This is a genomic window from Sphingomonas sp. CCH5-D11, assembly GCF_001557395.1.
Classification (GTDB): Bacteria; Pseudomonadota; Alphaproteobacteria; order Sphingomonadales; family Sphingomonadaceae; genus Sphingomonas.
This window is the reverse complement of record NZ_LSKH01000214.1, coordinates 1-105421: the sequence shown is the minus strand read 5'-3', so window position 1 is coordinate 105421 and position 105421 is coordinate 1. Positions and strand designations below refer to the sequence as shown.

Genomic DNA, 105421 nt, shown 5'->3' with positions numbered 1-105421 from the left:
GGCACCGCCGGCGGAAAACCTCCCCGCCGCGTGCAACGCTGCCACGGTGCAGGATCTCATCGGCAAGCCGCTGGCGGCTCATGAGGCGGAGGCGAAGCAGCGTGCCGGCGCACGCGTTGTTCGCAGCTACCCTAGCGGGTCGGCGCTCACGATGGATTTCCGGCCCGATCGCCTGAACATCGAAATCGACACGGCGGGCGCTATCGTCAAGCTGTCCTGCGGCTGACAGGCGCTGGCGACTGGTCCTGTCGGCGCCCGATGCGCACCGGCAGGCCCAATGCGGCGCCCAGTGCCTTCAGGCGCTTCTCGACTGCCTCGCCGCTGAGCGCGAGATCGCCGTCCTCGAACATCAGTTCGACGCCGCCGATGGTGCGGCAAATACCTGTCCGATGGAGCGGCCCGGCAACCCCGCCGGAAAGCCGCTGCGCCAGCCGAATGGCCAAGCCCCAGGCCGTGGCCGTGGCGATGTCCTGTGGTCCGGCCAGCAGCGGGATTGGCGCGGGATAGGGCGGCTGCGCCCCTAGGCTCGCGGCGAGCGCGGCGGCCATCATCGCTCGCCCGCGCGCATCGATTCCGACCCAATTGCCATGCAGGGCTGTCTCGATCCCCAGTTCCACCCGGAACTCCGGATTGGCGCGCCAGCTCGTATCGGCGAGCAGGCAGGCGGCGTGGCGCAGCCGCGAATTGCGTTCGGGTTCTCCGTCGAACAAGGGGGCAATCCAGCGGTTCAGCAGATCCCCGTGTTCGGCGAAGCGGCCGAGTTGTCCCCCTTCGTCGCGCGCTGCGACGACAAGCGGATCCAGCGCTGCTTCGGCAGGGGACAGCCGCTCGTACAGCAGCCCTTCGCGCAGGCCGAAGGCGGACACGATCGTTCCGGAACAGCCAAGGACCGGCAGGATCGCGCCCAGCAGGTCGGCGGCAGCGCACAAGGTTGGGACACGCCCGGTGGATAGGTTCGGCACCGCTTTGAACCATGCCTTGTCCGCCGTCGGCAGCTTGCGGCGCAGCAGATCGACCCGTGAGATCGGCATGGCATAGCCATGAAGCACCGACAGCGGATAATGGCGGTCGTGGATGTCGACCCGCGCCAGCGATCGCCAGGATCCACCAACGAGATAAAGCGGCTTTCCCCTGCCAACGCCGGACCAGCCGGCCTCTTCCAGGATCCGTTCCACCCGGCGTGCGAAACCGCTTTTGCTGCGCAGTTCCTCAAGGCGAAGAACGCCCAAGGGGAAGGACACGTGCTCGTGAACCCGACCTTCTGCGATCCGGACCAGCTCCAGACTGCCGCCGCCCAGATCGCCGACGATGCCGTCTGCTTCGGGGATGGCGGATAGCACGCCCAGCCCGGCTGCCTGGGCTTCCTGCGCACCGGACAAGAGCTCGACGGAAAGCCCCAGCGTCTCTGCCATTCTGATCAGATCGGCGCCGTTCGCGGCATCGCGCACCGCCGCCGTGGCAACCGTTCGCACGTCATCGCAGTCCATCTCGCGAATTAGCGCGCCGAACCGCCGGAGCGCGGCGCTGGCCATCTCCATCGCCTCGCTGTCGATCGTGCCAGCCCCGGCAAGGCTCCGGCCTAGTCCGGCCAGCACTTTCTCGTTGAACAGGATGGCGGGCAGCCGCGGCGGGCCCTGGTAAACAACCAGCCGGATCGAATTGGATCCGATATCAACGATGGCGGTCCGCTTTCCCTCCACTCGATCAGCCCCGCAGCGACAGTTTCGGCACGGCCCCACCTTCGCCCAACGCCGCGCCGCGGCCCGAAAGCGACGGATTGGTCATGAAGTAACGATGCAGGTTGAACGGCTTGTCGCCCGGCGGCGTGCGCATGTAGCTACCATCGGCATAGAGGTCCCAGCTCTGCTCGGTGTCGATGAGATTGGCGAGCATCACTTGATCCAGCACTTGGTCATGAACGGTCCCGCTTTCCAGCGGCAGCATATATTCGACCCGCCGGTCGAAGTTGCGCGGCATCCAATCCGCCGACGAAATATAGATATGGGCATCATCGTTGGGCAAAGGCGCGCCGTTGCCGAACACGGCGATCCGGCTGTGCTCCAGAAATCGCCCCACGATCGATTTCACCCGGATATTCTCCGACAGGCCGGGAATGCGCGGGCGCAGGCAGCAAATGCCACGGATCACCAGATCGATCTGAACGCCGGCGCCGCTCGCCTCGTACAGTTTCTCTATGATCGCCGGATCGACCAGGCTGTTCATCTTGGCCCAGATCGTGGCCGGCCGCCCCGCGCGCGCATGCTGGATCTCCGCCTCGATCTCTTCGATCAGGCGGGTACGCAGTGATCGCGGAGATAGGACCAGGCGCTCCATGTCCTCCGGCTCGACATAGCCGGTGATGTAATTGAACATCCGCGAAGCATCTCTGCCGGTGGCAGGATTGGCCGTGAAGAAGCTGAGATCGGTATAGATCTTGGCCGTGATCGGGTGATAATTTCCCGTCCCGAAGTGGCAATAGGTACGAAACTGACCCGCTTCGCGCCGCACCACCATGGAAACCTTGGCGTGCGTCTTCCAGTCGATGAAGCCGTAGACCACCTGGACACCAGCGCGCTCGAGCGCCGAGGCCCAGAGCAGGTTCTGCTCCTCATCGAAACGCGCTTTCAGCTCGACCACCGCCGTCACCGACTTGCCCGCCTCCGCGGCCTGGATCAGCGCGTTGATAACGGCCGACTGCTTGCCCGCGCGGTACAGCGTCTGCTTGATCGCGACCACGTCCGGATCGTTGGCCGCCTGCTTCAGGAAGGCGAGCACCACGTCGAACGTTTCGTACGGGTGGTGGACGATGATGTCCTTGGCACTGATCGCGGCGAAGCAATCGCCGCCAAACTCCCGGATCCGCTCGGGGAAGCGCGGCGTGAACGGCACGAATTTAAGGTCAGGCCGGTCCTCCTCGACGATCTGGTCCAGATCACCAATCCCAAGGAACGATCCGCTTTCGCTGACCAGCGCCTGTTCGCCAAGCTCGTCGCGCAGCACCTTGGCGAGCGAGGCTGGCATCCCGTTTTCCAGCTCCAGCCGGATCACCCGCCCGCGCCGCCGCCGCTTGATGGCGTTGGCGAAATATCGAACCAGATCCTCGGCTTCTTCCTCGATCTCGATGTCGCTGTCGCGCAGCACGCGAAACTCGGCAGCGCCCTCCACCCGATAGCCGGGGAAGAGGACGGAGGAGAAACGCTTGATGATCGATTCCACCGCCACGTAGCGGGCGGTCGCGCCCGGCAGTCGGACGAAACGGGACATGCCGTTGGGAACCATGACCAGTTCGCGGATCGGCTCGTCATCCGATATCCGGATGAGGTCGAACATCACGGCGAGGCCCTTGTTCGGCATGAAGGGGAACGGGTGGGCGGGATCGAGCGCCTGCGGCGTGATCACCGGAAAGATCTGCTCCTGGAAGTGCGTGCCGAGCCAGGCCACTTCATCGCGCGAGAGAACCGCGTCGATCTTGCTCGACCCCAGCACCTGAATGCCGGTGTCGCTCAGCGCATGGCGGATCTCCCGCCACACCGTCTCCTGATCGGCAAGCAGCGCGTCGGCCTCCGCCGTGATCGCGCCGAGTTGCTGCGTAGGAGTCAGGCCATCTGCCGAACGCGCTTCCACCTCCAGCAGTTGCTGGCCCTTCAGCCCCGCCACGCGGACCATGAAGAATTCGTCCAGGTTCGATCCGGAGATCGACAGGAACCGCAGCCGTTCAAGCAACGGATGCGCGGGATTGCGCGCCTCCTCCAGCACACGGCGATTGAACGCGAGCCAGGACATTTCGCGATTGAAATACCGATCCCCGCCCCGCTCCTCGAAGGGATCGTCATCAGAGTCGAGACGAGCTTGGCGGACGGATCGGTTCATCATGGCTCCGGCGATGTCGTGATCAACGCAGCTTGTGCGAGCGTCGTTCTGGCCAGAGGAATGGACAGCCGCTTGCGACGTTCCATCACCTCCTGATCGAGCGCATCGACGCATCGTATGACGGCAACATGACTCCGTTCGATCCGTGCCACCAGCCACTCGATCAGATCCGGCCGTGCGTCCAGGCTCCGGCGGCCGAATTCACGCTCCAGCAAAGCGTGCATCAAGGGATCGTCTGGGGGGCCAATCTCCGCCAGCGGCGTCGCAGACAGACGCGACCGCAGATCCGGCAGCGCGACGTCCCAGGCTGGCGGTGCCATGTCGGATACGAGCAGGAGCGGCCGGCGCTCCACCTGTGCCCGGTTCCAGGCATGGAACAGCTCGTCCTCCGGCCGGCTGGATGCATCATCGATGATCGTGCCCCCGCTCTTGGCGGCGAAGATACGCGCAAGCAGGCTCCTCCCCGACTTTCGCGGTCCAACAAGCAGCGATGTCATGACCGGCCAGGTCGCCCAGCGGTCAAGTGCCTGCACGGCGCGTTCGTTGGATGGGGAAACCAGAAATTCGTCGTCGCGCGGATCTGCGGGCCATACCAGGGGCAGCGCGATCTGGCTCATCGTTGGGCCATCATCCGGCCGTTGCATTGTCAGGCGTGAGTTCCGGCGGCAGCAGGCGCGGTGCGCGGCGGATGCGGATCGTCGTGCCGGATCCGAACACTTGCCAGCCCCTCGCCTCCAGCGCGGCCTTCAGTGCCTCCGGCGGGCCCGCAAAGCTGACGGTCATCACGGAAACGCCGCCAAGCGCAAGGCTGCTGGTCGTGGCAGAGGAAACGCCGGGCACCGCGCGCAACGCCGCTTCACCGGCGGTGACGGCGGGCACCCCTGGCGTGTCGAACTGGACGGCGATCGACACCACCGGCAGCACCGGCGCGTCCGTCACCAGCGTTTCACCCGCCTCGTCATCCTCGACTGGCACTTCGCTGGCCGGAACATAGGACAGGCCAGGATCGCTGCGCAGATATCCCGCGCGCAATCCCGCCTGATAAGCCTCGTCCAGTCGCTTCACGCCGGCGTCCAGCAGCGCGGGAACACCCGCGACACTGCCCACCCGCAGCGTAAACTGCGAAAGCAGCCGGTTGTCCGGTCCCTGCCGCGCCTGGAACACGCCGATCACCGGCCCACCGGGCCATTGACGATACAGCTTCACGGTCGGCATCAGCACGTCCGAGCCGCCATATTGGTCGATCACGGCGCGCCACCAGCCGCGCCCGGGCCGCTGCGTCTGTCCGAAGTTCAGCAGCAGCGGATCGGGGCCGCTGCCGGTCGGCCGGATATAGTCGATCGCGCTGCCGCCGGTTCGGTAACGAGCCCAGGCTTCCTGCCACAGCGTCCGTTGCTCGAACCCGGTCGCCACGCCGCCCGACCAGACGATCGGGATCACCACCATCGGCGGCGAGCGCATCACATAATTGGAAATGCCCAGGATCGCCCCGGCGCGATTGCGATCGAACAATATGCCGAGCCGCGCGACATAGCGCTTCGGGCCGATCTGCTCATTTTCCACCACGATGCCGCTGACGAGCGAATCGAGCGTCGAATCGGGCACCAGGCCCTTGCCCGCTCCCAGCCGCTTGGAAAGTTCCAGCCACGCCTTGCGCTGCGCCACGCGCCAGCCGCCCAGCCGCGCACTGTCGGCGTCCTTGGCGGCGACATCGACGCGCACGCCCGAAACTTCATAGTCGCTGGAGCTATCTACCGGCGCCACGCCCCGGCCACTGCCCTCGATCTGGGCGATGCTGACACCCGTACCGAGCACAAGCGCCACGGCGGCAGGAACGAGGAACAAGGGCTTCAGGCGCATAAGCTGGCGTCTTTTGGCGAAGCAGGCGTGGAAATCCAAGCGCGTTGTGGCTAGTCGGCACGACATGAGCGGAAGCGGGTACACTTACGAGCAGGCCGGCGTGTCGATCGCGGCGGGCAATGCATTGGTGCGGGCGATCGCACCGCTGGCGCGGGCAACGCGGCGCAAGGGGGCGGATGCCGACCTTGGCGGCTTTGGCGGCTTCTTCGATCTGAAGGCGGCGGGGTTCACCGATCCCCTCCTGGTCGCCGCCAATGATGGCGTCGGCACCAAGCTGAAGCTGGCGATCGAGCACAATCGACACGATGGCGTCGGCATCGATCTCGTCGCCATGTGCGCCAACGATCTCATTGTCCAAGGCGCCGAGCCGTTGTTTTTCCTCGACTATTACGCTTCAGGGAAGCTGGATGCGGCCGTTGCCGAACGCGTGATTGCGTCCATTGCGGAGGGGTGCCGGATCGCCGGCTGCGCCCTTATCGGCGGTGAAACGGCAGAAATGCCGGGCATGTATGCCGATGGTGACTATGACCTCGCCGGCTTCTGCGTCGGCGCGGTCGAACGTGATCAGGTACTGACCGGAACCGAGATTCGCGAAGGCGACGTGCTTCTCGGCCTCGCCTCTTCGGGCGTGCACTCGAACGGCTTTTCGCTCGTTCGCCGACTCGCCGCAGACAAGGGTTGGAAGCTGGACCGTCCGGCCCTGTTCGATTCCGACGTGCTGCTGATCGAGGCGCTGATGGCGCCGACTCGGATTTTCGTGAAGAGCCTTCTGCCGCTGGTCTCCGCCGGCCGCATCAAAGGGCTTGCACACATCACCGGCGGGGGCCTGCTCGAAAACATTCCGCGCGTATTGCCGGCCGGCGCCCATGCCCGCGTCGACGCAGATGCCTGGTCGCAGCCGCGGCTCATGGCCTTCCTCCAGGCGCAGGGCGCCATCGAGCCGGAGGAAATGGCGCGTACCTTCAATTGCGGCATCGGCATGGTTGTGGTCGTCACAGCCGATCAGGCTGATAGCGTCGCCGCCGATCTCGAATCCGCCGGGGAGCAGGTTTTCCGCATTGGCGCGATCGAGTCGGGCGAACGCGGCTGCACCGTCACCGGCTCGACCGAAACATGGAGCGCGCGGGCACCCTGGACCGCCACGCATCACGCATGACAGCCAGGATCGGCGTGCTGATCTCCGGACGGGGATCGAACATGCAGGCGCTCGTCGCTCACGCGGGCGCGGCTTACGAAGTCGTCGTCGTCGCGTCGGATCGACCCACCGCGCCGGGGCTCGGCTGGGCGCTGGAGCACGGCATCCCCACCTTCGCTCTGTCTCCCAAGGAGGTCGGCAAGGCGACGTACGAAGCCGCGCTGGATGCCGCCCTTCGCGCCGCCGGGGCCGAATATCTGGCGCTTGCCGGCTATATGCGCCTTCTGTCGGACGAATTCGTCGGCCGCTGGCGCAATCGTATCGTCAATATCCATCCCTCCCTGCTGCCGAAGTACAAGGGGCTCGATACCCATGCACGCGCCATTGCGGCCGGAGATAGGGTTGCCGGCTGCTCGGTTCACCTCGTCACGGAGGAGCTGGATGGCGGCGAGGTGCTTGGCCAGGCGGAGGTACCGATCCTCCCGGACGATACGGCCGACACGCTTGCGGCTCGCGTGCTGGCCGAGGAACATCGCCTTTACCCACGCGTCCTGTCCGAATGGCTGAGCCAGTAGAAGCCGTCGAGCAGACGCTAGGGAAGGTGCGCGCGATCGCGCTTGCCCTGCCAGAAGCGGCCGAGCGCTTGTCGCACGGCGCGCCCGGCTTTCACATCGAAAAGGGTAAGTTCTTCGCCTATTTCTCACACGATCATCACGGCAATGGCGAGACAGCGGTTCTGGTGAAGACCACCGGAACGGAAGAACAAGGCATGCTGATCGAGGCGGATCCCGACCTCTACTACAAGCCGCCTTATCTCGGGCCGTCGGGCTGGATCGCGATCCGTGTCGCCGCGCAGGACACCGATTGGGACCATGTGGCAGACCGTATCGCCGCAAGCTGGGAAATGGTGGCGCCGCGCCGTTTGCTGGAGATGGGTGGACGATGAGCGACACGCCCGGGGCGGAAAGGCGTCGCCGGCGCTGGGTGACGCTGCCCGAGATGGTGGCCGTGCTGGGGCTCGTCATCGGGGCCCTCACCCTTGGCCTGAACTGGAGTGAAAAGCGCGACGCGGCGCAGGAGAAGGCCGCCGCCAGCGCCGCGGCCGGCGCTGCCAAGGTCCGGCTCAGCCTGGACGCGGATCTTGCGCGCGGCGGCGAGGAGATCCGGCTTTCGGACGCGCGCCACGAGCTGATCGATACTGCCGTCGACTTCCCGGCCGCCCTCCGCATCGAGCGGCAGACCCCCGCAACCGCGCGCATCGACAAGGCCTGGTTCGACCGCGCCGTTCTGGCCGCCACCGACGGCGGCGCTGACGAGCGCGAAGGCCGCCTGCCGGTCCTTGTCACCACCCGTTACATGGTCGGCGATACGCCGCGCGAGGGCCATGCCGTTGTCGAAATTATCTGGCGGACACACGGGCGTCTCGTTGGCGGTCGCAGCCTTGAGATCGAGGCCGTGCGGGTGCGCGAAACGGGTGGTGACCGCAAGCGCATCGACGCGCTCTGGACGGCCGAGATGAAGCGTCAGAGCGCGCGGGCGTAGATCACGTCGTCGTACCAGCCCGCGCCGACATTGAAGCGCCGCGTTCCGGCAAGAATGAACCCTTCCCGCTCGTAGAAGCTGCGCGCCCGGACATTGGTGCCAAGCACACCCAGCAGGACCCGTTTCGCGCCAAGCGCCGCCGCGTCGTCCAGCGCGAGCGCCATCAGCCGGTGGCCCAGCCCGGTGCCGCGCGTCAGCGATAGCGTGTAGATCCGGCGCAGCTCTACGTCGCCGGGGAGCGGATCAATCGGGAGATCCGGTGTGGTGAGCAGCGAATAACCGACCGGCGCCAGGCCGTCGGGATGTTCCGCCACCGTCACCACGCTTGCCGGATCATCGGCCCAGGCAGCGAATTTCGCCGCCGCACTGTTGCGCGCGCAATGCGCCACGATGTCCTCGCCGGGCAAAATGCCGGCAAACGTTTCAAGAAAGCTGGCGGCGGCAACCATCGCCACCGCCGGCGCATCCGCCGCTGTGGCACGGCGCAGCCGCCAGTCTTGCATCATCGGATCAGCCGACGATCTCTTCGGGCTTGAAGAAATAGGCGATCTCGATCGCTGCATTCTCGTCCGAATCCGACCCGTGCACCGAATTTGCCTCGATCGACTCGGCCAGCTCCTTGCGGATCGTGCCGGGCGCTGCGTTCTCGGGGTTGGTCGCGCCCATGATGTCGCGGTTGCGCTGCACGGCATTCTCACCTTCCAGCACCTGCACGACCACCGGGCCGGAGATCATGAACGACACCAGATCGTTGAAGAACGGGCGCTCCTTGTGGACGGCGTAGAAGCCCTCGGCCTGCTCCTTGGTCATCTGGATGCGCTTGGAGGCGATGACGCGCAGGCCAGCTTCCTCCAGCATCTTGGTGACGGCGCCCGTCAGGTTGCGGCGGGTGGCATCGGGCTTGATGATCGAAAAGGTACGGTTGGCGGCCATGATGGTCGCTTGCTCCTGTGTTGGGGATGCTGGAAACTGCCGGGCCGTTAGCCGGGGGAAGAGGGAAGCGCAACTGCCCGGCGGCCGCGGCTCAGGCGGCCTGTTCCCAGCGCCCGGCCTCATTCTGTTTCCAATAGCGGCGCTCCACCCCCTCGCGCCCGGCCAGCGCCTTCCACGCGGCGCGCGCCGCGGTGATCCGTTCTTCGTCGAAGAAGTGGAAAACGCGATCGAACGTCAGTGCCTCATCGCGCCACTCGCCGTCGATCAGCGCGATGTGCCGCGCGGCATTGGCCGCGTTCACGTCGGCGGCGATCAGGATCGGCTGCGCGGCATCGTCGCCCGCGCCGGTGCAGGCATGCGGCAGGAAACTCTCGGACGCATATTCCCACAAAAGCCGGTCGACCGCCGCGCGCTGCCGCTCGTCAGCCCCCACGATAAGCAGCCGCTCGCCGCCGGCGAGCACGCGTTCCGCAATCCGCGGCAACGCGCGCTCGATCGGCATCTGCGTCAGGTGATAGAAATCGACCTGCATCAGCCTTCGAAGTTGCTGGCGACAAAGGCGTTGAGCAGTCGCACGCCATAGCCGGTCGCGCCCTTGCCCCACGTCGGACCGTCCTTCTCGGACCAGACGGTGCCCGCAATGTCGAGATGCGCCCAGCGAACCTCCTCTTCCACGAAGCGCTTGATGAATTGCGCCGCGGTGATCGATCCGCCGCCGCGCGGGCCGACGTTCTTCATGTCCGCGATGGGGCTGTCGATCAGCTTGTCATAGGCGGCGCCGAGCGGGAACCGCCACAATTGGTCGCCGCTCGCCTTTGCGGCGGCGAGGAGCTGCTCTGCAAGACCATCGTCGTTGGCGAACAGGCCAGCCTGCTCATTGCCCAGGCTGATGATCATGGCGCCGGTCAGCGTGGCGAGGTCGACGATCGTCTTCACCTTGTGCGTCCGCTGCACCCAGGTCACGCAGTCGCACAGCACCAGCCGGCCTTCCGCGTCGGTGTTGATCACCTCCACCGTCTGCCCCGACATGGATGTCACCACGTCACCCGGGCGCTGGGCGTTGCCGTCCGGCATATTCTCGACCAGGCCCATCACGCCGATCACGTTGGCCTTCGCCTTGCGCAGCGCCAGCGTCTTCATCGCCCCGGCGACCGCACCGGCGCCGCCCATGTCCCACTTCATGTCTTCCATGCCGGCGGCGGGCTTGATCGAGATGCCGCCCGTGTCGAACGTCACGCCCTTGCCGACCAGTGCGAGTGCGGGATCACCCTCGCCGGCGCCGTTCCAGCGCAGCGCCAGGATGCGGGGTGCGCGGCGCGATCCCTGCGCCACGCCGAGCAGCGCGCCCATGCCAAGGTCGCGCATCGCCGGCTCGTCCAGCACCGTCACTTCCAGGGCGAGCCCTTCGACTTCCTTGGTGACGATCTCCACGAAGCTTTCCGGATAAAGGACGTTCGGCGGCAGCGTCACCAGCGTCTTGGTCAGCGCCAGGCCCTGCGTCACTGCATCGCGCGTCGCCCATTCGGCATCCGTGCCATCCGGCGCACCGACGATGGTCACTTCGGCGAGCGACGGCTTCGCCTCGTCAGACAGCTTGGTGCGATAAACGTCATAGCGCCACGCCCGCTGCGCAGCGGCAGCACCAAGCCGGGCCGCGGCGGTCGCGCTCGCCCCGGCACCCGACAGGTCAACCACCGCGCCGGTCACGCCGGAGGTCAGCAGCCGCGCGGTCAGTGCGCCGCCGGCCCGCTCGTAGCTCGCGTCGTCGCCTTCGCCGACACCAAGGAGGATGATGCGGCTGGCGCCCGTTCCCGCCTGAACATAGGCCTCCGCCACGCTCCCGGCCTCGCCGGTGAAGCGCTGCCCGGCGGCGGCGGCGGCAACGATCGCCCGCGCCGATTCGTCCAGCCCCGCGGGCGCGATCGATCCGGCGCCCGCCTTGGTGACCGGCAGCGCAAGTACTGGCGCATCGGCCGGACGATCGGCGGCAAAGGTTACATTCATGATTGTTCCTCTTGTTTTGTCCTGCAGATAGGCATTCCGCCGCCAGTGGCAAAGCGTTGCGCCTCGCGCTTTCGATGGATAGGGCCGATGGCTGACGCGCCTTGAGGCGGCGAAAAGGGGTTCAAGCTTTGCGGGTAAGCGAGTGACGCGTCTCGACCTTCTGGCCAGTTGCGCGTTGACGGCGGCGTTCCTGTGCGGGCTATCGGGCACGGCCGCCGCGCAGGATCTTCAGGACCGGCCGGTGCCGCCGCCCGCTCCCGAAGTCGCGGCGGATCCGGCGCCCGGCACGGTCGCCGACGATCAGGTGAATTTCAGCGCCGGTACGCTGGAATATGATTATGAAGGCGATGTCGTCACCGCCACGGACGAAGTCCGCATGTTCCGCGCGGGGCAGCGGTTGCGCGCCGACAAGGTCGTTTGGGATCGCAAGACCGGCAAGGTCGTCGCGACCGGCAACATCGCGGTCACCAGTCCGGAAGGCGATACCGCATACGGCGATTCGATCGAGCTCACTGATTCGCTGAAGGACGGGCTGGTTGACAACATGCTCGTCGTGCTGGAGCGCGGCGGTCGGTTGGCGGCCGACCGCGGCACTCGCTTCGAAGACGGCACCATTTCGCTGGATCGCGCCGCCTACACCGCTTGCTCGGTGGTGGACTCCGAAGGCTGCCCCAAGGAGCCGACGTGGAAGGTAACAGCCGTCAAGGTCACGTACCGCCCCGATCGTGAGCGCGTCTACTACACCGGCGGACAGGTTCATCTGTTTGGCCTGCCCTCGATCCCGCTGCCGAAATTCTCGCACCCGATTGGCGAAGGCACCGCCAGTGGCCTGCTGACGCCGAACGTCAGCTATGATCGCGTGAACGGGTTCGAGGTCGCAACGCCCTACCTCTTCCGGCTCGCACCCAATCGCAAGCTGACCGTTACGCCGCACGTCTATTCCGACGTGCTTCCGATGCTCGAGGCCAATTACGAGCATCTGAACGAACTCGGCGCCTTCAGCATCACCGGCTACGGCACGGTGAGCCGCCGCAGCGATGATCTGTCCAGCGGGTTCACCTCGACAACCGAACAGGCGTTCCGCGGCTACCTGGACGGGGTCGGGCGCTTTCAGCTGGATGAGAACTGGAGCCTCTCCGGCTCGCTGCGGCTCGCCACCGATCGAACCTTCCTGCGCCGCTATGACATCTCCAAGGCCGATCGCCTGCGAACCACCGTCGCGTTGGAGCGGATCGATCGGGACAGCTATTTCTCTCTCGCCGGCTGGGCCACGCAGACCCTACGCGTGGGTGAGCGGCAGGGATTTCAGCCGATCGCGCTGCCCGAGCTCGACTATCGCCGTCGCACCACCGAAGACCTGCTGGGCGGTACCGTCCAATTTCAGTTGAACACGCTCGCGCTCGGCCGAAAGGCCGGACAGGACACGCAGCGCGCCTTTGCCAGCGCCCGATGGGATCTGCGCCGGCTGACCAACTGGGGACAGGAAGTCACCTTCACGGCCTTCGCGCGCGCCGATGCCTATAACACCAACGATACTGCCGCGACCGAGATCACCAGCTATCGTGGGGTCGAGGGCTTTCAGTCGCGCGCCATCGGATCCATGGCGGTCGACGTGCGCTGGCCGTTCGTCGGCGCGCTGATGGGCGGGACGCAACGGATCACGCCGCGATTGCAGATCGTCGCCTCGCCGAAGATCGAGAACCTCGATCTGCCAAACGAAGATGCGCGCGCGATCGACCTTGAGGATTCGAACCTCTTCGCGCTGAACCGCTTCGCCGGTTATGATCGTTGGGAGGATTCCTCGCGGGCAACCTACGGCATCGAATATGATCTCGATCTGCCGGGGTTCAGCCTCTCGGCCAATGTTGGCCAAAGCTACCGTCTGGACAATCGGGCAACGATCCTTCCGTCGGGCACCGGGCTCAGCGATCGGTTCTCCGATATCGTCGGCCGCACCACGCTGCGCTTCCGCGACTTCGTATCGCTGACGCATCGTTACCGGCTCGACAAGGATGGGCTGGCCGTCCGCCGCAACGAAGTCGACGCCACCGTCGGATCGCGCGACACCTATCTTCTGGTCGGCTATCTGCGCCTGAACCGAGACATCGTCGATCTGGAGGATCTGCAGGATCGGGAGGAAATCCGGGTTGGCGGACGCGTGCAGTTTGCCCGCTTCTGGTCGGCTTTCGCGTCGGGCCTCATTGATCTTACCGATCGCACCGATGACGTTTTCTCGCTGGCCGACGGCTTTGATCCGATCCGCCATCGTCTCGGCGTCCAATATGAGGACGATTGCCTCACGCTGGGTGTCACCTGGCGCCAGGATTACCGGACCACCGGCGACGCCCGGCGCGGCAGCAGCTATTTGTTGACGCTGGCCTTCAAGAACCTCGGGCGCTAAGCCTCGGTTCAGCTACAAGAATGCAGTGCCGGGCCGGCAGCAACGGCGCGCAAGATGGGATTCCTGAACGAGTGACGACGATGGGCAACAAGGCGCTGCGGTTCGGCCGCGTCGCGGGCATGGTGCTGGCGCTGGCCGCCGCGGGCGCAGCCACGGGGCAGCAGGCAGATCCGGCGACGGTGGCTGACCAGTCGCTGCCGGACAATACCGGGCTGAACATCCCCCAGAATCTGGAGATCTTCGGCACCGTCGACCCGAACGTGCGCAAGGCGACGGCGATCGTGAACGACAATGTGCTGACCCGCACGGATGTGGATCAGCGCGTGGCCCTGATCCTTGCCGCGAACAATGTTCAGTTGAAGGCGGAGGAGATCGATCGACTGCGCCTTCAGGTGCTGCGTCAGCTGATCGACGAGGTGCTTCAGATCCAGCAGGCGAAGACCGCTGAGATCACCATCACCGATGATGAGCTGAATCAGAGTCTCAACCGCATCGCCGGCAACTTCGGCCGTACCCCGGAACAGTTCCGCGTGTTCCTGCGCGAACAGGGCTCGTCCGAACGCTCCATCAAGCGCCAGATCGAAGGCGAGCTTGCATGGCAACGCTATCTGCGACGCCGGGTCGAGCCGTTCGTCAACGTCGGCGACGAAGAGGTGAAGGCGATCCTCGACCGGCTCGAGGCAGCCAAGGGGACGGACGAGTTTCACCTGAACGAAATCTATCTGTCCGCCACGCCGGATCGCACCGAAGAAGTCTATGGCGCGGCGCGTCAGTTGATTGGTGAGATCCAGAAGGGCCAGGCGCCGTTCGGCTATTTCGCCCGCAACTTTTCCGAAGCGTCGACGCGCGGCGTGAACGGCGATCTTGGCTGGGTACGCGGCGCACAGCTTCCGGCGGAGCTGGCGGAGGCAGCCGGCCAGATGCAGGTCGGTCAGGTCGTCGGCCCGATTCCCGTGCCGGGCGGCTTCTCGATCCTTCACCTGGTGGACAAGCGCCAGGTGCTCACGGCCAACCCTCGCGACGCCCGTCTCAGCCTGAAGCAGATGACGATCAAGTTCCCGCGCGGCACGACCCAGGCGCAGGCGAGCCAGCGGACGGCCAGCTTCGCTTCCACGCTGACCAAGCTTCAGGGCTGCGGCTCGGTGGAAAAGGTCGCTGCCTCGATCAATGCCGAAGTGGTGCAGAACGATGCGATCCGCATTCGCGATCTGCCCGCACCGCTGCAGGACATCATGCTGAACCTCCAGGTCGGCCAGGCAACGCCGCCCTTCGGCAATCCGGACGAAGGCGTGCGCACCCTTGTTCTTTGCGGACGGGACGATACGGCATCGGCCCAGCTTCCCGGCTCGGAGCAGATCCAGAACCAGCTGGAGCAGCAGCGCGTCAACCTGCGTGCGCAGCAGGCCCTTCGTGACCTGCGTCGCGACGCCATCGTGGAGTATCGCTGAAATCTCGGTCGTGTCGCCTCTCGCTGTTTCCATGGGCGATCCGGCCGGCATCGGGCCGGAGGTGATCGCCAAGGCCTGGGCCGCGCGCAACGCCGCGGCGCTTCCCCCCTTCTTCGCCGTCGGCGACGTGCGCGCGATCGAGCGGGTGTGGAAGGGCCCGGTCGCCCCGATCACCGATCTGCGGGAGGTGGAAGGCGCGTTTGACGCGGCGCTCCCGGTCCTGACCGTGGAGGATGCCGGGGAGATCGTGCCCGGCCGCCCGGACGCTGACGGTGCGCGCTGCGCGCTTCATTCGCTGGAACTGGCAGTCGGGCTCGCGCGATCGGGCGCAGCCTCCGCCCTCGTGACCGGGCCGGTTTCCAAGGCGCAGCTCTACGGCATCGGCTTCAGCCATCCGGGGCAGACCGAATTCGTTGCCGAGCGCTTCGGTGTGTCGAAGGAAAATGCCGTCATGATGCTGGCCGGCCCGTCGCTGCGGGTGGTGCCGATGACGACGCACGTTCCGCTGGTGCAGGTCGCCTCGCTGCTGACGATCGAACTGGTGGTCGCCAAGGGCCGTGCCACGGCGCGGGGGCTGCGTCGCAATTTCGGCGTGGAGGAGCCGCGTCTCGCCTTTGCCGGCTTCAACCCGCACGCAGGCGAATCCGGCACGCTGGGCCGCGAAGAGATTGAGGTGCTTGAACCGGCCATCGCGCAGCTGCGGGAGGAAGGCATCAACGCCATGGGACCGTTTGCCGCGGACACCATGTTCCATGATCGCGCGCGCGAACAATATGATGCGGCGCTCTGCTGCTATCACGATCAGGCGCTGATCCCGCTCAAGGCGCTGCACTTCGATGAAGGCGTCAACATCACGCTCGGGCTGCCGGTCGTGCGGACCTCGCCGGATCACGGCACCGCCTTCACCCTTGCCGGACAGAACAGGGCGGAACCGGGCGCGACGATCGCCGCCATCGCCATGGCCGCCAAGGCTGCCGCGATGCGCGCCGCCTGTCCCAACCTGTGACGGATCTGCCGCCGCTGCGCGACGTGATCGCGCGGCATGGTCTCAGCGCCTCCAAGGCGCTGGGCCAGAACTTCCTCTTCGACGCGCAGCTTCTCGCCCGCATCGCCCGCATTCCCGGCGATCTGGACGGCGCGGAGGTGCTGGAGATCGGGCCCGGCCCCGGTGGCCTCACGCGGGCGCTGCTCGCGACGGGGGCGAGCGTCACCGCGATCGAGCGGGACCGACGCTGCATCCCGGCACTCGCTGAACTCGGCGAAGCGTATCCCGGCAAGTTAAAGGTGATCGAAGGCGACGCGCTGACGATCGATCCCCGCCCCCTGTTCGCCGGCAAGCCCCATATCGTTGCCAACCTCCCCTATAATGTCGGTACGGCGCTGCTGGTCGGCTGGTTGTCCGCGGAATGGCTGCCTTGGTGGCGATCGCTCACCTTGATGTTCCAGCGCGAGGTGGCCGACCGGATCGTGGCGTCGCCCGGCACGGACGCCTACGGGCGCCTCGCGGTGCTTGCCCAATGGCGCAGCACGCCGCGCATCGCCATGCCCGTCCACCGCTCGGCCTTCACCCCGCCGCCAAAGGTGATGTCGGCAGTGGTGCATATCGAGCCGTCTGAAGCGCCATCCGGCGTCGCCCTGGCAAAGCTGGAGGCGCTTACCGCAGCCGCCTTTGGTCAGCGGCGCAAAATGCTGCGGCAAAGTCTGCGTGGCGTGCCCGGCGCATTGGCCGCGCTGGAGGCTGAGGGCATCGATCCCACCCGCCGGGCGGAAACGGTAAGCGTGCCGGAGTTCCTGGCCCTCGCGCGCCATCTCAGCACCTGAAGGCGCGCGCTACGCTGCCTAAGATTCTGTATCGTTTTCGCGATTGGGAGGCCGGCACGATCCCCCCGGTCCTCCGGCCTCCCGCTCGCCCGGCCACGCAGCCGCTACCGCTAGGTCGCTCCCTTCTCGACCCCGCGATCACCCGCACGGCGCGCCACATGACAGATGCGGAGCCGGCCCCCTTGCACAGCTCCGCATCATTTCCGTCGCAACGTCCCCCCGTTTTGGTCCGTCTCGACGTGTCGCGCCCTCAGAGGCATCGGCCTAATGCCTAGGGCGTGTACCGGGTGTTATCCGGGAAATACCCGGTAAGTCACCGCGGTACCGGGTATTTCCCTGCTTGGCCGTGATGCTCCCGCACGCCAACGACATGTTTCGCGTTTTCCGTGCTAGATGCAGGGTTTACGCTACCTGTTTGGGGAAGGGGCCGCGTTTCGGTAATCTATGGCCAGCGGCGCGCTCCATGACGATGAGGTACGCTCAGCCTCGCGGCGTCTCGTTTTGGCGCTTCCGCGGGGGCGTGCGCGCGATGTGGCGCTGCTGGCATTGTACGCGCTGGGCTTCGTTCTTACCCACAAGCTTGCCGCCGCCTGGGATGGTGACGGCTATTATTCGCTCTGGTTTCCGGCTGCTGGGGTGCGCTTCGCGCTCCTTTGGCGCGCCGGCGCGCGCCTCACCCTGCCCGTCGCCGCCGTGGAACTCGGCATGGATCTGCTTACCGGGGCGGTGGTGCTAACCCGTTCCGACTGGTTCATGCTCGTGTCCGCCGTGGTCCGGCCGGTATTTGCCTACGGCCTGATCGTCGTTGTCACCCGTCGCCTGCTGCGGGGGATGGAGAGCCGCGGCGTCATGTTTACGGCGCCAATGCCGTTCGCCGTGGCGGCTGTGTTGGCGCCGATCGCCGCATCGCTTGCGGCCATTCCACAGGCGCTGCTCCGCCCGGATCTGACCGGCATCACCGATTTCCGCGCCATGGTACTCTCGCTCAATGCCTTTGCCATTGGCGATCTGCTTGGCGTGCTCCTGGTTGCCCCGCCCCTGCTCTGGGTGGCGGACCACATCAGCGGGAAGAACCGCTTCACCATTCGTCATCGAAGCGCGCCCATCCTGATCGAAAGCGCGTCGGTGTTGGGGTTCGGTATCCTGCTCGGGGTCGGGCTCGCCTGGGTCGGGCTGGGGCTTCAGCCGGCGCCGGTGCTGGTGGCGATCGCCTGGGTTGGCCTTCGCCTTGGCCGGTTCGGTGCTTGGTGCGCGCTGCTTATCGTGGCGACCATCGTGCTGCCTTTCACGGCCACGGAAATGTCTACTGCCGCCCGCCTCAACCTCCATCTTGGTCTCGCTACCCTGGTGGTGACGGGGTATCTGGCCGGCAGTTTTTCCGATGCGCAGGCGCGTGCGCGCGAGGCGCTGGCCCGGCGTGACCGCCTGTTGTTTCAGGCCGAGCGGCTGAAGACGCTGCGCGCCATGTCGGTGGCGGTGATCCATGAGATTTCGCAGCCACTCTCCACTCTCTCGATCGAGGCGCGCCACCTGCACGAATCGGCGGAGAACGCGCCGCCGGAGGTCGTCGCGACCGCTGCCCTGATCCATGCGAAGGCAACGCAATTGTCGGAGCTCGTGCGGCGTCTGCGCCGCTATGGCGGGCGCGCGGTTGATGAGCCGACGCCGCTGCCGGTCAGTGCATTGATGGACAGCGTCCTCGCCCTGGCTCGTCCCGAGATCTCCGCGGCGGGCGTCGGATTGGCGGTCGGCCGGGTCGACAGCAATCTGATCGTGCTCGGACAGGAAGTGGAACTCGCCCAGGCCATGATGAACCTGATCCGCAACGCCGCGCAGGCATGCGGAACGGGTGGCGAGGTAAGCCTGGTGGTGGAACAGGAAGGCGAAACCGTGCGCCTCTGCGTCGAGAATGGCTGCGCGCCAGGCCGTTCCTCCCAGCCGGGGATGGGCGTGGGCACGATGATCGCTCGCGCAATTGTTGAGGCGCATGGCGGCACGCTCGTCCGCGCCACGGAAAAGAACGGGCGGGTGCGCGCTACCATCACCCTCCCCTTGGTGGGGGAGCCGGCGTGAGCAAAGGTGATACCGTTTACGTCGTTGATGACGATCCCGATCTGGCGGCCAGCGTCGCGCGCCTCCTGCGGCGGCACGGTTATGCCGCCGAACCGATCCTTGATCCGATTGATCTGCTTCAGGTCTATTTGGATGCGCCGGCGCACTGCATCGTCACTGATGTGATGATGGGGGATCTGGACGGCTTCGGGTTTGCCGATCGCGTTCGCGTTCTCGATCCGGACGTGGCGATCGTCTTCATGACCGCCTGGCCCACCACCGCCAACGCCGTCGATTCCGTGCGGCGTTATGGCGGGCTGGACTACCTGGAAAAGCCGATCGACGAGGATCGCCTGCTCGCCGCCGTCCGCGAGGGCGTCGTGTGGAGCCGCGACCGGCGCGCCGTCAGCGCCCGGACCGCCAGCCTGACGCCGCGCGAACGCCAGGTTTTCGATCTTCTTGTGCAGGGGCATCCGAACAAGGTCGTCGCCGACCGCCTCGGCCTGTCACCCAAGACCGTCGAGGATCATCGCGCATCCGTCCTCGCCAAGACCGGGACGACCGGTCTTGCCCAGCTCATCGCCTTGTCAAAATGAGTTCTTCATCATGACTGCTTCTGTCGCGACACCGCCGCATCAGCGCGGAGATGAGATGCTGATCGAACTGGCGATCCTTGGCGTCCTTGCCGAGCGAACCGAGGTCTATCCCTCGCATCTCGTCGGAGAATTGCGTCGTCGTCTCCCCTGCGTCGCTGGGGAGGAGGTCCGCCCCGTCCTTGAACGGCTCTGGCGGGAAAAGCGCGTCGCGCGCCTGTGGCACCGCTATTTGCTGCCTGATCGGGTGCCGGCGGTGCGCAAGAGGTGGCTGGAGATGATCGACCGTCGGCGCGAAGATCTGGAGGCGCTCGAGTCTAACGAGAATGGCTATGTCGAAGGGCGCGCCGCCCTGCTCGGCTGGGACGGATGGCGCGTGGGAAATGTTGACGCCTGATCGCGCCGAGGAGCCTCGGCGGTCGGGCGCTTCGGAGCATGTTAGCCATCTGACGAGGCACCAAGCGGCACCACTGCCCATCAGGGCAAAGGCCGCATCGGCGGCGCCTGCCCGCCGCTTAGTTCTTGGCGGGCACCTGCTTGGTCGTGTTGGCCTGGGCCGTGGCGACCGGCGGCCCCTTGGCGATGGTGGCGGCAAGCGTCGTGGCCTGCGGGCAGGAGGCTTTGCACAGCACCTTCACCCGCGCGAGATTTTCCTTGGCCCGCGCAACGGCGCCCTTGGCGACCAGCGCCTCGCCCTGGCCGGTCAGCGCGTCCACGTCATTGGGCTCGAGCAGCAGCGCCTCGCGGTACAGGCGGATCGCCTTGCCCGGCAGACCCCGCCCCTCCGACAACTCGGCCAGGACGATGAACGCCTGGCGGTTGCGCGGGTCAACGGCCACCGCCGTCTCCAGCAGGTCGATGGCGGTGTCGACATTGCCGGCTGACCGGGCGGCCTTGCCCTGCTGCAACAGCGCGAGCGACTTGGCATCGATCTGGTCATCTGGACGTTGGCCGTGAAGCGATGTCGAGATTGAAACCATCGCGAGCGCAGCGGCTACGGCGACTGACGTGTAACGCATCAAGGGCTCCAGCTTCGGCACGGCAACGTCCCGGTTAGCACGGCGCCACCAGACGCGCGACGAAAAAACCGTCACTTTCGTCATGCACCGGCGACAGACGGACACCGGCACCGTGCGGCGCCCCCATCGGCAGCGCCGGTGTGGACGCCTTCCAGCCCGGATGCCCTGAGAGGAACTGCTCCGCCTGGAGCGTGCCCTCCGCATCGAGCAGCGAGCATACCACATAGACGATCGACCCGCCCGGTCGCACCAGTGGCGCAGCCAGCTCCAGCACATGCGCCTGTGTCGCGGTCAGCCGCTTCAGCCGTTCGGGCGTCAGCCGCCACCGCGCCTCGGGATTGCGCCGCCATGTGCCCGTTCCGGAACATGGCGCGTCCACGAAGACCACATCCGCGGCGCCGGCAAGGTCGCCAAGTGCCTCGGCCTCCTTTCCGGGGTTCAGCAGCCGGGTCTCGACAATCGTCAGCTTCGCCTTGTCGGCGCGTGGCGGCAGTCGCGAGAGCCGCGCACGGTCGACGTCGCAGGCGATGATCCGCCCGGTTCCGCTCATGGCGTCAGCCAGCGCAAGCGTCTTGCCGCCAGCACCGGCGCACAGGTCGACCACCGTCATGCCGGGCCTCGCCTCCGCGGCCAGCGACACGGCCTGGCTTCCCGCATCCTGCACTTCCGCCACCCCGGCAAGCGGAGCGACATCTGTCCCGGCAGGAAGCCGCCAGCCGCGATCCAGACCGGCGATCGGCTGTGCGTCCGGAAACGTCGACAAGGCCTCGCCCGCGTCCACGTCGCTACGGATCCGGACGTCCAATGGTGCCCGGGCCACCAGTGCGGGCCAGGAGGCCGCGGGCAGGCCGGATTGCTCCAATTCCCGCCCAATCCATGCCGGAACCACACCGCTTACGGCCACCGGTTCGCCCTGTTGGATCGCCGCGGGGCCATGCGGCGACCCATCGAACCGCGCGGCAATTTCGGGATCGCGCTCGGTCAGCAGCAGCATCGCCGCACGTCCGCTCGGCGGCCGTTCACCACATTGGCGAATGGCCGCATACACCAGTTCCCGGACTGCGCGCCGATCCTTCGATCCCGCATAGCGCCGGGTCGCGAAGTAGCGGGCGATGAGCGTATCAGCCGCAGCGCCTGCCTCCTGCGCGGCGGCGATGATGGCGTCGAGCAGTTCGATCGCCGCCTGGGTGCGTGCCGCAGGTGTCATGCTGGCTCAGCGCGTCGGATAATTGGGTGCCTCCCGCGTGATCGTCACGTCGTGGACGTGGCTTTCCTTCAGCCCCGCACCCGTGATCCGCACGAAATTTGCCCGCTCACGCAGGTCAGCAAGCGTGGCCGACCCGGTATATCCCATGGCCGCCTTGATGCCGCCAACCAGCTGGTGGATCACGTCGCGTGCCGGCCCCTTGAACGGCACCTGGCCCTCGATCCCCTCGGGCACGAGCTTCAGCTGGTCCTTGATCTCACCCTGGAAATACCGGTCCGCCGAGCCACGCCCCATCGCGCCCACGCTTCCCATGCCGCGATAGGATTTGTACGCACGCCCTTGATAAAGGAACGTTTCGCCTGGTGCTTCCTCGGTGCCCGCCAGCAGCGATCCGACCATGCAGGTCGAGGCGCCGGCGGCCAGTGCCTTGGCAAGATCGCCGGAGGTGCGCAGGCCGCCATCCGCGATCACCGGGACACCACTCGCCGCGGCAGCCTCGGCGCAGTCCAGCACCGCGGTCAGCTGCGGCACACCCACACCTGCAACCACGCGGGTCGTGCAGATCGAGCCAGGGCCGATCCCGACCTTGATGCCATCCGCGCCCGCATCGATCAGGGCACGCGTCGCCTCACCGGTCGCGACGTTCCCCGCGACGACCTGAACGGAGTTGGACAGCTTCTTCACGCGCTCCACGGCGCGCGCCACGTCGCGGTTGTGGCCGTGCGCCGTATCGATCACGACCAGGTCGCATTCCGCGTCGACCAGCGCCTCGGTGCGCGCAAACCCCTTGTCGCCCACCGTTGTCGCGGCCGCGACGCGCAAGCGGCCGGCCGCATCCTTCGTCGCATCCGGATAAGTGACGGCCTTTTCAATGTCCTTGACGGTGATCAGGCCGACGCAGCGGTAATTGTCGTCAACGACGATCAGCTTCTCGATGCGGCGCTGGTGCAGCAACCGCCGCGCTTCTTCCTGCCCCACGCCGACGCGGACGGTGGCAAGATTGTCGCGGGTCATCAGCTCCGACACGGGCTGCATCGGGTTTTCCGCGAACCGCACGTCACGGTTCGTCAGGATGCCGACCAATTTGCCGTCCGTCTCCACCACCGGAATGCCGCTGATCCGGTTCTGCGCCATCAGCGCCTGCGCCTCGGCCAGCGTGGCCTGCGGCGTGATGGTGATCGGATTCACCACCATGCCGCTTTCGAACCTCTTCACCTGCCGGACCGCCGCGACCTGCTCTTCGACGGTCAGGTTGCGATGAAGCACGCCCATCCCGCCGAGCTGCGCCATGACAATCGCCATGTCCGCTTCGGTCACCGTGTCCATTGCCGAGGACAGGATCGGGATGTTGAGCGCGATGTCGCGCGTCACTCGCGTTCGGGTATCCGCCTCGCTCGGCAACACCTCGGATGCAGCCGGAACGAGGAGAACGTCGTCGAAGGTGAGGCCGAGCCGAATATCCATGAAGTGCCGTTTCCGTGTCGCGCAGGAGTGGCGGGCCATGTAACCGCGACAGCGACGATCCGCTAGGCCCCCTCGCCCGCCCCTGCTAAGCTGGCTCTAATCTGGGGAGGAAAGTTCGCGCATGGCCATTGCAACCGCCACGCTGATTCTGGCTATCGTGCTGCTCTATCTGCTGACCAGCATCAAGATCGTACGCCAGGGCTACCAATATACGATCGAGCATTTCGGCCGCTACACGACGACGGCCACGCCGGGCTTCAACTTCTATCCCGCCTTTTTCTATCGCGTTGGCCGACGCGTGAACATGATGGAACAGGTGATCGATATCCCCGGTCAGGAGATCATCACCAAGGACAATGCGATGATCTCCACCGACGGGGTCGTCTTCTTCCAGGTGCTGGACGCCGCGAAGGCGGCCTATGAGGTGTCGGATCTTTACGTCGCGCTGCTGCAGCTCACGACCACCAATCTGCGCACGGTCATGGGATCGATGGATCTCGACGAGACCTTGTCGAAGCGGGACGAGATCAACGCTCGGCTGCTCAGCGTGGTGGATCACGCCACCACCCCCTGGGGCGTCAAGATCACGCGGGTGGAGATCAAGGACATCCGTCCCCCGGCCGATATCGTGAACGCGATGGGTCGCCAGATGAAGGCCGAGCGGGAAAAGCGCGCGAATATCCTTGAAGCCGAAGGCATGCGCGCATCGGAAATCCTGCGCGCCGAGGGTCAGAAGCAGGCGCGCATCCTGGAGGCCGAGGGGCGGCGCGAGTCGGCCTTCCGCGATGCGGAGGCTCGCGAGCGTGCCGCGGAAGCGGAAGCCAAGGCCAGCCACGTCGTGTCTGCCGCGATCGAAAGCGGTGGAACGCAGAGCCTGAACTATTTCATCGCCCAGAAATATGTAGAGGCCGTTGGCAAGTTCGCGACCAGCCCGAACGCGAAGACCATCCTCTTCCCGGTCGAGGCGACTCAGCTGATCGGCACCCTTGGCGGTATCGGCGAGCTGGCCAAGGCAACCTTTGGCGACAAGGCATCCGATCCCGCGGTCCCGACCAAAGCGTCGGTGCCGCAGGTCCGCACGGAGCCGAAGCAATGACCCTCGCCGGCCTCGCACTGAACGCTCCCGTTCTGTGGCTCCTCGTCGCGGTGCTGCTTGCCGGTGCGGAACTGGCGCTGCCCGGTGTGTTCCTCGTCTTCCTCGGCGTGGCGGCGGCGATCGTATCGGCGGCCACCTTCATTCTGCCGGACCTGCCGATCGCGGCCCAGCTTGGCGCATTTGCGATGTGGAGCGTGGTGGCGGTGCTGATCGGCCGCCGCTGGTATCTGGACTATCCGGTGGACACGAGCGACCCGCTGCTGAACGACCGTTCGCGGCGACTCGTCGGCGAAACGGTGATCGTCGCGGATCCGATCATCGCCGGACGTGGCCGCGTGCGGGTCGGTGATGGCGAATGGCCCGCGGCCGGGCCGGATGCGCCGACCGGTGCGCGGATGCGGATCATCTCCGTCGCCAGCGGAATCGTGGTGGTCGAACCGGCCTGATCAGGCGAAGCGCTGAGAGGGCAACGCATCACTCTCCGCAAGCGAAAGCAGCCGGTGCTTGGGAAGCGCTTCGGGCATCTCATCGCGGATGAATGCGAGCATCGCCTCACGGATGTCGCAGCGTAGGTCGAAGGCGGTGGGCGCATCCTTCGCCGTGGCGAGAACGCGAACCTCGATCGCGTCCGGCTTGGTATCGGTTACCTGAAGCACGAAGGCGCGTCCGTCCCAGCGCGGGTTGGCGCGGACCACCTCTTCGTACCGCGCGCGAAGTCGGGGAATGTCGGCGGTTGGATCCAGCCAGAAGAAGGCGCTTCCCAGAAGCTTGCTGGTGTTTCTCGTCCAGTTCTGGAACGGCATTTCGAGGAAGCGGGATACCGGCACGATCAGCCGTCGCTCGTCCCAAAGCGCTACCACGACATAGGTCAGCCGGATCTCCTCCACCTTTCCCCATTCCCCCTCGATGATCAGAACGTCGTCGATGCGGATCGGCTCGGTGAAGGCGAGCTGCACCCCCGCGATCAGGTTCTTCAGCGCCGGTTGAGCGGCCGCGCCCACCGCCAGGCCAGCAAGACCGGCCGAGGCCATCAGCGTGATGCCGACACTGCGGATGCTCGGGATGGACAGCAGCATCAGAGCAATCGTGACCATGGACACGCCGATGATGACGATCCGGCCCAGGATCGCCGCACGGGTGCGCCGCCGACGCGCGCGCAAATTGTCTTCAACCGCGATATCGTAGCGAAGCTCGATGGCGCGAATATACACCTGCACAACGGTGACGATCAGCCATCCGAGAAGGCCGGGCACGACGAACCCAGCGATCATCTGCCAAAGATCGTCGGCCCATTCGGGCAGCACAAGAAAACGCCGCGCGACGGCCAGCGCAATCGCAACCACGATCCAGCGCATCGGTCGGGCGGAAAGGGCAAGGACGGCGTCGTCCACTGAATCGGGCGTCCGCGCGGCAAGGCGGCGGCCAACCGCCATGAACGCGGCATGCAGCGCCAGCGCCAACACCACGGTTCCGATCACGATCGCGGCGTTGGCGACCATGTTGGGGATTTCCCAACCGCTCCAATACGCATCCATGCGGACGTAAAGAACATAGGCGGCAGGATGTTCCGCCGCACTGCACCATGACGGATGCAAGTCGGACCGACGGCGAACCACAAGCCGCCATTGAGCCGATCACCCGTTTGCACTAACGCCGTTTCATGACGGCAACGATCGCGCTCGTCGATGACGACCGCAACATCCTCACCTCCGTTTCGATCGCGCTTCAGGCCGAGGGATTCCTCACACGCGTATACGCCGATGGCGAGACCGCGTTGAAGGCGTTGGTCGACAATCCACCCGATCTCGCCATCTTCGATATCAAGATGCCGAGAATGGACGGGCTTGAGCTGCTGCGCCGCGTGCGTGAGCGCAATCAGATCCCGGTCATTTTTCTCACCAGCAAGGATGACGAGCTGGATGAGGCGCTTGGCCTCGCGATGGGTGCGGACGATTATATCGCCAAGCCCTTCAGCCAGCGCCTGCTGATCGCCCGTATCCGGGCGATCCTGCGCCGCACCGAACTGGCGCAGACGACCGAGGCAGGAGAGCCGGAGGCCGCCGCTCCGATCGAGCGCGGGCGCCTGTCAATGGATCCTGCACGGCACCGTGTGACTTGGAACGGCGAGCCGGTGACGCTGACGGTCACCGAATTTCTGATCCTGGAAACGCTCGCGCAGCGACCGGGCATCGTGAAGACGCGCAACCAGCTGATGGACGCGGCGTACCAGGACGACATCTACGTCGACGATCGAACCATCGATTCCCACATCAAGCGTGTGAGGCGCAAGTTCCGCCAGGTGGATCCCGCCTTTGATGCCATCGAGACCTTGTATGGCGCCGGATATCGCTTCTCCGAAGAGTGACGCCAACGATCTGACGCTGCGATGGTCCGGCCGGGTATCGCTCACGCGGCGCATCCTGGCGGTGAACATCTTCGCGTTGCTGTTGCTCGCGGGAGGCTTCTTCTACCTCGATAGCTACCGCACGCGGATCCTCGACAGTCGTACACGCCAGGCCATGCAGGAGGCTCGACTGATCGCCGAGGCGGTGGGCGTCGTGCCGGAAGAGCGGCGGGAACAGCTGATACGGCAGCTCGCGCGCGATACGGGCACCCGAATTCGCCTGTTCTGGCGCAGTGGCGACCTTCAGGCGGACAGCAGGGCGCTGGGCGAGCGGAACTTCCTGCTGCGCGATCCGGACAAGGACGGCCTGGGGCAGAGGATCGCACGCTTCCTCGACGCCGGCATCGATACGGTGGTCGGTGCGACACGCCCTCCCCTCTACCGCGAGAAGACGAGCGGCGTCGCCTGGACAGATGTGCGCACCGCGCTGGGCGGATTTCCTTCGGCAACGGTGTGGCGAGCGCCCGATCGCACGCCCGTCATCACCGCGGCTGCCCGCGTGCCGGGCCGCGACGCCGCCATCATGACCACGGTGAACGCCCGCGACATCACCCAGACCGTCCGGGTCGAGCGCTTTCGCCTCAGTGTCGTGCTTCTGGTCGTGACGCTGGTCTCGGTTTTCCTGTCGCTGTTCCTGGCACGAACGATCGTCCGGCCGCTGCGACGACTGGCGCGAGCGGCTGTCCGCGTCCGGCTGGGCCGCGCGCGCGAAGTGGTCGTGCCCCGCCTGCCGGAACGCAAGGACGAGATCGGGCTGCTGGCGCGCGCGCTATCCGACATGAGCCTCGCCCTGCGCGCCCGGATCGACGCCACGGAAGCTTTCGCCGCGGACGTGACGCACGAGCTCAAGAACCCCCTCGCGTCCCTGCGCTCGGCCGTTGATGGCCTTGGCAGCGTGCGCGATCCCGTTCTTCAGGAGCGTCTGCTCGCGATCGTTCGCGATGACGTCCATCGCCTTGATCGCCTGATCAGCGACATCTCCGAAGCCTCGCGCCTGGATGCGCAGCTCAGCCGCGCGAAGTTCGAGCCGGTCGATGTCGTCGCCGTGCTCCACGGGATCATCGCCGAGCGCGAGGAGCGCCGGCTGGAGCGGGGCATTCGGCTTCGTCTCGATCATGAAGAAGGCGCGCCGCTCCTTATTTCCGGTGAAGGGGCGCGGCTCGAACGGGTGTTCGAGAACCTGATCGACAATGCGGTGTCATTCTCGCCGGACGGTGGCCTGGTTTCCATCGCCGCGCTCGCCAGCGGCGACAAGCTGGAACTATGCTTCGAGGACGAAGGTCCGGGCGTACCGGAAGACGCGCGCGAATCGATCTTCCGCCGCTTCCACTCCGTACGGCCAAGCGGGGAGGATTTCGGCCAGCACTCCGGCCTCGGGCTCGCGATTGCACGCACGATCGTGGAGGCGCATGGGGGCTCCATTCACGTGGAATCGAGGGAAGATCGCTTGAGCGGCGCGCGCTTTGTTGTTCATCTCCCGCTGATCTCGCGGGCGTGAAGTGAGCGCGCACGCCACTATCCACGCGTCCACGGTGGCGATCGATGGCCGGGCCGTCCTGCTGCTCGGCCCGTCAGGCAGCGGCAAGTCTGACCTCGCCCTGCGCCTGATCGATCGCGGGGCCGTCCTCGTCTCCGACGATTACACGCACATCGCGGCGTTCGGCGACACGCTCGTGGCGAGCGCCCCCTCCACGATCGCCGGCCGTATCGAGGTCCGTGGCCTCGGCATCATCCCGATGGAACATGTTGATGGGGTTCGGGTAGCTTTGGCTGTCCGGCTGCAGGATGGGCCGGAGCGGATGCCGGAGCGCCAGTTGGAGCCATTCGCCGGCATCGCCGTTCCTGTTCTGTTACTCGATCCGCGCCCGGCCTCCGCCCCGCTCGTCATCGAACACGCCTTGAGACACGATCTGCCATGAACGCTCCCTCGGAAATCCTGCTGGTCACCGGCATGTCGGGCGCCGGCAAGTCGACGGTGCTGAAAACGCTGGAAGATCTCGGGTGGGAGGTGGTCGACAATCTCCCGCTGAGCCTGCTTGATCGCCTGCTCGGCACTGATGCCGCCATCGGCCAGTCCGAGTTCGCGCGCCCCCTCGCCATCGGCATCGGCGCCATGACAAGGGACTTTGATGCCGCGGCCATCGCTCGCCAGATCGATCGCCTGCGCGAAGCAGGCCGGCAGGAGATCGATACGCTGTTTCTCGATTGCGCCACTGACGAACTGGCCCGCCGGTATGACGAGACGCGACGACGGCATCCGCTCGCCGCGGACCGCCCGGCGCGCGAGGGCATCGCGCAGGAGCGAGAGCTGCTTGAACCGCTCAGGCGCTGGGCACCGCGGCTCATCGATACGAGTCGCTATACCAGTGCCGAGCTGGCGCAGCAGATCCGGCGCACCTTCGCGCAGCCAGGGCTCAGCGAGCCGGCCGTCTCGGTCATGTCCTTCGGCTTTTCCCGGGGTTTACCACCAGATGCGGATCTGGTTTTCGACATGCGGTTCTTACGTAATCCGCACTGGGTTCCACATCTGCGCCCGGGCACCGGGCAGGACGAGGCGGTTGCCGCTTATGTGTCACAGGACCCCGCATATGAGCCGGCGGTCAGCCGCATAGAGGAGCTACTTCTGCTCCTCCTCCCCCGCTATCGCGCTGAAGGAAAGTCTTATATAAACATTGCGGTCGGCTGTACCGGCGGGAGACACCGGTCAGTGCATGTAGCAGAACGGATCGCAGCACGGTTGCGCACTGCGGCATTTTCGCCCAGGGTCACGCATCGTGATCTTGCGGCAGTGCCGCAAGATCGGCTCGAGGGACGGCCTGACGGGCAATGAACGGATTGACGACGCAGATGATCGGGCTTGTGCTCGTGACGCACGGCCGGCTGGCCGATGAGTTCGTGACGGCGATGGAGCACGTGGTGGGCCCGCAGAAGCAGGTTCGCACCGTGGCGATCGGGCCGGATGACGACATGGAAGCACGCCGGGCGGATATTCGCTCCGCCATAGCGGAGGTGGATAGCGGTCGCGGGGTGATCGTCCTGACCGACCTGTTCGGCGGCACGCCCTCGAACCTGGCGATCTCGCTGATGGAACGCGGCAGGATCGAAGTGATCGCCGGCATCAACCTGCCGATGCTGATCCGGCTTGAATCTGCGCGTCGGAAGATGGGCGTTGCGGCCGCGGTGGCGGCAGCGCGTGAAGCGGGCCGCAAGTATATTTCCGTTGCCTCCGAGGTGCTCGGGGTGGGAGAAGCCGCCGCGTGATGGTATCCCGCGACGTTCTCATCAGTAATCGGCGTGGCCTGCACGCCCGCGCCAGCGCGAAGTTCGTGACGCTCGCCACCCAGCAACCACTGACGGTTCAGGTCGCCAAGGGTGCCTCCACGGTCACCGGCACCTCGATCATGGGTCTGATGATGCTGGGGGCCGCGAAAGGTGACACGATCACCATCAGCGCACAGGGCGGGGAAGCCGAAACGGTCGTGGCCGCCATGTGTGCGCTGGTGGAAGCCAAATTCGGCGAAGACTGACCAAGGCAATGCCTCGTATCATTACCGCCTTCTCCAATCCGCTGGTCAAGCGCATCCAGGGGCTGCGTGAAAAGCGGCACCGCCGCGAGGAAGGCATGTTCGTGGCCGAGGGGCTGCGCATCCTGACGGAGGCGCGGGAGACCGGGCGCCTGCCGCAGTTCCTTTTCTACACGCCGGCCAGCGCGAACCATCCGCTGGTCACGGCGCTCGTCACCGAAGTGGAACGTGCCGGTGGTGAGGCGATCGAGACATCCGATGCGATCCTTTCCAAGCTGTCCGGCAAGGATAATCCGCAATCGGTCGTAGGCGCCTTCGCCATGTTCGACACGGAACTTGAGGCGCTGGACAGGGCGGCGAGCCCGATCTGGCTCGTGGCCGAGCGGCTGCGCGATCCTGGCAATCTGGGCACCATCCTCAGGACCGGCGATGCGGTCGGCGCTGGCGGGCTGATCCTGATCGGCGATTGCGTCGATCCTTTCTCGACCGAGGCCGTTCGGGCAAGCATGGGTGCCCTGTTTACGGTGCCGCTCGTCAGGACCACGTGGGACGCGTTCCTGCCGTGGCTTCGCTCCGGCCCGGGACAGCTGGTTGGCCTCAGCCTCCGAACGGACAATCACTATCGCGCCGCCCCTTATGCCGCGCCTACGTTTCTGCTCACCGGCAACGAAGCGCAGGGCCTTCCGGCCGACATGGAGGACGAATGCGATTTGCTGGTCAAAATGCCCATGCTCGGAAAGGCTGACAGCCTCAACGCCGCCGTTGCGACGGCCGTGATGGCGTATGAGGTCCTCGCCCATTCGGACAATCAAAGGCTGTCGCAGTGACTGAAATGCTCGATCTTCCCTATCGTCCCTGCGTCGGCGTGATGCTCTTGAACCGCGATGGTCAGGTGTTTGTCGGTCAGCGTCTCGATACCACGCTTGAGGCGTGGCAGATGCCGCAGGGCGGGATCGATCCGGGTGAGGATCCGCGCGACACGGCCATTCGGGAGCTCGGCGAGGAAACCGGCATCAGCCCGCAACTCGTTGAGCTCGTCGCCGAGGCACCGGGAGAGTTCCGCTACGAACTTCCCCCGGAGTTGATCGGGAAGGTGTGGAAGGGCAAGTATCGCGGTCAGGTACAGCGCTGGTACCTGTTCCGCTTTCTCGGCCGGGACAGCGATATCCACATCCAGACCGCGCACCCGGAATTTCGTGCATGGCGTTGGGCCGAGCCAAAGGACCTGACGTCGCTGATCGTTCCGTTCAAGCGCGCTTTGTATGAGGAAGTGCTGGCGGCATTTTCAGCTCATCTCGCCTGAGCCACCGTCCATCCGCCGCTTCTTCTCCTCCTCCCTTACCGTGAGTAGCGGTTGACCGTGATCATCGCCCTGCTTCTTGCCTCATCAAGCTTGCCGGGCGACGGGTCCGGTACGGACGCCGCCGATCAGGTGCGGATCCCGCCGCCGATCCGCGCCATGCTGGATGCCGCGATTGCTTCAGGCAACGAGGCGGAGGTTTCCACGATCGTCAAATATGCGCGCGCCGCTGATCCGGCGAGTGGGGATGCGGTGCTTCGTATCGCCGACGAATGGCGCGCCGTTCGCGCGAAGGATCGTGAAGTCCGCATCGTTCGTGCGGGTTGGACCGATCTGTGGACCGGGCGCGCGGAGTTGGGCGGCTTCATCAGCACCGGGAACACGAGTACCGCGGGGGCCACGGGCATCCTCGATCTCACGCGCGAGGGGCTGGAGTGGCGGCACAAGCTGCGCGGCCAGGCGGACTTCCAACGCAGCCTCGGGATCACCACGCGCGAGCATTACCTCGCGGCCTATGAGCCGAACTGGAAGATCGACTCTCGCCGCTATGTTTATGGCGCGCTGCAATATGAAAGCGATCGGTTCTTCGGCTATTCGGATCGTTACTCGGCATCGGCCGGTGCCGGCTACAGTGCGGTGCAGACACGGGCACTGACGCTCAATCTCGAACTCGGACCGGCGTTCCGGCACACGCAGTTCACCGATGCCACGATCGAGAGCAGCATCGCGGCACGTGGCAATATCGATCTGGATGTGAAGCTGTCGCCCGGCCTCTCCGTAAGCCAGGACGCCTCGGCCTACCTGCAGCGGTACAACTCGACCGTCAGCAGCACGACAGCGCTTGCCGCAAAGCTGGTGGGCCCCCTGTCAGCGCAGATCAGCTACACTGTTCAATATGAAAGCGAGCCGCCGGTCGGACGCGTCTCGACTGACACGACCAGCCGGGCCTCACTCGTCTACACGTTCTGATCAGATGTCCTGGCTGATGAGGCGCGGCCGTCATCGGACCGCGCGCTTGGGTCATTAGCGCAGCGCGCCGGCCAGCAACTTGTGCAGCTTTGAATGAAGGCCGTCGTTGGCCGCCAGAAACTCGCTGCGCTCGATCGAGCGGTCGCCGCCGCGGAAGTCGGTAACGAAGCCACCAGCCTCCTTCACCAACAGCATGCCCGCCGCTGCATCCCAGATCTTGAGCTTCGATTCCCAATAACCGTCGAACCGGCCAGCCGCGACCCACGCCAGGTCGAGCGCCGCCGAGCCGAGGCGCCGGATCCCGGCAACCTGGGGAGCAATCGATCCGAAGATACGGGTCCATTCGGCAAAATCGCCATGCCCCATGAAGGGAATGCCGGTCGCAATGACCGACTCAGTCAATTCGCGGCGCGAGGATACGCGCAGCCGCTGATCCTGCAGCCAGGCGCCGCGCCCCTTCTCGGCCCAGAAGCTCTCGTCCGTTAGCGGCTGGTACACCAGCCCGGTCGTCACCTCCCGCTTGCCGCTGGGCAGGGGTTCCTCGACGGCGATGGAGATCGCGAAGTGCGGGATGCCGTGAAGGAAGTTCGTGGTGCCGTCCAGCGGATCGATGATGAACCGCGGCTTGGATGGATCGCCGGCGATCTCGCCACGCTCCTCCATCACGAAGCCCCAGTCCGGCCGCGCCTTCGACAATTCCTCGTACAGGGTCTGTTCGGCGCGCTGGTCCGCCATCGAGACGAAATCTGCAGGCCCCTTGCGGCTCACCTGAAGGTGCTGAACTTCGTTGAAGTCACGCCGCAACCGCGGCGCCGCCTTGCGGGCGGCACGTTCGATGATCGTGAAAAGACCGGAATGGGATGGCATCTCGACAACTCCCCCCTCCCGCTAAGGAGGGGTCGTGGGCTTCAACAATCCGGGGCTTGTTCATGGCGAAGATCGCCATGTCCTTCGGCAGCACTCCCGCCAGTCCCGGTCCCTCCCGAGCGGGAGGGAAAAACAATCAGTCCGCGCGGCGGACGTAGGTCTGCTCGTAAACGTCCACGACGATCCGGGTTCCGCTGGAAATGTGCGGGGGCACCATCACGCGAACGCCATTGTCGAGAATCGCAGGCTTGTAGCTGGAAGAGGCGGTCTGCCCCTTCACCACCGCATCGGCCTCGACGATCGTTGCTTCGATCGTGTCGGGCAGCTGAACGCTGATGGCTTCCTCTTCATAGAGCTCCATCACCACGTCCATGCCGTCCTGCAGGAAAGCGGCCGCATCGCCGAGAAGATCGCGCGGCAGCGTCACCTGATCGTAGGTTTCCTTGTCCATGAAGACCAGGCCGTCGCCGTCCGCGAACAGGAACTGGAAGTCCTTGGTGTCGAGCCGTACGCGCTCCACCGTCTCTGCCGAACGGAAGCGGACGTTGTTCTTGCGGCCATCGCGCAGGTTCTTCAGTTCGACCTGCATATAGGCGCCGCCCTTGCCCGGCTGCGTATGCTGGATCTTCACCGCGCGCCAGATGCCGCCTTCATATTCGATGATGTTACCCGGACGGATGTCCACACCGCTGATCTTCATGACTTTTTACTGCCCATTCTCCGTTCGGGCCGAGCAGATCGAATCCCTTGCTCCCCTTCCCCAAGAGGAGGCGCCCGAGACGGAAATCCTGGACATGCAGGCGATCAGGGCAGGTTTCGACCAGCTCAGGGCAAACGGCAGTGTTGAACTGGAAGGCGGTCGCCCTAACGAACCTTGCGCTTTCCGGCAAGCAGCGGGTACGGATTGACTGGTGTTCCCTCATACCATTTGTCGCCGGGTCCCATCTGGCTGACGGCAAAGTGGAGATGGGTATTGCCGGCGCCGGCGTTCCCCGTGTCGCCAACATAGCCAAGCAACATGCCCCTGGTTACCGGCGCGCCCTCGCGCAGTCCGGGCGCGTAGCGGGCGAGATGCGCATAATAATGGCTCCAGCGTCGCCCCGGCGAGCGCACATATAGCGTCGTACCGCCTGCCTTGCTTTGGAACATCTTCTCGACTGCGCCTGGTGCGGCCGCGAGGACGGGCGTGTTCGCGGGCGCGATGATGTCAATCGCCTGATGGCGCCGGCTCCCCCCTCCTCGTGAGTCTCCCCACGTGTCCGCAAGCTGCCTAGGCGCGATCCCGGCTACCGGCACCATCAACGGGGCTGCGACCGAATTGCCTGCTGGCGAAGGCGCCGCCACCGTGCTGGTCGCCGCTGGTGATCGCTTCTCCGACGGCCCGAACGACAACATCGACGCGAAGCCGGCGATAGCCAGCAGGATCAGCGCTAGGATCGTACCGCCCAGCCTGGTCATTCAGCGCGCATCCGCCACGCGGAACGCTGACCCGACCAGCGATCCACGTGACTTTGTCTGCCCGTCAGATCGAACGACGACATCAGGCCGGAAACAGGCCAATCTTCGCCAAAGCGGAACGTCTGGATGGCCGAGCACGATCATTCAACGGCCGTCGGCGTGCCTGGTTGCGGCCGCGACACGGGGCTCAGCCGAGCGCTTCACCAAACGCCCGTACCGCCGCGGCTTCATCGCCGTTCCACACCGCGCCGGACACCGCAATGAAGTCCGCGCCCGCCGCGACCAGCGGACGCGCTTTGCCCGGTGTGATCCCGCCAATTGCGACACAGGGAAGCTCGAACAGTGTCGACCACCAGGAAAGGATCACTGGCTCGGGGTGATGCTTCACTTCCTTGGTCGTCGTCGGATAGAAACTGCCGAACGCCACATAGTCCGCGCCCGCCTCGCCGGCTTCCATCGCCATGTGCCGGCTGTCGTGGCAAGTCACACCGATCTGAACATCAGGACCAAGCGTCGCTCGCGCCTCGCGCGGATCGCCATCTTCCTGGCCGAGATGGACGCCATCGGCACCCAGTCTCTTGGCCAGCGACACGCTGTCATTAACGATAAAGGCCACGTCCCGATCGGCGCAAATGCGCTGCAGCGGCTCCGCAAGCCGGGCTGCCTCGTGCTGGTTGACGTCCTTTACGCGAAACTGAAACGCCGCCACGGGCCCCGCGTCCAGTGCCCGCGCCAGCCGGTCAGCAAAGTCACCTGCCACGTTCAATGGCGAGATCAGATAAAGTTGGCACGGCGGACGTTTGTCATCGCGCTGGAAGGCGGCTGCGAACTGGGGATCCAGCGGGCCAAGGGGATCGTCGATCATCCCGCTCGCCTAGCGCTCAACCGCGACAGACGGAAGCCGCCGCGGGCTGTCCGGGGCAACGAACCGGCGGGACAACCGTTGTCTTCTATGTATCGAGCCATACACAGGTGGTCCGTGACCAAAGCCCTGCCCCTTTCCGTTCTCTCCTTCAGCCTACTCGCCGCTGCGTGCGCGCCGCAGACGAAGATCGTTTCCGCCCCGGTGGGCGCGCCTGCCACTGCTACAGCCGTGGCCCCGGTTCGAGCCACAGCGCCGGTGGACCGGATCACCGCGTTGGCCGCGACCGCGATCAATCCGCGGCTCGCCGGTGCGGAGATGCTGGGCACGCGCACGATTGCGGGCAATTGCGCGGCGGCGCCCAATCTTCAGACGCTGTCGCGCGCGCTCTTCGCCAGTGACGCCGGTCGCTCGCTTGGCGCCACCGGCCCGGTGACGGTATTCGCGCCAAGCGACGAGGCATTCGGTCGCATGCAGCCACAGGTGGTCAACGCGCTTCTTCAACCAGCAAATCGAGCGACGTTGAACAAGCTCGTCAACTATCACGTCGTGGCCGGCGCCATGACGCTGGAGCAACTGCGCGCGAAGGTCGATCAAGGCCGTGGCACCGCCCGCCTCGCGACCGTTGAAGGTGACACCCTAACCGTCACGAAGGAGGGCGCTGCCGTGGCTCTGACCGACGCGCAAGGCAACAAGAGCTATGTGCAGACGCCGGACGTTCAGCAAGCCGATGGGGTGTTTCACGTCATCAACGGCGTCATGGTGCCCCACTTGGCCTGAGCCCCTAGAGCGAGAGACGTTGCACTGGCAGCGCGCCTTACGACCGCCACTTCGCCGCGGACTGGTCGTCGCTGGCGCGCGCCTCTACCCAGCGATGCTGCCCCGCCACCTGCTCGCGCTTCCAGAACGGCGCATCGGTTTTCAGCCGATCGATCAGGAAAGCGCAGGCTTGCAGCGCCTCTGCCCGATGCGATGCGCTGGTAGCGACAAAGACGATCCGGTCGCCCGGCACCATCCGGCCTACGCGATGCACGATGGTGGCACCGGCAAGCGACCACCGCTGCACCGCTTCTTCGGCAAGCACCTGCAACGCTCGCTCAGTGGCGCCCGGATAATGCTCCAGCATCAGCTCCGTCACGCCATCATCGGCGCGCACCATGCCGGTGAAAGTCGCCAGCGCCCCATCCAACTCGGCCCTCTCCTGCTCCGCGGCCACATCGATCGGCGACAGGCTGACCAGAATGCGGATCATCCGCCTGTCACCGGCGGAAAGATGGCGATCTCCTTCGCGCCGGCAATCGCCATGTCCAGCGTGACGAAATCCTGGTCGCGGGCAGCCCGCAAGCGATCCGGCTCGCTTAAGGCGGCGGCATGGCGATCCGACCGCCCGGCTAGCCAGCGGATCAGCGCAGCGATTGTTTTGACGTCATCGGGCGGGCTCACCACCTCTTCCGCAAGACCGATCCGCTCGCGCACCCAGGCGAAGTAAAGCACCCGCATCGCCATCAATCCATGTGCTTCAGACCGACGCGCAGGTAGTCCCACCCGGTCACGATCGTCAGCACCGCGGCGCCCCAAAGGGAAACAAGCCCGACCAGCTTGATCCAGCCAAGATCCGGCAGGGCGCCCGCCAGGATCAGCGCGCCTAGTGCCACCAGCTGCAGCGTCGTCTTCCACTTGGCCAGTCGGGATACAGGCAGCGATACCTGCAAGCCGGCCAGAAACTCGCGCAGCCCCGAAACGGCGATCTCGCGTAGCAGGATCACCAGCGCGGCGATGATATGCACCCCGGTGATCACCGCCGTGTCATTGTGCCGCGTCCCTACCAGCATCAGGATGACAGCCGCGACCATGATCTTGTCGGCGATCGGATCCAGGAACACGCCTAGGCGCGACACCGCTCCCTGCGCACGTGCGAGATATCCGTCGAAATAGTCGGTGATCCCCATCAGGCAGTATAGGCCGAAGGCGATGGCGAACCCGGCGTGCCATGTCGGCCACCACAAGAACGCCACCAACGCGGGCACCGCGACGATTCGCGACAGGCTGAGCAGATTGGGCAACGTAAGCACGATTGCTGACTTAGCTCAGCAAGCCGGTGGCGCAACCCTGCCGGGGTTGGCAGCGGTAGCGACGAGCGGCTATGTCGAATGCTCATTCTGCCACAGTCGGGCTACCTCCTGCCATGATCAATGCCCTCGGGCTTCTCAAACGGCGGCGCTTTTTGCCGCTTTTCGTCACCCAGTTCCTGGGCGCCTTCAACGACAATCTATTCAAAACCTCGATGGTTCTCTTTGCGACCTACGAGATTTTCGCGAACGAAAAGCAGGAAAGCTTCTTCAACGCCCTGGCTGCGGGCCTTTTCATCTTGCCCTTCTTCCTCCTGTCCGCCCTGGCAGGGCAATTGGCGGACACCATGGACAAGGCGCGGATCATCCGCGTGGTCAAGATTGTTGAATTCGGCATCATGGCACTCGGCTGCGGCGGTCTCTTGCTGGCCCGCACGGGGCAGGTCACGCTTCCCGTCGTGATGATGCTCGGCGCGGTGGTCGGCTTGGGTATTCACTCAACGTTCTTCAGCCCGATCAAATATGCCATCCTGCCGCAGCATCTTGAGGATGACGACGTGCTTGGCGGCACGGGTCTGGTTGAGGCGGGAACCTATCTGTCGATCCTGCTCGGCACCATCCTCGCCGGGTTCATCTACGAATCGATACCGCTGATCGCCGGGCTGACCTTTCTCGTGGCGCTTCTTGGCTATCTAAGTGCCCGGATGGTTCCTCCCGCGCCGCGGCTAGGGCCGCCGCTGACGCTCGATCACAATCCGCTGCGGGCGTCGTGGCGATTGGTGGCGGGCACGATGCACATCCCGCGACTGTTTCTGGCGATCTGCGCCATCAGCTTCTTCTGGACGATCGGGTCCGTCCTCGTGGTCATCTTCCCGCCTTTGGTGAAGAACGTTCTCACCTCCGACGCGAGCGTCGCCAGCCTGGTATTGGCCATCTTCTCCGTCGGGGTCGCGATCGGTTCAGTCGTCATCAACCTCATGCTGCGCGGCCATATCTCGGCGCGCTATTCGCCGGCCTCGGTGATCGCGATGGGCGTAGCCGTTCTCGGCTTCTGGTTTGTTGCCTCAAGCTGGGAGGGAGCGCCCGCGGGAACGCTGTTCGACATCGCCGGCTTTCTGAGGCACCCGGGCGCGCCTTTGGTGCTGCTGACGCTGATGTTCGTGGCAATCTTCGGCGGCATGTTCGTCGTGCCGCTCTACGCCTTCCTCACCACGACCGTTCCAAAGGACCAGACGGCGCGAACCGTGGCGGCGAACAATGTCGTGAACGCAGGCGCGATGACGATCGGCTCGGCTGCGGTCGCCGGGATCACCGCGCTAGGTGCCACGGCCAGCCAGTTGCTGTTGCTCGTGGCCGGCATGTGCCTTGTTTCGGCATGGATCGCACAGCGCCTGCACCGCGCCTGCGACTAGCCGCGATCACATGATGAGGGTGTAGAAGCAGATGAAGAAGGCGGTGAAGCTCAGCACGAACAGCTTGAGGTCCTGATCGTCGCTGTGCTTCGGCTGCGCGTCTTCCGAGACCAGCATCCGCCGGATGGGATGGCGGGCGGCCCGCTCGGGGATCAATCGTCGCTGCATTCCCCCATGGTTAACGAGCCGTTTACGTTTTGGAACTGCCCTGAAGAAGTAATCAGGCGAGTGTCCAAGGTTGGTACAGGAGAGGATGATGCCGCTTTACGAGTTCCGGGGCCAACGCCCCACCTGCCACGAAACGGCCTGGGTGGCTCCGAGCGCTGATATCGTGGGAGACGTTCAGCTGGCCGAAGACACCAGCGTGTGGTTCGGGGCGGTGATCCGCGGCGACAACACGACCATTCCCATCGGCGCGCGCAGCAACATTCAGGAGGGCGCAATGCTGCACTCCGATCCGGGATCACCGCTGACAGTGGGCGAGGATTGTACCATCGGCCACCATGCGATCCTCCACGGATGCACCATCGGTGACCGGGTGCTTATCGGCATGGGCGCGACGATCCTCAACCGCGCGCACATTCCGGATGATTGCATCGTCGGGGCGAACGCGCTTGTCACGGAGGGGAAGACCTTCCCGCCGCGTAGCCTCATCGTAGGCAGCCCGGCTAAGGCGGTCCGCTCGTTGGACGACCAAGCCGTCGCCGGCTTGAAGGTGTCAGCCGCCCATTATGTCGAGAATGGGCGGGCCGCCGCGTCCGGTCTGAAGCGCATCGACTGATCCGACGCACGCTGCACAAGTGTAATCGGCGCGGGCGGGCCGGCTGGACAGGTGATTACTCACCCGACATAACCTGACTTATGTCAGTTCCATCGATCCTCTCCCGTCTGCGCCTGCCGGTCATCGGCTCGCCGCTGTTCATCATCTCCGGTCCGGATCTCGTGATCGCGCAGTGCAAGGCCGGTGTCGTCGGCTCCTTTCCTGCGCTGAACGCCCGTCCGCAGGGGCTCCTCGACGAGTGGCTGCACCGGATCACCGAAGAGCTTGCGGCACACAATCGCGACAATCCCGATCGCCCGGCGGCGCCCTTCGCCGTCAACCAGATTGTTCACAAGTCGAACGATCGTCTGGAGGCCGATCTCGCCACGTGCGAAAAGTGGCAGGTGCCGATCACCATCACGTCGCTCGGCGCACGGGAAGAACTGAACCAGGCCGTCCACAATTGGGGCGGCATCACGTTCCACGACGTGATCGACGATCGCTTCGCGCGCAAGGCGGTCGAGAAGGGAGCCGACGGCCTGATCCCCGTCGCGGCGGGCGCCGGCGGGCACGCCGGGCGACTTTCGCCCTTCGCCCTCGTCAGCGAGATCCGTCAGTGGTTTGATGGCCCCGTGGCGCTTTCGGGGTCGATCGCCACCGGTGACGCCGTACTCGCCGCGCAAGCCATGGGCGCGGACTTCGCCTATATCGGCTCACCCTTCATCGCTACCGAAGAGGCGAATGCCGACCAGCGCTATAAGGAGGGGATCGTCGAAGGCCGCGCCGCGGACATCGTCTATTCGAACCTCTTCACCGGCGTTCACGGCAATTATCTACGCGGCTCAATCGTCGCTGCCGGCCTGGACCCAGATAATTTGCCCGACGGCGACTATAAGACGATGAACTTCGGCCAGGGGGACAATGCGCCCAAGGCCAAAGCGTGGCGCGACATCTGGGGTTCGGGCCAGGGCATCGGCGCCGTTCAGAAAGTGGAGTCGGTCGCCGACCGGATCGACCGGATGGAGCGGGAATATAACGCGGCCAGAGCGCGGATCGGTCTCGCTGCCTGATCGGGCCGCCGCGCATCCGCTGCGGCCGTTCCCGCTGTATCGACGTTGCGAACCTGGCCGGCGACGGCCGGGTTCGCAGCGATCACATCGGTTTATCGGTGACCCGGGAGGCTCAACCGACATCACGAAGCGTCAGTCGGCCTGGCTGTCTTCGCCATCCGTCGCGCCGGCGACGTCTTGGAAATATGCCTCAACGCGGCCATTCAGCTTGATGGTAAGCGGGCGCCCGCGACGATCCACCTTCTTGCCCAGCGCAACCCGGATCCAGCCTTCGGAGATCGAATATTCTTCGACATCGGTCCGCTCGACACCCTTGAAGCGGATGCCGATGCCGCGTTCGAGCGTCGGCTGGTCGAAATAAGGGCTCGAGGGATCGATGGAGAGATGATCAGGCGGTGTGTCGGTCATGGCAGCGCGACTAGACGATCACTGCGTCAGCCCCAATAGGAAAAGCGGCGCGGGAGAATGGATCTCCCGCGCCGCCCCCTGCGTGCCCATTCAAACAGCTTGCCGGGTCAAGCCGATCAGCGGCAGACCCGAACTGGCACCCGACCGCCGTAATAGGGGTCCCAGCGCCACTGGCGAAAGCACCGCGGCCCGCGCCATGCCGGCCGGTAGGCATTGTAATAAGGCTGCGGATAATAGCCCCGATACCCGCGATAACGCGGCGGATAATCATAATATGGTCCGCGATTGCTCGATGCGATCGCCGCACCCAGACCCAACCCGACAACGCCGCCGATCAGCGCGCCGGCAGCGACATCCGACCCGCGGTCATGACGATGGCCCCAGCGCTGCGCCGTCGCGGGCGTAGCCGTGGCAAGTGCCGACGCGGCCAATGCCGTGCCCAGGCCCGCTTTCATCAGAAATCCACTCATCTCGAACCTCCTAACACAAACGCTCGGTCCGCTCTGAAGGTGTAAACACACGATGCCGTGAGCGTGTTCAATGTTATGGGCGATTCGGGCTTAACCACCGCGGAATGCGGCGTTCATGATCGGTTTAGGAAAAAGTAGATGCGTTTCTGGTTGTTGAGGTCGGAACCGGATGTGTACGGGTGGGATCATCTGATTGCGGATGAAGGCACCGAGTGGGACGGCGTGCGAAATTACACCGCACGCAACTTCATCAAGGAGATGGAGCCCGGCGATCAGGCGATCTTCTACCATTCGAACAAGGAGAAAGCTGCCGTCGGAACGATGGAGATCGTGCGTGCCTGGCAGCCCGATGGTGAAAAGGGCATCTGGGCATCGGTTGCCGTGAAGCCGCTGACGAAGCTGCCCTGCCCCGTCCCACTCGCCACGATCAAGGCGGAGCCGCGCCTGGCGACGCTGGAGGTTCTTCGCCAAAGCCGCCTTTCGGTCACCCCGGTCAGGGATGAAGAATGGGCGGTCCTGATGGAGCTTGGCGGCCTGTCGTGAACCGAGAAAGGAGCGTGTGGCGCTCGCACCCGGCCTTAGACGTCCGCGAACGCCATCTGCTCTGCCGGGGTCAGGCTGAGCGGCATTGCACGCTGCTCCGAGGACGAACGCAGCGCAGCCTCTATCACCGCTGTGGTTGCAAGTGCCTGGGCGAGTGGCACGGGGCTTTTCGCACCACCACGTATTGCGGCAACCACACCGCGGTAGAAGGCGCGCTGGTCTCCCGCCGGTGCCGGTAATTCTGTCCGCCCACCCTCATCATAACGGACTAGCGGGTCTTCATCCCTGCCCCATCCCGGCGAGCCGGGCACCACCCCGGCCAGCAACTGCGCTTCCTGTTGATCCGCGCGTTCCTTCACCAGGCTGCCTGACGTGCCATGCACGATAAATCGCGCGCTGCCGCCTGCCGCCAGCATGCTCGCGTGCAGGATCACCCGCTTGTCGGGATAGTGTAGAATGGCATGTGCCCAGTCGTGCGCCGACGCGCCGGGGCGAAGAATGGCAAGGCTCGCCTCGACGCGCTCGGGCAAGCCGAACAGCTGAAGGGCTTGGTCCACCAGATGCGGCGCCAGATCGTACCAGATCCCGCCGCCGCCTTCAGGCCGTTCTCGCCAGCGATCGCGCACCTGCGGGCGAAAGCGGTCGAAATGACTTTCGAAATGGACGGCCCGGCCGATCGAGCCACGTTCGATCGCAGCGCGAACTGCCAGAAAGTCGCTGTCCCATCGCCGGTTCTGGAATACTGCAAGCAACCGCCCGCTCCGGCGTGCCCGTTCATCGACGCCGCGCGCCTCATCCAGCGTCAGCGCATACGGTTTTTCGACCACGACATGCTTGCCCGCCTCAAGCGCTTGGCAAGCGATTGAGGCGTGGCTGTGGTTCGGGCTCGCGACCACCACCAGATCGACATCCTGACGCACGAGCAAGTCGGCCACGGACCCAACGACCGGGACAGGCCCGAGCTGAGCGGCGATCGCGTCGCGTTGCGAAGACGCAATTGCCGCAAGCTCGATCCCCTCGGTCGCGCCGATCAGCGGGGCGTGAAACGTCCGCCCCGCATAGCCAAAGCCGATCAGGCCTACCCGGACCGGCCGGTCACTCACGCCGCTTCGGCAGACCGCTTCATCCGCTTGCGCTCGTTCGGATCGAGGAAGCGCTTGCGAAGGCGGATCGTCTTCGGCGTCACCTCGACCATCTCGTCATCGTCGATGTACGCGATCGCCTGCTCCAGCGTCATCTTCTTCGGCGGGGTGAGGCGGACGGCATCGTCCTTGCCGCCCGAGGCGCGGAAGTTGGTCAGCTGCTTCGCCTTCATCGGGTTGACCTCAAGGTCTTCCGTCTTGGCGTTCTCGCCGATGATCATGCCCTCGTAGAGCGCCTCGCCATGGCCGACGAACAGGATGCCGCGATCCTCGAGCGGGCCGAGCGCATAGGCCTGTGCCTCGCCCGCGCCGTTCGAGATCAGCACACCGTTCTTGCGCCCCTCGATCACGCCCTTGTGCGGGCCGTACTTCTCGAACAGCCGGTTCATGATGCCGGTGCCGCGCGTGTCCGACAGGAATTCGCCGTGATAACCGATCATGCCGCGCGACGGCGCCGAGAAGGTGATGCGCGTCTTGCCACCGCCCGACGGGCGCATGTCGGTCATTTCGGCCTTACGCAGGTTCATCTTCTCGACGACCGAGCCCGAATGCTCCTCGTCCACGTCGATGATGACGGTTTCATACGGTTCGGTGCGCTTGCCGTTCTCGTCCTCGCGGAACAGCACGCGCGGGCGGCTGATGCCCAGTTCGAAGCCCTCGCGGCGCATCGTCTCGATCAGCACGCCGAGCTGAAGCTCGCCGCGGCCGGCAACTTCATAGCTGTCGCGGTCGGACGATTCGGTCACCTTGATGGCAACGTTCGACTCGGCCTCGCGGAACAGGCGGTCGCGGATCATGCGGCTCGTCACCTTGCTGCCCTCGCGGCCAGCCATCGGCGAATCGTTCACCGCAAAGCGCATCGATAGCGTCGGCGGGTCGATCGGCTGCGCCTGGATCGCCTCGGTCACGCTGGTGTCGGCGATCGTGTTCGACACGGTCGCGACGGTCAGACCGGCGAGGCTGATGATGTCGCCGGCGCGCGCTTCGTCGGTCGGCACGCGCTCCAGGCCCTGGAAGGTCATGATCTTGGAGGCGCGGCCGGTCTCGATCACCTTGCCCTCCATGTCGAGTGCGTGGATCGGCTGGTTCACCTTGACGGTGCCCGAGTTGACGCGGCCGGTCAGCACGCGGCCGAGGAAGTTGTCGCGGTCGAGCAGCGTGACGAGGAAGGTGAACGGCGCATCGACGTCCAGCGCCGGCGGCGGCACGTGATCGACGATCTTCTGGAACAGCGGCGTCAGCGTGCCCTCACGGCGATCGGGATCCTCGCTGGCATAGCCGTTGCGGCCCGAGGCGTAGAGCACCGGAAAGTCGAGCTGCTCATCGCTGGCGTCCAGGCTGACGAACAGGTCGAACACCTCGTCCAGCACTTCCTGGATGCGCTGGTCGGGGCGGTCGACCTTGTTGACGACGACGATCGGGCGCAGGCCAAGCGCCAGCGCCTTGCCCGTCACGAACTTGGTCTGCGGCATCGCGCCTTCCGACGAATCGACCAGCAGGATCACGCCGTCGACCATCGAGAGGATACGCTCCACCTCGCCGCCGAAATCGGCGTGGCCCGGCGTATCGACGATGTTGATGCGCGTGCCTTCCCACTCGATCGAGGTCGGCTTGGCGAGAATCGTGATCCCGCGCTCCTTCTCGAGGTCGTTCGAATCCATCGCGCGCTCTTCGATGCGCTGGTTCTCTCGAAAGGTGCCCGACTGGCGGAACAGCTGGTCAACAAGCGTGGTCTTGCCATGATCGACGTGCGCGATGATGGCGATGTTGCGCAAATTCATACAAATTCCTGGATGGCCACCACGGCGCGGCAGCGTTGCGGGCGCGCATAGCCGAAACGACCCGAAAGCGCCAGCCTTCGCGCTCGCAGCATCGTCATGCCGAGAATCACATGTCGAGCACCGCTCTTCTCACGCTTTGCGCAGTCTCCACAGCGTATTATATGACTGATACACTTGAACGAAGACCCGTCTGCCGCCATCCTGACGGCAACGCTGGAGGAACCACATGGCGAGCACCCCCGACACGATCACCGCGACCGAGCCGGCGCTGACGCTCACGCCCCCCGATCCGGTGCCGACGGTCGCTGCGGAAAAGGCAGCCGGCCTCGTTCCGGTCGATGACGGCACCAAGTCCAAGCTGGAGGAACGCGCCGACTATGCCGTTCAGCAGCTGATGGAGCGGGATGCAAACAGCCCGGAATTCGGCAAGGTGGTCGATGCAATCACCAACATGGGCGCGAAGGAAATCCGCGACGCGGCCGGCCAGTCCAACCGCTTTCTCGATCGCCCTGTCCGGGCGATGGATCAGGAAACCGGCGTGGGCAAGGATCTGGCCCAATTGCGCCGCGTCGTGGAGGATCTCGATCCGGGCAAGAAGGGCAATCTTACCGCCCCGCAGAAGCTGTTCGGCATCATCCCATTCGGGAACAAGATGCGCAACTATTTCGACAGCTACAAATCCAGCCAGACGCACATCGCCTCCATCCTGAAAAGCCTTGGATCAGGCAAGGACGAGCTCCTGATGGACAATGCGTCCATCGACACCGAACGCGCCAATCTATGGAGCGCGATGGGCAAGCTGGAGCAGATGATTCAGCTGTCGAAGATGCTGGATAGCAAGCTGGAGGACAAGGCGAACGAGCTGGACGCGACCGACCCGGCCAAGGCCAAGGCGATCCGCGAAAGCGCGCTCTTCTACGCACGTCAGCGGACCCAGGATCTCCTGACTCAGATGGCGGTGACCGTTCAGGGCTATCTGGCGCTCGATCTGGTCAAGAAGAACAACGTCGAGCTGATCAAGGGCGTGGATCGGGCATCCACGACGACGGTCGCCGCGCTGCGCACTGCCGTGACCGTCGCGCAGGCGATGACCAATCAGAAGCTGGTGCTGGAACAGATCACGCAGCTGAACAACACCACTGCCGGCATCATCGATTCGACCGGCAAGCTGCTGCGGTCGAACACCGCCCGGATCCACGAACAGGCGGCAAGCTCGGCCATTCCGCTGGAAACACTCCAGCGTGCGTTCCAGAACATCTACGAAACGATGGACGCGATCGACACGTTCAAGTTGAAGGCGCTCGATTCGATGAAGAGCACGGTCGACACACTGTCGAACGAGGTGGAAAAGTCGCGCGGCTATATCGCCCGAGCGGAAGGCGCCGCACAGAACCGCGTCGGTTCCTCGCCTGAAACCTTCAAGCTGGAGGCGCTGTGACCTCTTACGATACCGACGACGCGCTTGCGCGGGCACGTGGCACGCTCGATCGGGTCAGGCTGCAGTCGTTCGAGCACGTGCCGGTCCGCCGCCGACCGCGAGAGGGACGCAGCCTTGCCAAACGCGTCGCCGCCATCGGCATTGCCAACGCCGCCATCCTGATTGCCGCTGCTGTGATCGGGCTGGCCGTGGCTCCTCTGGGCCTGTTCGGCGCGCTTGCAGTGATGATGGTCATGATGGCGGTGACGCTGGCCATTGCCTTTGCGCCAGGGCCCAAACCGGTGACGCACGAAAAGCTTGCCAAAAGCGAGTTGAAGGCATTGCCAACCCAGACCACCCGCTGGCTCGATGCGCAGCGGCCGGCCCTGCCCGCCCCGGCGGTTCAGGTGACCGACCGGATCGGCCTGCGACTGGATACGCTCGGCAAGCAGCTGGCGTCGGTGGAGGATGACACGCCCGCGGCGCTCGATATCCGGCGCCTGGTCGGCGAGCAGCTGCCCGAATTCATTCGCGACTATCAGCGCGTCCCCGCGGACCTTCGGGATACCGAGCGTAACGGCAAGACACCCGATCGGCAGCTGGTCGAAGGACTGGAACTGATAGAGCGCGAAATCGGCCAGCTAAGCGAGGAGCTGGCGCGCGGCGATCTCGATTCGCTGGAAACGCGCGGCCGCTTTCTGGAAATGAAATACAAGGACGGTGACCCGGCCTGACGTGATTTGTCAGTCTTCGGAAGGGCATGGGCTCCTCTAAGCCGATCCGCTTAATTGACGCGACATTGTCATGTGGATGCGGTAGCAGTCGCGCATGAACGATCGTGTCCTCGTCTTTGAAGGTATCCACAACTTCCGTGACTATGGCGGCTATGCCGGGCGCGAGGGCCGATTGCGGCAGGGTGTCCTTTGGCGCTCTGGGCAGCATGGCGATGCCACATCCAACGATCTTGCCGGCGTCGCAAACCTCGGCATCGCGACGGTCATTGATCTTCGCGGGGATAGCGAGCGGCAGCTTATGCCTTGCCTTCGTCATGACGGCTTTGACGGCCTGGTGCTTTTCGCACCGGGCGAGACCGCCGGGTCGGAACTGGCGCCGCATGAGGAAGCGGGCAGCGGGATCACAACCGCTGCCGAGGCGCGCGCGGCGATGACGCGTTTGTACGAAAACATGCCGTTCCGGACCGTGCTGGTCCGATCGCTTACTCTATATTTCGAAGCGCTGGCGACACGCCAGGGGCCCAGCCTGCTTCATTGCCTCGCGGGCAAGGATCGCACCGGCCTTGCCGCCGCCCTGCTTCACCGGCTTCTTGGCGTCCACGAAGATGACGTGATGGCCGATTACCTGCTCACAAATGCAGCGGGCGATCAGAAGCGGCGCATTGCCGCCGCCGGTGACTCGATCCGTCAGCGTTATGGTCCACAGATCACCGATGAGGCCATCGAGACGCTGATGGGCGTGGACGCCCAGTATCTCGAGGCTGCTTCCCGCTCGATTATCGAGCATCACGGCTCCGTCGAACGCTATGCCGATGAAGTGCTGGGCGTCGACGCAGCCCGGCGTGAAGCGCTCCGCGAGCGGCTGGTGGCCTGATCGTCAACACCCGCAGCAAACTTCGGCCGAATTATCCAGTGATAAGGCCCCAGAGCATCCAGCCGTTCAAGGTGACGATCGCGGCGGCGATGCCCCACGCAAGCAATGCCAGCCACCGTGGCGCCGCCAGCGGCCCCATCATCCGCCGACTTCCGGTGAACGCTACCAGCGGCAGCACCGCGAATGGAAGTTGCAGACTGAGCACCACCTGGCTGAGGACGAGCAACTGCGTCGCTCCGTTGTCTCCCGCCAGCGCCACGCCGATCACCGCGGGGATGATCGCCAGCCCGCGCGTAATCATCCGCCGCAGCCAGAGCGGCAGACGAAGCTCAAGAAAGCCTTCCATAACGATCTGACCGGCCAAGGTGCCAGTCACGGTGGAATTCTGACCGCTCGCCAACAGCGCAACGGCGAAAACGACGCTCGCCACGCCGACGCCCAGCATGGGCGCGAGCAGGCGATGCGCTTCCTCGATCTCTGCCACTTCCGTCCGTCCCGCGACATGGAAGGTCGCGGCCGCCAACACGAGGATTGCGGCGTTGATGAAGAACGCCAGGCCAAGGCTGACGGTGGAATCGATCGTTGCCATCTTCAGCGCGTCGCGCTTTTCGGCAACCTTCGTTCCGACAGCCCGGGTCTGCACGATCGCCGAGTGCAGGTACAGGTTGTGGGGCATCACGGTCGCGCCAAGAATGCCGATGGCGATGTAGAGCATGGCGGGATTGCTGACGATTTCAGCAGACGGGATCAGTCCCACCGCGGCCGCGCCCCAGTCCGGTCCGGCCCATGCGAGCTCAAGCGCAAAGCAACCGGCGATCACGATCAGCAGCGATGCGACAAATGCCTCCAGGCGACGAAAGCCGTAGCGCTGCAATGCCAGGATCAGGAATACGTCAAGCGCCGTGACGCAGACCCCTGCGACCAGCGGCAGTCCGAACAACAGCTTCAGCGCGATCGCCGTGCCAAGCACCTCCGCCAGATCGCACGCGATGATCGCGATCTCGCACAAGAGCCACAGCACCATGGAAACCGGCCGCGAATATTGTCGTCTGCACGCCTGCGCCAAATCCATACCGGCGCCAATCCCCAACCGTGCTGACAGCGCCTGGAGCACGATTGCCATCAGGTTGGAAAGAAGAATGACGCTCAGCAGCGTGTAGCCAAAGGCCGATCCCCCGGCGATGTCGGTGGCCCAGTTCCCCGGGTCCATATAGCCGACGGCCACCAGCCAGCCGGGTCCGACAAAGGCGAACAGCCGGCGCCAGAAGCTCGCGCCTTCCGGCACCCGGATGGAGGCGTGAACCTCCGGAAGCGATCGCATCAGCTCGGCAGCAGGCGGGGTCATTCCCGCTGCAATGCGGAATTCGCTTGGGAGTTTCAACGTTTCAATCGGGAAAGAATGGCCGCGTTGCGCTCGACCAGCGCAGGATCGCGCGCCATTGATGCGGTGATGATGGCGCCGTCCAGCGCGGTATCGATCGGGGATGGAGTGCGCTCGGCGGGCAGGCTGGCGACCAGCGCCTTCACCGCCGCTCGTGCGATCGCGCCGTTGGCGGCCATGTGCGACAGGATCGCGTTCACGTCGACAGCGGCTTCGTCTTCTCGCCAGCAATCATAGTCGGTCACCATCCCGACCAGCGCGTAGGGCAGCTCGGCTTCGCGGGCGAGCCGCGCCTCCGGCATGCCGGTCATGCCGATCACGTCTCCGCCCCATGCGCGATACATCAGGCTCTCGGCGCGGGTCGAGAACTGCGGTCCCTCCATCGCGAGGTAAGTGGCGCCTTCCGTCACCCTGCCACCGGCTGCCTGCACGGCAGCGGCGGCGAATGCGGACAGCCGCTCGCACACCGGGTCCGCCAGCGACACGTGCGCCACCAGCCCCGTGCCGAAGAAGCTCGCCGGGCGGGTGACCGTGCGGTCGATGAACTGGTTGACGATGGCGAACTGGCCGGGCGCCACTTCCTCCTGCAGCGAACCGACCGAGGATAAGGCAAGTAGGTCCGTGCACCCTGCCCGCTTCAATGCGTCGATGTTCGCTCGCACCGGAATGTCATGCGGGGCGATCCGGTGTCCACGGCCATGGCGCGGCAAGAAGCGGAGTCCGACATCGCCTATGCGACCGAAGAGAATGTCGTCCGACGGCGTACCCCAGGGGCTCGCCACCGATCGCCACTCCGCATCCTCCAGGCCATCGATGGCGTAAAGGCCCGAGCCGCCGATGATCCCAATCGTCCATTGCGTGTTCATCGCGCTCCTCCGATAAGATCGGCATGACGATCATCCGCGCCGCCGCCGCCCTTTTCGCCCTCTCCCTTGCCGGGTCGGCGCATGCGGCACAACCGATCGCCGGCCGGTGGCTGACCGAAGATGGATCCGCTATCATTCAAGTGGGGCCTTGCGGCGCCAGCACGTGCGGCAGGATTGCTTCGGTGGTGAAGCCCCGCCCCGGCGCTCCCGCTACCGATGTCAACAACCCCGATGCCAAGCTTCGCGCTCGGCCGATGATCGGATTGCCGATCCTGTCCGGCTTTAGCGATGCGGGCGAGGAGTGGCGCGGCCGAATCTATGATCCGCGCAACGGCAAGAGCTACAAGTCGATCGTTACTCGCGGTGAGAATGGCACGCTGCGGGTGAAAGGGTGCGTTTCCTTCATCTGTCAGACGCAGGTCTGGAAGGCCGCCCGGTAATCCTTCATCGGCTCACCGCGCGCGCGGCGAGGATCAGACCGGCACCGCTTCTCCCTTTGCGCCATAATGGTGCCAGGCAAAGATGGCAGCGGCCCCGCGATGCGGGCTCCACGGCGCGGCGAGCTCCCGCGTCAGCTTTTCGCTGGGGCGCGTATCGTGCCCCAGGATCTTGCCTACCTCGATCTGCACCGCCAAATCACCGGCTGGCCAGATGTCCGGCCGGCCTTCTGCGAACAACAGGTAGATTTCGGCCGACCAGCGTCCGATGCCCTTTACGCGCATCAGCAGCGCAACGGCCTCATCGTCGTCCGCCGGCAAATGGGCGAAGTCCAGCCGTCCGCTGACGACCTCTTCCGAAAGGCTCCGCAGATAGGCCGTTTTTTGCCGGGACATGCCCGCGGATCGCATCTCCTCGTCGCTGGCGTGGCCGAGACGATCCAGATCCACGGGGTCTCCAATCAGGTCGATCAGCTTCCGCCACATCGCCTCGGCGGCCTTCACGCTCACCTGCTGCCCGACGATTGTTCGCATCAGCGTAACATGGCCGCGCTCGCGGATCCGGGTGGGCGGATAGCCAACGCGCTCCAAGGCTGGCGCAAATTTGGGTTCAAGCCGGGCGAGCGCATCGACGCCCTCGCGCAGCTGCTCGGCGCTCAGCCCCATTGCAGCTTGCCCTCAAGATCGGCAATGGAACAGGAAACTTGCGGGGAGAGCATAATGTCCAAGCTTATCGTCACGCTGCGGGACGGGGAAGAACGTATCATCGATGGCGCGGCGGGGCTGTCAGTCATGGAAGTCATTCGCGACGGCGGCATCGATGAAATCCTCGCGCTTTGCGGTGGTTGCTGCAGCTGCGCGACCTGCCACATCCATGTCGACCCGGAATTTGCGGACAAACTGCCGCCGATGACCGAAGACGAGAATGACCTCTTGGAATCGTCCAGCAGCCGCGATGGCACTTCCCGGCTTTCGTGTCAGCTGCCGTTCGGCCCGGAACTTGATGGCTTGAAGGTTCGGATCGCCGAGGAAGACTGAGGCTTCACCAGACACGCACCGGCATGCTGCTGCCGGTGCGTGAAGCTTCGCCTGCCACCTCATCAATCGACACTCATGAACCCTGAGCCGATGTCCCGCCTATCGCGTGGCGATAGCGTATAAGGCGATCGCCGCCGCGTTCGAAACGTTGAGGCTCTCGACATTGGGACTGATCGGGAGCTTGGCGAGCTGATCGCAATGTGCCTCGGTGTTCTGGCGCATCCCTTCGCCTTCCGCACCCAGAACCAGGGCGATCCGCCCTTCGCCCATGGACTCCCCAAGCGTTTGCGTCGCGTGCCCGGTCAGGCCGATGCGCCAGAAGCCCGCTTCCGCAATCTCGTCCAGCGCCCGCGCCAGGTTCACCACGCGAACCCACGGAACCGTCTCCAGCGCGCCAGACGCCGAGCGGGCGAGCGCTCCCGATTCCGGCGGCGCATGGCGATCCTGGGTGACGATCCCCAGGGCATCGAACGCCGCCGCCGACCGCAGCACCGCACCCACGTTATGCGGGTCGGTCACCTGATCCAGGATTACGAGTGGACGACGATCATCGCGCCCCTGATCCAGCAGATCTCCCAGCCAGATCTCCTCAAGCGGATCCACCTCCGCCACCAGCCCCTGATGCGGCGCGTCCGCCGGCACCATGCGCCCCAGATCGGCAACATCAGCGTAGACGACCGGCAGAAGCGGCGGGAGTTGCAGGTTCGCCAGCGCCTCCCGCGTGCCCCACAGCTTCTTCACGGTACGGTCAGGGTTCGCGAGCGCTGCAATCACGGCATGGCGCCCCCAGAAGCGGGGTCGGTTGCCAGGTGCTTGGCTTGGGCGATGTCCACGGCGCGCCATCAGTTCGTCTCTTCCGGTTTGATCGTAAAGGTTGGTCGGGAACGATCGAGCAGGTGCCCGCGAATGGTCGACCCGTTCGTCTGCTACGCTCCAGAACCCCCGCATAAGCGCAAAGTGCAGCGGCGGAAAGTTGGCGCCTGACAGGGAGCCAGCAAAATTCCACCACACCGTGATCACATGCGTTGACAGGCCGCCCAGGCTTCGGCATTGGGCGCCCTCGCTCTAACGAAGCGGCCCTGTGGAAGGGTGGCCGAGTGGTTAAAGGCAGCAGACTGTAAATCTGCCCACGCAAGTGTACGCTGGTTCGAATCCAGCCCCTTCCACCATCCTCTCGCCGGGTCGGGAGAGTTCCCCAAGTAGCGCGGAAATAGACCGCTCTAAACGCCGGTGTGACTTGTCGGCGTCAGCGACGAAACTCCTTTAACAACAGCACCGGAAAACCCACCAAGTTTTCGCAAGGCAGCCAAACACGCCAGCTTGCTTGGGAAAACTATTCTCGCGCTGCACTTGTCGCCCGTAACGCCTCTCTGAAGCTGCACATAGAAGGCGGGCCGATCGGCCCGCCTTCTATGTTTCTGGTTCAGCCCGAAACGGCCTAGCCGCCAATCTGCTCGGTCTGCGCCCCGCCGTCAGGCCTCGCCGGACCAAGCACCGGCTCCTCCCCCAACGGCTGTGCGCGAAAGACGCTGAATTCACCCTTGCCGTCGAACGTTTCTCCGTCGGTCCAGCGCCCTTCCGGGAAGCTGCCGTCGAGGGAGGTGACGAAGAAATCGTGGTTATGCTCCTGATTCTCTTCGCTCTGCGGGAAGCTGTTCGGGATCGGCAATGCCGCGCGCAGCCCGCCCATATCCTCGAGCGCCGCGAGCCATTGTTGCTGATGCATGGTATCCCGAGCAATAAGGAACCGGAGCATATCCTTCATACCTGGATCTTCAGTGGCATTGAACAATCGCACTGCAAGAACACGACCGGTGCTCTCGGCAGCTACGTTGCAGAACATGTCAGCCGCTGCGTTCCCACTGGCGTAAATATGGCTCATGTTGAACGGCACGCCGTCAGAATCGATGGGCATCGCTGCCATGCCGGACGACAGCAAATTCTTGTGGATGATCCCTTCAATCGCGTGCTTGGCATTGCCGCCGCCCATAACGGCACCGACGATACTGTCGGTTGCGCCTTCCTCCTGAGCAGAGCTCGGCGCCGTCTCGAGGTTCAAGGCCACTGCTGTAGCCAGCATTTCAATGTGCCCTAGTTCTTCCGTTGCCGTGTTCAGCAACAGGTCCCGATATTTCGTGGTCGGCGCACGGTTGCCCCACGCTTGGAAAAAGTATTGCATGGCGACACGGATCTCACCTTCGACCCCGCCGATCGCTTGCTGGAGCATTCGGGCAAACTGGGGATTAGGCGTATCCACACGAACCGGATACTGAAGCCGTCGGTCATGATAATACATGGGGAGCCTCTCTCGCTATCGCTGTAGCGCATCCCCGAACGCATCCAGGCCGGAACAGTTTATTACGCAGCCGAACAAAGTCGGCTTTTCTCCATAACTTAGGTTAAAGTGGTCACAACTTCTACGAAGAGGTATTGCGACAAGATGTTTGAAGCTGATCCGCCAGTATCTCGACGGCTCGTGATCCATGCGGGGCTGGGCAAGTCGGGATCGTCCGCAATCCAGAAATACTGTCGCGAGCAGGGCGCCGCACTGCGCAACGACGACGCCGGCTACCTCGGTATGTACCTGGAACGTGGGGAGACCACGCAGCATGATTTTACCTCTTCGGATGATCTCGCTCGCGCGTTGACCGACGATCCAAACATCGAAGACCGGCTCGTCTCGCTGATCACGCAACGCATGCAGGCCCGACCGGCGATCAGGACCTTCATCTGGAGCCACATCGAACTGGCCATGCATGCGGACCTGTTGTCGAAGGTCGCCGCGAGGCTTGCGCCGGTCTGCAGCGTGGAGATCATTCTGTATTTTCGACATCAGGCGAGTTGGTTGATCTCCGCCTACCTGCAATGGGGCGTGAAACACAAATCGACGCCAGGTCCGATACCGACCTTCAGAGACTGGCTTCCTGAAGCGAAATCACGCGGCGCCGATTATCGGCAGGTGATCGAAAGCTGGCAAAAGGCTGTCGGACCGGAGCGACTGCATATTCGCTCCTACGATCAAACGCCTGATGTGGTCAGCGACTTTCTCGTCACTGCCGGTCTGCCAGCAACGGATGGAACTGCCGAAGCAAACTGGCACTACCGTACGCCCGATCCCACGATCATGACGCTGTATCGGCTTTTTCAGGGGCAGAATGAAGGCGCGGCCCTGCCCGGCACGCTTCAGCGCTTGCTCGCGACGAATGGCGTCGAGAAGAAGCGATATCGGGATGTCGATCCCGCATCGACTGTTCCTTCCGCTGAGAAATGGGGAGAGTTCGTCACGGCGTTCGGGCAAGAAAATGCAGCACTCGCGCGTGATTTCGGCCTTATCCTCAACCCTCCGCACCGCGCTCCGGAGCCCGATCCTGGGTATGCTGCGCCGGCCACGGTCGTGCCCGCATTACTGGACCTGATTATCTCGATGGATCGACGCATCGCGGTCCTGGAGCGGCGCTTGAACGGAATGAGCGCGGCAAACGGCACCTCGATCGAACAAGAAGGTGATGTTCTTTAGGAACGCTGGCCGGTCAGCCGACCGCGCCTCAACGTGCCGGTGGAGCGGGTAACGGGAATCGAACCCGTGTATTCAGCTTGGAAGGCTGCTGCACTACCATTGTGCTATACCCGCGCATCCATCGGACGGGCGCTCACTGCCACGATCAACCGTCGGCGGTCAACTGCATCCTAAACTTACATTTCCCGGTCGTCGAACGGAGTGCGCGGCGAATGAACAAAGTTCCAATTGGCCGTACGGCACCCACTTGGAGCCCTGCCTTCGCCGATTGTTCATAGGTTTCAGCCATCGCCCGTTAATGAAACGGGCCGATCGCACGTGTCGATCAGCCCGATGCATTTCACTTCTATGATCCTGACGCGGTCATTCCGGCTACGACCCGGAAGCCATTAAGCCGCGGCCGACAGCGCCTCCTTTTTCGCCGATGCGGTCCAGATCTGATCGATCGCCGCGCCAAGAGATTCATTGAATTCGGCGTCGCTCATACCGTGGCGGAGATCCTCGAGCAGCGCGCGGCTGAAGCTGGCGATAACCCCATGGTTGCGGGCAAGCTCACGACACGCTTCCGGACGGGCATAGCCACCGGAAAGCGCGACGACGCGCAGGACGCGCGGATGTTCTACCAGCGGCAGGAACAGGTCGGGCTTCGTCGGCAAGGAAAGCTTCAGCATCACCTTCTGATCGCCACCCATCGCGTCGAGTGCCTTGGTCAGCTCTTCGAGCAGGATGGCGTCCGCCTCGGCACGCTCGGCGCTCTTGATGTTGACTTCCGGTTCGATGATCGGAACCAACCCATGGGAGAGGACCTGCTGCGCAACTTCGAACTGCTGCGCCACAACGGCCGCGATGCCCTCACGATTGGCAAGGTTGATCACCGAACGCTCTTTGGTTCCGAAAACGCCCAGCTTGGCCGCGCGATCGAGCAGCGCATCCAGCCCCGGCATTGCCTTCATGAGCTGAACGCCGTTGTCTTCGTCTTCCAGCCCCTTGTCGATCTTCAGAAAAGGCACAACGCCGCGGTCTTGCAACGCCTGCGGGACGGGTTTGCCGCCGGCTTGGCCATCCATGGTCCGCTCGAACAGAATGGCGCCAATCACCTTGTCGCCCGTGAACACCGGTGAGGTGATGATGCGTGCGCGCATGTCATGGATGAGGCCGAACATCTCCTCTTCTGTAGACCAGGCCCCCTCTTCGATGCCGTACCCCTTCAGCGCCTTCGGCGTGGAGCCACCCGACTGATCAAGAGCGGCGATGAAACCCTGGCCTTCTGCAATCTTGGCGGTCATCTCAGCAGGAGTCATGATCAGCTTCCCCTCACATTGTTGCGTTGCGTTGCGTCATTAAGGACGCTGGTCGGGTTTGACCAGCGGCTCCCCCAATTGGGGAGGGCAGCGGAACGGCGATCAGCACAGGTCTCCGGCGAACAAACAAGCGCAATGACCGTTGTCCGGCACCAATGTCGTGATCGCAACGAGGCGAGCTGTTCGGCATAGCCTCCTTGGCGTCGCGTCAGAAAGAAGGATAACGGTTCCGCAATGAACGAGCGCTTCACTTCCATTCACCACCACCGCATGCTTCGCGTGGCGGCGGCTACTCCGATCGCCAGTGTCGGAGACACGGTTGCGAACGCGAAGGCAACGCTGGAGTTGGCGGCACGCGCGCACAAAGAAGCGGTCGACCTTGTCGTTTTCCCCGAGCTTAACCTCAGCTCCTACGCGATCGATGATCTGCACCTCCAGTCCGCGCAGCAGAATGCGTCCTGTGAGGCGCTCCTCGCCGTAGCCGAGGGCACGGCAAACCTCAGACCTGTCCTTCTTGTGGGTGTGGCACTGCCAAGGAACGGCAGGCTGTATAACTGTGCCGTCGCGGTCGCCCGGGGCAAGATCCTGGGTGTGGTCCCCAAGACTTTCCTGCCGAACTACCGGGAATATTACGAAAAGCGCTGGTTTAGCAGCGGATCCGGTCTGACCGGGCGTTCGATGGACCTGAACGGGCAAACGGTGCCTTTCGGCACCGATCTCTTATTTCAGGCGGCGGATCTGCCGCATTTCTTCTTCCACGCCGAAATCTGCGAGGATTACTGGTCGCCCACCCCGCCCTCCACTGCGGGCGCGCTTGCTGGCGCCTTGGTCTGCTGCAATCTCTCTGCATCAAATGTGGTGATCGGGAAATCGCGAGAGCGGGCGATGCTCTCCGCTGCACAATCCGCGCGCGCCGTTTGCGCCTACGTCTATTCCGCCGCAGGCCCTGGCGAAAGCACGACCGATCTCGCATGGGATGGCCAAGGCACGATCCACGAACTCGGTGAGCCGCTGGCAACCTCCACACGCTTCGCGCTCGATCCTGAGCTGGTGATAGCGGACGTGGATTGTGAGCGCCTGACCCAGGAACGTCTACGGACGGGCACGTTCGGGGACGCAGCGGCCTTTTCCGGCCACCCTGAGACTCGGTTTCGACGTATCGCGTTCAATCACGCTCCCGATTACGCCGACGTTGGGCTCAAGCGGGCGATACGGCGCTTTCCCTTCGTTCCCGACACCCCGTCCCGCCTTGATGAGGATTGCTACGAAGCGTTCAACATCCAGGTAGAAGGATTGCTGAAGCGGGTCGTTGCCACGGGTGTGGAGCGATTGGTGATCGGCGTGTCCGGGGGGCTTGATTCCACACATGCGCTGATCGTAGCGGCAAAGGCGCTGGACCGTCTGGGCCGTCCTCGTTCGGACATACTTGGCATCACCATGCCGGGGTTCGCGACTAGCGAAGGCACGAAGGATAATGCCTGGAAACTGATGCATGCGCTCGGCATCACCGCCGAAGAAATCGATATTCGTCCCGCCGCTCGGACCATGCTGGAAGGGATGGCTCACCCTTACGCCAAGGGTGAGCCCGTCTATGACGTCACCTTCGAAAATGTTCAGGCTGGCCTGCGGACAGACTATCTCTTCCGCATCGCCAACCAGCGTCGCGGCATCGTGGTCGGCACGGGCGATCTCAGCGAGCTCGCCCTCGGCTGGTGCACCTATGGCGTCGGCGACCATATGAGCCACTATGGCGTCAACGCAGGCGTGCCCAAGACGTTGATCCAGTTCCTGATCCGCTGGTGCATTGCGACGGATCAATATGATCCGCAGACCGATGCGGTCCTTGAGGCTATTCTGGCCCAGGAGATTTCACCCGAGCTGGTGCCCGCTGACGAATCCGGCGCAATGCAAAGCACCGAAAGCAAGATCGGTCCCTATTCGCTGAACGACTTCTTCACGCATTACGTGATCCGCCATGGGCTCGCCCCTTCCAAGATCGCCTTTCTCGCCTGGCATGCTTGGCGAGATGTGGATGCCGGACGGTGGCCAATCGGATATCCGGAGGAAGCGCGTACGGCTTACGACATTGATGTGGTGAAAGGCTGGCTGGAAAAGTTTCTCGTCCGCTTCTTCCAGACGAGCCAATTCAAGCGATCGGCCCTGCCGAACTCGCCCAAGGTGTCGGCGGGCGGCGCCGTGTCTCCGCGGGGTGACTGGCGCGCGCCTTCGGATGGCACTGCCTCCTCGTGGCTGGCGGAACTGGCGGCGAACGGACCCTGATTTTTAGCCAAGCAACGCGCCGTTTACGCTCTGCTTGTATCGGCCGCGTCATGGCGACCACCACACAACCGCGAATCGCCTCTTCGATCTTACTTGGCTGCGCATATTTCGTCATTTGCGCAGGGACGCTCCGTCTCACCCGTTTCGACGAAGGCGTCGCATTTCTGTGGATCGCGACGGCGCTTCTCACGGCATGGCTGAACACCCGGCCGTTCCAGCAATGGATGGCGCCGCTGGCCGCCTGCGCGGTTGCAAGCGCCAGTGCGACCGCCCTTTGGGGCCTCGGGCCGCAGATGGCGCTTCCCTTTGCGGCCATCAACATGTTCGAAGCGGCCGTTGGCGCTGCTTTTCTCAACCGCCTGGCACCACATCGGTCAGTGCTGGATTCCCACCGCTGGCTTGTGATCTTCGCCCTTGCGGCTGGTGTCATCGCACCCTTTCTCTCAGCCCTTCTGGCTGCGAGCGTGCTATCGCTGGGTGCCGATCAGCCCTTTCTGAGGAATGCGCTGAACTGGTACAGCGGGCATGCCCTCGGCACGCTGACGTTCATGCCCATTTTCCTGCTGGTCATGCGTGGCGACGCTACCCGCCTCATGAAGCGAATGGACCGGCGCAAGGCAGCGGAATTCTGCGCCCTGGTGACGCTGGTTGCGGTAGTCAGCTATGTCAGCTTCGCCCAGGACCGCCTTCCGCTGCTGTTCCTGCCCATGCTGCCGACGGTGCTTGCCACCTTCCGCGGAGGTGCTCTTTCGACCGCCGCCTCGATCGTCATTCTCGCGGTGATCGGTGGGACGCTAACGTTCCAAGGGCATGGACCCATCGGCCTGATTGACGCGCCACTTGGCGCAAGAATGCAGTTCCTCCAGCTCTATATCGCGTGCGCGATGCTGACGATCCTGCCAGCCAACGCGGAACTGCAGCAACGCGCCAAACTCTTCCGACAATTGCGTGAAAGTGAAGCGCGGTACCGCGTGCTCATGGAAAACTCGACCGACATCGTTATCAATCTCGATCGATCAGGACGACTGCTGTTCGCTTCAGCATCAATCCGACAGATCAGCGGCTTCGCCCCAGAAAAACTGATCGGCCGCAGGATTGGTGGCTTGCTCCTCGAGGCGGACGGGGAGCGGGCGCGTGCATCGTTCCGCCGCATCGTGGCGGATCCGGATCGCACCCATGTGAATGAATATCGCGGCGTGATCGAAACTGGGGACGTCCGCTGGTTCGAAACACACAGCCGCGCGGTCACCGACGAAACTGGCACGGTTACGGGTGTCGTCAGCGCGATCCGGGACATTTCGAACAGAAAGGCGCACGAAGAGCGTCTGGCGCGTGCCGCTTTGACGGATCCGCTCACTGGGCTCGCCAATCGCCGGGGCCTGGACGAGGAGCTCAGGGCCCGTCTTTCCTCCGGTTCGGGAGGGTGCCTCGCCCTGTTCGACCTCGATCATTTTAAGCGTGTCAACGATACGCACGGGCACGCTGCAGGCGATGAGGTGCTGCGCCGCTTCGCCGCTCTCGCCCGAGCCAGCGTCCGCGATCAGGATCTGGTGGCGCGACTTGGCGGAGAAGAGTTCGCGGTCGTCCTGCCAGATGCAACGATCAGCCAGGCGGCGCTGGTCTGCGAACGACTGCGCCAGACGATTGCGGAAGTGGGCGTGCAAGCTGAGGGTGCGCTCATTTTCGTCACAGTAAGCGGAGGGGTCGCTCCATACCTGCGCAATCAGCCGCCGGAAGAGGTGCTGCGTTCCGCCGATCAGGCACTCTACAAGGCTAAGCATGCCGGGCGCGACCAGCTGGCGCTGGCCGCCTGATACCCCGCTCTTGATAGCGCCAGCCGCAGCGGACATCATGCGCGTTAAAAAGAGAGGCTGAATGAGCGATCAGGATGATGCACTGCCGGAGCTGAGCCGCACCTTGGGGCTGGTTCGAGTGATCGAAATGGATGTGGAGGGCCGAGCACGGCTCGAATATCGCGCGGGTCACCACATGTGCCACTCAGGCGGCGTCGTTCAGGGAGGCTTTGTGACCGGTTGGATCGACGCTGCCATGGCGCATGCGGCGATCGCGATGGGCGGCCCCGATATCGTCCCCATGTCGCTTGAACTGAAGGTAAGTTTCTTCGCACCCGCCCGGCCGGGACTCGTGATCGCGGAAGGCTGGGTAGAGCGCCGGGGCCGCAGCACCTGCTTCTTCGAAGGACGACTGCTCGACGCTACCGGCCGCGTCCTTGCAAAGGCCAGTTCGACCCTGATGCTCGCTTCGCGCGGCCGGGTCGAACAAGCCTCTGCGGCTGCCCTTCCAGCCTGATTTCAGGCGTTGCGCGCCATCAGACCACCATCGACGGGAATAATGGCGCCTGTGACGAAGCTTGCGCCCGGCGCGCACAGGCTTGCCGTCATGAACGCTACTTCCTCCGGCAGACCATAGCGGCGTAGCGCCGTCCGGCGTGCAGCATAGATCTGCTTTGCCTCATCCGGGATCGCTTGAGTCATTCCTGTCTCGACCGGGCCCGGGCAGATGCAATTGACCGTGATGCCCGACTTGCCGAGTTCCACCGCGAGGCTACGGGTCAGACCAATGACGCCAGCTTTCGCGGCAGAGTAAGCACTGAATCCGGCGGTAGCGCCCAGCCCCTCGGTCGAGGCGATGTTGACGATCCGCGGGTTCGCGGCGCGCCGAAGGTGGGGGAGAGCCGCGCGGATCAGGCGCTGATGCGCGGTCAACAGGACGGAAAGGTGCCGATCCCAATGCTGATCGTAGCGATCATCGTCGATCGGCAGATTGGCAGAGATCCCCGCATTGTTCACGATGATCGACAGATCGCCGAACGCCGCGGCTACGTCCTGAACGACGCTGGTCATGTGGGTGGCATCCGCCACATCGAGCGCCCACGCCTTGGCCCGTAAGCCCTCACCCGTGATTTCATCCGCAACCGACTGGGCCGCTTCGAGCCGCACGTCTGTTACAGCAACGCTGGACCCGGCCCGAGCCAGTAGGACGGCTGTCGCCCTGCCCATTCCGCTGGCGGCACCGGTGACGATCGCACCCGCGCCATCCAGGCGACTGATTACCTCTGGCACAGCCCGCATCCTCTCTCTCCCTCGGTTTATCGACGATTTTTATTCTTTACCGATATGACATTCTCATCCGGGCCCATGGCCCATCAATTGCGCAAAAGGCTCGCTTCTTCTAATCGGACTTCTGCTCGATCCATCCTCCGGTGAACCCCGCGCGCGTCAACCCGCGACGTAGCACCGGAGAGCGCCGCATGATCTTCCACACGAAATCACTTCGCGCATTCGCAGCCTGAACAAGGATCAGCGCCTGCGTTAGCGCAAGATAGTCTCCCGCCACCCATCCGCTCTGCAGGTTGAGATTGCCCGTTTCAACTTTCCGGTCAGTGAAACGGAAGCTCGGATTGTACCCATTCAGGAAACCATATTCACGGTACAAGCCCGGAACGGCCATGAACGCCTTGGCGGCGGGAAGCACGATCTCGGGCGCGAACGGCAGACTCCCGAGCGATGCGGCAGGCGACAATGTGCCGTCATCCCTCTCCCCCGGCAGATCGAGCGGGCCTCGCCGGGCATAGCCGTGGAACGTGCGTGTCTCGCCCTTGAACGGCAGTTGAAACGCACCGGGCCCGTCGCTCGCCGTCAAGCCCCAAAGGTCTGCGGAATAGCCGTCCCACCGCATCGGATTGGCGATGCAATAGGCTCGGTTGGCGTAGGTCGCCCTGCGGCTGTTCTCGAAGTAATCGAAGCCGGCGCCGCGCATCACCGTGTCGCGGATCCCGCGGAAATCGATCCACATATGGCCAAGCTGATGGCCGCATAAAGGACCGTAAGCAAGGTGGCGGGTCTCACCTTCGCCTCGCCACAAGCGCGGATAGGGTGCACTCCAGGCCTCCCAGGCGCCGTCCTCCACGGCATGGCGCGCCGATCCCAGTGCCAGGAGTACGGCGGTCAGCCCCTCATTGTAGCCAATCACACCGGAGCGGGCGAAGCCGCCCTCCGGACGCCAACTCTGCGATATCTCCGCGCTGCCGTTCTGAAACCAAAGCCACTCGGCGCGATCCACGATGTCCGTCGCGCGGCGGCGAACCTCCTGCTCGTCTTCGTTATCGCCGCTCCACCATCCGGCGGCAAAGAGCATCCCGAGATGAAGGGAGGCGGTGTCCACGCTGGAAATTTCGGCCTTCTTGTACCGCGCGCCGCTTCTCATATCGATCAAGCGATAAAAGAAGCCGCGATGGCCGCTCATCCCACTGGGTCCCTCACCCTGCGGCGCCTCATCGAAGAAGCGAAGCGCCGCGCGTGTCAGGGTCAGCGCCAGATCCCGGCTGATCCAACCACGATCGACCGCCATCGGCCAGATCGCCAATGCCGCGCCCACTGCGGCGATATTGGCCGCGCTCGGGCTTGGCCACCGGTCGGGAATCAGGCCGTTCGCCGCATTCACCGTGTCCCGGAAATAGCGGAAGGTGCGATATTCGATCTCTTCGTAGAAGTCGGGCAGCGCCGGCGGCTTGGGACTTGGCGTGACCGGAATGGCCGGATCGGCACACCCCGACGCTAGTCCCGCAAGGCCAAATGAGGTGTTCGCAAGGAATGTCCGGCGATCAAGCATTCGTTACTCCAGCACGCTCGTACCGCGAACCACAAGCGCCGGCACGATGGTCTCGTCGACGGGCGTCCCTGCTTCGCCCACCAAGGTTTCGATCAGATGTGCGGCCGCACGCGCGCCCATCTCCGCCATTTGAACCCGCATGGTGGTGAGCGAGAGATATCGCGCGAGCGGAACATCATCGAAGCCGCCAACCGCCACGTCGGCCGGCACCCTTCGTCCAGCCGCTCGCAGCGCATGCAGAACGCCAAGCGCCATCATGTCATTCGCCGCGAACACGGCGTCGAAAGGGACATTGTCGGCAAGCATTGGATTGATTGCGTCTGCGCCAGATTGCTCAGTGAAGTCGCCGTGCGTCACGCGGAGCTCAACCTGGGCGGGAAGAGCAGCGCTACAACCCTCCAGCCGCTCCCGCGCATCAGAGTTGACGGCCGGTCCGGCAACATGAACGATACGTCGCCGACCCTGCTCTATCAGATGGCGGATCATCGCCGTTGCGCCGGCGCGGTTGTCGACCCGCAGCCTGCCTTCCTTCGTCTCCACGTGCGTATTGATCGTCACGGTCGGCATGTTTGACGGCAACATGGCCGCGAGCGCCAACGGATCGACGTTCGGGGCCATCAGAACGAGCCCGTCGATACGCCCCCGCATCGCGCGTAGCGCCTTCAACGCATGATCCGTGTCGGGCTGAATATTTGAAAGAAGAAGGTGGTACCCGCGCGCACTTGCCTCTCGGTCCATGCCGCGGATCATTTCGGAAAAGAATTCACTGTGTAGATCCGGCAGCACTACGCCGATTGCATGTGTTCGCGAGAGGCTGAGGCTTCGCGCGCCGGCGTGCGGCACATAACCAAGGTCATCCACCGCGGCGAGCACGCGAGCGCGCGTTTCCGGATGAACATTGGCGGCGCCGTTCAGGGTTCTGGATACTGACGCGACCGAGACAGAAGCGAGGCGCGCCACGTCCCGGATCGTGGCCCCTGTCATTTAACTCCTCTCCAGCAGTGCGGGTAAGTCGCAACAACCTACGGAACCGGTTACAGCCGCGCAACGATCATGACGCGGCTCTACCGTCAACGAAACGATTAGCTGCCCTTCGCGGATCAGCTGCCCACCCACTCCGACCGGCGGATCCCTTGCGCCCAAAGAAGTGCGGTCAGATCATTATTGTCGATGCGAGCCGCTGCGGCGGCAGCGACGACTGGCTTGGCACGATAGGCGACACCCAGACCGGCGATGTCGATCATTGCCAGATCATTGGCTCCATCGCCCACTGCCAGCGTAAGCTCTTCCGCAAGGCCGAGTTCGGCGCGCGCCTCTCTAAGCGTCCTTTCCTTGGTCGACGAATCCACGATAGGCTTCGAAACCGTCCCGGCCAGTACCCCCTTACCCACCTCAAGAACGTTCGCGATGGCTCGGTCGAAGCCAATGTCCGCTGCAACGGGCTCCGCAAATGCGGTGAACCCGCCCGACACAAGAATGGTCTTGGCGCCACGCGATCGCATCGTGCGAACCAGCGTACGCGCGCCCGGCATCAGGCGCACGCGTTCGTTCCGACACTGCTCGATCGCTGCGGCATCTAGGCCCTTCAGCAAGGCGACGCGCGCGTCTAGAGCCGCGGCAAAGTCCAGTTCGCCACGCATGGCCGCCTCGGTAATTTCCGCGATCTGCAGCTTGATTCCGGCATAATCCGCCAGTTCGTCGATGCATTCGACGGTGATCATGGTCGAATCCATGTCCGCGACCAACAAGCGCTTCTCGCGTCGATCGCTTGGCTGAACCACCACGTCCACGCCGTCGAACACGCCCTGCAGAGTGGTTCTGGCGGCCACCAGGCCCACTTCGAAGCCGATATCAGCCGCATCTCCTTCGTCCAGCCACGCCCAGCCGCTCGGCACGCAACCCGCAGTCGCGAGGCGCTCAACGGCCGACGAGAGGGTCTGGGGCGATAGGCGGCCCGCTGCTATCAAGGTTGCAGTGAACAAGAAACTTTCCCTTCCGAAGCTGGCGCTCATCGCAGGGCCTACCGCCAGCGGCAAGTCATCACTGGCCATGGCCGTGGCGCGGCAAACAGGCGGCGTGATCATCAATGCCGATGCCAGCCAGGTGTATCGGGATCTGCGCATCATCACAGCACGCCCGACAATCGAGGATGAGAGCGAGGCCGAGCACCGCCTCTACGGCTATATCGGCGGAGCGGAGGCCTGCTCCGCCGCTCGCTGGGCACAGGATGCGCGTGAAACAATCCGCGATCTGATCTCCGACGACCGGATGCCGATCGTCACGGGAGGTACCGGTCTCTACATGCGCACGTTGCTGGACGGAATCGCGCCAGTCCCTTCGATCGATCCGGCGATCCGAAAAAGCGTGCGTGCATTGCCGGTTGCGGAGACGCATGCAGCATTGCGCACCGAGGATCCGCAGGCGGCGGCGCGGCTTGCGCCCACCGACAGCACGCGGGTGGCACGCGCGCTTGAGGTGGTCCGATCCACTGGTCGACCCCTTTCCACTTGGCAGGCAGAGCGGACCGGCGGCATCGCAGATGAAGTGACGGTCTTGCCGATGATCATCCTGCCGGATCGCCAGGAATTATATGAGCGGATCGAAGCGCGGCTGCAGTCGATGTTCATGCAAGGCGCTGTGGAAGAAGTCGCAGCCCTCCTGGAGCAACCGGACGTGCCTCCTGAGGCGCCGATCCGCCGAGCTATCGGCGTGGAGGAGATCGCGACCATGCTCCGGGGCGAGATCACGACGAGCGAAGCCATCTCGCAATCCGTGCTTGCCACCCGGCGTTATGCCAAGCGGCAATTCACGTGGTTCCGCCATCAGTTTCCGGGCGACTGGCCACATGTGATAGATCCCAGGCTCGTCAATGTGAAAGAATATTTCAACAACTAGCCTTGACGCGCAATTTTAAGCGGCGTAGCGCGCGCCCCACTCCCGCCGTGACCATGCGGCGCCAGTAAAGGAAGGAATTCGACGTGACGGAGAAGAGCGGAGCAGACATCCTGGTCGAGGCGCTGTGCGATCTCGGCGTGGAAGTCATCTTCGGCTATCCAGGTGGCGCCGTTCTTCCGATTTACGACGCGCTTTTCCGCGCAAAGCGCATTCGCCACGTGCTTGTTCGTCATGAGCAGGCCGCCACGCATGCGGCGGAGGGATATGCGCGTTCGACGGGTAAGCCGGGCGTGGTTCTGGTGACCTCCGGTCCGGGGGCGACCAATGCCGTCACGGGCATCACCGATGCGCTGCTCGATTCGATCCCTATGGTCGTCATCACCGGACAGGTGCCCACCGCCTTGATCGGGTCCGATGCCTTCCAGGAGGCCGACACTGTTGGCATCACCCGGCACTGTACCAAGCACAACTATCTGGTGAAGGATCCGGCGCTGCTTGGCGGCGTGATCCATGAAGCCTTCCATATCGCCACGTCCGGGCGGCCCGGCCCGGTCGTGATCGACATACCAAAAGACGTTCAGGTCGCCACAGCCGCTTATCAGAAGCCGGGTCCGATCCAGCACAAGACTTATCGTCCTGCGCTGAAGGCGGATCGCAGCAATATCGAGCAGGCCGTGGACATGCTGGCGGCTGCCGAACGCCCGATCTTCTACACGGGTGGCGGCATTATCAATTCCGGTCCTGCCGCCTCGCAGTTACTGCAGGAGCTTGCCCGACTGACAGGCGCGCCGGTCACGTCGACGCTGATGGGGCTGGGCGCCTATCCGTCCAGTTCGCCGCAGTTTTTGGGCATGCTGGGCATGCACGGGACGTATGAAGCCAATATGGCGATGAACCAGGCGGATCTGATCATCGCCATCGGCGCCCGCTTTGACGATCGCGTGACTGGCCGCCTGGACGCATTTTCGCCGTTCAGCCGAAAGATTCACATCGACGTCGATCGCTCGAGCATCAACAAGACGGTGCGCATCGATCTGGGCATCGTCGCCGATGCTGGCCACGCTATGGAAGACATGCTGCGCATCTGGAAGGCGCGTCAGCATCCAAAGCCTGACACAGCCGAGTGGTGGCGCCGCATTCAGGGCTGGCGCGCGGTGCAGAGCCTGAACTTTCCGCAGGACGACGAGGTCATCATGCCGCAGCGCGCGATCAAGGCGCTGTGGGAGGCGACACACGCACGCGAGCCGATCATCACCACCGAGGTGGGGCAGCACCAGATGTGGGCCGCGCAGCATTTCGGCTTTGAAAAGCCGAACAAGTGGCTGACTAGCGGCGGGCTAGGCACCATGGGTTATGGCCTGCCGGCGGCGATTGGCGCGCAGCTCGGCAATCCCGGCGCCCTGGTGATCGACATCGCTGGCGAGGCCTCGATCCAGATGAACATCCAGGAACTGGCCACGGCGACGCAATATCGCCTGCCGGTAAAGGTCTTCATCTTGAACAACGAGTATATGGGCATGGTTCGGCAGTGGCAGGAACTGACCTATGAAAGCCGCTACGCCGAAAGCTATTCGGATTCGTTGCCCGATTTCGTGAAGCTGGCGGAAGCATATGGGTGGAAGGGCATTCGGATCGAGCATCCGGACCAGCTTGATGCCGGCATTGCGGAAATGCTCGCCCATGACGGGCCGGTGATGGTGGATTGCATGGTGGCAAAGCTTGCCAATTGCTTCCCCATGATCCCGAGCGGCGCCGCCCACACGGACATGATCCTGCAGGCGAACGAAGTATCGGGCACCATGGACGATGAGGCCAAGGCGCTGGTCTGAACCAGCTCACCCCAGCGCTTATCGCTTCCACGCCGACCTATTCTCCCCACCCCTCCCGATCACGGGAGGGGAGAAGGACTCCACAGTGCACATCAAATCCGAAGCAGCCGAGCGGCACACGCTTGCCGTCATCGTGGACAATGAGCCCGGCATCCTGGCCAGGATCGCCGGCCTGTTCACCGCCCGCGGCTATAATATCGAAAGCCTGACGGTGAGCGAGATCACCGCCGACAAGGCAGTCAGCCGGATTACGATCGTTACGTCGGCCAGCAAGCCCATGCTGGAACAGATCGTGGCGCAGCTCGACCGGCTGGTGCCGGTCCACAAGGTCCGCGACCTTACCGCGGAAGGCGCGCATGTCGAGCGCGAGCTGGCGCTGGTGAAGGTCCGCGGAGTCGGTGACCACCGGATCGAGGCGCTGCGCCTCGCCGATGTTTATCGCGCGCGTGTCGTGGATGCGACGACGTCCAGCTTCGTCTTCGAAGTCACTGGTGGGATCGAGAAGATCGACAAATTCGTCGAGCTGATGGGCGAAGTCGGCCTGATTGAGGTCGCTCGCACCGGCGTCGTCGCCATCGCCCGCGGCAAGGAGGCGGCGTAGCAAGCTTTCCGTCATCCCCGCGTGGAATCCCCATCAACCTAGTACTTTGATGGGGCTCGCAGGCGGGGATCCATAATCACTGACCGCAGCGGGTATCGAGTCCCGCCTCCGCGGGAATGACGAAGGGGTACTATAATGCGTGTCTATTACGATCGTGACGCCGATCTGAACCTGCTGACGACCAAGAAGATCGCGATTGTCGGTTACGGCAGCCAGGGCCATGCCCATGCCCAGAACCTGCGCGATAGCGGCGTGAAAGACGTTGCGATCGCCCTTCGCGAAGGTTCCGCCACGGCGAAGAAGGCCGAGGAAGCCGGCTTCAAGGTGCTATCGAACAAGGAAGCCGCTGGCTGGGCGGACATCCTGATGATCCTGGCGCCGGACGAGCATCAGGCGGCAATCTGGGAAAATGACTTGAAGGGCAACATGAAGCCGGGCAGCGCGCTCGCCTTCGCCCATGGCCTGAACGTCCACTTCGGTCTGATCGAAGCGCCGGCAGATCTCGACGTGATCATGATCGCGCCCAAGGGCCCAGGCCACACCGTGCGCAGCGAATATACCAAGGGTGGCGGCGTCCCTTGCCTTATCGCCGTTCACCAGGATGCCAGCGGCAACGCACACGATATCGCGCTTGCATATGCTTCCGGCGTCGGCGGGGGGCGCTCGGGCATCATCGAGACGAACTTCAAGGAAGAGTGCGAGACCGACCTGTTCGGCGAGCAGGCCGTGCTGTGCGGCGGCATCACTCACCTCATCCAGGCCGGGTTCGAGACGCTGGTCGAGGCGGGCTACGCCCCCGAGATGGCCTACTTTGAATGCCTGCACGAAACCAAGCTGATCGTTGATCTGCTGTATGAGGGCGGCATCGCCAACATGCGCTATTCGATCAGCAACACGGCCGAATACGGCGACATCACCACCGGCCCGCGGATCATCACCGACGAGACCAAGAAAGAGATGAAGCGTGTCCTCGCCGACATTCAGTCGGGCCGCTTCGTCAAGAACTTCGTGCTCGACAACCGCGCCGGCCAGCCCGAGCTGAAGGCGGCGCGCAAGGCCGCCGCGGCGCATCCGATCGAGCAGGTCGGCAGCAACCTGCGTGCGATGATGCCGTGGATCGGCGCCAACAAGCTGGTCGACAAGGCCAAGAACTGACGCAAGGGCAAACGGGAGTGTTGTGGCTGCCGATGCGCGCCACATCACCCCTGCCGGCTCGCGATCCTCGACCGCAAAGCTCCGCGAAGACAAAAAAATTACCCGTTCTGAAGATCTCTCGCCGCATTGTTCCCGCCGGCGTTAGCGACTAGGCGTCGCGACGATGCGGGCGGCGTCTTCCCCCTACGCGACGTACCGGGCGCGTCCCTCCTGGCGAAGTCGCGCGACGTCAATCGCCCTGGCACTGGTGATCGTCGGATTGCTCATCTGGGTCTTGATCCGGATGGGGGGCCTGCCGTCTTTTAGCCCCGGCGACGGTCGCTCACTCGCGACATTTGACGTTCGCGGAGCGGGACCAACAGCCGAGCGGAGCGAGCAGCGTAGCGAAACGCGGCCGCGCGAACAGCAGCAGCGCGCGGAGGCACCGACGCACGCGCCGCCCCCTGCTCCACCGCTGCCGCCAGCGCCAATCCAGCTTCCCGGCGTGATCAATCTCTCGCGTGCGGAATTCGCCGGATCAGACATCGGCCGTATCGCGTCGGCGCCGCCTGCGGTTGGCGACACCGGCGGCGGTTCGTCCGCCATGGCCGGCGGCGGCAGCCAGGGGATGCCGGGCGCAGCACCGGGCGGGGAGACGCTGTACGCGGCCGAATGGGTGCGCGAGCCCACACGCGCGGAACTCGTGACCTACATGCCGCCGCGTCGAGAGAGCGGATGGGGAATCATCGCCTGCCGCACAGCGGAGCGCAATCGTGTTGAGGATTGCCGTGAAATGGGGGAGACGCCCGGTTCCGGCATCGCCCGCGGTCTACGGCGCGCCTCCTGGCAGTTTCTGGTCCGCCCGCCGCGCACGAACGGAAAGCCGATGATCGGCGTCTGGGTGCGGATCACTTTTGATCTGACGGTCGGGATCGAAAAATAATCGAAACGAGTTGTTTTGCGTGAGGAGCTTTCCCGCCGCAGCGCGTTGTGGTTTCAAACGCGAAACGGTTCGGGAGCCTTTATCATGCGCATCGCACACGCCTTCCTTCTCTCCGCTCTTCTAACTGGCGCCGTCGTTGCCCAGCAGGCACCCAGCAGCGCTCCCGGAACGAAGAACGTCGCGGCCATCAGCGGTGGAACCTATACGGCAGATGCTGGCCACACCTTGGTTGAGTGGACCGTCGATCACCTCGGCTTCTCGCCGTACTTCGGCCTGTTCGGCAACGTCACGGGCACCCTGACCCTTGATCCCAAGAGCCCCGCTGCCGCCAAGGTGGACGTGACGATCCCGGTGGCAGAAGTAACTACTGCAAGCGCCGGCCTGACGAAGCATCTGCTGAAGCCGGCCGACGCGGGCAAGCAGGCTGATTTCTTCGGCGCAGCGCCAGCCCCGGCGCGTTTTGTTTCGACGCAGGTGACGCCAAGCGGAGAGAATGCGCGCATTCAGGGCAATTTGACGCTGAATGGCGTGACCCGGCCGGTCACGCTGGACGCCAGCTTTTACGGTGCGGGCAAGATGCCAGCGCAGATGGGCGGCAAGGAGAATGTCGGCTTTACGGCGACGGGCGTCATCCGTCGCAGCGAGTTCAACATCGGCTACGGCATTCCGATGGTGTCTGACGAGGTAAAGCTGAAGATCACCGCCGCCTTCCAGAAGTAATCGTCACGCGGCGCGTCGGGCAGCGATCAGCCCTTCGAACGTGCCGCGTACCGACGGCGAGGCTCCGGCAAGATACTGACGCATGCGAACATCGAATGCGTCGGCAGTGTCACCGGGGCCGCGTCTCGCCATCTCCCAAGCGCCGAATTCGCGCACCGCGATCGTGCGATCCTGAAGCACGACGATACCGCGGTGACGCGCATCGATCTTGATCCGATTCAGAACCGCCTGAACGGCATCGTCCGCCCCTTCCAGCACCTGAAGGAAGCGGCGCTCATCCGTCCACAGCAGGCCGGTTACGCCGTCCCGACGATTGTTGCGCAGAGAGCTGGAAAGGATGCCGGTGATGTCGATCACGGCACCAGGGGTCGCCGTGCTGATATAGAGGAGCTGTCGCACGCCAAGGTCCCTTCCTGCTTGCCTTCCGACATTCTGGCATTGCGGCGCAAATCGTTACGAAAGCGTCAAATTTCTTTGCCGCTGGACTTCGCTGCCGTGATCGGGCAACCAACGCGAGATGATCCGGGCGAGCGGCCTTCTTCTTCGACTTACGCGCCCTTAGGCGCGAATACCGACGCGTGCCTCTGGGCACCGCGATCCGCCTAAGGGCCAGCTAGAACGACCTGAAAGCCCCATCAGCAGAGCGAGCCCATCATGCTGCGCGATCCATCGACCAAATACCGTCCCTTCCCCATCATCGACATGCCAGATCGGCAGTGGCCGTCGAAGACGATCACCCGCGCACCCCGCTGGCTGTCGACCGACATGCGTGACGGCAATCAGGCACTCATCGATCCGATGGATGCCGAAAAGAAGACCCGCTTCTTCGACCTGCTGGTCAAGGTCGGGCTGAAGGAGATCGAAGTTGGGTTCCCTTCCGCGGGCCAGACCGAGTTCGATTTCATCGCCGGACTGATCGCCGATGATCGTGTGCCGGAAGACGTGCTTGTGCAGGTGCTGACGCAATCCCGGCGCGACTTGATCGAAAGCAGTTTCCGCAGCCTGGACGGGGCACATGCCGCCATCGTTCACCTCTACAACGCGGTAAGCCCGGCATGGCGCCGGATCGTCTTCGGTATGAGCCGCGAGGAAGTGAAGTCGATCGCGGTCGAGGGTGCGAAGGTTTTGCGCGACGAGGCGGCGAAGCGTCCGAACACCGAATGGCATTTCGAATATAGTCCGGAGACTTTTTCGACCGCCGAGGTGGATTTCAGCATCGAGGTTTGCGCAGCGGTGATGGACGTTCTCCGCCCAACGGCAGAACGGCCGCTGATCCTGAACCTGCCGGCGACGGTCGAATGCGCGACGCCGAATATCTATGCGGACCAGATCGAGTATTTCGGGCGCCACATTCCGAACCGGGAAGCGGTGGTGATCAGCCTTCACACTCACAATGATCGTGGCACCGGTGTCGCTGCGGCCGAGCTTGGGCTGATGGCCGGCGCTGACCGGGTGGAAGGTTGCCTGCTGGGCAATGGCGAGCGTACCGGCAATTGCGATCTCGTGACTGTTGCCCTCAACATGTACACACAAGGCATTGATCCGGGGCTGGATCTTTCGGACATCGACGGCATCGTCAAGACGGTGGAATACGCCACCAACATTCCGGTGCACCCCCGCACGCCCTATGCCGGCGATCTCGTATTCACCGCCTTTTCAGGCAGCCATCAGGACGCCATCAAGAAAGGGTTTGCCGCACAAGCCTCCCGCAACGACGATTATTGGGAAGTGCCTTATCTTCCGATTGATCCCGCCGACCTCGGTCGCAGCTACGAGGCTGTGATCCGGGTCAACTCTCAATCGGGCAAGGGCGGCGTTGCGTGGGTGATCGAGCAGGACAAGGGCCTGAAGCTGCCGAAGCGGCTGCAGGCCGACTTCAGCCGACACGTTCAGGCGCTGGCGGACGAAACCAGCCGGGAGTTGAACGCAGCGGACATTTGGGGAGCGTTCGAGCGGACCTATCTTCCGGGTGATCGTGACCGTTTCGTTCTACGCGACTATGAGGAGACCGGCACCGCAGGCGATCGACTGTTTATTGGTCGCATCGCAATTGATGGGGAGGAACGGTCGCTTTCTGGACGTGGCAATGGCCTCATCTCCGGTGTGATCGCCGCTCTTACCGAATCGACGGGCCCCGCGCTCGACGTGGTCGATTATGCCGAACATGCCATTGGGCACGGCGCCGGAGCGCAGGCCGCCGCCTATATCGAGTGCCGCACCGTGGACGGACAGACCATCTGGGGTGTCGGGATCGATACCGATATCGCAACCGCGAGCGTCCGGGCGGTCCTGAGTGCCGCGAACCGCGCGCAGTAGTGAACCCGTTTGCTGCCGCCTGATCCCGTGTTGCCGCTGCCTCGCTCCTGTTGAGCTTGGCGGCGGCACCAGGCTGAAGCTCAGGTGTGGCTACCTTGTAGTGCCAAGTGACTTGGACCTTCAGCGCCGGCGGATGATCTCGCAGCCGACGCGAGCATCCGGATAGACGTCCAGCTTCATCGAACGAACTCTGACCGCCAGCACGCGGCTGTCAGCAAGACACAGGTCAGCTACCGCTTCCACCAGTGTCTCCTGCAGCGCAAACCCTGGGCCGGACGCCAGCTGATGGATGCCGTCCCGCAAGAAATCATAGTCGAGCACTTCAGAAATCGCGTCAGCGGAGGGCGCTGCCGCGTAAGCCACAGTCATCTCGACGGAGAGGCGTACGCGCTGCGGCTCTGCCTCATGTGGATGGATGCCAAGGCGCATCGCTACGTCGAACTGGTCCAGAATGATCGAGTATTCAGCCACCCGGTGCAATCCGCTCCCTACCTTCGAACATCACATCACCCTGCCGCTTCAGGAAGCGCTGGCCGCTGTCGACATAAAGCGTCTGCCCGGTCACACTGGTCGCGTCCAGAAGGTAAACGACGGCCGCCGCAACCTGGTCCGCGCCAACGGGCCGACGCAGCAAGTTTTCGCGCGCGACACGGTCGAACTCGTCCGCGCTTTGATCGCCGCTCGGCAGCGTCAGGCCGGGAGCAATGGCATTGACGCGAATTCGCGGTGCGAAGGCCATCGCCATCATGTCCGTCGCACCGGAAAGTGCATATTTGCTCAGTGAATAGGAGAAGAAGTCCGGATTCGGATTTTGGAGCTTCTGGTCCAACAAATTTACCACGGCGCCAGCCTCGAGATCCGGTTGCGCCGCGAGCGCAGCGGTGAGCACGGCCGGTGCGATACAATTGACCGCGTAGAGCCGCGACGCCAGCCTCGGATCAATCGCCTCGGGGCGATCTTCCTCGAACTGTGAGGCGCTATTGATAAGCGCGTGAATCGGTCCGCCGGCCACGGCGCGTGCCCGCTCGAACAGATCGGTTAGACGTGCCGTGTCCGCCAGATCGCCCTGAACCACGGCACCATCCAATTCTTCGCCAAGCGCGCCTGCTGCGGCCGACGATGATCCATAGTGAACCAGCACGCGCCAATCCGCGCCCGCACAGGCGCGAACGATGGCCGCACCCAGCCGTTTCGCTCCCCCCGTAATCAGAACATTGCGCGTCATGCGCGCCCTTGCATGCCCATCAGCGCGAGCACTTCCTTGCGACTGCGCTCGTCATCGCGGAATACCCCCATCATCCGACTGGTGACCATCGACACGCCAGGCGTCCGCACCCCGCGCGCCGTCATGCAGGCATGGCTCGCCTCGATGACGACCGCGACCCCCTGCGGCTTCAGTCCGTTCCAGATGCAGTCCGCTACCTCTGCGGTAAGTCTCTCCTGCACCTGCAAACGACGGGCGAAGGCATGAAGCACTCGCGCCAGCTTCGAGATGCCAACCACGTGATTTTTCGGCAGATACGCGATGTGCGCGCGGCCGATAATGGGCGCCATGTGATGTTCGCAGTGCGATTGAAACGGAATATCTTTCAAAAGAACAATCTCGTCATAACCACCCACCTCTTCAAAGATTCGCGAGAGGTGGTGTGACGGATCCTCCGAATAGCCGGCGCAATACTCCTTCCAGGCACGCGCCACCCGTCGTGGCGTATCGATCAGCCCCTCGCGAGAGGGATCATCTCCGGCCCAGCGGATCAGCGTTTGTATCGCATCTGCAACATGATCTGGAACCGCGATCTTCCCGTCCTCGGAAACAATATCGCCATCCTCCGGAGAGCTTTCTGAAATCATCTACGACCAACCTTTGTGCATTGCGGCGAAACCGATGCTGCATCGAAGCATAGGTTTAACTCAGCTACTGTTCCATTTCAGACACAACTGCGCGCCTGGCAATTAAATCCTTTCGAAATGTGTTTGACGAACGAAATTTTCTGACGCTAACTTCCATACCGGACCATCAAACACCGTGACACCGCCATAGAGCGGGCATGGGTCCCAGGAGGGGAGATCGATGAGAAAATCCTATTTGCTTGCTGCTTCCGCTATCGTGATCGTGGCCACAACGCCAGCACATGCGCAAACCGGAGCCACAACCTCGGCTCAGGATACCGCGCCGACTAATGGCCCCGGCCAAGAGGTTCGCACTTCAGAGCCTCAGTCCAGCGCTGGAAGTTACGCCGACATCGTCATCACGGCCCAGCGCCAGTCGCAGCGGCTTCAGGACGTGCCGATCGCCGTGTCGGCGTTTACCGCCGAGAACCTTGAAAAGCAGCAGATCGTCAATCCGCTTGCTTTGCAGCAGACTCTGCCGAACGTAACCTTCACCAAAGGCCAGTTCGCCACGAATACCTTCACCATCCGAGGCATCGGCGACCTTTGCGTTGGCGTGACCTGCGACTCCGCAACAGGCATTGCACTGAACGAACAGCCGGTCGGCGGACGTATTCTGGAAGGCGAATTCTACGATATCGAGCGAATCGAGGTCCTGCGTGGCCCGCAGGGCACCCTGTTCGGGCGCAATGCGACTTCCGGTGTCGTGAACATCATCACTGCAAAACCTGATCTTTCCGGCTTCCACGCCGCGGGCGAGTTCGAATACGGCAACTACGATTCGAAGCGCGTTAAGGGCATGATCAATCTTCCGCTAACAGAGACGATCGGCGTTCGCGTTGCCGGTTACTATCTCAACCGCGACGGATACATCAAGAATACCTATACCAACACCAGCTTCGATGGCCGGGACATGTATTCGCTCCGCGGCACATTGTCCTGGGAGCCGTCACCGGACACTCGCGTAGACCTCATTGCATACTACAGCCGAGAGGACGACGATCGCTCGCGCCTGCAGAAGCAATTGTGCGATCGTGATCCTACCGGCATTCTCGGCTGTCTTCCCACCCGCCGAGACTTCGGCACCCCGAACGCCAATGCGACCCTTGGCGGCGCCACGGAATCGATCCAGGGACTTCCGCTGTTCCTTGCAGACGCCTCTGTGGCGTTGTCGACGAGCAACCCGGCCTATGTTCCGACCTTCCTCGCCACGCTGGCCGCCACCCGGCCGATGCTGGCGCCCTTTGGTCTGGGCAGCATCGGCAGCCCGGGCATACCTGCCACGCCGGATGCCTTTGCCAATGCTGTGAACCCGCGCGACTTGCGCACGGTCACAGCGGATTATCTGCCGACCTGGAAGACCGAGGACCAGATCTACACGCTCAAGGCGTATCACAATTTCGGCAACATCGCGGTGAGCCTGACGGCCGGTCACTCGCGCAGCAAGCTGAACGCCACCTCTGACTATAACCTCGCCGTGAACGGTCTGGGCGCGAATGCTCCCGGTTTTGCCACGCTGGAGGCGGTCGGCAATCCTGCATCGCCGCTGTACAATCCGCTGTTCGCCGGACTGCGCAATGCACTGATCCCCAACGGGCCGCAGGGCGGCATCTGCCAATCCGACGGCGGCCCCAGCGGCGTCGGCGTATATGGCGGCGAGACGATCGGCTGCTTCCCTCAGAGCCTCGATTTCGACCGATCCAGGTCTAACTCGAAGGGCTGGGTCGGCGAAGTGCATGTGGACAGCTCCTTCGATGGGCCGTTCAACTTCCTCCTCGGCGGTATCTATACGAACGCCGTCGCCCGTGACATCGACTATTATGTTAACAACGTCGGCCTTGATTATCTGTCGGGTCTGATTGGCACGATCTCTGGTGCGGGCGCCGGTCGCACGACCAGTTCGTTCCTGGCATCACCATTTTTCCGCAGCAATTCGGACCGCTTCGAGCTCGACTCCTACGGCATCTTTGGCGAAGCATATTTCGAGTTCAATGATCAGCTGAAACTGACGCTCGGCGCCCGGTACAACAACGACAAGAAATACGTGCGTGCGCGTACCACCTTCGCCAACGCCCTTCTCCCGATCGGCACCACGGATGCCAATCCGGCCTTTGACAGCGGCGCAGCTGATTTCGACGCAACCATCCCGGGGGCGCAGCCGTGGGCAGAGGCACGCGTAAGTTACTCGCGCATGACGGGCCGCGCGGTGCTTGATTACCAGATCACGCCGGACAACCTCATCTATGCCTCTTATGCGCGTGGCTATAAATCAGGCGGCATCAATCCGCCTCTGTCCCCGCTGTTCGCCGTGCCGACCACGTTTCGGCCGGAAACGGTGGACTCCTTCGAGATCGGCAGCAAGAACACCTTTGGCAATGGCGCGCTGCGCCTCAACGTCACTGGCTTCTACTACAAGTACAAGGACCTGCAGCTTACCCGCATTGTTGCGCGCACTTCGGTCAACGACAATATCAGCGCAAATATCTACGGCGTCGAAGCGGAAGCGATCCTCAGCCCGACGCCGGCGTTCGTGATCAACACGAACTTCAGCTATCTTAAAACAGAGGTGTCGCAGGATCGTCTGCTTACTAATCCACGTGATGTTTCCGGCGGCCGCTCCGACGCCGTGATCGTCAAGGACATGGCGGCTGCATACAATTGCGTGGTGCTGCCCACGACAGCTGGCAATGCGGCTGCGTCTCGCGGGTTCGTGGATGCGAGCAATGCGCTGCTCGGATTGAACGGTACCGTTCCGCTGCTTGCCAACGGCACATACGGTGCATTCAGCGCCTGCAAGTTCCTGCAAGCGCAACAGCTCGCCACCAACGCGCCCGTTTCGGTTTTGCTCGACGGCAATCCGGTGAGCGTGAAAGGCAATCGCCTGCCGAATAGCCCGACGTTCAAGTGGTCGGTAGGCGCACAGTACACGATTGATATCGGGGACTACACCCTCGTGCCCCGCGCCGACCTGAACTACACTGGCGACCAATATGGCACGATCTTCAACCTGAATCCGATCGATCGAATCCCTGGCTATGAGGTGGTCAATGCCCAGGTTCAGCTGAACGGGCCGGACGACAAGTTCTACATCCGGGCATTCGTCAGCAATCTGACCGGCAATGACGCCATCACCGGCCTTTTCGTCACGGATCAGTCTTCGGGCCTGTACACGAACGTGTTCACTGTGGAACCGCGGCGCTACGGCGTCGCGGCAGGCTTCAAGTTTTAAGCGTATCCGCTCCGGCCGGGATCAACCGGCCGGAGCAAAAGGTCGATCTATAGCGGGCCCTTCGGGGCCCGTTCTTTTCAGAGGCGCTCAGCCGCCCAAGCGACGTGATCACTCATGAAAGTCGAAATGAAGTTATAGCTATGGTCGTAGCCAGGCTGCATTCTCAATGTGAGGCTGATCCCGGCTTCGTCGCACGCGTCTTTGAGCAGCTCGGGTTTCAACTGCTCATGCACAAACCCATCGTCCGTGCCCTGATCTATCAGGATCGCGTCAAGTCGCCCGCCGTCCTTGATCAGTGCACAGGCATCATAGGCGCGCCACGCCGCGCGGTCCGGACCCAAATATCCGCTCAGCGCCTTCTCTCCCCAAGGGCAGGACAAGGGAGACACAATGGGAGCGAATGCTGACACGCTCTTGAACCGGCCGGGATTTCGTAGCGCGATCGTCAGGGCGCCATGGCCGCCCATAGAGTGACCGGAAATTCCCTGTCGTGTCAGGTCAGCCATCGGAAACTCGCTGGCGATTAATGCAGGAAGCTCATCCTCGATATAGCTGCGCATCCGGAAATTGACCGCCCACGGTTCTATAGTGGCATCGACATAGAAGCCTGCGCCCTGACCGAAGTCCCAGCTTTCGTCATCCGGAACGCCTGGGCCTCGCGGGCTGGTATCCGGCGCGACGAACACGATGCCGTGTTCAGCACAGGCGCGGCGATACTCTCCCTTGTCGGTTACGTTCGCATGCGTGCAGGTAAGCCCCGACAGGTACCACAAGACGGGCAACCGAGCTCCCGGCGCGTGTGGCGGCACATAAACCGAAAAGGTCATGTCCGTCCCGGTGACGGCTGAATGGTGCCGATAAACGCCTTGAATACCTTCATAGGCGCGGCTTTGACTGAGCGTTTCCATGCCTTCTCCGCTAAGGCTGTTCGGGCGCTGATTAGCGCAGCGATCGGCAGCACGCCAATTCGCCGGCCATCAAGGCCTTGACCTTGGGTGGTGACAAGCGCCACCGGGCAGCGCACAAGAGACGTCACGCTTTCGAAACGGCGTGATTCCGAGATGCCGAATGACCGGCGCAACAGGAAGGACAGCAATGGCTACGAAGACCAAGACTGAGGAGGGCAAGGCCAAGACCGGCGGCATTCACGCCCCCGTTCAGCCCTCGCCCGAGCTCGGCGTGATCGTCGGCACGGACAAGCTGCCGCGCAGCGAGGTGATCAGCAAGGTTTGGGACTATATCAAGTCGAACAACCTTCAGAATCCCGAGAACAAGCGCGAAATCCTCGCCGACGACAATCTCCAGAAGGTCTTCGGCAAGGACAAGGTCACCATGTTCGAGATGAACAAGTACATCTCGGCACACGTCAAGGCGTGAACAGGTAATGGGCGGGCGCCGAACTGCGGCGCCCGTCTTTATCGTTGCTTCGCTTCGAGACCACAAAAGGCACCAATGGCCGCGCCATTTTGAGCGCCATCTTGTTCCGTTGGTGCCCCCGGCGAGATTCGAACTCACGACCTGCGGTTTAGGAAACCGTCGCTCTATCCTGCTGAGCTACGGGGGCACGCCGCCTAGCTACGGTGCGGGTGTCGGCGGGTCAATGACGCACGCAGTTGCTTGGTGAACGAACCAGTTCAGTTCGTCCGCTCGGGCGGCAGCACCGGAAACGGGAGCGGAGCGACCGGGACACCTTCATCGGCTAGAGCTTTCGCCTCCTCCAGCGTCGTCTGGCCGTGGATCGGCTCCTGCTCCTGATCCCCGAGGTGCATGGCGCGTGCTTGCGAAGCAAAGCCCGTTCCCACCCAGCGCGACCCTTCGAGCGCCTGCTGTTGCGCCGTCGCCAGCGCTTTCATGGCGGCCTTCACCACTTCGGGCGTGACCGATGGGCGGGTATTCGCCTTGGCTGCAACGTTCGGCGCCATGACGGCCTTTTCCACCGCCGTGTCAGCACAGATCGGGCATTGTACGAGCGAGTGCTCCCGCTGGTCCTCAAAGGCGCTCGACGAGGCGAACCAAGCCTCGAACACGTGACCTTGCGCACAACGAAGATCGAACACGATCATTGCGGCACCACCGTCACAGCCGGAATGGAGCGGCGATGAGCAATGACCGGAATACGCTGCCTGACGTCCAAGACCTTGGCGGGATTCACGTCCACAAAGCCGAGGCCGACACTCTCGCCCATATCGCCAAGGACGTCTCCCCAGGGGTCCACCGCCAGCGAATGACCGTAGGTTTCCCTCCCGTCCTCATGCTTGCCCGTCTGGGCGGCCGCGATGACGAAGGCAGCGCACTCAATCGCTCGAGCACGGAGCAATATGTTCCAATGCGCCGCCCCGGTGGGCCTAGTGAAGGCAGCCGGTACCGAGAGGATCGTCGCGCCGGCATCGCTCAAGGCACGAAACAGATCAGGGAAACGCAAGTCGTAACAGATCGAAAGGCCTAACGCGCCCAGTGGCGTATCAACTACCACGGCGCCCTCTCCACCAGCGTAGGCCGCGGACTCACGCCAGCTTTCGCCGTTGGGCAAATCGACATCGAAGAGATGCAGCTTGTCATAATGGGCACGAATTTTGCCCGCGCCATCAATGACAAAACCGCGGTTGACGAGCCGGTCAGCGTCACCCTTCAACGCCAGGCTACCAAGGTGCACCCAGATCCCCGCCTTTGCCGCCGCCTCGCGCACCGCGCCAAGGACGCGGTCATTCTCCTCCCGCACGATCGACTGCGCCGCACGCGCACGATCACGATCCAGCAGCCCGGACATTTCCGGCGTGAACAGCATGGCGGCGCCATGTTCAGCTGCCGAACGCACCGCCGTGACCAGAATTTCTGCATTTGCGGCGGGCGAAATCCCGCTCGTCATCTGCAGTATCGCAGCCTTCATGGTGCGGCAGCGAGCATAGCATCCAGCTTACCGGCCTGCTCCAGCGCAGCGAGATCATCCGATCCCCCGACATGCTGACCATTGATGAAGATCTGCGGGACAGTCGTACGCCCTCCAGCGCGATCAATCATCTCACCACGCTTCGCCCCGCCCAGAGTGATGTCGAACTCGGTCGGCTCCACGCCCTTGCTCGCGAGAAGGTGTTTGGCGCGCACGCAATATGGGCACCACGCCTTGGTGTAGATTTCTACCTGTGCCATCGGCTTGACGTGTGGTTGCTGAGGTCGATTGTCAATCTGGCACGGCATCGATCACGCGCGCCCAGCACAGTATGGAGACGCTCGCCGCACCTGACCGCCGTAGCGCACGCACGCACGCATCCGTGGTCGCCCCGCTAGTATAGATGTCGTCCACCAAAACGACATGTCGCCCCGAGATCCGCCACTTGTCCGCCGAAGCGACGGAGAATGCGCCGCGAACGGCGCGTCGGCGCGCTGCTCCGTTCATTGCGCGCAGCACGGGCGTAGACCTGCGCCGCACCAAGGTGCCGCTCGCGTGGGGAACACCACTTTGTTCTGAAAGCGCCGTCGCGATCAGCCCGGCTTGGTTGAAGCCGCGGTTCCAGATTCTCCAGCGGTGAAGTGGCACTGGAACAAGGACTTGCGCATCACTGCGCAGGTGGCGGATCATGAGACTGGCGGCGGTCCGTGCCAAGGATGTCCGCCCGCCGTATTTGAGGCGGAGCGCAAGGGTACGCGACACCGGCCCGTAAGCGACCGCCGCATCTACGCTGGCGTGAACCGGCGCCGCAGCGAGGCAAGGGCCGCATTGGGCATCGGGGCCCTGATCATACTCGAACGGAGAGTGGCAAGTCGCACACCAAGGCGGTCCGAGAAAATGAAGCGAACTCCAGCAGGCTGCGCAAAACCGATGATCACTATCCGTGATCGCTCCGCATCCCGCGCATCGGGGCGGCAGCGCAAAGTCGACAACCGGACGAAGAAGCGCAGACAGCATCGCGATGCTTGTCGCGACTGCATGATCCGCGCACAAGCCGCCTGCATGAGCGCACCAGAAATTTTCGATCGAGCCGCCCGCCGCGTCCTCCGCAACCGGGCAGCCCTGAATTACTCGGCGCACGACTTCGTACGCGCCGCGATGCTCGACGGCATCTCGGAGCGCCTCGCAACCGTCAAACGTAGCTTCGTGGACGTGCTCGATCTCGGCAGCTTTGATGGTGCTTACGTTCCGCCGGCGGGCTCGCGAGTCGCGCGCATGGACGCGGGACATACCTTCGCCCGCCAGAGCGGCGCCATTCAGGCCGACGAAGATCGTCTGCCCTTTGCCGACGCGTCATTCGACCTGGTGGTGTCGGCTGGCGTGCTTGACCAGGTGAATGACGTTCCGGGGTCGCTCGCCCTTGCCAGGCGCGCGCTGCGACCTGACGGCTTGTTCCTGGGCGCCCTGCTGGGTGCCGGGTCACTTTCTACGCTTCGCGGCGCGCTGCGAACGGCGGAGGGAGAACGTCCAGTAGCTCGGTTCCACCCGCAGATAGACGTGCGCTCCGCCGGCGACTTGCTGATGAGGGCGGGCTTCGCCTTGCCCGTTGCCGATACAGAGACGCTGCGCGTGAGATACGGCGGGCTGGGCAAGCTGCTTGACGATCTTCGAGGAATGGCAGCCACCAATGTCCTAATCGAGCGGCAGTCGCTCCGCCGAGACACGTTGGCACGAACCGCAAGTGCGTTTGCCGACGCCGCGGATCCGGACGGTCGCACCGCCGAACGGTTCGAGATCATCTTTCTTACCGGCTGGGCGCCATCGCCTGATCAGCCACAACCGGCGCGTCGCGGTAGCGCGACTGCCTCACTTGCGGCGGAGCTTGCGAGGAAGAGCTGATCGTCAGCCGACAGCGCGGCGGTTCAGATCGTGACCAAAGGCTAGAATGGCGACCCCGATGATCGTCCAGAGCGCCTCGCCATCGTGCGTCAGACCGGCATCATGCGGAAGCGACAAGGCACCGGCCATGATCCCGAGACCGAGCGAACCCACTGCAATCGGGAGAAGAAACCCGTGCTGAAGCGCGCCCCGCCCCAGTCCCAACGCGCCCAAGCCAATCGCCACGGCAAGGCCGATCTCGTGGACCAGCGGGTCCACGAACAACCCTCCGACGGCCGATAGCATGGCCAGCAATACAGCGCTGGCGATGCAGTGAACCACGCACAGCCCGGAGACGATGATCGCGAAACGATCCAGCCGAGAAGACAGTACAGGGCGAGCAGCGGTTAGCATCTGACCCGCAGATAGCGCCGTGATGATGAGGATACAACATCACACCAGCAATTTTTTGGCGAGATGATGCGCCATTGCCCCCGTGCTTCGGCGATCCTAAAGGGCATCATGCTCAAGCCCAGTCCCGGCTTTCATGTTTCAGCCCGACCGCTGGCTCTTGCTCGCTGGCTGTACGCAGTGGCTGCACTGATCGTGTTGATGGTAGCCGTCGGCGGCATTACGCGCCTGACCGAATCGGGTCTGTCGATTACGCAATGGAAGCCCCTCACGGGTATCATCCCGCCGCTGAATGACGCGCAATGGCAGGCTGAGTTCGCGAACTATCAGAAAATTCCCGAGTATCAGCAGATTAACGCGGGCATGACCCTCAGCGGGTTCAAGGCGATCTTCTTCTGGGAATATGTGCACCGCTTGCTCGGCCGGGTGATCGGGCTGGCCTTCGCGCTGCCGCTATTATGGTTCGCCATCCGACGTCAGGTGCCGTCAGGGTATATGCCGCGCCTGCTAGCGCTACTCGCACTGGGCGCAATGCAGGGTGCGATCGGTTGGTGGATGGTGGCATCTGGTCTGTCGGTACGCACCGACGTCAGCCACGTACGCCTCGCCGTGCATCTTTCGGCCGCGTTGGTGATCTTGGGCGGCGTGGTCTGGACCGCGCTTGATCTGCGCGATCTTGCCCGCAGCCCGCTTTCCCGTCCCGCCAGGCTGACATCCCTGGCCGCTACAGCGCTGTTGTTGCTAGGTTTTCAGATCGTGCTGGGCGCGTTCACCGCGGGTCTGAATGCCGGCTACGCCTTCAGTAGTTGGCCATTGATGGGCGAGACCCTCTTCCCCGAGAACACGCCGATGGTTGATCCGGCCTGGCGCAATCTCGTCGACAATCCGGTGGTGGTGCAGTTCGCGCATCGCTGGTTCGCATTCGTTGCCGCCCTGGCCGTGATCTGGCTGGCGGTTGCCGCGCGACGCCTTGGCGCCGTTGCCGCATGGGGCAGCGTGATCCTGCTTGTCGGGTTGCAGATCATTCTGGGGATCTCGACTCTGCTGACTGGCGTCGAGATCAACGTCGCCGTTGCGCATCAGGTGAATGCCGCCGTCCTGTTGATCGCAGTGGTCGCCGCCGCGCATAAAGTGGGCCGAGGCGCAGGCTGATATCCGGGCATGATCGGCCGGACCTGAGCCGCTTTCGGCCGCACCTTTGCCACTTTCGGCCTGTTTCCGGACGGTTTCAGCCATAACGCTCTTCCCGCCACGGATCGCCGCGCATGTGGTATCCATTCACCTCCCAGAACCCCGCACGATCCGCGCCGAGAAACTCAATCGCGCTGATCCATTTTGCGCTCTTCCAGAAATAAAGGTGCGGAATGATCGCGCGGACCGGGCCGCCATGCTCCCGCGTGAGCGGCTGCCCCTGCCATGAATGGGCGATCAACGCGGCGGGGTCGGCGAAGTCGTGCAATGGGACGTTCGTGGTGTAGCCATCATAGCCATGAAGCATGACGAACTGAGCCTCGTCGCGCGGCTCCGCCAGATCAAGAAGCGTCGCGGTCGACACGCCTGACCAATCATTGTCGTAGCGCGACCATGTGGTGACGCAGTGAATGTCGGAGCGCATGCTCGCTTGCGGCAGTTGCTGGAAGGATTCCCAATCCAGCGTGATCGGTCGGGACACCAGGCCGCGCACGTCCAGGCGCCAGCGATCGAGCGAGACGTGCGGCTGTCGGCCAAGGTCCAGGACGGGCCAGTTGCGCACGAGGTGCTGCCCCGGCGGCAGGCGATCACACTCGGGCGCGGCACCAGGGGGAGCGATGAACTTCCCTTCGGCGGCCCATTGACGCTTGGACCGGGTCAGCTTGGAATCGGGCGGTGGCGTGGGATCACTCATCTCTTGCTACTCCTCCCAGCGCGGACCCTAGCACCGCAGCCTTCGCTTAACATCCACGCGGCAACCCTATTCAGCGCCCGTTCTTCTGCGCCGGATACATCTTGCGACGAATAAGCCCGTGGATCGGCACATAGCAGCCACAAGCATCGTTCAGACCGGTCCAATCAACCAACCTCCCTGGGGAGCACGTCCTTGCCTGCATGGCTTCTGCCTCTCGTTACCCTTGCCCCTGCTGCTGTTCCTGCTGCCGCAGTGCCGGCGGCTCCCGTTCCGAGTCCTGCGCAGCAGGCTCCGGCGGGTCGGGAGGCGCCGCCGCCTGATGCCGAGGAGGAACTGGAGCTGGAGGACGATATCGTCGTCACTGGCAACAGGACGCCGCGTGGATCCGTGATCGGCGACATCAAGCCTGAAGTGGTGCTGAGCGGACGCGACATACGCGCCTATGGCGCCAGCGACATCGGTGAGCTGCTGGAGGAGCTCTCCCCTCTGATCGGAAGCATCCAGGGGCGCGAGTCCGGTTCTCCGGTGGTGTTGCTGAGCGGCCGGCGCATCAGCAGCTTTCGCGAGATCCGCGACCTGCCACCGGAAGCGATCCAGCGGGTGGACATCCTGCCGGAGGAAGTCGCGCTCAAATACGGCTATCGCGCTGACCAGAAGGTGGTGAACATCGTTCTTCGCCGGCGCTTCAATGCCGTGACCGCCGAGGTCGAGACGAACCTGGCGACCGACGGGGGACGGCAGGTTCATGAGGCCGACCTCAACTACCTGCGTCTGGGCAATGGCAGCCGCTTCAGCGTGGATGGCGAATATACGCGCAGCAATCCGCTGTTCGAAACCGAGCGCGAGCTTGCCAATGCCGATCCGAACCGCACGCTTCTGGCCGCAAGCGATGCGGCCAAGCTGAACGCGACCTACAATCGCACCATCCTGGGCAACGTCTCCGCGACGCTGAGCGGTGAGCTTGAGGGCGCGAATACGCTCGCCGGCCTTGGCAGTGCATCGGATGGCCAGCCGCTGCGCCGTGATGCGCGGACGCGCACCGGATCGCTGAACTATGCCTTGAACGGTGATCTGGCGCGGTGGCGCTGGTCTCTTGATGGCGGATATACCCGGGACTGGTCCACCACACGAACCGATCGCGATTATGGCACGGCTGTCCGGCGCGATCGCGCCAGCTCCGTCACCGAGCTGTTTCAAAGCGAAGCGACGTTAAGCGGCAGCATCGTCGATCTGCCGGCGGGCGCACTGACCGCCACGTTGAAGACGGGCGTCTCGCTACGAGACTTGCACAGCGAGTCGCGCCGGGCCGACCTCTTGTCGTCAACCGACCTGTCGCGCGATCAGGCGAACGGGCAGGCGAATGTCGATCTTCCCGTGTTCCGCGACGGCCCGATCGGCGCCTTGAGCTTCAACGTGAACGGAGCGGTGGACCAGCTTTCGGATTTCGGAACGCTTGGCGCGGTGGGTTACGGCTTCAACTGGCGCCCGGCAGAAGCGATCCGGCTGATCGGCTCCGTAACCCACGAGGAAGGTGCCCCCACGATCCAGCAGCTCGGCAACCCGACGATCGTCACGCCCAACGTGCGGGTATTCGACCTTACCACCGGCCAGACCGTGGATGCGACCACCGTTGAGGGCGGCAATCCTAGCCTGCTGGCGGATCGTCGACGCGTGCTCAAGCTGGGGCTTACCGCCAAGCCCATCTCGGCCACCGATCTTACCCTGTTGGTGAACTATACCGACAGCCGGATCGACAATCCGATCGCCAGCTTTCCTACTGCCACGCCCGAGATCGAGGCGGCCTTTCCGGACCGGTTCGATCGCGATGCCGCCGGAACGCTGATCCGCATCGACAATCGGCCGGTCAACTTCGACAGCAGTCGCCAGCGCCAGATCCGCTGGGGGCTGAACTGGTCGGAGGAACTGGAAGCACCGCCGCCGACCGGACCGGACGGCCAGCCGCTCACCCCCGAGCAGATCGAGGAGCGGCGGTCCGAGTTCCGCGAGCGGTTCCGGCAGGAGCGCGGATCCGGCACCAGCGAGAGCGGCGTTCGAACCGGCGGGCCACGGGCATTCCCCGGCGGAGGCCCGCGCGGGTTCGGCGGTGGCGGTTTCGGCGGCGGCAGAGCCGGACGCGTGCAGCTAAGCGCCTTTCACACCTGGCGCCTGGAAGACACGATCACCATCCGACCGGGTGTGCCCGAACTCGATCTGTTGAACGGCTCGGCCGTGGGCGCCCGTGGCGGGCAGCCGAGGCACGAGATCCAGTTCAACGCCGGGTACAACCGCAGCGGGATCGGCATCAGGCTGAACGGCACCTGGGAAAGCGGCACCACCATCCTGGCCAACCCCGGCGGCGCGTCATCGCCCGAGGATCTTGCATTCGGCTCGCTGTTCACGGCCAATCTGCGGATCTTCGCCGACCTGAGCCAACAGCGGTCGCTGGTGCAGAAAGCGCCATTCTTCCGCGGGTCCCGGCTGACGCTGGCGATCAACAACGTGTTCAACCAACGCCTTGATGTGCGCGACGCGACCGGTGCGGTCCCGATCGGCTATCAACCGGCGCTGCTTGATCCGCTTGGCCGGTCGGTGAAGGTGAGCTTTCGAAAGCTGTTTTTCTGAGCACAGCGTGAGCAAACACGGGCGTGACGATCGCGGCGGTATTTAGGTACCCGTCGTGAACGCCGCGGTTTTGTTGACTTTCTGCACGGCTTACATCAGAGCGCCCCTCAACACGCCGCGCTCGAATTGGGGGCGGCGTCTTCGTTTATTGCAAAGGTCCATAGCCCATGAAGGCGCTGATGAAGACCACCAAGGCGGCCAAGCCCGCAGAGGTGGAAAAGAAGTGGCACATCGTTGACGCCACCGACCTGGTGGTCGGCCGCGCCGCGGTCGTGATCGCCAACGTGCTTCGCGGCAAGCACAAGCCGTCGTTCACCCCGCACGTCGATTGCGGTGACAATGTCATCGTGATCAACGCCGACAAGGTGCGCTTCACCGGCAACAAGCTGGCCGACAAGGTCTATTACAAGCACACCGGTTATGCCGGCGGCATCAAGGGCGTCACCGCCGCCAAGGTGCTGGAAGGCCGCTTCCCCGAGCGCGTGCTCGAGAAGGCCGTGGAGCGCATGATCCCGCGTGGCCCGCTCGGCCGCCAGCAGATGCGCAACCTGCGCATCTTCAAGGGCGCAGAGCATCCGCACGAAGCGCAGAACCCTGAGGTCCTCGACATCGCCGGCATGAGCCGCAAGAACAAGGTGGGCGCATAATGTCCGACAATCGCCAGTCGCTTTCCGACCTCGCCGCGCTGACCCAGCAGGCGCAGCAGCCCGCCGCTGACGCGCCGGCCGCCGCCGGTGCCGAGACCGCCACGACCACCGAAGCGCCGGTGCAGACCCAGCCGACGACGCCGCTGCGCCAGCAGGAGCTGGACAAGTACGGCCGCGCTTACGCCACCGGCCGCCGCAAGGACGCCGTTGCGCGCGTCTGGCTGAAGCCGGGCTCGGGCAAGATCACGATCAACGGTCGTGACCAGGAAGTCTATTTCGCACGTCCGACGCTGCGCCTCGTCATCAACCAGGTGTTCGGCATCACCGAGCGCGAGGGCCAGTATGACGTGATCTGCACCGTCAAGGGCGGTGGTCTGTCGGGCCAGGCCGGTGCGGTGAAGCACGGCATCAGCCAGGCGATCACCAAGTATGAGCCGGCACTGCGCGCCCCGGTGAAGGCAGCGGGCTTCCTGACCCGCGACAGCCGTACCGTCGAGCGTAAGAAGTACGGCCGCGCCAAGGCACGTCGTAGCTTCCAGTTCTCGAAGCGCTGATCCGGCTGCTCCGCGCCGCCAAACGGCGTCGGAGTTCGCTCACAGGCAAGAAGGGGATCGCTCATTCGGGCGGTCCCTTTTCTTTTGCCTGTCGCAGATTGCCGCCGCGATGTTTGTCGCTGCCGGTTCTGTCGATGCCGGTTTCTTCGATGCCGGTTTCTTCGATGCCGGTTCGTTCGATGCCGGTTCTGTCGATGCCGGTTCGTTCGATGTTTGTGACGGCGGATCATCGCAGAGCAAGGATTGCGCTCCTATATCGCCTCCATGCCTGCTCTGGCCGACCTTGCCCCTCACCTTCCGCTGATCCTCACGCTGCTGGCCGTCACGCTGATCGCCGGGTTCCTGCGCCGACTTCCCGTCATCGGGCGGATCGTCGGCGTGTTCACATGGCTGATCCTCATCGCCGCGCTGGCGCTGGTGCTGGGGCAGCGCGAGCGGTTCGATCCCTATCTCGGACGGGTAGCGGAGATGCTGGACCTTTCGGGGCAACAGGTGGTCGGCGAGGAGACCCGCATCACGATGAGCCCGGACGGCCATTTCTGGGCCTCGGTTCGCTTCGGTGGGCTGACCCGGCGCATGCTGATCGATAGCGGCGCGACCGTTACCGCTTTATCCCTCGACACGGCTACGCGCGCAGGGCTGGACGTGCGCGATGCGCTCTTTCCGATGCTCCTGCGCACCGCCAACGGTACCATCCGGGCGCAGACTGCGGCCGTCGAGGAACTGAAACTTGGCAATGTCGTCGCGCGCGACGTGCCGGTGGTCGTCTCACCGGCGTTCGGCGATACGGACGTGCTCGGCATGAACTTTCTGTCGCGGCTGAAATCCTGGCGGGTGGAGGGGCGGACGCTGATCCTGGTCCCGCATCATCCGCAGGACGTCACAGCCGGATAATCTGCCGCCCGCCCAGTCGTTCGGCCTCCTCCGGATCGTGCGTCACGATCAGCATCGGCAACCGTACCTCGTCGCGGACGCGTTCGATCGCGCGCATCGCCTCCTCTCGCCGGGCGCGGTCCAGCGAGGCGAGCGGCTCATCGAGCAACAGGAAATCCGGCTCACTCAGCAGCGCGCGGCCGATCGCCACGCGGCGCGCTTCGCCGCCTGACAGGGTGCGCGGCCAGCGATCGAGCAGATGGGCGATGTCGAGCCTGCTCGCCATGTCCGGCAGCGCGGCCGCGTGCGGCGCCCCGTAGAGCAGATTGCGGCGCACGGAGAGATGCGGGAAGAGCCGCGGTTCCTGAAACACGACGCCCGATCGGCGCCGCTGAGGCGCCACGTCGACTCCGCTCACGGCATCGAAGAGCAAGCGGCCGGCGACTCGGACGTGGCCGTGATCCGGGCGGAGCAGGCCCGCGATCGTCATGAGGATGCTGGTCTTTCCGGCGCCGGATGGGCCGAACAGGACGCTGGCGCCGTCGCCCGTGCGAAAGGCGGCGGCGACCAGGGCACCCCCGCGCCGGACCGTCACGTCTATGTCAAAGGACATGGAGGCGGCGCCCCTGGCGGCGGGCGAGCAGTTCCGACAGGATCAGGGCTGCGAGACTGAGCGCGATCGATATGGCCGCGAGTTGCGACACCATCGCCTCGCCGCCAGGACGCTGGAGCGCGGCATAGATGGCAAGCGGCAGCGTCTGGGTCTCGCCCGGCACGTTGGAAACGAAGGTGATGGTGGCACCGAATTCTCCAAGCGAGCGCGCGAAGCCGAGCATGGCGGCGGCGAGCACGCCGGGGAACGAAAGCGGGAGGGTGATGGTCACAAAGGTGCGCCACGGGCCGGCACCCAGCGTTCGTGCGGCCTGCTCAAGTCGCTGGTCAACGCTTTCCAGCGACAAGCGAATGGCCCGGACCATCAGCGGCATGGCCATGATCGCGGCGGCCAGCGCGGCGCCGGTCCAGCGGAACAGGATGGTGATGCCGAACCATTGGTCGAGCAAGGCGCCGAGCGGACCGGCGGGAGCAAAGGCGAGGAGCAGCATCCAGCCGGTCACCACGGGTGGGACGACGAGCGGCAGATGGACCAGACCATCGAGCAGGATCTTGCCCGGAAAGCGGCCGCGCGCCAGCAACCAGGCGAGCGCGAAGGCCACCGGCAGTGAGCCAAAGGTGGCCACTCCCCCGATCAGCAAGGACAGGGAGACGATCGTTTGCAGGCCGTCGTTCAAGGTCTGGTGAAGCCGAAACGGCCCATGATCTGCCGGCCACGGGCAGAAATGAGGAACGTGCGGAACATTTCGGCCTGATCGTGGCGGGAGGCGCGCAGGCGAGCGATCGGATAGGTGATTGGCGCATGGCTGGCCGGCGGAAAGACGCCCGCGACGCTCAGCCCGGATGCCATTCGCGCGTCCGTCCGATAAACCACGCCATACGGAGCTGCCCCCCGCTCGACCAGCGCAAGCGCGGCCCGGACATTCTCCGCCCGGACAACCCGCGGCAGGACCATCTCCCAGGCGCCGAGCCGTTCGAGCGCCGCCTTGCCATAACGACCGGCCGGTACGGCATCGGGATCCGCCATGGCGAGCGCGGCCCTGCCGAGCGCGCGACCCAGCGCCGCGCCGCTGAGGCCGACGATCGACGGTTGGCCTGGGCGCGCGACGACGACCAGACGATTGCCGACAAGATCCGCCCGGCTGCCGGGCGCCAGCAGCTGTCGCCGGGCGAGATCGTCCATCCATTCCTGATCGGCCGATATGAACAGATCGGCCCGCGCGCCCGCCGCGACCTGTCGCGCCAGGGCAGAAGATGCCGCGAAGGAGAGAACGGGCCGGGCATGCCCCTGTTTCGCCCAATCATCGGCGGCGGCGCTCAGCGCCTCCTGCATGCTGGCCGCGGCAAGGACCAGCGGGCCGCGTTGCTGCGCCCAGGCCGGGGGGGCGAGCAGCGACAACAAAAGGAGCAAAGCGGAAAAAAGACGCACGGACATCTCCAGCAACTACCCCTTCGTACTGGCGGCATCGCGATCCGACCAGCCGCAGTGTCAGGTGGACAAGCACCGGAACGTTGCTTAGCGACAGGCCAAACGGAGAGGAGCGGCCATGCACAAGCAGGACCGGCTGTTGCGATGGAGATGAACGACGTCGGCGCGATGCTGGCCGATACGGCCGAGCGGCTGTTCACGACCCACGCCAGCGCAATCGACGATGCGGGCAGCAAGGGCGTGTGGCCTGACACTGCCTGGGCCGCGATAGAGGAAAGCGGACTTCCGCTCGCGCTGGTGCCCGAGGAACATGGCGGCTTCGGCATACCGGCGATCGAGGCGCTTGCGCTGATCCGGCAGACCGGTCGCCACGCCCTCGCCCTGCCCCTCGCTGAAACCATTGTCGCCAATGCTGCGCTGGCCGCCGCGGGACTGCCGCTGGCCGAGGGGCCGGTGGGCCTGGCCGAGAGCGGCGATGCCCGCGTCCCCTGGGGCCGGTTTGCCCAGACGGTCGTCGTGGCCAGCGCAGGCGGAGTGCAGCGGTATGACACGCTGCCCATGTCAGCGGAAAGCACCAACCTTGCCGGCCATCCGCGTGATCGTCTGGCGATACCTGCCGGGCAGACGGAGGCGAGCGGCGGCGTGCCATTGCTGGAACTGGGCGCCCTTGCCCGCGCCCTGCAGATGGCAGGCGCGCTGGAGCGCGTGCTTGAGCTGACCGTGGAGCATGTATCGAGCCGCGTCCAGTTTGGTCGGCCTTTGGCGAAATTTCAGGCAATCCAGCAGGAACTGGCCAAGCTGGCGGGCGAAGTGGCCGCCGCATCCGCCGCGGCCGATCACGCCGCCGACGCTTATGCCAGCGGCGGCGACCTGAGCTTTGCCGTGGCCGTCGCACGCACGCGGATCGGCGAAGCGGCAAGCAAGGCGACGGCGATCGGGCACCAGCTTCACGGCGCGATCGGCTTCACCCGCGAACATTCGCTGCATCGCTTCACTACCGCCTTATGGGCGTGGCGTGACGAGTTCGGCACCCAGCGGCACTGGACGCTGATGCTGGGGAAACGCGCGCTGAACGCAGGACGGGACGGCTATTGGCCGATGGTGGTGGCGGCATGACGACCCTTCGCTTTCCGACACCGCAGGTCCACGAAGCCGCGGAAACTTTGCGCAGCGAGGTACGCGCCTTTTTGAGCGAGACACTGGCGGATCGGGCGCCGGTGCGGCGTGCCGACAGCTGGAACGGTTTCGACCGCGATTTCAGCCGCAAGCTGGGCCAACGCGGCTGGTTGGGCATGACATGGCCCAAGCAATATGGCGGGCATGAGCGCAGCGCCTTTGAACGCTATGTCGTGGTGGAAGAGACGCTGGCGGCGGGCGCGCCTGTCGCGGCGCACTGGATCGCCGATCGGCAGAGCGGGCCCAGCCTGCTGAAATATGGCACCGAGGAGCAGAAGCAGACGGTGCTGCCCGGCATTGCGGCGGGTGAAACGGTGTTCTGCATCGGCATGAGCGAGCCCGATTCGGGTTCCGACCTGGCCGCGACGCGCACCCGCGCGATTCCTGAAAATGGTGGCTGGCGCGTGACCGGCACGAAGCTGTGGACGACCGGCGCGCACCATGCCGATTACATGATCCTGTTCTGCCGGACGAGCGGAGGCCCCGCCGACCGGCAGGCCGGGACCAGCCAGTTGCTGGTCGACCTGAAGGCGACCGACGGCATCACGATCAGGCCGATCATCGATCTTGCCGGCCAGCACCATTTCAACGAGGTGCATTTCGAGGATGCGTTCCTCCCTGGCTCCGCCCTGATCGGGACGGAAGGCGCAGGCTGGGAACAGGTCATGAGCGAGCTCGCGTTCGAGCGGAGCGGACCGGAGCGTTTCCTTTCCTCGATGCAGCTGCTGATCGAGCTGATCGGTGCCCTGCAGGGCTCGTCAAGCGAGGCGGCGGAACTGGCGCTCGGGCGACTGACCGCCCATCTCGTCACGCTTCGGCGGCTGTCGCGCGGCGTGGCGGCGATGCTGGAAGCCGGCGCGAACCCGGGCACGCATGCCGCGATCGTCAAGGATCTGGGCGCGACCTTCGAACAGGATCTGCCGGATATCGCCCGCAACCTGATCGATGCCGAACCGGATGCCGCATCCACATCCGATTTCGTCGCCGTCCTTGCCAACATCACCTTGAACGCCCCCAGCTTCTCACTGCGTGGTGGCACGCGCGAAATCCTGCGCGGGATCATTGCGCGCGGCCTGGGCCTGCGCTGACCGGAGATCATTCATGACCGTTGTTACCACCGAGATCCGCGGCCCGATCGCCATCCTGCGCCTGAACCGCCCGGACGCGATGAATGCGCTTGGCGCGGACGGCGACGGCGAGGCGGTGCGCGCCGCGTGCGACGCGCTGAACGCCGACATGTCGATCCGCTGCGTGATCCTGACCGGCGAAGGACGCGCCTTTTCGGCCGGCGGCGACATCAAGAAGATGGCCGATCCCAAGGGGCCATTCTCCGGATCCGGTCTTGGCATCCGTAGCCATTATCAACGCAACATTCACCGGATCGCGCGGGCGCTCTTCTCGCTGGACATGCCGGTGATCGCCGCGGTGAATGGGCCCGCGATTGGCCTTGGCTGCGACGTGGCGTGCATGGCCGACATCCGCATCGCCAGCGACAAGGCAAAGTTCGGCGTCACCTTCCTGAAGCTGGGATTGGTGCCGGGTGACGGCGGATCATGGCTGCTGCCGCGCACGATCGGCATGAGCCGTGCCGCCGAACTGTTCTTCACCGCCGACGTAATCGACGCTGCCATGGCTGCCGACTGGGGACTGGTGAGCCGGGTCGTGCCCCATGACACGCTGATGGACGAGGCACTGGCGCTTGCCGGCAAGATCGCGGCGCTGCCGCCCCATTCGCTGCGCCTGACCAAATCGCTGCTGCGACAGGGCCAGACCAGCAGCTATGACCAGGCGCTGGATTCGGCATCCACGGCGCAGGCGGTGAGCCATGCGACGGCAGACCATCGCGAGGGCGTGGCCGCGTTGCTGGAAAAGCGCGAGGCCGTGTTCCAGGGCAAGTAATCGCACGGCGGGCGATCGATCCGGCCCCTAGCGCCACCATGCGGCGGAGAGGGGCCGGCGCCTTGCCCCCTGTCTCTCAATCCTTGGGCGGGCCGAAGCTCTCGCCGGGCTCATCCAGATAGGCACGCTCTTCGGCGGTCGTGTCGCGGCCCAGTGCGGCGTTGCGGGTCGGGAAGCGGCCGAAGCGGGCGACGACCTCAAGGTGCCCGATCGCATAGGACAGGTTGCCGCCGCCGATTTCCGAGAACTTGGCAACGCTCAGCCGCTGCATCGCGATGTCTTCGGCATGCATCAGGGGCATGTAAAGAAACGCGCGTTCCTCCGTCGCGTAGCGGGACTCCCAGCCGCGCTCGATCGCCAGCCGGCACAGCTCGACCGCGAGCGTATCGGCCTCATAGGCGCGCGGCGAATCGCGGTAGATATTGCGGGAGAATTGATCGAGCAGGATGATCGCGGCGAGCAGCTGATCCGGGCCGTCACGCCATTCCGCGGCTCCCGTCCGAAGCACCTCATCACGCAGCGCACCGAAGCGCGACGCGATTTCCTCATCAAGCGCCGCATCCCTTGCGAACTGCTTTTCCATCGACAGTGCGAACCAGAAGTCCAGCACCTCCTGCGCGGCATCGTGGACTAACGCGTGCTCTCTCCCTAGATCGCCGACCATGCTTTCCCCTCGTTCGCCCGATGTCATCACACTGGGCTGCCGTTTGAACCTTGCCGAGAGCGAAACGATTCGCGCGCTCGTCGGTGCCAATGATATGGTGGTGATCAACGGCTGTGGTGTGACAAACGAGGCCATGCGGCAGACGCGGGTGGCGGTGCGGCGCGCGCGGCGCGACCGGCCGGAGGCGCAGATCGTCGTGACGGGCTGTGCATCGGAGATGGACCGCGCAGGCTTCGCAGCCATGCCGGAGGTCGACCGGATTGTTCCCAATGCGGCAAAGCTGCTGCCGGCGACCTGGGGCGGCTTTCCGAACCGGCCGCCGGCGCGTCGCCACGCGCGCGCATTCCTGGGCGTGCAGAACGGCTGTGATCATTCCTGCACCTTTTGTGCGATACCCATGGGGCGCGGCCCGAGCCGTTCGGAGCCGATCGGGCAGGTCGTCGCGGCGGTCGCCGGCCTGGTGGAGCAAGGTGCGCAAGAGGTCGTGCTGACGGGGGTGGACCTGACCAGCTACGACGGCGGGCTCGGCGCTTTGGTGGAAGCGGTGCTTGGCGGCGTGCCCACGCTGCCGCGCCTTCGCCTCTCCTCGCTCGATACGATCGAGATCGACGAGCGGCTGTTCGAGCTGATCACGCAGGAGCCGCGAGTGATGCCGCACGTCCACCTGTCGCTTCAGGCGGGGGACGATCTGATCCTGAAGCGCATGAAGCGGCGGCACCTGCGCACCGCAGCCGTGGCGATGGTGGCCCGGCTGAAGGCGCGGCGGGACATTGCGGTGGGCGCGGACCTGATCGCCGGCTTTCCGACCGAGGATGAGGCGGCGTTCGCCAACACGCTCGCCCTGATCGACGATTGCGATATCGTCCAGGCTCACGTTTTTCCCTTTTCGCCGCGCGCGGGCACGCCGGCCGCGCGGATGCCGCAGGTGGCGCCCGCGGTGGTCAAGCAGCGTGCGGCGCGGCTGCGCGCGGCGGCGGAACAGCGCCGCAGCGCCTGGCTTCGATCGCTGATCGGCACGAGCCAGCGGATCGTCATCGAAAAGCCTGGCGACCGCGGCCATGCGGAGAATTTCGCCGAGGTCCGGCTCGTCGATCCTCTCTCGCCAGAACCGGATCGGGCCGCGACAAGCTTGAACGGTGACGCCACTCTTCTATCGACCAGCGGGACGGGAGCGATCGGCACGGTTCGATCGGTTACCATCACTGGCGCTGCCCACGATCACCTCATTGGGATTCCTGCATGACTGACCAGCGTTCCTGGCATGACAAGCTCCTTGGCGGTTTCCGTCGCACGTCCGACCGGCTGGTCGGCAATCTCGCCGGCCTCGGCACCGCGCGGCTGGACGACGAGACGCTGGAGGAAGTCGAAGAGGCCCTGATCGCGTCCGACCTGGGGCCGGAAACGGCCACGCGGATCCGGACCCGGCTGGCCGAGGGCAGCTTCGAGCGCAACATGGAGGAGCTCGGCATCCGCCTGGTGGTGGCAGAAGAAGTCGAGAAGGTGCTGGCGCAGGTCGCCAAGCCGCTGGAGATCGACGCCTTTCCCCGGCCGCAGGTGATCCTGGTGATCGGTGTCAACGGTTCGGGCAAGACGACCACCATCGCCAAGCTGGCGCATCTGTTCATGGAACAGGATTACGGCGTCATGCTGGCTGCGGGCGACACGTTCCGCGCGGCGGCGATCGGGCAGCTTGCGACCTGGGCCGATCGGGTCGGCGTTCCGATCGTGACCGGGCCGGAAGGCGGCGACGCCGCCGGCATCGTGTGGGACGCGGTGAAGAAGGCGACGGAGACGGGCATCGACGTGCTGATCGTCGACACCGCCGGGCGGTTGCAGAACAAGCGCGAGCTGATGGACGAGCTGGCGAAGATCCGCCGCGTGCTCGGCCGCATCAACCCCGCCGCCCCACATGACGTGGTGCTGGTGCTGGATGCGACGACCGGCCAGAATGCGCTGAGCCAGATCGAGGTATTCAAGGAAGTCGCCGGCGTGACGGGTCTGGTGATGACCAAGCTGGACGGCACGGCGCGCGGCGGCGTGCTGGTGGCTGCCGCCGAACGCTATGGCCTACCCATCCACGCGATCGGCGTTGGCGAGTCGATGAACGACCTGAGGCCGTTCGATCCCAATGAAGTGAGCCGGATCATCGCAGGCGTCGATCGCGGCGGGTGAACCGCAGCGATCGTCAGCGGTTCTGATCAGGACAAGAAACCGCGCGAGTCGCGGATCGATGGCAAAGCGCCCGCGGGATCACACCGGGCGAACGGAGTTTCAGTTGAGCGAAGCGAGCAAATCCTCCCCCGGCCTGCGTCTGGCGCTCGATTACGGGCCGCTGATCGTTTTCTTCGCGGTCAATTTCCTGACGCCCGGTCCGGCGATCGCGCGGATCATCGCGGCGACCGGCGCCTTCATGGCGGCGATGGTCGGCGCCCTCGCCTTGTCATGGTGGAAGACGCGGCACATTCCGCCCATGCTGCTGATATCGGGCGCGCTGGTGATTGTGTTCGGCGGCCTGACAATCTGGTTTCAGGACGAACGCTTCATCAAGATGAAGCCGACGTTCGTCTATGCGATCTTCGCCGCCACGCTTGGCGTGGGCCTCGCCACCGGACGACCGCTGCTGCAGATGCTTCTGGAAAGCGCCTATCCCGGCCTGACGCATGAGGGATGGCGCAAGCTGACCCGCAACTGGGCGTTGTTCTTCGTCCTGATGGCCGTGCTGAACGAAGCGGTGTGGCGGTCCACCAGCACGGATTTCTGGGTCGGTTTCAAATTGTGGGGCGCGATCCCGCTGACGCTGGTGTTCGCCATCGCGAACGTTCCCATGCTGATGCGCCATGGCCTGCAGGCAGGTGACGCCCCCGCCACCATCCCGCCGCAGGAATAGCCCGGCGACACCAGGGCCGCCGGGCATTCGCGATCAGGCGAGGCGCTCGATCTTCTGCGCCGCGTCGTCGATCAGGGCAGCGACCTGCAACAGCGTGTCATCGCTGACCTCGCCCTGGCTGAGGCGATCCTGCAAGGCGACCTTCAGGTTCGTCATGGCGCGCCGCACCGGCATCGCATCGGTCCGCTTGTGCTTCTCACCGGCGGTGGAGAGGCGCGCGAACAGCTTGCCGACCTGTTCCTCCTTTTCGACCAACTCGGCGCTGCCGCTGCCGGTGATGGAAAAACGACGACGCCCTTCGCCATCATCCTCGCTGGCGGCATGGCCGGTTTCCTCGAGCAGGGTAAGCGTCGGGTAGATCACGCCCGGAGAGGGCGCATAACCGCCGCCGGTCAGTTCCTCGATCGACTTGATCAGTTCATAGCCATGACGCGGCTCGTCCCCGATCAGCTTCAGCACGACCAGGCGCAGCTCACCGCTGTCGAACATACGGCGGCGGCGCAGGCCGACCAGCTTGCCCAGGCCGTTGCCGTGTCCCTTGCCGTGTCCCTTGACGGCGCCCTTCCCGCCGGCACGGCCGCCACGGGCCTTCACGCCGCCTCGACCCTTCAGTTCCCGCGCGGCGACTGTCGCACCAGCGGCGGCAGCAGCGGCGGCGGCAACACCAGCGGCGCCAGCGGCCGCACGGCCACCGCGGCCCATGCGCTTCTTCTCAGCGCCACCCGCAGCTGCGCGTGCAGCCTTCCGCATGGCAGCACGGCGCGGCCCGCCGCCGCGCTTGCCCTTGCCTTCTTCCATTTCCATGTTCCGAACTCCTCAAGATACTATCAAGATATATCTTATAAGCTGATCGTCAACCCTGCTGGGAAAGTATCGGGCCAACGCCTATGTGAGGCGCATGGCCGATCTTTTCGCCGAACTGGAAGCGCCGGAAGCCGCCGCCGCGCCTGCAGCCAATGCCCCCCTCGCCGACCGTCTTCGTCCGACCCGGCTGGCCGATGTGGTGGGGCAGGAACATCTGACCGCACCGGACGGTGCGATCGGGCGCATGATCGCAGGCGGCCGACTGTCTTCCATGATCCTGTGGGGTCCGCCGGGTGTCGGCAAGACGACCATCTCGCGGCTGATCGCGCGCGAGGCGGGTTACGACTTCATGCAACTATCCGCGGTGACGACAGGGCTGGCGGATTTGCGCAAGGCGATCGCGACCGCCGCTGCGCTGCACACCGCCACCAACCGCGCAACGGCCGTCTTCATTGACGAATTGCACCGCTTCTCTCGCCCCGTGCAGGACGCGATGCTCCCGGCGCTGGAAGATGGGACCTTCACGCTGATCGGCGCCACGACGGAGAACCCGAGCTTCAGCCTTGTCTCCGCGCTGCTATCCCGTGCCAAGGTCTTCACGCTGAAGCGGTTGAGCGAGGATGATCTGGAGCAGGTGATCGCGCGGGCGGAGCGACATTTCGACCGGTCGCTTCCCCTGCTGCCCATCGCGCGCGGCGCCTTGATCGGCATGGCGGACGGCGATGCCCGGTACCTTCTGGGGCTGTGCGAGGAACTGTTCGCGCTTCATGCCGACCAGCCGCTCGACGTGGCGCAGTTGGCGAACATCGTGCAGGCGCGCGCGCCTTTGTACGACAAGGGGCAGGAAGAGCATTTCAACATGCTCAGTTCCTTTCACAAGAGCCTGCGCGGCAGCGACGTCGATGCCGCGATGTACTGGGCCGCGCGGATGCTGGGCGGCGGCGAGGATCCGGCGGTGATCTTCCGCCGCCTGCAATGCGCGGCTTCGGAAGACGTCGGCATGGCCGACCCGCAGGCGATGGTGCAGGTGATGACGGCCTGGCAGGCCTTCGAACGGACGGGCCTGCCCGAAGGACGGCTCTTTCTGGCGCAGGCCGTCGCCTATGTTGCCACCGCGCCGAAATCCAACGCGGCCTATCTGGCGTTCGACCAGGCAGCGGCGCTGGCGCGCAAGACCGGCTCGCTGCCGCCACCCAAGCACATCCTGAATGCGCCGACCGCGCTCATGAAGGAACTGGGATACCACGACGGCTACCAATATGATCACGATCGGCCGGACGCCTTTTCCGGCCAGGAATTCTATCCCGACGAGATCGCCGCGGGCGATCCCGAGCCACTGTATGCGCCCAACGAACGCGGTTTCGAACGGGAGATCCGGAAGCGCCTGGCGTTCTGGTCAGCGCGGCGGAAGTCCGGGCGCTAGACTAAAGCGAGCGCCCTGCGCGCGCTCCCATCAAGCGCACACCGGCGCCCGTGAATGGCGATGCATCCTCCCGCCCAGACGATTGTTCTGTCTTCGAGCGAGGAGAGGGCCATGGGCAAGCTGCTGAATGATGACGCGAAAGAAGGCACCGTTCACTATTCGGGCACGGAAGGTGGATGGGGATCGGTACGCGGCATCGTGGAAACAGCGCTGCGCGAACGGCCGAAGGCGGCGGCTCTCGATACATTGCGGCGCCAGAACAAGCCCGGCGGCTTCATGTGCGTTTCCTGTGCCTGGACCAAGCCCAAAAATCCGCACACGTTCGAGTTCTGCGAGAATGGCGCCAAGGCGACGCTGTGGGAATTGACCAGCCGGCGCTGCACGCCCGAGTTCTTCGCCGAACATACCGTGTCCGAGCTGAAGGGCTGGAAGGATTATGATCTGGAGCAAACCGGGCGCCTGACGCACCCGATGCGCTACGACCGCGTCAGCGACAAATATGTGCCGTGCAGCTGGGATGAGGCGTTCGGCGCGATTCGCCGCGAGCTGAAGGCGACCGATCCAGGCGCGGCGGTATTCTATGCCTCCGGACGCGCGAGCCTGGAGACCAGTTACCTCTACGCCCTGTTCGCGCGTCTGTACGGCCACAACAACCTGCCAGACAGTTCGAACATGTGCCACGAGACCACTTCCGTGGCGATGAAGGAGGTGACGGGATCCCCAGTGGGCACCTGCGTGCTTTCGGATTTTGAGCTGTGCGAGGCGATCTTCTTTTTCGGGCAGAACCCCGGAACCAACTCCCCTCGCCTGCTGCACCCGTTGCAGGAGGCGGTGAAGCGCGGGTGCAAGATCGTGACCTTCAACCCCATCCGCGAGAAGGGCCTGGAAGTCTTCAAGAACCCGCAGAGCCCCAAGGAAATGCTGACGCCAGCGGCGACGCCGATCTCCTGCCTGTACCTCCAGGTGAAGACGGGCGGCGACATTGCGGCGATCACGGGCATGATGAAGCATGTGTTCGCCCGCGAGACCGAACGCTGGGCCGCGGAGAAAATCCATGTCCTGGACGTCGACTTCATCGAACAACATACCGCCGGGTTCGACACGCTGAAGGCGCATGTGGATGCGACGGGCTGGGACGAGATCGAGCGGGAAAGCGGACTTGCGCGGGCCGACATCGAGGCAGCGGCCGATGTTTATGTCGAGGCGAAGCGGTCGATCGCCATGTATGGCATGGGGCTTACCCAGCATGTCCATGGCAGCGACAATATCAAGCAGCTGGTGAACCTGTTCCTGCTGAAAGGGAACATCGGGCGTGACGGTGCCGGCGTGTCGCCGGTGCGCGGCCATTCCAATGTCCAGGGCCAGCGCACGGTGGGCATATCGGAGAAGCCCGAGCTGGTGCCGCTCGACAAGCTCGCCGAGCAATATGGCTTCGAGCCACCGCGCGAGGAAGGCCTGACGACGGTACACGCGTGCGAGAAGATCCAGAGCGGTGAGGTGAAGGCGTTCATCGGGCTGGGCGGAAACTTCATCCGCGCGATTCCGGAGCAGGAGCGGATGGAGGCCGCCTGGACGAAGCTGCGCCTGACGGTGCAGATCGCCACCAAGCTGAACCGCAGCCACCTCATCAATGGCGAGATCGCCTATCTGCTGCCGTGCCTGGGCCGATCGGAGGAGGACATGCAGGTGACGGGCGCGCAGGCCGTGACGATGGAAGACAGCCTGAGCTGCATCCACGGCTCGATCGGCCGGGCGCCGCCGGCATCGGCCGACCTGAAATCCGAGATCGCGATCGTCGCCGGGATGGCCAAGGCGACCCTGCCGCCCAACCCCAAGGTGCCCTGGGATGACTGGGTCGCCGATTACGGGCTGATCCGGGACGCGATCGAGGAGACCTATCCCGAGCAGTTCCACGACTTCAACAAGCGAGTGTTCACGCCCGGAGGCTTCTACCGCGGCAATTCTGCGCGTGAGCGGGTGTGGAAAACCAAGAGCGGCAAGGCCGACTTCACTCTGCCGAAAAAGCTGAACAGCTGGGGCACGGAGGACAAGGAGGGCCGCTGGCGCCTGATGACCCTGCGGTCGAACGATCAGTTCAATACGACCATCTACGGCTATTCCGATCGATTGCGCGGCATCGAGGGCTCGCGCGACGTGCTGCTGATGAACCCTGAGGATATCGCCGCCGCCGGACTGGAGGAGGGCCAGGTGGTGGGGCTGGCGAGTGACGCCGGCGACGGGGTGGATCGCCGTGTCGGCGGCCTGACGGTCACACCGTTTCTGCTGCCGCGCGGGTGCATCGGGGGCTATTATCCTGAAATGAACCCGCTGGTGCCGCTGAGCTGGCATGACGAGCAGTCGAAGACTCCGGCGGCGAAGAGCGTGCCCGTGCGGATCGTCGCCTGACCGCGACATGATCTGCCCTGTTTTCCCGCCGCATCGATTGTGGCAGCGCATTCGGGCGCGGTCCGAGGCTGCGCTCACCATCTTGGTCGCTTGCCCCACTCGATAGGAGCCGCAGTTGAAGCCTGGCGCACATGCACGGACCCGCAGTTTTCATCTTGCCGACCTCGCGCCGCGAATCCGCGCCCGAAAATTGCTGTGCGCCGGGCTGATCGCGCTCGGCTCTTCCGCAGCGCCGGTATCGGCACAGGTGATCGCCGCCGATCGATCAACGGCGTACGAGCACGCGGTCGCCGCCGGCTACAAGGCGCTGGCGCTGTGCGAGGGCGTGATCGCCGCGGGGCGAACGGAGGCGCAGGTCGAGGCGCTGGAGCTGCGCGGCATTTATCCGGATTATCAGCCGCTGCTGCCCCGGCTCAAGGCGACGATCGATCACAAGGCCCGCAGTGTTCTGGTGTCCTTCCCCGGCGACCTGCCGCCGCGCCGCGCCGACTGGGCCCCCGGTGCGGGCTGTGTCCTCGCTCCGATCGGGGGAGCGGCGCGGCTGTGGCCGGCCGGACCATGGCGCGGCCAACTGCCTGCGCCGGCCGATGCGCGCGCCTGGCCGCTTGGCGACGCAGGCATCGCGCCCCGGCCCTCCGCCGCGCTCTCCGCCACCATCGGCAAGGCCTTTGACCGGACGACCTACAAGGGCGAGACGGTTGGCGTGATTGTGATGCGCGACGGGCGGATCATGGGCGAGCAATATGCCAGCGGCTTCGGGCCGTTCGTCGCCAACCGCACATGGTCGGTCGCCAAGAGCATCGCCGGCACGCTTGTCGGCATGGCGGTGCAGGAACTGGGCATGGA

The 105421-nt window shown here is 64.3% G+C and carries 110 protein-coding genes, 3 tRNA genes and 1 pseudogene; 62 read left to right on the top strand and 52 right to left on the bottom strand.

The features are described 5' to 3' along the window. On the top strand, nucleotides 1-226 hold a 226-nt coding region (locus tag AX702_RS13770), incomplete at its 5' end, for an I78 family peptidase inhibitor (protein WP_066780470.1). On the opposite strand, the gene AX702_RS13765 is transcribed toward AX702_RS13770, so the two are convergent. From AX702_RS13765 to AX702_RS13750, 4 genes are read right to left on the bottom strand one after another with little or no spacing between them, the layout of a single operon-like run. Further along, complete coding sequence (locus tag AX702_RS13765; RefSeq protein ID WP_066780468.1) at nucleotides 207-1700, bottom strand: Ppx/GppA family phosphatase; 1494 nt, start codon at nucleotides 1698-1700, stop codon at nucleotides 207-209. The two genes, AX702_RS13770 and AX702_RS13765, sit on opposite strands and share 20 nt — an antisense overlap. Before the next feature lie 4 nt (nucleotides 1701-1704). Further along, on the bottom strand, nucleotides 1705-3870 hold the full coding sequence (locus AX702_RS13760; protein ID WP_066780495.1) for an RNA degradosome polyphosphate kinase: 2166 nt from the start codon (nucleotides 3868-3870) through the stop codon (nucleotides 1705-1707). Beyond that, the gene (locus tag AX702_RS13755; RefSeq protein WP_066780465.1) at nucleotides 3870-4487 is read right to left on the bottom strand and encodes an HdaA/DnaA family protein; all 618 of its coding nucleotides are present in this window, start codon (nucleotides 4485-4487) and stop codon (nucleotides 3870-3872) included. Before AX702_RS13755 ends, AX702_RS13760 begins: the two co-directional genes overlap by 1 nt. A 10-nt stretch (nucleotides 4488-4497) precedes the next feature. After that, nucleotides 4498-5730 (bottom strand): heavy-metal-associated domain-containing protein, encoded by a 1233-nt coding sequence (locus AX702_RS13750; protein WP_066780462.1) that lies wholly within the window; start codon nucleotides 5728-5730, stop codon nucleotides 4498-4500. Nucleotides 5731-5794: 64 nt separating this feature from the next. Here AX702_RS13750 and purM point away from each other — a divergent pair, with 64 nt between their 5' ends. Genes purM through AX702_RS13730 form a run of 4 tightly spaced genes read left to right on the top strand, consistent with a single transcriptional unit; the run spans nucleotide 5795 to nucleotide 8407 of the window. Next, on the top strand, nucleotides 5795-6886 hold the full coding sequence (gene purM / locus AX702_RS13745; RefSeq protein WP_066780460.1) for a phosphoribosylformylglycinamidine cyclo-ligase: 1092 nt from the start codon (nucleotides 5795-5797) through the stop codon (nucleotides 6884-6886). Next, nucleotides 6883-7440, top strand: a complete 558-nt coding sequence (gene purN, locus AX702_RS13740; protein ID WP_066780458.1) for a phosphoribosylglycinamide formyltransferase — start codon at nucleotides 6883-6885, stop codon at nucleotides 7438-7440. The genes purM and purN overlap by 4 nt, the downstream gene beginning before the upstream one ends. Next, nucleotides 7425-7811: an MmcQ/YjbR family DNA-binding protein gene (locus AX702_RS13735; RefSeq protein WP_066780456.1), complete on the top strand. Its 387-nt coding sequence runs from the start codon at nucleotides 7425-7427 to the stop codon at nucleotides 7809-7811. The genes purN and AX702_RS13735 overlap by 16 nt, the downstream gene beginning before the upstream one ends. 38 nt (nucleotides 7812-7849) lie before the next feature. After that, nucleotides 7850-8407 carry a hypothetical protein gene (locus tag AX702_RS13730; protein ID WP_156455489.1) on the top strand — a complete coding sequence of 186 codons (558 nt, stop codon included), beginning with the start codon at nucleotides 7850-7852 and terminating at the stop codon, nucleotides 8405-8407. On the opposite strand, the gene AX702_RS13725 is transcribed toward AX702_RS13730, so the two are convergent. From AX702_RS13725 to AX702_RS13710, 4 genes are all read right to left on the bottom strand, one after another. Beyond that, nucleotides 8389-8913: a GNAT family N-acetyltransferase gene (locus AX702_RS13725; protein WP_331710406.1), complete on the bottom strand. Its 525-nt coding sequence runs from the start codon at nucleotides 8911-8913 to the stop codon at nucleotides 8389-8391. The genes AX702_RS13730 and AX702_RS13725 overlap by 19 nt on opposite strands. A gap of 4 nt (nucleotides 8914-8917) precedes the next feature. Next, nucleotides 8918-9340 carry a nucleoside-diphosphate kinase gene (gene ndk / locus AX702_RS13720; RefSeq protein WP_066780452.1) on the bottom strand — a complete coding sequence of 141 codons (423 nt, stop codon included), beginning with the start codon at nucleotides 9338-9340 and terminating at the stop codon, nucleotides 8918-8920. 91 nt (nucleotides 9341-9431) lie between these two features. Continuing rightward, entirely contained in the window at nucleotides 9432-9872 is a 441-nt protein-coding gene (locus AX702_RS13715) for a DNA polymerase III subunit chi (protein ID WP_066780450.1), read from the bottom strand. Next, on the bottom strand, nucleotides 9872-11344 hold the full coding sequence (locus AX702_RS13710; RefSeq protein ID WP_066780448.1) for a leucyl aminopeptidase: 1473 nt from the start codon (nucleotides 11342-11344) through the stop codon (nucleotides 9872-9874). Before AX702_RS13710 ends, AX702_RS13715 begins: the two co-directional genes overlap by 1 nt. Nucleotides 11345-11486: 142 nt before the next feature. On the opposite strand from AX702_RS13710, the gene AX702_RS13705 reads away from it, so the two are divergent. From AX702_RS13705 to AX702_RS13675, 7 genes are all read left to right on the top strand, one after another. Further along, the gene (locus tag AX702_RS13705) at nucleotides 11487-13745 is read left to right on the top strand and encodes an LPS-assembly protein LptD (RefSeq protein ID WP_066780446.1); all 2259 of its coding nucleotides are present in this window, start codon (nucleotides 11487-11489) and stop codon (nucleotides 13743-13745) included. A gap of 80 nt (nucleotides 13746-13825) precedes the next feature. Beyond that, complete coding sequence (locus AX702_RS13700) at nucleotides 13826-15193, top strand: peptidylprolyl isomerase (protein ID WP_066780444.1); 1368 nt, start codon at nucleotides 13826-13828, stop codon at nucleotides 15191-15193. Nucleotide 15194: 1 nt separating this feature from the next. Next, a complete protein-coding gene (gene pdxA, locus AX702_RS13695; protein WP_082746259.1) occupies nucleotides 15195-16199 on the top strand; it encodes a 4-hydroxythreonine-4-phosphate dehydrogenase PdxA in 1005 nt (334 codons plus the stop codon). Then, nucleotides 16196-17014 (top strand): 16S rRNA (adenine(1518)-N(6)/adenine(1519)-N(6))-dimethyltransferase RsmA, encoded by an 819-nt coding sequence (gene rsmA / locus AX702_RS13690; RefSeq protein ID WP_066780440.1) that lies wholly within the window; start codon nucleotides 16196-16198, stop codon nucleotides 17012-17014. Before pdxA ends, rsmA begins: the two co-directional genes overlap by 4 nt. Before the next feature lie 501 nt (nucleotides 17015-17515). Then, entirely contained in the window at nucleotides 17516-19087 is a 1572-nt protein-coding gene (locus tag AX702_RS13685) for a sensor histidine kinase (RefSeq protein ID WP_231731853.1), read from the top strand. After that, nucleotides 19084-19662 (top strand): response regulator transcription factor, encoded by a 579-nt coding sequence (locus AX702_RS13680; protein WP_066780438.1) that lies wholly within the window; start codon nucleotides 19084-19086, stop codon nucleotides 19660-19662. Before AX702_RS13685 ends, AX702_RS13680 begins: the two co-directional genes overlap by 4 nt. Nucleotides 19663-19672: 10 nt before the next feature. Continuing rightward, nucleotides 19673-20056: a hypothetical protein gene (locus AX702_RS13675; protein WP_066780436.1), complete on the top strand. Its 384-nt coding sequence runs from the start codon at nucleotides 19673-19675 to the stop codon at nucleotides 20054-20056. Between the two features lie 118 nt (nucleotides 20057-20174). On the opposite strand, the gene AX702_RS13670 is transcribed toward AX702_RS13675, so the two are convergent. From AX702_RS13670 to guaB, 3 genes are read right to left on the bottom strand one after another with little or no spacing between them, the layout of a single operon-like run. Further along, nucleotides 20175-20678: a tetratricopeptide repeat protein gene (locus AX702_RS13670; protein ID WP_066780488.1), complete on the bottom strand. Its 504-nt coding sequence runs from the start codon at nucleotides 20676-20678 to the stop codon at nucleotides 20175-20177. Nucleotides 20679-20712: 34 nt separating this feature from the next. Further along, nucleotides 20713-21885: an RsmB/NOP family class I SAM-dependent RNA methyltransferase gene (locus AX702_RS13665; protein ID WP_066780434.1), complete on the bottom strand. Its 1173-nt coding sequence runs from the start codon at nucleotides 21883-21885 to the stop codon at nucleotides 20713-20715. A 6-nt stretch (nucleotides 21886-21891) separates the two neighbouring features. Then, entirely contained in the window at nucleotides 21892-23349 is a 1458-nt protein-coding gene (gene guaB, locus AX702_RS13660; protein ID WP_066780432.1) for an IMP dehydrogenase, read from the bottom strand. A 121-nt stretch (nucleotides 23350-23470) separates the two neighbouring features. Here guaB and AX702_RS13655 point away from each other — a divergent pair, with 121 nt between their 5' ends. After that, nucleotides 23471-24445 carry an SPFH domain-containing protein gene (locus AX702_RS13655; protein WP_066780430.1) on the top strand — a complete coding sequence of 325 codons (975 nt, stop codon included), beginning with the start codon at nucleotides 23471-23473 and terminating at the stop codon, nucleotides 24443-24445. After that, a complete protein-coding gene (locus AX702_RS13650) occupies nucleotides 24442-24891 on the top strand; it encodes an NfeD family protein (RefSeq protein WP_066780428.1) in 450 nt (149 codons plus the stop codon). The genes AX702_RS13655 and AX702_RS13650 overlap by 4 nt, the downstream gene beginning before the upstream one ends. Here the strand turns inward: AX702_RS13650 and AX702_RS13645 are convergent, their stop codons facing one another. Next, nucleotides 24892-25944, bottom strand: coding sequence for a mechanosensitive ion channel family protein (locus AX702_RS13645; RefSeq protein WP_231731852.1), 1053 nt, complete (start codon nucleotides 25942-25944; stop codon nucleotides 24892-24894). It lies immediately after the preceding gene. A gap of 161 nt (nucleotides 25945-26105) precedes the next feature. Between AX702_RS13645 and AX702_RS13640 the strand changes: the two genes are divergently transcribed. The 9 genes from AX702_RS13640 to AX702_RS13600 are packed head-to-tail and all read left to right on the top strand — an operon-like array spanning nucleotide 26106 to nucleotide 32642. Beyond that, the gene (locus AX702_RS13640) at nucleotides 26106-26810 is read left to right on the top strand and encodes a response regulator transcription factor (RefSeq protein WP_066780424.1); all 705 of its coding nucleotides are present in this window, start codon (nucleotides 26106-26108) and stop codon (nucleotides 26808-26810) included. Beyond that, complete coding sequence (locus AX702_RS13635) at nucleotides 26779-28347, top strand: stimulus-sensing domain-containing protein (protein ID WP_066780423.1); 1569 nt, start codon at nucleotides 26779-26781, stop codon at nucleotides 28345-28347. The genes AX702_RS13640 and AX702_RS13635 overlap by 32 nt, the downstream gene beginning before the upstream one ends. Before the next feature lies 1 nt (nucleotide 28348). Beyond that, entirely contained in the window at nucleotides 28349-28768 is a 420-nt protein-coding gene (locus AX702_RS13630; RefSeq protein ID WP_066780422.1) for an HPr kinase/phosphorylase, read from the top strand. Continuing rightward, nucleotides 28765-29679: an RNase adapter RapZ gene (gene rapZ / locus AX702_RS13625; RefSeq protein WP_066780421.1), complete on the top strand. Its 915-nt coding sequence runs from the start codon at nucleotides 28765-28767 to the stop codon at nucleotides 29677-29679. Before AX702_RS13630 ends, rapZ begins: the two co-directional genes overlap by 4 nt. 17 nt (nucleotides 29680-29696) lie before the next feature. Continuing rightward, complete coding sequence (locus AX702_RS13620; protein ID WP_066780483.1) at nucleotides 29697-30110, top strand: PTS sugar transporter subunit IIA; 414 nt, start codon at nucleotides 29697-29699, stop codon at nucleotides 30108-30110. Next, nucleotides 30110-30376, top strand: a complete 267-nt coding sequence (locus AX702_RS13615) for an HPr family phosphocarrier protein (RefSeq protein ID WP_066780486.1) — start codon at nucleotides 30110-30112, stop codon at nucleotides 30374-30376. Before AX702_RS13620 ends, AX702_RS13615 begins: the two co-directional genes overlap by 1 nt. A gap of 8 nt (nucleotides 30377-30384) precedes the next feature. Continuing rightward, nucleotides 30385-31200: a TrmH family RNA methyltransferase gene (locus AX702_RS13610; protein WP_066780419.1), complete on the top strand. Its 816-nt coding sequence runs from the start codon at nucleotides 30385-30387 to the stop codon at nucleotides 31198-31200. A 5-nt stretch (nucleotides 31201-31205) separates the two neighbouring features. Then, on the top strand, nucleotides 31206-31676 hold the full coding sequence (locus AX702_RS13605) for an RNA pyrophosphohydrolase (RefSeq protein WP_371262857.1): 471 nt from the start codon (nucleotides 31206-31208) through the stop codon (nucleotides 31674-31676). 57 nt (nucleotides 31677-31733) lie between these two features. Further along, nucleotides 31734-32642: a DUF481 domain-containing protein gene (locus AX702_RS13600; RefSeq protein WP_331710407.1), complete on the top strand. Its 909-nt coding sequence runs from the start codon at nucleotides 31734-31736 to the stop codon at nucleotides 32640-32642. Nucleotides 32643-32696: 54 nt separating this feature from the next. Here the strand turns inward: AX702_RS13600 and AX702_RS13595 are convergent, their stop codons facing one another. The 4 genes from AX702_RS13595 to thiE all read right to left on the bottom strand — a co-directional run bounded on the left by AX702_RS13595 (nucleotide 32697) and on the right by thiE (nucleotide 35832). Then, on the bottom strand, nucleotides 32697-33509 hold the full coding sequence (locus AX702_RS13595) for an inositol monophosphatase family protein (protein WP_066780415.1): 813 nt from the start codon (nucleotides 33507-33509) through the stop codon (nucleotides 32697-32699). A gap of 136 nt (nucleotides 33510-33645) precedes the next feature. Then, the gene (gene efp / locus AX702_RS13590) at nucleotides 33646-34209 is read right to left on the bottom strand and encodes an elongation factor P (protein WP_066780413.1); all 564 of its coding nucleotides are present in this window, start codon (nucleotides 34207-34209) and stop codon (nucleotides 33646-33648) included. 164 nt (nucleotides 34210-34373) lie between these two features. After that, entirely contained in the window at nucleotides 34374-34967 is a 594-nt protein-coding gene (locus AX702_RS13585; protein ID WP_066780411.1) for a M23 family metallopeptidase, read from the bottom strand. Nucleotides 34968-35154: 187 nt separating this feature from the next. Continuing rightward, nucleotides 35155-35832, bottom strand: a complete 678-nt coding sequence (thiE, locus tag AX702_RS13580; protein WP_066780410.1) for a thiamine phosphate synthase — start codon at nucleotides 35830-35832, stop codon at nucleotides 35155-35157. Nucleotides 35833-35946: 114 nt separating this feature from the next. Here thiE and AX702_RS13575 point away from each other — a divergent pair, with 114 nt between their 5' ends. Then, nucleotides 35947-36609 (top strand): fasciclin domain-containing protein, encoded by a 663-nt coding sequence (locus AX702_RS13575; protein WP_197420606.1) that lies wholly within the window; start codon nucleotides 35947-35949, stop codon nucleotides 36607-36609. 37 nt (nucleotides 36610-36646) lie between these two features. On the opposite strand, the gene AX702_RS13570 is transcribed toward AX702_RS13575, so the two are convergent. The 3 genes from AX702_RS13570 to pgsA are packed head-to-tail and all read right to left on the bottom strand — an operon-like array spanning nucleotide 36647 to nucleotide 37901. After that, on the bottom strand, nucleotides 36647-37081 hold the full coding sequence (locus tag AX702_RS13570) for a molybdenum cofactor biosynthesis protein MoaE (protein WP_066780406.1): 435 nt from the start codon (nucleotides 37079-37081) through the stop codon (nucleotides 36647-36649). Beyond that, entirely contained in the window at nucleotides 37078-37335 is a 258-nt protein-coding gene (gene moaD, locus AX702_RS13565) for a molybdopterin converting factor subunit 1 (RefSeq protein ID WP_066780404.1), read from the bottom strand. Before moaD ends, AX702_RS13570 begins: the two co-directional genes overlap by 4 nt. Next, nucleotides 37335-37901 (bottom strand): CDP-diacylglycerol--glycerol-3-phosphate 3-phosphatidyltransferase, encoded by a 567-nt coding sequence (gene pgsA / locus AX702_RS13560; RefSeq protein ID WP_066780402.1) that lies wholly within the window; start codon nucleotides 37899-37901, stop codon nucleotides 37335-37337. Before pgsA ends, moaD begins: the two co-directional genes overlap by 1 nt. Nucleotides 37902-38014: 113 nt before the next feature. On the opposite strand from pgsA, the gene AX702_RS13555 reads away from it, so the two are divergent. Next, on the top strand, nucleotides 38015-39310 hold the full coding sequence (locus AX702_RS13555) for an MFS transporter (protein WP_066780400.1): 1296 nt from the start codon (nucleotides 38015-38017) through the stop codon (nucleotides 39308-39310). A gap of 6 nt (nucleotides 39311-39316) precedes the next feature. Here AX702_RS13555 and AX702_RS22600 read toward each other — a convergent pair whose 3' ends face one another. Continuing rightward, entirely contained in the window at nucleotides 39317-39478 is a 162-nt protein-coding gene (locus AX702_RS22600; RefSeq protein WP_197420605.1) for a hypothetical protein, read from the bottom strand. Nucleotides 39479-39566: 88 nt separating this feature from the next. Between AX702_RS22600 and AX702_RS13550 the strand changes: the two genes are divergently transcribed. After that, a complete protein-coding gene (locus tag AX702_RS13550; RefSeq protein ID WP_066780479.1) occupies nucleotides 39567-40091 on the top strand; it encodes a gamma carbonic anhydrase family protein in 525 nt (174 codons plus the stop codon). An 80-nt stretch (nucleotides 40092-40171) separates the two neighbouring features. Then, a complete protein-coding gene (locus AX702_RS13545) occupies nucleotides 40172-41140 on the top strand; it encodes an NAD(P)H-dependent flavin oxidoreductase (RefSeq protein WP_066780399.1) in 969 nt (322 codons plus the stop codon). A 132-nt stretch (nucleotides 41141-41272) separates the two neighbouring features. Here AX702_RS13545 and AX702_RS13540 read toward each other — a convergent pair whose 3' ends face one another. Both AX702_RS13540 and AX702_RS13535 read right to left on the bottom strand, forming a co-directional pair. Continuing rightward, nucleotides 41273-41548, bottom strand: a complete 276-nt coding sequence (locus AX702_RS13540; protein WP_066780397.1) for a DUF3297 family protein — start codon at nucleotides 41546-41548, stop codon at nucleotides 41273-41275. Between the two features lie 116 nt (nucleotides 41549-41664). After that, a complete protein-coding gene (locus AX702_RS13535) occupies nucleotides 41665-42018 on the bottom strand; it encodes a hypothetical protein (RefSeq protein ID WP_066780395.1) in 354 nt (117 codons plus the stop codon). Between the two features lie 138 nt (nucleotides 42019-42156). On the opposite strand from AX702_RS13535, the gene AX702_RS13530 reads away from it, so the two are divergent. Further along, complete coding sequence (locus AX702_RS13530; RefSeq protein ID WP_066780390.1) at nucleotides 42157-42561, top strand: EVE domain-containing protein; 405 nt, start codon at nucleotides 42157-42159, stop codon at nucleotides 42559-42561. Between the two features lie 35 nt (nucleotides 42562-42596). Here the strand turns inward: AX702_RS13530 and AX702_RS13525 are convergent, their stop codons facing one another. After that, on the bottom strand, nucleotides 42597-43664 hold the full coding sequence (locus AX702_RS13525) for an oxidoreductase (protein WP_066780388.1): 1068 nt from the start codon (nucleotides 43662-43664) through the stop codon (nucleotides 42597-42599). Then, on the bottom strand, nucleotides 43661-45484 hold the full coding sequence (gene typA, locus AX702_RS13520; RefSeq protein ID WP_066780386.1) for a translational GTPase TypA: 1824 nt from the start codon (nucleotides 45482-45484) through the stop codon (nucleotides 43661-43663). The genes AX702_RS13525 and typA overlap by 4 nt, the downstream gene beginning before the upstream one ends. A 226-nt stretch (nucleotides 45485-45710) precedes the next feature. Between typA and AX702_RS13515 the strand changes: the two genes are divergently transcribed. The 3 genes from AX702_RS13515 (at nucleotide 45711) to AX702_RS13505 (ending at nucleotide 48509) form a co-directional block, all read left to right on the top strand. Beyond that, a complete protein-coding gene (locus AX702_RS13515) occupies nucleotides 45711-46922 on the top strand; it encodes a toxic anion resistance protein (RefSeq protein ID WP_066780384.1) in 1212 nt (403 codons plus the stop codon). Then, nucleotides 46919-47635, top strand: coding sequence for a hypothetical protein (locus tag AX702_RS13510; RefSeq protein ID WP_066780382.1), 717 nt, complete (start codon nucleotides 46919-46921; stop codon nucleotides 47633-47635). The genes AX702_RS13515 and AX702_RS13510 overlap by 4 nt, the downstream gene beginning before the upstream one ends. A gap of 94 nt (nucleotides 47636-47729) precedes the next feature. Continuing rightward, nucleotides 47730-48509, top strand: a complete 780-nt coding sequence (locus tag AX702_RS13505) for a tyrosine-protein phosphatase (RefSeq protein WP_066780380.1) — start codon at nucleotides 47730-47732, stop codon at nucleotides 48507-48509. A gap of 31 nt (nucleotides 48510-48540) precedes the next feature. On the opposite strand, the gene AX702_RS13500 is transcribed toward AX702_RS13505, so the two are convergent. Both AX702_RS13500 and AX702_RS13495 read right to left on the bottom strand, forming a co-directional pair. Further along, nucleotides 48541-49854, bottom strand: a complete 1314-nt coding sequence (locus AX702_RS13500; RefSeq protein ID WP_066780378.1) for an Nramp family divalent metal transporter — start codon at nucleotides 49852-49854, stop codon at nucleotides 48541-48543. A 32-nt stretch (nucleotides 49855-49886) separates the two neighbouring features. Further along, on the bottom strand, nucleotides 49887-50756 hold the full coding sequence (locus tag AX702_RS13495) for a phosphorylase family protein (protein WP_066780376.1): 870 nt from the start codon (nucleotides 50754-50756) through the stop codon (nucleotides 49887-49889). Between the two features lie 23 nt (nucleotides 50757-50779). Here AX702_RS13495 and AX702_RS13490 point away from each other — a divergent pair, with 23 nt between their 5' ends. Next, nucleotides 50780-51196, top strand: coding sequence for a DUF2147 domain-containing protein (locus AX702_RS13490; RefSeq protein ID WP_066780374.1), 417 nt, complete (start codon nucleotides 50780-50782; stop codon nucleotides 51194-51196). Between the two features lie 33 nt (nucleotides 51197-51229). Here the strand turns inward: AX702_RS13490 and AX702_RS13485 are convergent, their stop codons facing one another. Continuing rightward, nucleotides 51230-51859, bottom strand: a complete 630-nt coding sequence (locus tag AX702_RS13485) for a DNA-3-methyladenine glycosylase family protein (protein WP_066780372.1) — start codon at nucleotides 51857-51859, stop codon at nucleotides 51230-51232. Nucleotides 51860-51913: 54 nt separating this feature from the next. Between AX702_RS13485 and AX702_RS13480 the strand changes: the two genes are divergently transcribed. Further along, nucleotides 51914-52231, top strand: coding sequence for a 2Fe-2S iron-sulfur cluster-binding protein (locus tag AX702_RS13480; protein ID WP_066780370.1), 318 nt, complete (start codon nucleotides 51914-51916; stop codon nucleotides 52229-52231). A 99-nt stretch (nucleotides 52232-52330) separates the two neighbouring features. Here the strand turns inward: AX702_RS13480 and rlmB are convergent, their stop codons facing one another. Next, the gene (gene rlmB / locus AX702_RS13475) at nucleotides 52331-53074 is read right to left on the bottom strand and encodes a 23S rRNA (guanosine(2251)-2'-O)-methyltransferase RlmB (protein ID WP_066780368.1); all 744 of its coding nucleotides are present in this window, start codon (nucleotides 53072-53074) and stop codon (nucleotides 52331-52333) included. Between the two features lie 240 nt (nucleotides 53075-53314). Here rlmB and AX702_RS13470 point away from each other — a divergent pair. Further along, nucleotides 53315-53400: transfer RNA gene (locus AX702_RS13470), tRNA-Tyr, on the top strand. 269 nt (nucleotides 53401-53669) lie between these two features. Here AX702_RS13470 and AX702_RS13465 read toward each other — a convergent pair. Continuing rightward, nucleotides 53670-54527, bottom strand: a complete 858-nt coding sequence (locus AX702_RS13465; RefSeq protein WP_066780366.1) for a manganese catalase family protein — start codon at nucleotides 54525-54527, stop codon at nucleotides 53670-53672. 144 nt (nucleotides 54528-54671) lie between these two features. Between AX702_RS13465 and AX702_RS13460 the strand changes: the two genes are divergently transcribed. Then, nucleotides 54672-55748 (top strand): hypothetical protein, encoded by a 1077-nt coding sequence (locus AX702_RS13460; protein WP_156455488.1) that lies wholly within the window; start codon nucleotides 54672-54674, stop codon nucleotides 55746-55748. Between the two features lie 40 nt (nucleotides 55749-55788). Here the strand turns inward: AX702_RS13460 and AX702_RS13455 are convergent. Next, nucleotides 55789-55862, bottom strand: a tRNA-Gly gene (locus AX702_RS13455). Between the two features lie 275 nt (nucleotides 55863-56137). Further along, nucleotides 56138-57049 (bottom strand): fructose bisphosphate aldolase, encoded by a 912-nt coding sequence (locus AX702_RS13450; protein WP_066780362.1) that lies wholly within the window; start codon nucleotides 57047-57049, stop codon nucleotides 56138-56140. A 234-nt stretch (nucleotides 57050-57283) separates the two neighbouring features. Between AX702_RS13450 and AX702_RS13445 the strand changes: the two genes are divergently transcribed. The 3 genes from AX702_RS13445 to AX702_RS13435 all read left to right on the top strand — a co-directional run bounded on the left by AX702_RS13445 (nucleotide 57284) and on the right by AX702_RS13435 (nucleotide 61639). Continuing rightward, nucleotides 57284-59329, top strand: a complete 2046-nt coding sequence (locus AX702_RS13445; protein WP_066780361.1) for an NAD(+) synthase — start codon at nucleotides 57284-57286, stop codon at nucleotides 59327-59329. Nucleotides 59330-59379: 50 nt separating this feature from the next. Continuing rightward, complete coding sequence (locus AX702_RS13440; RefSeq protein ID WP_066780360.1) at nucleotides 59380-61143, top strand: sensor domain-containing diguanylate cyclase; 1764 nt, start codon at nucleotides 59380-59382, stop codon at nucleotides 61141-61143. Between the two features lie 61 nt (nucleotides 61144-61204). After that, nucleotides 61205-61639: a PaaI family thioesterase gene (locus AX702_RS13435; protein ID WP_066780358.1), complete on the top strand. Its 435-nt coding sequence runs from the start codon at nucleotides 61205-61207 to the stop codon at nucleotides 61637-61639. A 2-nt stretch (nucleotides 61640-61641) separates the two neighbouring features. Here AX702_RS13435 and AX702_RS13430 read toward each other — a convergent pair whose 3' ends face one another. The 4 genes from AX702_RS13430 to serB all read right to left on the bottom strand — a co-directional run bounded on the left by AX702_RS13430 (nucleotide 61642) and on the right by serB (nucleotide 65943). Continuing rightward, entirely contained in the window at nucleotides 61642-62421 is a 780-nt protein-coding gene (locus AX702_RS13430) for an SDR family NAD(P)-dependent oxidoreductase (protein WP_066780357.1), read from the bottom strand. Nucleotides 62422-62521: 100 nt separating this feature from the next. Continuing rightward, a complete protein-coding gene (locus AX702_RS13425; RefSeq protein WP_066780356.1) occupies nucleotides 62522-63961 on the bottom strand; it encodes a glucoamylase family protein in 1440 nt (479 codons plus the stop codon). 3 nt (nucleotides 63962-63964) lie between these two features. Further along, nucleotides 63965-64945, bottom strand: a complete 981-nt coding sequence (locus AX702_RS13420; RefSeq protein WP_066780353.1) for a LacI family DNA-binding transcriptional regulator — start codon at nucleotides 64943-64945, stop codon at nucleotides 63965-63967. Between the two features lie 116 nt (nucleotides 64946-65061). Beyond that, on the bottom strand, nucleotides 65062-65943 hold the full coding sequence (gene serB / locus AX702_RS13415) for a phosphoserine phosphatase SerB (RefSeq protein WP_066780351.1): 882 nt from the start codon (nucleotides 65941-65943) through the stop codon (nucleotides 65062-65064). Here serB and miaA point away from each other — a divergent pair. The 6 genes from miaA (at nucleotide 65936) to AX702_RS13385 (ending at nucleotide 72083) form a co-directional block, all read left to right on the top strand. Continuing rightward, nucleotides 65936-66856 (top strand): tRNA (adenosine(37)-N6)-dimethylallyltransferase MiaA, encoded by a 921-nt coding sequence (miaA, locus tag AX702_RS13410; protein ID WP_066780349.1) that lies wholly within the window; start codon nucleotides 65936-65938, stop codon nucleotides 66854-66856. The genes serB and miaA overlap by 8 nt on opposite strands. A gap of 83 nt (nucleotides 66857-66939) precedes the next feature. Next, the gene (locus AX702_RS13405) at nucleotides 66940-68685 is read left to right on the top strand and encodes an acetolactate synthase 3 large subunit (protein WP_066780347.1); all 1746 of its coding nucleotides are present in this window, start codon (nucleotides 66940-66942) and stop codon (nucleotides 68683-68685) included. Between the two features lie 85 nt (nucleotides 68686-68770). Then, nucleotides 68771-69286, top strand: a complete 516-nt coding sequence (gene ilvN / locus AX702_RS13400; RefSeq protein WP_066780346.1) for an acetolactate synthase small subunit — start codon at nucleotides 68771-68773, stop codon at nucleotides 69284-69286. 135 nt (nucleotides 69287-69421) lie between these two features. After that, nucleotides 69422-70441 carry a ketol-acid reductoisomerase gene (gene ilvC, locus AX702_RS13395; protein ID WP_066780345.1) on the top strand — a complete coding sequence of 340 codons (1020 nt, stop codon included), beginning with the start codon at nucleotides 69422-69424 and terminating at the stop codon, nucleotides 70439-70441. Between the two features lie 163 nt (nucleotides 70442-70604). After that, nucleotides 70605-71363 carry a hypothetical protein gene (locus AX702_RS21675; RefSeq protein WP_082746253.1) on the top strand — a complete coding sequence of 253 codons (759 nt, stop codon included), beginning with the start codon at nucleotides 70605-70607 and terminating at the stop codon, nucleotides 71361-71363. Between the two features lie 84 nt (nucleotides 71364-71447). Then, nucleotides 71448-72083 (top strand): YceI family protein, encoded by a 636-nt coding sequence (locus AX702_RS13385; protein WP_066780342.1) that lies wholly within the window; start codon nucleotides 71448-71450, stop codon nucleotides 72081-72083. Between the two features lie 3 nt (nucleotides 72084-72086). Here the strand turns inward: AX702_RS13385 and AX702_RS13380 are convergent, their stop codons facing one another. Beyond that, nucleotides 72087-72482: a BLUF domain-containing protein gene (locus AX702_RS13380; protein WP_066780340.1), complete on the bottom strand. Its 396-nt coding sequence runs from the start codon at nucleotides 72480-72482 to the stop codon at nucleotides 72087-72089. Between the two features lie 255 nt (nucleotides 72483-72737). Between AX702_RS13380 and leuA the strand changes: the two genes are divergently transcribed. After that, nucleotides 72738-74399, top strand: a complete 1662-nt coding sequence (gene leuA / locus AX702_RS13375; RefSeq protein ID WP_066780338.1) for a 2-isopropylmalate synthase — start codon at nucleotides 72738-72740, stop codon at nucleotides 74397-74399. A 120-nt stretch (nucleotides 74400-74519) separates the two neighbouring features. Here the strand turns inward: leuA and AX702_RS13370 are convergent, their stop codons facing one another. Genes AX702_RS13370 through folE form a run of 3 tightly spaced genes read right to left on the bottom strand, consistent with a single transcriptional unit; the run spans nucleotide 74520 to nucleotide 76250 of the window. After that, nucleotides 74520-74870, bottom strand: a complete 351-nt coding sequence (locus tag AX702_RS13370; RefSeq protein WP_066780336.1) for a dihydroneopterin aldolase — start codon at nucleotides 74868-74870, stop codon at nucleotides 74520-74522. Next, nucleotides 74863-75624, bottom strand: a complete 762-nt coding sequence (locus AX702_RS13365) for an SDR family oxidoreductase (protein WP_066780334.1) — start codon at nucleotides 75622-75624, stop codon at nucleotides 74863-74865. The genes AX702_RS13370 and AX702_RS13365 overlap by 8 nt, the downstream gene beginning before the upstream one ends. Next, nucleotides 75621-76250 (bottom strand): GTP cyclohydrolase I FolE, encoded by a 630-nt coding sequence (gene folE / locus AX702_RS13360; protein ID WP_066780332.1) that lies wholly within the window; start codon nucleotides 76248-76250, stop codon nucleotides 75621-75623. The genes AX702_RS13365 and folE overlap by 4 nt, the downstream gene beginning before the upstream one ends. 220 nt (nucleotides 76251-76470) lie before the next feature. Between folE and AX702_RS13355 the strand changes: the two genes are divergently transcribed. Next, the gene (locus AX702_RS13355) at nucleotides 76471-79518 is read left to right on the top strand and encodes a TonB-dependent receptor (protein WP_066780331.1); all 3048 of its coding nucleotides are present in this window, start codon (nucleotides 76471-76473) and stop codon (nucleotides 79516-79518) included. A gap of 77 nt (nucleotides 79519-79595) precedes the next feature. On the opposite strand, the gene fghA is transcribed toward AX702_RS13355, so the two are convergent. After that, entirely contained in the window at nucleotides 79596-80426 is an 831-nt protein-coding gene (gene fghA, locus AX702_RS13350; protein WP_066780330.1) for an S-formylglutathione hydrolase, read from the bottom strand. Between the two features lie 187 nt (nucleotides 80427-80613). Here fghA and AX702_RS13345 point away from each other — a divergent pair, with 187 nt between their 5' ends. After that, on the top strand, nucleotides 80614-80895 hold the full coding sequence (locus tag AX702_RS13345) for an SWIB/MDM2 domain-containing protein (protein WP_066780329.1): 282 nt from the start codon (nucleotides 80614-80616) through the stop codon (nucleotides 80893-80895). Nucleotides 80896-81005: 110 nt separating this feature from the next. Here AX702_RS13345 and AX702_RS13340 read toward each other — a convergent pair. The 5 genes from AX702_RS13340 to AX702_RS21670 form a co-directional block, all read right to left on the bottom strand. Further along, nucleotides 81006-81082: transfer RNA gene (locus tag AX702_RS13340), tRNA-Arg, on the bottom strand. A gap of 70 nt (nucleotides 81083-81152) precedes the next feature. Further along, nucleotides 81153-81581, bottom strand: a complete 429-nt coding sequence (locus tag AX702_RS13335; protein ID WP_066780328.1) for a DUF1178 family protein — start codon at nucleotides 81579-81581, stop codon at nucleotides 81153-81155. Next, nucleotides 81578-82405, bottom strand: coding sequence for a carbon-nitrogen hydrolase family protein (locus AX702_RS13330; RefSeq protein ID WP_066780322.1), 828 nt, complete (start codon nucleotides 82403-82405; stop codon nucleotides 81578-81580). Before AX702_RS13330 ends, AX702_RS13335 begins: the two co-directional genes overlap by 4 nt. Further along, nucleotides 82402-82665, bottom strand: a complete 264-nt coding sequence (grxC, locus tag AX702_RS13325; protein ID WP_066780320.1) for a glutaredoxin 3 — start codon at nucleotides 82663-82665, stop codon at nucleotides 82402-82404. The genes AX702_RS13330 and grxC overlap by 4 nt, the downstream gene beginning before the upstream one ends. A gap of 31 nt (nucleotides 82666-82696) precedes the next feature. Then, nucleotides 82697-83422, bottom strand: coding sequence for a ComF family protein (locus AX702_RS21670; protein ID WP_082746258.1), 726 nt, complete (start codon nucleotides 83420-83422; stop codon nucleotides 82697-82699). A 45-nt stretch (nucleotides 83423-83467) separates the two neighbouring features. Here AX702_RS21670 and AX702_RS13320 point away from each other — a divergent pair, with 45 nt between their 5' ends. Beyond that, the gene (locus AX702_RS13320; RefSeq protein ID WP_197420604.1) at nucleotides 83468-84304 is read left to right on the top strand and encodes a class I SAM-dependent methyltransferase; all 837 of its coding nucleotides are present in this window, start codon (nucleotides 83468-83470) and stop codon (nucleotides 84302-84304) included. 3 nt (nucleotides 84305-84307) lie between these two features. On the opposite strand, the gene AX702_RS13315 is transcribed toward AX702_RS13320, so the two are convergent. Then, nucleotides 84308-84697: a MerC domain-containing protein gene (locus tag AX702_RS13315; protein ID WP_066780317.1), complete on the bottom strand. Its 390-nt coding sequence runs from the start codon at nucleotides 84695-84697 to the stop codon at nucleotides 84308-84310. 108 nt (nucleotides 84698-84805) lie between these two features. On the opposite strand from AX702_RS13315, the gene AX702_RS13310 reads away from it, so the two are divergent. Beyond that, nucleotides 84806-85846, top strand: a complete 1041-nt coding sequence (locus tag AX702_RS13310) for a COX15/CtaA family protein (RefSeq protein ID WP_066780477.1) — start codon at nucleotides 84806-84808, stop codon at nucleotides 85844-85846. 76 nt (nucleotides 85847-85922) lie between these two features. Here AX702_RS13310 and AX702_RS13305 read toward each other — a convergent pair whose 3' ends face one another. Further along, nucleotides 85923-86579 (bottom strand): sulfite oxidase-like oxidoreductase, encoded by a 657-nt coding sequence (locus AX702_RS13305; protein ID WP_066780315.1) that lies wholly within the window; start codon nucleotides 86577-86579, stop codon nucleotides 85923-85925. A 192-nt stretch (nucleotides 86580-86771) separates the two neighbouring features. Here AX702_RS13305 and AX702_RS13300 point away from each other — a divergent pair, with 192 nt between their 5' ends. The 4 genes from AX702_RS13300 to AX702_RS13285 all read left to right on the top strand — a co-directional run bounded on the left by AX702_RS13300 (nucleotide 86772) and on the right by AX702_RS13285 (nucleotide 91296). After that, entirely contained in the window at nucleotides 86772-89201 is a 2430-nt protein-coding gene (locus tag AX702_RS13300) for a TonB-dependent receptor plug domain-containing protein (protein ID WP_231731851.1), read from the top strand. Between the two features lie 167 nt (nucleotides 89202-89368). Beyond that, nucleotides 89369-89848 carry a 50S ribosomal protein L13 gene (gene rplM, locus AX702_RS13295; protein WP_046410361.1) on the top strand — a complete coding sequence of 160 codons (480 nt, stop codon included), beginning with the start codon at nucleotides 89369-89371 and terminating at the stop codon, nucleotides 89846-89848. Next, entirely contained in the window at nucleotides 89848-90402 is a 555-nt protein-coding gene (gene rpsI / locus AX702_RS13290; protein WP_082746251.1) for a 30S ribosomal protein S9, read from the top strand. The genes rplM and rpsI overlap by 1 nt, the downstream gene beginning before the upstream one ends. Nucleotides 90403-90645: 243 nt before the next feature. Next, entirely contained in the window at nucleotides 90646-91296 is a 651-nt protein-coding gene (locus AX702_RS13285) for a retropepsin-like aspartic protease family protein (protein WP_331710405.1), read from the top strand. Here the strand turns inward: AX702_RS13285 and AX702_RS13280 are convergent. From AX702_RS13280 to modA, 3 genes are read right to left on the bottom strand one after another with little or no spacing between them, the layout of a single operon-like run. After that, nucleotides 91283-91888, bottom strand: a complete 606-nt coding sequence (locus AX702_RS13280; RefSeq protein WP_066780309.1) for an ATP-binding cassette domain-containing protein — start codon at nucleotides 91886-91888, stop codon at nucleotides 91283-91285. The two genes, AX702_RS13285 and AX702_RS13280, sit on opposite strands and share 14 nt — an antisense overlap. Beyond that, the gene (gene modB, locus AX702_RS22925) at nucleotides 91878-92564 is read right to left on the bottom strand and encodes a molybdate ABC transporter permease subunit (protein WP_066780307.1); all 687 of its coding nucleotides are present in this window, start codon (nucleotides 92562-92564) and stop codon (nucleotides 91878-91880) included. Before modB ends, AX702_RS13280 begins: the two co-directional genes overlap by 11 nt. Further along, nucleotides 92561-93322: a molybdate ABC transporter substrate-binding protein gene (modA, locus tag AX702_RS22920; protein WP_066780304.1), complete on the bottom strand. Its 762-nt coding sequence runs from the start codon at nucleotides 93320-93322 to the stop codon at nucleotides 92561-92563. The genes modB and modA overlap by 4 nt, the downstream gene beginning before the upstream one ends. A 138-nt stretch (nucleotides 93323-93460) precedes the next feature. On the opposite strand from modA, the gene AX702_RS13265 reads away from it, so the two are divergent. The 3 genes from AX702_RS13265 to AX702_RS13255 are packed head-to-tail and all read left to right on the top strand — an operon-like array spanning nucleotide 93461 to nucleotide 96391. After that, on the top strand, nucleotides 93461-94432 hold the full coding sequence (locus tag AX702_RS13265; protein ID WP_066780302.1) for an acyl-CoA dehydrogenase family protein: 972 nt from the start codon (nucleotides 93461-93463) through the stop codon (nucleotides 94430-94432). Then, a complete protein-coding gene (locus AX702_RS13260; protein ID WP_066780300.1) occupies nucleotides 94429-95580 on the top strand; it encodes an acyl-CoA dehydrogenase family protein in 1152 nt (383 codons plus the stop codon). Before AX702_RS13265 ends, AX702_RS13260 begins: the two co-directional genes overlap by 4 nt. 13 nt (nucleotides 95581-95593) lie before the next feature. Next, nucleotides 95594-96391 carry a crotonase/enoyl-CoA hydratase family protein gene (locus tag AX702_RS13255; protein ID WP_066780298.1) on the top strand — a complete coding sequence of 266 codons (798 nt, stop codon included), beginning with the start codon at nucleotides 95594-95596 and terminating at the stop codon, nucleotides 96389-96391. A gap of 76 nt (nucleotides 96392-96467) precedes the next feature. Here AX702_RS13255 and AX702_RS13250 read toward each other — a convergent pair whose 3' ends face one another. Then, on the bottom strand, nucleotides 96468-97055 hold the full coding sequence (locus AX702_RS13250; RefSeq protein ID WP_066780296.1) for a DUF924 family protein: 588 nt from the start codon (nucleotides 97053-97055) through the stop codon (nucleotides 96468-96470). Here AX702_RS13250 and AX702_RS13245 point away from each other — a divergent pair. From AX702_RS13245 to AX702_RS13235, 3 genes are all read left to right on the top strand, one after another. Further along, nucleotides 97054-98298 (top strand): MiaB/RimO family radical SAM methylthiotransferase, encoded by a 1245-nt coding sequence (locus AX702_RS13245; protein ID WP_066780294.1) that lies wholly within the window; start codon nucleotides 97054-97056, stop codon nucleotides 98296-98298. The genes AX702_RS13250 and AX702_RS13245 overlap by 2 nt on opposite strands. Continuing rightward, nucleotides 98295-99227, top strand: a complete 933-nt coding sequence (ftsY, locus tag AX702_RS13240) for a signal recognition particle-docking protein FtsY (RefSeq protein ID WP_066780292.1) — start codon at nucleotides 98295-98297, stop codon at nucleotides 99225-99227. The genes AX702_RS13245 and ftsY overlap by 4 nt, the downstream gene beginning before the upstream one ends. Before the next feature lie 103 nt (nucleotides 99228-99330). Further along, complete coding sequence (locus AX702_RS13235; protein ID WP_231731850.1) at nucleotides 99331-99942, top strand: septation protein A; 612 nt, start codon at nucleotides 99331-99333, stop codon at nucleotides 99940-99942. 33 nt (nucleotides 99943-99975) lie between these two features. Here the strand turns inward: AX702_RS13235 and AX702_RS13230 are convergent, their stop codons facing one another. Next, on the bottom strand, nucleotides 99976-100746 hold the full coding sequence (locus AX702_RS13230) for a PadR family transcriptional regulator (RefSeq protein WP_231731849.1): 771 nt from the start codon (nucleotides 100744-100746) through the stop codon (nucleotides 99976-99978). Nucleotides 100747-100840: 94 nt separating this feature from the next. On the opposite strand from AX702_RS13230, the gene AX702_RS13225 reads away from it, so the two are divergent. The 3 genes and pseudogenes from AX702_RS13225 to AX702_RS13215 all read left to right on the top strand — a co-directional run. Beyond that, nucleotides 100841-102169 (top strand): replication-associated recombination protein A, encoded by a 1329-nt coding sequence (locus AX702_RS13225; protein WP_066780287.1) that lies wholly within the window; start codon nucleotides 100841-100843, stop codon nucleotides 102167-102169. Nucleotides 102170-102280: 111 nt separating this feature from the next. After that, a complete protein-coding gene (locus AX702_RS13220) occupies nucleotides 102281-104575 on the top strand; it encodes an FdhF/YdeP family oxidoreductase (RefSeq protein WP_066780286.1) in 2295 nt (764 codons plus the stop codon). 115 nt (nucleotides 104576-104690) lie between these two features. Beyond that, nucleotides 104691-105421, top strand: a pseudogene (locus tag AX702_RS13215) (hypothetical protein); the annotation flags it as partial.

Coding starts and splice junctions, on each gene's coding strand:
- AX702_RS13430 (WP_066780357.1), bottom strand. CDS start 62,421: ATGCGGGCTGTGCCAGAGGTAATCAGTCGCCTGGATGGCGCGGGTGCG.
- AX702_RS13420 (WP_066780353.1), bottom strand. CDS start 64,945: ATGACAGGGGCCACGATCCGGGACGTGGCGCGCCTCGCTTCTGTCTCG.
- AX702_RS13550 (WP_066780479.1), top strand. CDS start 39,567: ATGCCGCTTTACGAGTTCCGGGGCCAACGCCCCACCTGCCACGAAACG.
- AX702_RS13650 (WP_066780428.1), top strand. CDS start 24,442: ATGACCCTCGCCGGCCTCGCACTGAACGCTCCCGTTCTGTGGCTCCTC.
- AX702_RS13640 (WP_066780424.1), top strand. CDS start 26,106: ATGACGGCAACGATCGCGCTCGTCGATGACGACCGCAACATCCTCACC.
- fghA (WP_066780330.1), bottom strand. CDS start 80,426: ATGGAAACGCTCAGTCAAAGCCGCGCCTATGAAGGTATTCAAGGCGTT.
- AX702_RS13585 (WP_066780411.1), bottom strand. CDS start 34,967: ATGACCAGGCTGGGCGGTACGATCCTAGCGCTGATCCTGCTGGCTATC.
- AX702_RS13315 (WP_066780317.1), bottom strand. CDS start 84,697: ATGCTAACCGCTGCTCGCCCTGTACTGTCTTCTCGGCTGGATCGTTTC.
- AX702_RS13345 (WP_066780329.1), top strand. CDS start 80,614: ATGGCTACGAAGACCAAGACTGAGGAGGGCAAGGCCAAGACCGGCGGC.
- AX702_RS13230 (WP_231731849.1), bottom strand. CDS start 100,746: ATGGAAATGGAAGAAGGCAAGGGCAAGCGCGGCGGCGGGCCGCGCCGT.
- modA (WP_066780304.1), bottom strand. CDS start 93,322: ATGTCCGTGCGTCTTTTTTCCGCTTTGCTCCTTTTGTTGTCGCTGCTC.
- ftsY (WP_066780292.1), top strand. CDS start 98,295: ATGACTGACCAGCGTTCCTGGCATGACAAGCTCCTTGGCGGTTTCCGT.
- ilvC (WP_066780345.1), top strand. CDS start 69,422: ATGCGTGTCTATTACGATCGTGACGCCGATCTGAACCTGCTGACGACC.
- AX702_RS13265 (WP_066780302.1), top strand. CDS start 93,461: ATGGAGATGAACGACGTCGGCGCGATGCTGGCCGATACGGCCGAGCGG.
- AX702_RS13355 (WP_066780331.1), top strand. CDS start 76,471: ATGAGAAAATCCTATTTGCTTGCTGCTTCCGCTATCGTGATCGTGGCC.
- AX702_RS13320 (WP_197420604.1), top strand. CDS start 83,468: ATGAGCGCACCAGAAATTTTCGATCGAGCCGCCCGCCGCGTCCTCCGC.
- AX702_RS13435 (WP_066780358.1), top strand. CDS start 61,205: ATGAGCGATCAGGATGATGCACTGCCGGAGCTGAGCCGCACCTTGGGG.
- AX702_RS13450 (WP_066780362.1), bottom strand. CDS start 57,049: ATGACTCCTGCTGAGATGACCGCCAAGATTGCAGAAGGCCAGGGTTTC.
- ndk (WP_066780452.1), bottom strand. CDS start 9,340: ATGGCCGCCAACCGTACCTTTTCGATCATCAAGCCCGATGCCACCCGC.
- rapZ (WP_066780421.1), top strand. CDS start 28,765: ATGAACGCTCCCTCGGAAATCCTGCTGGTCACCGGCATGTCGGGCGCC.
- AX702_RS13545 (WP_066780399.1), top strand. CDS start 40,172: ATGTCAGTTCCATCGATCCTCTCCCGTCTGCGCCTGCCGGTCATCGGC.
- purN (WP_066780458.1), top strand. CDS start 6,883: ATGACAGCCAGGATCGGCGTGCTGATCTCCGGACGGGGATCGAACATG.
- AX702_RS13715 (WP_066780450.1), bottom strand. CDS start 9,872: ATGCAGGTCGATTTCTATCACCTGACGCAGATGCCGATCGAGCGCGCG.
- AX702_RS13250 (WP_066780296.1), bottom strand. CDS start 97,055: ATGGTCGGCGATCTAGGGAGAGAGCACGCGTTAGTCCACGATGCCGCG.
- AX702_RS13755 (WP_066780465.1), bottom strand. CDS start 4,487: ATGAGCCAGATCGCGCTGCCCCTGGTATGGCCCGCAGATCCGCGCGAC.
- AX702_RS21670 (WP_082746258.1), bottom strand. CDS start 83,422: ATGCTGTCTGCGCTTCTTCGTCCGGTTGTCGACTTTGCGCTGCCGCCC.
- efp (WP_066780413.1), bottom strand. CDS start 34,209: ATGAAGATCAGCGGTGTGGACATCCGTCCGGGTAACATCATCGAATAT.
- AX702_RS13615 (WP_066780486.1), top strand. CDS start 30,110: ATGGTATCCCGCGACGTTCTCATCAGTAATCGGCGTGGCCTGCACGCC.
- AX702_RS13485 (WP_066780372.1), bottom strand. CDS start 51,859: ATGGGGCTGAGCGCCGAGCAGCTGCGCGAGGGCGTCGATGCGCTCGCC.
- AX702_RS13460 (WP_156455488.1), top strand. CDS start 54,672: ATGTTTGAAGCTGATCCGCCAGTATCTCGACGGCTCGTGATCCATGCG.
- AX702_RS13385 (WP_066780342.1), top strand. CDS start 71,448: ATGCGCATCGCACACGCCTTCCTTCTCTCCGCTCTTCTAACTGGCGCC.
- AX702_RS13725 (WP_331710406.1), bottom strand. CDS start 8,913: ATGATGCAAGACTGGCGGCTGCGCCGTGCCACAGCGGCGGATGCGCCG.
- AX702_RS13495 (WP_066780376.1), bottom strand. CDS start 50,756: ATGAACACGCAATGGACGATTGGGATCATCGGCGGCTCGGGCCTTTAC.
- leuA (WP_066780338.1), top strand. CDS start 72,738: ATGCTGCGCGATCCATCGACCAAATACCGTCCCTTCCCCATCATCGAC.
- AX702_RS13665 (WP_066780434.1), bottom strand. CDS start 21,885: ATGACACCTGCGGCACGCACCCAGGCGGCGATCGAACTGCTCGACGCC.
- AX702_RS13260 (WP_066780300.1), top strand. CDS start 94,429: ATGACGACCCTTCGCTTTCCGACACCGCAGGTCCACGAAGCCGCGGAA.
- grxC (WP_066780320.1), bottom strand. CDS start 82,665: ATGGCACAGGTAGAAATCTACACCAAGGCGTGGTGCCCATATTGCGTG.
- AX702_RS13220 (WP_066780286.1), top strand. CDS start 102,281: ATGGGCAAGCTGCTGAATGATGACGCGAAAGAAGGCACCGTTCACTAT.
- AX702_RS13305 (WP_066780315.1), bottom strand. CDS start 86,579: ATGAGTGATCCCACGCCACCGCCCGATTCCAAGCTGACCCGGTCCAAG.
- AX702_RS13245 (WP_066780294.1), top strand. CDS start 97,054: ATGCTTTCCCCTCGTTCGCCCGATGTCATCACACTGGGCTGCCGTTTG.
- AX702_RS13655 (WP_066780430.1), top strand. CDS start 23,471: ATGGCCATTGCAACCGCCACGCTGATTCTGGCTATCGTGCTGCTCTAT.
- AX702_RS13225 (WP_066780287.1), top strand. CDS start 100,841: ATGGCCGATCTTTTCGCCGAACTGGAAGCGCCGGAAGCCGCCGCCGCG.
- AX702_RS13515 (WP_066780384.1), top strand. CDS start 45,711: ATGGCGAGCACCCCCGACACGATCACCGCGACCGAGCCGGCGCTGACG.
- rpsI (WP_082746251.1), top strand. CDS start 89,848: ATGTCCGACAATCGCCAGTCGCTTTCCGACCTCGCCGCGCTGACCCAG.
- AX702_RS13335 (WP_066780328.1), bottom strand. CDS start 81,581: ATGATCGTGTTCGATCTTCGTTGTGCGCAAGGTCACGTGTTCGAGGCT.
- thiE (WP_066780410.1), bottom strand. CDS start 35,832: ATGATCGACGATCCCCTTGGCCCGCTGGATCCCCAGTTCGCAGCCGCC.
- AX702_RS13530 (WP_066780390.1), top strand. CDS start 42,157: ATGCGTTTCTGGTTGTTGAGGTCGGAACCGGATGTGTACGGGTGGGAT.
- AX702_RS21675 (WP_082746253.1), top strand. CDS start 70,605: ATGCGGGCGGCGTCTTCCCCCTACGCGACGTACCGGGCGCGTCCCTCC.
- AX702_RS13710 (WP_066780448.1), bottom strand. CDS start 11,344: ATGAATGTAACCTTTGCCGCCGATCGTCCGGCCGATGCGCCAGTACTT.
- AX702_RS13255 (WP_066780298.1), top strand. CDS start 95,594: ATGACCGTTGTTACCACCGAGATCCGCGGCCCGATCGCCATCCTGCGC.
- rplM (WP_046410361.1), top strand. CDS start 89,369: ATGAAGGCGCTGATGAAGACCACCAAGGCGGCCAAGCCCGCAGAGGTG.
- AX702_RS13445 (WP_066780361.1), top strand. CDS start 57,284: ATGAACGAGCGCTTCACTTCCATTCACCACCACCGCATGCTTCGCGTG.
- rlmB (WP_066780368.1), bottom strand. CDS start 53,074: ATGGCGCGCCGTGGACATCGCCCAAGCCAAGCACCTGGCAACCGACCC.
- AX702_RS13750 (WP_066780462.1), bottom strand. CDS start 5,730: ATGCGCCTGAAGCCCTTGTTCCTCGTTCCTGCCGCCGTGGCGCTTGTG.
- AX702_RS13700 (WP_066780444.1), top strand. CDS start 13,826: ATGGGCAACAAGGCGCTGCGGTTCGGCCGCGTCGCGGGCATGGTGCTG.
- AX702_RS13330 (WP_066780322.1), bottom strand. CDS start 82,405: ATGAAGGCTGCGATACTGCAGATGACGAGCGGGATTTCGCCCGCCGCA.
- moaD (WP_066780404.1), bottom strand. CDS start 37,335: ATGGCGATGCGGGTGCTTTACTTCGCCTGGGTGCGCGAGCGGATCGGT.
- AX702_RS13735 (WP_066780456.1), top strand. CDS start 7,425: ATGGCTGAGCCAGTAGAAGCCGTCGAGCAGACGCTAGGGAAGGTGCGC.
- AX702_RS13440 (WP_066780360.1), top strand. CDS start 59,380: ATGGCGACCACCACACAACCGCGAATCGCCTCTTCGATCTTACTTGGC.
- typA (WP_066780386.1), bottom strand. CDS start 45,484: ATGAATTTGCGCAACATCGCCATCATCGCGCACGTCGATCATGGCAAG.
- AX702_RS13310 (WP_066780477.1), top strand. CDS start 84,806: ATGCTCAAGCCCAGTCCCGGCTTTCATGTTTCAGCCCGACCGCTGGCT.
- AX702_RS13555 (WP_066780400.1), top strand. CDS start 38,015: ATGATCAATGCCCTCGGGCTTCTCAAACGGCGGCGCTTTTTGCCGCTT.
- AX702_RS13760 (WP_066780495.1), bottom strand. CDS start 3,870: ATGAACCGATCCGTCCGCCAAGCTCGTCTCGACTCTGATGACGATCCC.
- AX702_RS13595 (WP_066780415.1), bottom strand. CDS start 33,509: ATGCCATCCCATTCCGGTCTTTTCACGATCATCGAACGTGCCGCCCGC.
- AX702_RS22600 (WP_197420605.1), bottom strand. CDS start 39,478: ATGCAGCGACGATTGATCCCCGAGCGGGCCGCCCGCCATCCCATCCGG.
- AX702_RS13500 (WP_066780378.1), bottom strand. CDS start 49,854: ATGACCCCGCCTGCTGCCGAGCTGATGCGATCGCTTCCGGAGGTTCAC.
- folE (WP_066780332.1), bottom strand. CDS start 76,250: ATGATTTCAGAAAGCTCTCCGGAGGATGGCGATATTGTTTCCGAGGAC.
- AX702_RS13280 (WP_066780309.1), bottom strand. CDS start 91,888: ATGTCCTTTGACATAGACGTGACGGTCCGGCGCGGGGGTGCCCTGGTC.
- AX702_RS13605 (WP_371262857.1), top strand. CDS start 31,206: ATGCTCGATCTTCCCTATCGTCCCTGCGTCGGCGTGATGCTCTTGAAC.
- AX702_RS13645 (WP_231731852.1), bottom strand. CDS start 25,944: ATGGTCGCCAACGCCGCGATCGTGATCGGAACCGTGGTGTTGGCGCTG.
- AX702_RS13570 (WP_066780406.1), bottom strand. CDS start 37,081: ATGATCCGCATTCTGGTCAGCCTGTCGCCGATCGATGTGGCCGCGGAG.
- AX702_RS13675 (WP_066780436.1), top strand. CDS start 19,673: ATGACTGCTTCTGTCGCGACACCGCCGCATCAGCGCGGAGATGAGATG.
- AX702_RS13620 (WP_066780483.1), top strand. CDS start 29,697: ATGATCGGGCTTGTGCTCGTGACGCACGGCCGGCTGGCCGATGAGTTC.
- AX702_RS13490 (WP_066780374.1), top strand. CDS start 50,780: ATGACGATCATCCGCGCCGCCGCCGCCCTTTTCGCCCTCTCCCTTGCC.
- guaB (WP_066780432.1), bottom strand. CDS start 23,349: ATGGATATTCGGCTCGGCCTCACCTTCGACGACGTTCTCCTCGTTCCG.
- AX702_RS13465 (WP_066780366.1), bottom strand. CDS start 54,527: ATGTATTATCATGACCGACGGCTTCAGTATCCGGTTCGTGTGGATACG.
- AX702_RS13425 (WP_066780356.1), bottom strand. CDS start 63,961: ATGCTTGATCGCCGGACATTCCTTGCGAACACCTCATTTGGCCTTGCG.
- AX702_RS13480 (WP_066780370.1), top strand. CDS start 51,914: ATGTCCAAGCTTATCGTCACGCTGCGGGACGGGGAAGAACGTATCATC.
- AX702_RS13365 (WP_066780334.1), bottom strand. CDS start 75,624: ATGACGCGCAATGTTCTGATTACGGGGGGAGCGAAACGGCTGGGTGCG.
- AX702_RS13610 (WP_066780419.1), top strand. CDS start 30,385: ATGCCTCGTATCATTACCGCCTTCTCCAATCCGCTGGTCAAGCGCATC.
- AX702_RS13670 (WP_066780488.1), bottom strand. CDS start 20,678: ATGCGTTACACGTCAGTCGCCGTAGCCGCTGCGCTCGCGATGGTTTCA.
- AX702_RS13635 (WP_066780423.1), top strand. CDS start 26,779: ATGGCGCCGGATATCGCTTCTCCGAAGAGTGACGCCAACGATCTGACG.
- AX702_RS13535 (WP_066780395.1), bottom strand. CDS start 42,018: ATGAGTGGATTTCTGATGAAAGCGGGCCTGGGCACGGCATTGGCCGCG.
- purM (WP_066780460.1), top strand. CDS start 5,795: ATGAGCGGAAGCGGGTACACTTACGAGCAGGCCGGCGTGTCGATCGCG.
- AX702_RS13540 (WP_066780397.1), bottom strand. CDS start 41,548: ATGACCGACACACCGCCTGATCATCTCTCCATCGATCCCTCGAGCCCT.
- AX702_RS13505 (WP_066780380.1), top strand. CDS start 47,730: ATGAACGATCGTGTCCTCGTCTTTGAAGGTATCCACAACTTCCGTGAC.